The 92,880-nt window shown below is 61.3% G+C and carries 92 protein-coding genes and 1 pseudogene (1 of these 93 only partly in view); 39 read left to right on the forward strand and 54 right to left on the reverse strand.

The window, feature by feature from the left end; translation table 11 throughout:
• Window positions 1-1,301 carry the 5' portion of a TrkH family potassium uptake protein gene (locus tag G0P99_RS00535; protein ID WP_164126708.1) on the reverse strand. Its footprint begins 241 nt before the window's first position, so the window shows 1,301 of its 1,542 coding nt (coding positions 1-1,301); the start codon lies at window positions 1,299-1,301; its stop codon lies beyond the left edge, outside the window.
• On the reverse strand, window positions 1,301-2,677 hold the full coding sequence (trkA, locus tag G0P99_RS00540; protein WP_164126710.1) for a Trk system potassium transporter TrkA: 1,377 nt from the start codon (window positions 2,675-2,677) through the stop codon (window positions 1,301-1,303). The genes G0P99_RS00535 and trkA overlap by 1 nt, the downstream gene beginning before the upstream one ends.
• Window positions 2,678-2,775: 98 nt before the next feature.
• On the opposite strand from trkA, the gene G0P99_RS00545 reads away from it, so the two are divergent.
• Window positions 2,776-3,252: a hypothetical protein gene (locus tag G0P99_RS00545; protein WP_164126712.1), complete on the forward strand. Its 477-nt coding sequence runs from the start codon at window positions 2,776-2,778 to the stop codon at window positions 3,250-3,252.
• Window positions 3,253-3,260: 8 nt separating this feature from the next.
• Here the strand turns inward: G0P99_RS00545 and G0P99_RS00550 are convergent, their stop codons facing one another.
• The 5 genes from G0P99_RS00550 to dusB all read right to left on the reverse strand — a co-directional run bounded on the left by G0P99_RS00550 (window position 3,261) and on the right by dusB (window position 10,430).
• A complete protein-coding gene (locus G0P99_RS00550) occupies window positions 3,261-4,670 on the reverse strand; it encodes a sigma-54 dependent transcriptional regulator (RefSeq protein WP_164126714.1) in 1,410 nt (469 codons plus the stop codon).
• A complete protein-coding gene (locus G0P99_RS00555; protein ID WP_164126715.1) occupies window positions 4,667-6,952 on the reverse strand; it encodes a PAS domain-containing sensor histidine kinase in 2,286 nt (761 codons plus the stop codon). Before G0P99_RS00555 ends, G0P99_RS00550 begins: the two co-directional genes overlap by 4 nt.
• A gap of 99 nt (window positions 6,953-7,051) precedes the next feature.
• Window positions 7,052-8,425: a sigma-54 dependent transcriptional regulator gene (locus tag G0P99_RS00560; protein WP_164126717.1), complete on the reverse strand. Its 1,374-nt coding sequence runs from the start codon at window positions 8,423-8,425 to the stop codon at window positions 7,052-7,054.
• Window positions 8,425-9,504 carry a nitrogen regulation protein NR(II) gene (locus G0P99_RS00565; RefSeq protein ID WP_164126719.1) on the reverse strand — a complete coding sequence of 360 codons (1,080 nt, stop codon included), beginning with the start codon at window positions 9,502-9,504 and terminating at the stop codon, window positions 8,425-8,427. The genes G0P99_RS00560 and G0P99_RS00565 overlap by 1 nt, the downstream gene beginning before the upstream one ends.
• Window positions 9,501-10,430 (reverse strand): tRNA dihydrouridine synthase DusB, encoded by a 930-nt coding sequence (dusB, locus tag G0P99_RS00570; protein WP_239059625.1) that lies wholly within the window; start codon window positions 10,428-10,430, stop codon window positions 9,501-9,503. Before dusB ends, G0P99_RS00565 begins: the two co-directional genes overlap by 4 nt.
• A gap of 237 nt (window positions 10,431-10,667) precedes the next feature.
• On the opposite strand from dusB, the gene G0P99_RS00575 reads away from it, so the two are divergent.
• From G0P99_RS00575 to G0P99_RS00590, 4 genes are all read left to right on the forward strand, one after another.
• Window positions 10,668-11,801, forward strand: coding sequence for a bifunctional 2-C-methyl-D-erythritol 4-phosphate cytidylyltransferase/2-C-methyl-D-erythritol 2,4-cyclodiphosphate synthase (locus G0P99_RS00575; RefSeq protein WP_164126723.1), 1,134 nt, complete (start codon window positions 10,668-10,670; stop codon window positions 11,799-11,801).
• Entirely contained in the window at window positions 11,798-12,295 is a 498-nt protein-coding gene (locus G0P99_RS00580; RefSeq protein WP_164126725.1) for a phosphatidylglycerophosphatase A, read from the forward strand. The genes G0P99_RS00575 and G0P99_RS00580 overlap by 4 nt, the downstream gene beginning before the upstream one ends.
• Complete coding sequence (locus tag G0P99_RS00585) at window positions 12,292-12,807, forward strand: CinA family protein (RefSeq protein WP_164126727.1); 516 nt, start codon at window positions 12,292-12,294, stop codon at window positions 12,805-12,807. The genes G0P99_RS00580 and G0P99_RS00585 overlap by 4 nt, the downstream gene beginning before the upstream one ends.
• Before the next feature lie 118 nt (window positions 12,808-12,925).
• On the forward strand, window positions 12,926-14,107 hold the full coding sequence (locus tag G0P99_RS00590; protein WP_164126729.1) for an ammonium transporter: 1,182 nt from the start codon (window positions 12,926-12,928) through the stop codon (window positions 14,105-14,107).
• A gap of 165 nt (window positions 14,108-14,272) precedes the next feature.
• Here G0P99_RS00590 and G0P99_RS00595 read toward each other — a convergent pair whose 3' ends face one another.
• Window positions 14,273-15,568: an MmgE/PrpD family protein gene (locus G0P99_RS00595; protein ID WP_164126730.1), complete on the reverse strand. Its 1,296-nt coding sequence runs from the start codon at window positions 15,566-15,568 to the stop codon at window positions 14,273-14,275.
• 46 nt (window positions 15,569-15,614) lie between these two features.
• Window positions 15,615-16,061: a type II toxin-antitoxin system RatA family toxin gene (locus tag G0P99_RS00600; protein WP_164126731.1), complete on the reverse strand. Its 447-nt coding sequence runs from the start codon at window positions 16,059-16,061 to the stop codon at window positions 15,615-15,617.
• Window positions 16,062-16,135: 74 nt separating this feature from the next.
• Between G0P99_RS00600 and hpt the strand changes: the two genes are divergently transcribed.
• Both hpt and G0P99_RS00610 read left to right on the forward strand, forming a co-directional pair.
• Complete coding sequence (gene hpt, locus G0P99_RS00605) at window positions 16,136-16,678, forward strand: hypoxanthine phosphoribosyltransferase (RefSeq protein WP_164126732.1); 543 nt, start codon at window positions 16,136-16,138, stop codon at window positions 16,676-16,678.
• A gap of 101 nt (window positions 16,679-16,779) precedes the next feature.
• Window positions 16,780-17,136, forward strand: a complete 357-nt coding sequence (locus G0P99_RS00610) for a hypothetical protein (protein WP_164126733.1) — start codon at window positions 16,780-16,782, stop codon at window positions 17,134-17,136.
• Window positions 17,137-17,138: 2 nt separating this feature from the next.
• On the opposite strand, the gene G0P99_RS00615 is transcribed toward G0P99_RS00610, so the two are convergent.
• Window positions 17,139-17,999, reverse strand: coding sequence for a LysR family transcriptional regulator (locus G0P99_RS00615; RefSeq protein ID WP_164126734.1), 861 nt, complete (start codon window positions 17,997-17,999; stop codon window positions 17,139-17,141).
• Between the two features lie 101 nt (window positions 18,000-18,100).
• Between G0P99_RS00615 and G0P99_RS00620 the strand changes: the two genes are divergently transcribed.
• Together G0P99_RS00620 and G0P99_RS00625 are read left to right on the forward strand one after the other, a co-directional pair.
• Complete coding sequence (locus tag G0P99_RS00620; RefSeq protein WP_164126735.1) at window positions 18,101-18,577, forward strand: cytochrome c; 477 nt, start codon at window positions 18,101-18,103, stop codon at window positions 18,575-18,577.
• 55 nt (window positions 18,578-18,632) lie between these two features.
• Window positions 18,633-19,517, forward strand: coding sequence for a cytochrome c (locus tag G0P99_RS00625; protein ID WP_164126736.1), 885 nt, complete (start codon window positions 18,633-18,635; stop codon window positions 19,515-19,517).
• Here the strand turns inward: G0P99_RS00625 and G0P99_RS00630 are convergent.
• Complete coding sequence (locus tag G0P99_RS00630) at window positions 19,495-20,667, reverse strand: amidohydrolase (protein ID WP_164126737.1); 1,173 nt, start codon at window positions 20,665-20,667, stop codon at window positions 19,495-19,497. The two genes, G0P99_RS00625 and G0P99_RS00630, sit on opposite strands and share 23 nt — an antisense overlap.
• Entirely contained in the window at window positions 20,664-21,614 is a 951-nt protein-coding gene (gene lipA, locus G0P99_RS00635) for a lipoyl synthase (RefSeq protein WP_164126868.1), read from the reverse strand. Before lipA ends, G0P99_RS00630 begins: the two co-directional genes overlap by 4 nt.
• Window positions 21,615-21,811: 197 nt before the next feature.
• Here lipA and G0P99_RS00640 point away from each other — a divergent pair, with 197 nt between their 5' ends.
• Complete coding sequence (locus G0P99_RS00640) at window positions 21,812-22,360, forward strand: peroxiredoxin (protein WP_164126738.1); 549 nt, start codon at window positions 21,812-21,814, stop codon at window positions 22,358-22,360.
• A gap of 58 nt (window positions 22,361-22,418) precedes the next feature.
• Here the strand turns inward: G0P99_RS00640 and G0P99_RS00645 are convergent, their stop codons facing one another.
• Both G0P99_RS00645 and G0P99_RS00650 read right to left on the reverse strand, forming a co-directional pair.
• Complete coding sequence (locus G0P99_RS00645) at window positions 22,419-23,381, reverse strand: LysR substrate-binding domain-containing protein (protein WP_164126739.1); 963 nt, start codon at window positions 23,379-23,381, stop codon at window positions 22,419-22,421.
• A gap of 63 nt (window positions 23,382-23,444) precedes the next feature.
• Window positions 23,445-24,599 carry a DUF6456 domain-containing protein gene (locus tag G0P99_RS00650; protein WP_164126741.1) on the reverse strand — a complete coding sequence of 385 codons (1,155 nt, stop codon included), beginning with the start codon at window positions 24,597-24,599 and terminating at the stop codon, window positions 23,445-23,447.
• 246 nt (window positions 24,600-24,845) lie between these two features.
• Between G0P99_RS00650 and G0P99_RS00655 the strand changes: the two genes are divergently transcribed.
• Window positions 24,846-25,145, forward strand: a complete 300-nt coding sequence (locus G0P99_RS00655; RefSeq protein WP_164126743.1) for a DUF6477 family protein — start codon at window positions 24,846-24,848, stop codon at window positions 25,143-25,145.
• Here the strand turns inward: G0P99_RS00655 and G0P99_RS00660 are convergent, their stop codons facing one another.
• The gene (locus tag G0P99_RS00660) at window positions 25,146-26,687 is read right to left on the reverse strand and encodes a trimethylamine methyltransferase family protein (RefSeq protein ID WP_164126744.1); all 1,542 of its coding nucleotides are present in this window, start codon (window positions 26,685-26,687) and stop codon (window positions 25,146-25,148) included. It lies immediately after the preceding gene.
• A 175-nt stretch (window positions 26,688-26,862) separates the two neighbouring features.
• Between G0P99_RS00660 and guaA the strand changes: the two genes are divergently transcribed.
• From guaA to G0P99_RS00710, 10 genes are all read left to right on the forward strand, one after another.
• Entirely contained in the window at window positions 26,863-28,422 is a 1,560-nt protein-coding gene (gene guaA / locus G0P99_RS00665; protein ID WP_164126746.1) for a glutamine-hydrolyzing GMP synthase, read from the forward strand.
• 664 nt (window positions 28,423-29,086) lie between these two features.
• Window positions 29,087-29,953 (forward strand): DMT family transporter, encoded by an 867-nt coding sequence (locus tag G0P99_RS00670; RefSeq protein ID WP_164126748.1) that lies wholly within the window; start codon window positions 29,087-29,089, stop codon window positions 29,951-29,953.
• 137 nt (window positions 29,954-30,090) lie between these two features.
• On the forward strand, window positions 30,091-31,206 hold the full coding sequence (locus tag G0P99_RS00675; RefSeq protein WP_164126750.1) for an OmpP1/FadL family transporter: 1,116 nt from the start codon (window positions 30,091-30,093) through the stop codon (window positions 31,204-31,206).
• Window positions 31,207-31,259: 53 nt separating this feature from the next.
• The gene (locus tag G0P99_RS00680; protein WP_164126752.1) at window positions 31,260-32,156 is read left to right on the forward strand and encodes a DMT family transporter; all 897 of its coding nucleotides are present in this window, start codon (window positions 31,260-31,262) and stop codon (window positions 32,154-32,156) included.
• 53 nt (window positions 32,157-32,209) lie between these two features.
• Entirely contained in the window at window positions 32,210-33,082 is an 873-nt protein-coding gene (locus G0P99_RS00685) for an ATPase (RefSeq protein WP_164126754.1), read from the forward strand.
• A 34-nt stretch (window positions 33,083-33,116) separates the two neighbouring features.
• A complete protein-coding gene (gene metA / locus G0P99_RS00690) occupies window positions 33,117-34,055 on the forward strand; it encodes a homoserine O-succinyltransferase (protein ID WP_164126756.1) in 939 nt (312 codons plus the stop codon).
• A gap of 6 nt (window positions 34,056-34,061) precedes the next feature.
• Window positions 34,062-35,009: an alpha/beta fold hydrolase gene (locus G0P99_RS00695; protein ID WP_164126757.1), complete on the forward strand. Its 948-nt coding sequence runs from the start codon at window positions 34,062-34,064 to the stop codon at window positions 35,007-35,009.
• 54 nt (window positions 35,010-35,063) lie between these two features.
• The gene (ppk2, locus tag G0P99_RS00700) at window positions 35,064-35,933 is read left to right on the forward strand and encodes a polyphosphate kinase 2 (RefSeq protein ID WP_164126759.1); all 870 of its coding nucleotides are present in this window, start codon (window positions 35,064-35,066) and stop codon (window positions 35,931-35,933) included.
• Entirely contained in the window at window positions 35,926-36,537 is a 612-nt protein-coding gene (locus G0P99_RS00705) for a TetR/AcrR family transcriptional regulator (RefSeq protein WP_164126761.1), read from the forward strand. Before ppk2 ends, G0P99_RS00705 begins: the two co-directional genes overlap by 8 nt.
• Window positions 36,538-36,603: 66 nt before the next feature.
• Window positions 36,604-37,350, forward strand: a complete 747-nt coding sequence (locus G0P99_RS00710; protein WP_164126763.1) for an FkbM family methyltransferase — start codon at window positions 36,604-36,606, stop codon at window positions 37,348-37,350.
• A 76-nt stretch (window positions 37,351-37,426) separates the two neighbouring features.
• Here the strand turns inward: G0P99_RS00710 and rpsI are convergent, their stop codons facing one another.
• The 3 genes from rpsI to G0P99_RS00725 all read right to left on the reverse strand — a co-directional run bounded on the left by rpsI (window position 37,427) and on the right by G0P99_RS00725 (window position 39,941).
• Window positions 37,427-37,909, reverse strand: coding sequence for a 30S ribosomal protein S9 (rpsI, locus tag G0P99_RS00715; protein WP_164126765.1), 483 nt, complete (start codon window positions 37,907-37,909; stop codon window positions 37,427-37,429).
• A 5-nt stretch (window positions 37,910-37,914) separates the two neighbouring features.
• The gene (rplM, locus tag G0P99_RS00720; RefSeq protein WP_164126767.1) at window positions 37,915-38,373 is read right to left on the reverse strand and encodes a 50S ribosomal protein L13; all 459 of its coding nucleotides are present in this window, start codon (window positions 38,371-38,373) and stop codon (window positions 37,915-37,917) included.
• A 164-nt stretch (window positions 38,374-38,537) separates the two neighbouring features.
• Entirely contained in the window at window positions 38,538-39,941 is a 1,404-nt protein-coding gene (locus tag G0P99_RS00725) for a PLP-dependent aminotransferase family protein (RefSeq protein WP_164126768.1), read from the reverse strand.
• 99 nt (window positions 39,942-40,040) lie between these two features.
• Between G0P99_RS00725 and G0P99_RS00730 the strand changes: the two genes are divergently transcribed.
• Window positions 40,041-40,268: a DUF1127 domain-containing protein gene (locus tag G0P99_RS00730; RefSeq protein ID WP_164126770.1), complete on the forward strand. Its 228-nt coding sequence runs from the start codon at window positions 40,041-40,043 to the stop codon at window positions 40,266-40,268.
• A 66-nt stretch (window positions 40,269-40,334) separates the two neighbouring features.
• Here the strand turns inward: G0P99_RS00730 and G0P99_RS00735 are convergent, their stop codons facing one another.
• On the reverse strand, window positions 40,335-40,775 hold the full coding sequence (locus G0P99_RS00735; RefSeq protein WP_164126772.1) for a PaaI family thioesterase: 441 nt from the start codon (window positions 40,773-40,775) through the stop codon (window positions 40,335-40,337).
• A gap of 58 nt (window positions 40,776-40,833) precedes the next feature.
• Between G0P99_RS00735 and G0P99_RS00740 the strand changes: the two genes are divergently transcribed.
• The 4 genes from G0P99_RS00740 to gluQRS all read left to right on the forward strand — a co-directional run bounded on the left by G0P99_RS00740 (window position 40,834) and on the right by gluQRS (window position 44,745).
• Window positions 40,834-41,619 (forward strand): enoyl-CoA hydratase, encoded by a 786-nt coding sequence (locus G0P99_RS00740; protein ID WP_164126774.1) that lies wholly within the window; start codon window positions 40,834-40,836, stop codon window positions 41,617-41,619.
• Window positions 41,620-41,914: 295 nt separating this feature from the next.
• Window positions 41,915-43,255, forward strand: coding sequence for a methylenetetrahydrofolate--tRNA-(uracil(54)-C(5))-methyltransferase (FADH(2)-oxidizing) TrmFO (trmFO, locus tag G0P99_RS00745; protein ID WP_164126775.1), 1,341 nt, complete (start codon window positions 41,915-41,917; stop codon window positions 43,253-43,255).
• 36 nt (window positions 43,256-43,291) lie between these two features.
• Window positions 43,292-43,906 (forward strand): class I SAM-dependent methyltransferase, encoded by a 615-nt coding sequence (locus G0P99_RS00750; RefSeq protein ID WP_164126777.1) that lies wholly within the window; start codon window positions 43,292-43,294, stop codon window positions 43,904-43,906.
• Window positions 43,903-44,745: a tRNA glutamyl-Q(34) synthetase GluQRS gene (gluQRS, locus tag G0P99_RS00755; protein WP_164126779.1), complete on the forward strand. Its 843-nt coding sequence runs from the start codon at window positions 43,903-43,905 to the stop codon at window positions 44,743-44,745. The genes G0P99_RS00750 and gluQRS overlap by 4 nt, the downstream gene beginning before the upstream one ends.
• Before the next feature lie 2 nt (window positions 44,746-44,747).
• On the opposite strand, the gene hisI is transcribed toward gluQRS, so the two are convergent.
• Window positions 44,748-45,107 carry a phosphoribosyl-AMP cyclohydrolase gene (hisI, locus tag G0P99_RS00760; RefSeq protein ID WP_164126781.1) on the reverse strand — a complete coding sequence of 120 codons (360 nt, stop codon included), beginning with the start codon at window positions 45,105-45,107 and terminating at the stop codon, window positions 44,748-44,750.
• A gap of 67 nt (window positions 45,108-45,174) precedes the next feature.
• On the opposite strand from hisI, the gene G0P99_RS00765 reads away from it, so the two are divergent.
• Window positions 45,175-45,627, forward strand: a complete 453-nt coding sequence (locus tag G0P99_RS00765; RefSeq protein WP_164126870.1) for an iron-sulfur cluster assembly scaffold protein — start codon at window positions 45,175-45,177, stop codon at window positions 45,625-45,627.
• 261 nt (window positions 45,628-45,888) lie between these two features.
• Here the strand turns inward: G0P99_RS00765 and G0P99_RS24900 are convergent, their stop codons facing one another.
• The 5 genes from G0P99_RS24900 to G0P99_RS00785 all read right to left on the reverse strand — a co-directional run bounded on the left by G0P99_RS24900 (window position 45,889) and on the right by G0P99_RS00785 (window position 51,669).
• Window positions 45,889-46,011, reverse strand: a complete 123-nt coding sequence (locus G0P99_RS24900; RefSeq protein WP_255455737.1) for a hypothetical protein — start codon at window positions 46,009-46,011, stop codon at window positions 45,889-45,891.
• A gap of 112 nt (window positions 46,012-46,123) precedes the next feature.
• On the reverse strand, window positions 46,124-48,214 hold the full coding sequence (gene recG, locus G0P99_RS00770) for an ATP-dependent DNA helicase RecG (RefSeq protein WP_164126782.1): 2,091 nt from the start codon (window positions 48,212-48,214) through the stop codon (window positions 46,124-46,126).
• A complete protein-coding gene (gene ligA, locus G0P99_RS00775) occupies window positions 48,211-50,430 on the reverse strand; it encodes an NAD-dependent DNA ligase LigA (RefSeq protein ID WP_164126872.1) in 2,220 nt (739 codons plus the stop codon). Before ligA ends, recG begins: the two co-directional genes overlap by 4 nt.
• Window positions 50,431-50,577: 147 nt before the next feature.
• Window positions 50,578-51,294 carry a response regulator transcription factor CtrA gene (ctrA, locus tag G0P99_RS00780; protein WP_164126784.1) on the reverse strand — a complete coding sequence of 239 codons (717 nt, stop codon included), beginning with the start codon at window positions 51,292-51,294 and terminating at the stop codon, window positions 50,578-50,580.
• Window positions 51,295-51,390: 96 nt separating this feature from the next.
• On the reverse strand, window positions 51,391-51,669 hold the full coding sequence (locus tag G0P99_RS00785) for a DUF1153 domain-containing protein (protein WP_164126786.1): 279 nt from the start codon (window positions 51,667-51,669) through the stop codon (window positions 51,391-51,393).
• A gap of 130 nt (window positions 51,670-51,799) precedes the next feature.
• Here G0P99_RS00785 and mnmA point away from each other — a divergent pair, with 130 nt between their 5' ends.
• Together mnmA and G0P99_RS00795 are read left to right on the forward strand one after the other, a co-directional pair.
• Window positions 51,800-52,945: a tRNA 2-thiouridine(34) synthase MnmA gene (gene mnmA / locus G0P99_RS00790; protein ID WP_164126788.1), complete on the forward strand. Its 1,146-nt coding sequence runs from the start codon at window positions 51,800-51,802 to the stop codon at window positions 52,943-52,945.
• On the forward strand, window positions 52,935-53,471 hold the full coding sequence (locus G0P99_RS00795; RefSeq protein ID WP_164126790.1) for a GNAT family N-acetyltransferase: 537 nt from the start codon (window positions 52,935-52,937) through the stop codon (window positions 53,469-53,471). Before mnmA ends, G0P99_RS00795 begins: the two co-directional genes overlap by 11 nt.
• Here the strand turns inward: G0P99_RS00795 and G0P99_RS00800 are convergent.
• From G0P99_RS00800 to pyrH, 14 genes are all read right to left on the reverse strand, one after another.
• On the reverse strand, window positions 53,435-54,013 hold the full coding sequence (locus G0P99_RS00800) for a hypothetical protein (RefSeq protein ID WP_164126792.1): 579 nt from the start codon (window positions 54,011-54,013) through the stop codon (window positions 53,435-53,437). The two genes, G0P99_RS00795 and G0P99_RS00800, sit on opposite strands and share 37 nt — an antisense overlap.
• Window positions 54,010-55,167 carry a lipid-A-disaccharide synthase gene (lpxB, locus tag G0P99_RS00805; RefSeq protein ID WP_164126794.1) on the reverse strand — a complete coding sequence of 386 codons (1,158 nt, stop codon included), beginning with the start codon at window positions 55,165-55,167 and terminating at the stop codon, window positions 54,010-54,012. Before lpxB ends, G0P99_RS00800 begins: the two co-directional genes overlap by 4 nt.
• On the reverse strand, window positions 55,167-55,961 hold the full coding sequence (locus tag G0P99_RS00810) for an LpxI family protein (RefSeq protein WP_164126796.1): 795 nt from the start codon (window positions 55,959-55,961) through the stop codon (window positions 55,167-55,169). Before G0P99_RS00810 ends, lpxB begins: the two co-directional genes overlap by 1 nt.
• Window positions 55,962-55,964: 3 nt before the next feature.
• Window positions 55,965-56,750, reverse strand: a complete 786-nt coding sequence (lpxA, locus tag G0P99_RS00815; RefSeq protein ID WP_164126798.1) for an acyl-ACP--UDP-N-acetylglucosamine O-acyltransferase — start codon at window positions 56,748-56,750, stop codon at window positions 55,965-55,967.
• On the reverse strand, window positions 56,747-57,220 hold the full coding sequence (gene fabZ / locus G0P99_RS00820) for a 3-hydroxyacyl-ACP dehydratase FabZ (protein WP_164126800.1): 474 nt from the start codon (window positions 57,218-57,220) through the stop codon (window positions 56,747-56,749). The genes lpxA and fabZ overlap by 4 nt, the downstream gene beginning before the upstream one ends.
• Before the next feature lie 79 nt (window positions 57,221-57,299).
• The gene (locus G0P99_RS00825; protein WP_164126802.1) at window positions 57,300-57,881 is read right to left on the reverse strand and encodes an OmpH family outer membrane protein; all 582 of its coding nucleotides are present in this window, start codon (window positions 57,879-57,881) and stop codon (window positions 57,300-57,302) included.
• 6 nt (window positions 57,882-57,887) lie between these two features.
• Window positions 57,888-60,194 carry an outer membrane protein assembly factor BamA gene (gene bamA, locus G0P99_RS00830; protein ID WP_239059620.1) on the reverse strand — a complete coding sequence of 769 codons (2,307 nt, stop codon included), beginning with the start codon at window positions 60,192-60,194 and terminating at the stop codon, window positions 57,888-57,890.
• Between the two features lie 188 nt (window positions 60,195-60,382).
• Window positions 60,383-60,508, reverse strand: coding sequence for a hypothetical protein (locus G0P99_RS24905; protein ID WP_255455738.1), 126 nt, complete (start codon window positions 60,506-60,508; stop codon window positions 60,383-60,385).
• A 310-nt stretch (window positions 60,509-60,818) separates the two neighbouring features.
• Window positions 60,819-62,171, reverse strand: coding sequence for an RIP metalloprotease RseP (gene rseP / locus G0P99_RS00835; protein WP_164126806.1), 1,353 nt, complete (start codon window positions 62,169-62,171; stop codon window positions 60,819-60,821).
• A gap of 5 nt (window positions 62,172-62,176) precedes the next feature.
• Window positions 62,177-63,364: a 1-deoxy-D-xylulose-5-phosphate reductoisomerase gene (gene dxr, locus G0P99_RS00840; protein WP_164126808.1), complete on the reverse strand. Its 1,188-nt coding sequence runs from the start codon at window positions 63,362-63,364 to the stop codon at window positions 62,177-62,179.
• Complete coding sequence (locus G0P99_RS00845; protein WP_164126810.1) at window positions 63,364-64,146, reverse strand: phosphatidate cytidylyltransferase; 783 nt, start codon at window positions 64,144-64,146, stop codon at window positions 63,364-63,366. The genes dxr and G0P99_RS00845 overlap by 1 nt, the downstream gene beginning before the upstream one ends.
• A complete protein-coding gene (locus tag G0P99_RS00850) occupies window positions 64,143-64,877 on the reverse strand; it encodes an isoprenyl transferase (protein WP_164126812.1) in 735 nt (244 codons plus the stop codon). Before G0P99_RS00850 ends, G0P99_RS00845 begins: the two co-directional genes overlap by 4 nt.
• Before the next feature lie 8 nt (window positions 64,878-64,885).
• Window positions 64,886-65,449 carry a ribosome recycling factor gene (gene frr / locus G0P99_RS00855; RefSeq protein WP_164126814.1) on the reverse strand — a complete coding sequence of 188 codons (564 nt, stop codon included), beginning with the start codon at window positions 65,447-65,449 and terminating at the stop codon, window positions 64,886-64,888.
• Between the two features lie 173 nt (window positions 65,450-65,622).
• A complete protein-coding gene (pyrH, locus tag G0P99_RS00860; protein ID WP_164126816.1) occupies window positions 65,623-66,363 on the reverse strand; it encodes a UMP kinase in 741 nt (246 codons plus the stop codon).
• 93 nt (window positions 66,364-66,456) lie between these two features.
• On the opposite strand from pyrH, the gene miaA reads away from it, so the two are divergent.
• The 6 genes from miaA (at window position 66,457) to G0P99_RS00890 (ending at window position 74,698) form a co-directional block, all read left to right on the forward strand.
• Window positions 66,457-67,359, forward strand: a complete 903-nt coding sequence (gene miaA / locus G0P99_RS00865) for a tRNA (adenosine(37)-N6)-dimethylallyltransferase MiaA (RefSeq protein WP_239059621.1) — start codon at window positions 66,457-66,459, stop codon at window positions 67,357-67,359.
• Window positions 67,360-67,399: 40 nt separating this feature from the next.
• Complete coding sequence (locus tag G0P99_RS00870) at window positions 67,400-68,200, forward strand: helix-turn-helix domain-containing protein (protein ID WP_164126820.1); 801 nt, start codon at window positions 67,400-67,402, stop codon at window positions 68,198-68,200.
• A 236-nt stretch (window positions 68,201-68,436) separates the two neighbouring features.
• The gene (locus G0P99_RS00875; protein WP_164126822.1) at window positions 68,437-70,101 is read left to right on the forward strand and encodes an ABC transporter substrate-binding protein; all 1,665 of its coding nucleotides are present in this window, start codon (window positions 68,437-68,439) and stop codon (window positions 70,099-70,101) included.
• A 140-nt stretch (window positions 70,102-70,241) separates the two neighbouring features.
• The gene (locus tag G0P99_RS00880) at window positions 70,242-71,288 is read left to right on the forward strand and encodes an ABC transporter permease (RefSeq protein WP_164126824.1); all 1,047 of its coding nucleotides are present in this window, start codon (window positions 70,242-70,244) and stop codon (window positions 71,286-71,288) included.
• A gap of 14 nt (window positions 71,289-71,302) precedes the next feature.
• Window positions 71,303-72,505: an ABC transporter permease gene (locus tag G0P99_RS00885; protein ID WP_164126826.1), complete on the forward strand. Its 1,203-nt coding sequence runs from the start codon at window positions 71,303-71,305 to the stop codon at window positions 72,503-72,505.
• Between the two features lie 105 nt (window positions 72,506-72,610).
• Window positions 72,611-74,698 carry an ABC transporter ATP-binding protein gene (locus G0P99_RS00890; RefSeq protein ID WP_164126828.1) on the forward strand — a complete coding sequence of 696 codons (2,088 nt, stop codon included), beginning with the start codon at window positions 72,611-72,613 and terminating at the stop codon, window positions 74,696-74,698.
• Between the two features lie 78 nt (window positions 74,699-74,776).
• On the opposite strand, the gene G0P99_RS00895 is transcribed toward G0P99_RS00890, so the two are convergent.
• The 11 genes from G0P99_RS00895 to G0P99_RS00945 form a co-directional block, all read right to left on the reverse strand.
• Entirely contained in the window at window positions 74,777-75,895 is a 1,119-nt protein-coding gene (locus G0P99_RS00895; protein WP_164126830.1) for an alpha-hydroxy acid oxidase, read from the reverse strand.
• On the reverse strand, window positions 75,895-76,449 hold the full coding sequence (comE, locus tag G0P99_RS00900; protein WP_164126832.1) for a sulfopyruvate decarboxylase subunit beta: 555 nt from the start codon (window positions 76,447-76,449) through the stop codon (window positions 75,895-75,897). The genes G0P99_RS00895 and comE overlap by 1 nt, the downstream gene beginning before the upstream one ends.
• Window positions 76,446-76,952: a sulfopyruvate decarboxylase subunit alpha gene (locus tag G0P99_RS00905; RefSeq protein WP_164126834.1), complete on the reverse strand. Its 507-nt coding sequence runs from the start codon at window positions 76,950-76,952 to the stop codon at window positions 76,446-76,448. The genes comE and G0P99_RS00905 overlap by 4 nt, the downstream gene beginning before the upstream one ends.
• A 35-nt stretch (window positions 76,953-76,987) precedes the next feature.
• Window positions 76,988-77,398: a universal stress protein gene (locus G0P99_RS00910; RefSeq protein ID WP_164126835.1), complete on the reverse strand. Its 411-nt coding sequence runs from the start codon at window positions 77,396-77,398 to the stop codon at window positions 76,988-76,990.
• 27 nt (window positions 77,399-77,425) lie between these two features.
• On the reverse strand, window positions 77,426-78,406 hold the full coding sequence (locus G0P99_RS00915; RefSeq protein ID WP_164126837.1) for a zinc-binding dehydrogenase: 981 nt from the start codon (window positions 78,404-78,406) through the stop codon (window positions 77,426-77,428).
• Entirely contained in the window at window positions 78,403-79,164 is a 762-nt protein-coding gene (locus G0P99_RS00920; protein WP_164126839.1) for an SDR family NAD(P)-dependent oxidoreductase, read from the reverse strand. The genes G0P99_RS00915 and G0P99_RS00920 overlap by 4 nt, the downstream gene beginning before the upstream one ends.
• Window positions 79,157-80,464 (reverse strand): histidinol dehydrogenase, encoded by a 1,308-nt coding sequence (hisD, locus tag G0P99_RS00925; RefSeq protein WP_164126841.1) that lies wholly within the window; start codon window positions 80,462-80,464, stop codon window positions 79,157-79,159. The genes G0P99_RS00920 and hisD overlap by 8 nt, the downstream gene beginning before the upstream one ends.
• Window positions 80,465-80,476: 12 nt before the next feature.
• Window positions 80,477-81,805, reverse strand: a complete 1,329-nt coding sequence (locus tag G0P99_RS00930; protein ID WP_164126843.1) for a TRAP transporter large permease — start codon at window positions 81,803-81,805, stop codon at window positions 80,477-80,479.
• Window positions 81,806-81,816: 11 nt separating this feature from the next.
• Window positions 81,817-82,329 (reverse strand): TRAP transporter small permease, encoded by a 513-nt coding sequence (locus tag G0P99_RS00935; protein WP_164126845.1) that lies wholly within the window; start codon window positions 82,327-82,329, stop codon window positions 81,817-81,819.
• 112 nt (window positions 82,330-82,441) lie between these two features.
• Complete coding sequence (locus G0P99_RS00940; protein ID WP_164126846.1) at window positions 82,442-83,587, reverse strand: TRAP transporter substrate-binding protein; 1,146 nt, start codon at window positions 83,585-83,587, stop codon at window positions 82,442-82,444.
• A gap of 20 nt (window positions 83,588-83,607) precedes the next feature.
• Complete coding sequence (locus G0P99_RS00945; protein ID WP_164126848.1) at window positions 83,608-83,796, reverse strand: hypothetical protein; 189 nt, start codon at window positions 83,794-83,796, stop codon at window positions 83,608-83,610.
• Between the two features lie 132 nt (window positions 83,797-83,928).
• Here G0P99_RS00945 and G0P99_RS00950 point away from each other — a divergent pair, with 132 nt between their 5' ends.
• Window positions 83,929-84,957 (forward strand): LacI family DNA-binding transcriptional regulator, encoded by a 1,029-nt coding sequence (locus G0P99_RS00950; RefSeq protein WP_164126850.1) that lies wholly within the window; start codon window positions 83,929-83,931, stop codon window positions 84,955-84,957.
• 233 nt (window positions 84,958-85,190) lie between these two features.
• On the opposite strand, the gene G0P99_RS00955 is transcribed toward G0P99_RS00950, so the two are convergent.
• The gene (locus tag G0P99_RS00955) at window positions 85,191-86,132 is read right to left on the reverse strand and encodes a PleD family two-component system response regulator (protein WP_164126852.1); all 942 of its coding nucleotides are present in this window, start codon (window positions 86,130-86,132) and stop codon (window positions 85,191-85,193) included.
• Between the two features lie 235 nt (window positions 86,133-86,367).
• The gene (locus G0P99_RS00960; RefSeq protein WP_239059622.1) at window positions 86,368-87,126 is read right to left on the reverse strand and encodes an acyl-homoserine-lactone synthase; all 759 of its coding nucleotides are present in this window, start codon (window positions 87,124-87,126) and stop codon (window positions 86,368-86,370) included.
• A 486-nt stretch (window positions 87,127-87,612) separates the two neighbouring features.
• On the opposite strand from G0P99_RS00960, the gene G0P99_RS00965 reads away from it, so the two are divergent.
• Both G0P99_RS00965 and G0P99_RS00970 read left to right on the forward strand, forming a co-directional pair.
• Complete coding sequence (locus G0P99_RS00965) at window positions 87,613-89,001, forward strand: cell wall metabolism sensor histidine kinase WalK (protein ID WP_164126854.1); 1,389 nt, start codon at window positions 87,613-87,615, stop codon at window positions 88,999-89,001.
• A gap of 344 nt (window positions 89,002-89,345) precedes the next feature.
• Window positions 89,346-90,680, forward strand: coding sequence for a cytochrome P450 (locus G0P99_RS00970; protein ID WP_164126855.1), 1,335 nt, complete (start codon window positions 89,346-89,348; stop codon window positions 90,678-90,680).
• Window positions 90,681-90,739: 59 nt separating this feature from the next.
• Here the strand turns inward: G0P99_RS00970 and G0P99_RS00975 are convergent, their stop codons facing one another.
• The gene (locus G0P99_RS00975) at window positions 90,740-91,873 is read right to left on the reverse strand and encodes a response regulator (protein ID WP_164126857.1); all 1,134 of its coding nucleotides are present in this window, start codon (window positions 91,871-91,873) and stop codon (window positions 90,740-90,742) included.
• Window positions 91,874-92,290: 417 nt separating this feature from the next.
• Here G0P99_RS00975 and G0P99_RS00980 point away from each other — a divergent pair.
• Window positions 92,291-92,730 (forward strand): annotated as a pseudogene (locus G0P99_RS00980) (IS3 family transposase); the annotation flags it as partial.
• Between the two features lie 32 nt (window positions 92,731-92,762).
• On the opposite strand, the gene G0P99_RS00985 reads toward G0P99_RS00980, so the two are convergent.
• A partial coding sequence (locus tag G0P99_RS00985; RefSeq protein ID WP_164126859.1) for an integrase core domain-containing protein occupies window positions 92,763-92,880 on the reverse strand: 118 nt, incomplete at its 5' end.

Consider the following 92,880-nt stretch of genomic DNA (forward strand, 5'->3'; position numbering starts at 1 on the left):
GAAATCGCGAACAGCATGAAGAAGACCCAGGCGATAAAGGCCCCGTCGCGCTGAATCCGGCGGTTCTTGCCCGAGGCGGAACTGACCGACGAGGGATAGACCAACCGTTGCAACTCGCGCGTCCCGTTAAGGTAAAGCGCATAGACCCGCAGCAGCTTGACGCCTCCGGCGGTCGTGGCCACACCGCCGCCGATCACGGACAGGCCCAGCAGGATCATGCCCGGCGTTCCAAGCCCGGACCATTGCCGCGCCTCTTCCCAGTCCGCGGATTCGAACCCGGTGGTCGACAGGAACGACAAGACCGTAAAGACCCCGCCCCACAACGCCCGCAGCGCCAACCCCAGGTTTTCGGCCGAGTTGATCTCGATCGCGCCGGACCAGTGCCGCAGGAACAGCAGCAGGGGAACGCTGACCACGATCAGCACACCGATGCGAAACTCCGGATCCTGGTCCAGCCGCGTATATCCGCGTGTCGCCGTGTCCGACGAAAACGTCAGCCGCGACAGCGAGAAGAACATGAACAGGAACAGGATCGCCTCACCCGTCAACCCGGCGGTGGATCCCGACAGGCCGCCGACCGGCGATATCCCGGATGTCGCCATGATCGACATTGCATGGCAGACAGCAGTCAGTTCCGCCTCTCCCGACGCCAGCAACAGGATGGCAACGATCACCGTCAACCCGGCATAGACCGGCGCCAGCGTAATGGCGATGCGGATCAGGCGGCCGCGGCTGTCTACCTTCCCGCCCTGCCCCGATCCGGCGACAATCCGGCCCGGCTGGCCCTGAGCCGTCACCTCGAACCCGCCCAGCGACAGTGGCGCCAGGATGGCCGAGGCGGCAATCCACATCACCAGCCCGCCCAGCCAGCCAACCAGGGCCCGCCACAGATGCAAGGGTTGGCTCAGCCGCGTGGGGTCGGGAAACATCTCGGCCCCGGTGGTGGTGATCGCGCTCACCATGTCGAAATAGGTGTTCAGGAAACTGGTAGTCTTCAGCGCATCGTGAAACGGGATCGCCAGAAACAAGGGCAAGACCGCAAAGGTCGACAACAGCGCCAGCAACTGCCCCAACACCCCGTGGCGCGACGGTCGCCCTGCCCGCGCCAGCGCCACCATGGTCACCACGATCACGCCAAGCAGCCCGGAATACAAGAACGAGCGCGAGGTCTCGTGGTCATTCAGCACCAGCGCATAGATCGACGGGACCCACATGCTGATCGAAAACGCGCCCCAGACCAGCAGGAACAGCGGCAACCGCCGCAACAATCCCTGCTCCTCCTGTTGCTTGCGCTGAACCATCAGAAGAAATCGATCGAGACCTGCATCAGCCGCTCGACCTCGGGCACATCGTCGGCCATGGCGAAGAGCGCGATTGCATCCCCCTCTTCGATGCGCAGCTCTCCGGTCGGCCGGACCACCTTGCCATCCTTGCAGACCGCCCCGACCAGAACCCCTTCGGGAAAGTCGATGTCGCGCAGCCGCTGGCCCGCCATCGGCGAGGTCGACAGCACTTCGGCCTCGATCACCTCGGCCTCGGCGTCTCCGATCGAATAGACCTGACGCACCCGCCCGTGCCGGATATGCCGCAGAATGGAACTGACCGTGGTCGCGCGCGGGTTGATATAGGCGTCGATGCCCAGCGGCCCCATCAGCGCCACCAGTGTCGGATCGTTGATCAGGGCAATGGCCAGGCGGCATCCGGCGGCCTTGGCCCGCACTGCCGCCAACAGATTGGTGCGGTCGTCGTCGGTAACGGCCAGCATCGCATCCGCCCGGTCGATCCCCGCCTCGGACAGCAGGGCCGCATCCAGACCGTCGCCATGCAGCACGATGGTACGCTCCAGCGCTTCAGCGGCCCGTTCCGCATTCCGGCGGTCCCGCTCGACCACCTTCGCGTGAATGCGGCCCTTGTGCTCTTCCAGCGCGCGGGCCACTTCCAGCCCCACGTTTCCACCGCCGACGATGACAACGCGATCTTGTTTTTTCTGCGTCTTGCCAAAGACTTCAATCGTTCTGCTCACGTCATCGACATGACAGAAGACATAACATTCGTCCCCGGCAAAGATCTGGTCGCCCGGTTCCGGGGCAAACAAGGTCCCCTCGCGCCGGATACCGACCACTATGGCCCGCAGGGTCGAGAAGAGATCGGTCAACTGCCGCAAGGGCGTGTTGATGATCGGGCTTTCCTCGTCAACCGACAGGCCCACCAGCTGCGCCATGCCGCCCATGAACACCTCGGTGTCAAAGGCCGCAGGCGCCGACAGGCGGCGCATCGCCGCCGCCGCAACCTCGCGCTCGGGGCTGATCACCACGTCGATGGGCAGATGCTCGCGCCGGTAGAGATCGGAATAGATTGCGTTCAGATAGGATTTCGACCGCAGCCGCGCGATCTTGCGCTGGATGCCGAACACCGAATGGGCCACCTGGCAGGTGACCATATTCACCTCGTCGGAATAGGTCGCCGCGATGATCATGTCCGCGTCCCGCGCGCCCGCCCGTTCCAGAACATCGGGGTACGAGGCAAAACCGGCGATCCCCTGTACATCCAGCGTCTCGGTGGCGCGCCGCACCAGATCGGGGTTGTTGTCCACCACGGTGACATCGTTCAATTCGCCCGACAAATGGCGTGCGATCTGCCAGCCAACCTGCCCCGCACCACAGATGATGACCTTCATGCTCTGGCCCCTTTTGCCTGAGGTTTTTTGAATGACAGAAGGCCGCGATGGGGTCAATTCAATTGTCTTGGCCGCGTGTTGGTGCCAATCTTGCGGTTATGAAACCCGGTTATGTTCTCTCTCTTATCGCGTTGATTCTGTCCGGCTGCGGCCCGTTGTCGATCTACTATCGCGAAGGCGTCAGCGTCTCGCGCATGCAATCCGAGACGACGGATTGCCAGGTCAAGGCGTTGCGCGACGCGCCGGTGGCCACGCAGGTCCGGCAAAGCCCGCCGATCTATTTTCCCGGGCGCACGGTCTGCAATTCGGCAGGCCAGTGCTATACCACGCCCGGCTGGTGGGAGCCCGGCAACGTCTATACCGTCGATCCCAATGCCGGCCTGCGCGGGCGCGTGGAACAGCAATGCATGGCGGACAAGGGCTATGCCCCGGTGCAACTGCCCACATGCAGCCAGAACGTCGCGGCCCAGATTCAACCGGTCAAATCGGCCAAGTTGCCTGCGCTTGGGCCGAAATCCTGTGTCGTAAAGTTCGAAGACGGGTCCATCCAGGTGGTTACACCCGTCGCCAGCTAGTTGGGCGGCTATTCAGCCGCCTCAACCTCGTCATCGGCAAAGGCCAGCCGCGCGCCCGACTTGCCCGAGGTCACCACGCCCAGCGACTTCAGCTTGCGGTGCAGCGCGCTGCGCTCCATACCGACAAAGCTGGCAGTGCGGCTGATATTGCCGCCAAACCGGTTGATCTGGGTCAGCAGGTATTCCCGCTCGAACGCCTCGCGCGCCTCGCGCAGCGGCAGTGTCGCCAGCGCGCCGGACAGTACCACGCGCCCTTCCTCGGCCTTTTCCTCGTTGCTCGGCAATTCCTTGGCCTCGATCGGGTCTGTGCCTTCGCCCAGGATCAGAACCCGTTCGATCAGGTTCTTCAACTGGCGCACATTGCCTGGCCACGGCATGGTCTGCATCAAGGCAATCGCCTCCTCGCTGATTTCCCGCAGCGGCAGGCCCTGGCTCTGGTGACAGGCTTCGATGAAATGCGCGGCCAGAACCGGAATATCCTCGCGGCGATCCTCAAGCGAGGGGACCGCGATCGGCACCACGTTCAGGCGGTGATACAATTCCTGGCGGAACCGTTCCGCCTGGATCTCGGCTTCCAGATCCCGGTTGGTCGATGAGATCACCCGAAGGTCCACCCGGACCTTGTCGGCACCACCGACGCGCTGGAACTGCTGATCGACCAGAACCCGCAGGATCTTTGACTGGGTGCCCAGCGGCATGTCCGCCACTTCGTCGAAGAAAATTACCCCGCCATGCGCCTGTTCCAACAGGCCCGGCTCGACGCCACGCTCCGGCGTCTCGCGGCCGAACAGGACCTCTTCCATCCGCTCGGGTTCGACACCGGCGCAGTTCACCGTCACAAATGGCGCATTGGCCCGGTTGGAATGGGCGTGGATATAGCGCGCGGCGATCTCCTTGCCGGACCCCGCTGGCCCGCGCAACATGACACGGCCGTTCGACTTGGTCACCTTGTCGAGCTGGTTGACCATCGCCCGGAATGCGGCGGATTGGCCGATCATCTCGGCGGTCGAGACTTCGCGCCGCTTCAACTGCGCATTCTCCCGACGCAAGCGAGAGGTTTCCATCGCTCGCCGGATCACCACCATCAGCTGGTCGATGTTGAACGGCTTTTCGATGAAGTCATAGGCGCCCTGCTTGATCGCCGCCACGGCGATCTCGATATTGCCATGGCCCGAGATGATCACCACCGGCACATCCGGGTTGTCCCGCTTCACCGCCTTGAGGATGTCGATCCCGTCCATCCGGCTGTCCTTGAGCCAGATATCCAGGATCAAGAGCCCGGGCGGTTCCGCGTTGATGGCGGCCATGCACTCTTCGGAGTTGCCCGCCAGCCTGGTCGCATACCCTTCGTCCTCAAGGATGTCCGACACCAGTTCACGAATGTCGCGCTCGTCATCAACAATCAGGATATCGCTCATATCGTCCCTGCTTTCATTTTGCTCCTGGCCGCCTGTCTTAGGGTCGCGGACTTTTGCGCCGGCTCATAGGCCGGCAGCCGGATCACGGCCATCGCGCCAAAATGATCCTGCCCTTCAAAAACGGGCGCATCTTCCAGCTGAAGCGTCCCGCCATGTTCCTCGATGATCTTCTTGACGATGGGCAGGCCAAGACCGGTGCCCTCGTCGCGTGTCGTTACATAAGGTTCGAACAGCCGCGCCCGATCCTCGGGCAGCCCGATCCCGTTATCCGCGATGGTCACCAGGATACCCGGGCCATCCCCGTCAAGTCGCACCCGGATTTCCGGTTTCAAGTTATCAGGTGCGCCTTTTTTCTGAAGAGTTTCAATGGCCTCTCCTGCGTTCTTGATCAGGTTCGTCAGGGCCTGGCCCAGCATGGTCGCATCGACATTGCTCATCACCGGTTCGTCCGGAATATCCACCACAAAATGCACGTTCGGCTGGCCAGACTGTTGCAACAGCGTGGCCTCGCGCACCAGTTTGGTCAGATCCTCTTCGTGCCGGTCCGGTTCAGGCATGCGGGCGAATTTCGAAAACTCGTCGACAATCCGGCGCAAGTCGTTGGTTTGGCGAACAATCACATCGGTCATGGAGACGAGGCTGTCGCAATCCTCTTCGTCCAGCTTGCGGGAAAACTTGCGCTTGATGCGCTCGGCGCTCAGCTGGATCGGTGTAAGCGGGTTCTTGATCTCATGCGCGATGCGCCGCGCCACATCGCCCCAGGCCGCCATCCGCTGGGCACTGACCAGATCGGTGACATCGTCAAAGGCGATCACGTATCCTTCGAGCGTTTCACTCTCGCCCCGGCGTGTCGACATGCGCACCAGCAGGTTCTCCAACTGGCCCTTGCGGGTCACCTTCACTTCGGCCTGAACGGTTTCCTGACCGCTCGCGAGCAGCCCTTCGAACAGCGGCAGAAACTCGGGAACCGCGATCCCGATCGCCAGGCTGTGCTCGTCCCCCGACCAATCCAATAGCCGCGCGGCGGAGCGGTTCACAAAGGTCACGCACCCCTGTGCGTCAAGTCCGACGACGCCAGAGGTGACCGAACTCAGCACCGAATCGAACAGACGCCTGCGGCGCTCGATCTGATGGGTATTCTCCAATAGCGCGTCGCGCTGGCCTTTCAGCTGGCGCGTCATCTGGTTGAAGTACCGGCCCAGCATGGCAATCTCGTCATCGCCATTGTCTTCGGGCACCTGCACGCCCAGATCGCCGCCCCCGACGCGCTGCGCGGCGGTGGTCAACTGGCCCACCGGACGCGACAGGCGTTCGGCAAACCACAAGCCCAGCCAGACCGCTGCCAGAATCAGAATGACCGCAAACCCAAGGTAGAGCAGACCAAACTCGAACAGCACCCGTCCACGCTCGTGTTCCAGCTGCTGATACAGACGCGCCGTCTCCTTGGTGTCGTCGAGCAGATTCAGGATGCTGCCGTCCACCACCCGGCTGACATAAAGATACCTGTCGAGATAGGCCTGCAACGGGACCAGCGCGCGAAACTCGTTATTGTCCCAATCCTGAATGACGGCCGTGCCCTTGGCCTGCGCGGTCACGAAATCTTCGGCCTTGGGCGCTTCGAAATCAAACTGATAAGACCGGTCGCCCCGCGCCTTGATCTGCCCGGTACCGTCGATGACATAGGCCTCGCGCAGGCCGCGCTGAATCTGCGCCTGCCCCTGGGCCAGCACGCCGCGCAACTCGGCATCGGTGACGAAGAAGTTCAGCGACCGCGCCTGGTCCAGATAGCGGCCAAGCGCCCGGGCGTCCTGCTCCAACCCCTCCCGGTGCTCCTGCTCATAGGCCTCAGCCGCCGACAGCGACGCCCCAACCACATTGCGGACCCGGTCCGAGAACCAGCCCTCGAGCCCGATGTTCAGCGTCAGACCGGCAAAGACCGCCACCGTGATCGTTGGAATCAGCGCCAGCAGCGTGAACACACCAATGAGCCGCAGATGCAGGCGGGATCCCGCCGATTTCTCGCGCCGCGCGGCCACCAGCCGCCCCACTTGCGAGATCACCAGCGCCGCAAGCGCCAGGATATACACAAGGTCCGCCAGCAGGATCAGCCGCAAGGTCGTCGAACTGGCGCCCAGATCAAACGGCCCCGTCACCAGATAGGTCGCAAGCGTCAGCGCCGGCCCAAGAACAACCAGCCCCAAAGCCCCGATATTGCGGGCCTTTCGGGTCTTTCGCCATTCGGTGAGCGACAAAAACGATCCGCTCTGTGACCGGGATGCCACCTGCTGCCCTCATCCTGATGTGCCGCTTGCGCGACGAACCGCCATATTTCGTGGTCCTTGCCGGGATGCGACCCGGATGCCACGCTTTGTGTGGCGATATTACATCAGTTTGCGGCGGCGTGTCACCTGTATATCGAGATCGGTGATCTTCTTGCGCAGCGTATTGCGGTTGATCCCGAGAAGATCGGCGCATTTCGCCTGATTTCCGCCCGAAGCCTCCAGCGCGATCTCGATCAGCGGCGCTTCGACTTCGCGCAAAATACGCTGATACAGGCCCGGCGGCGGCAGCATATTGCTATGCAGATCGAAATAGCGCCGCAGGTGACGCGCCACCGAGGCCGAGAGTTTTTCGGAATCACCCCGCCCGCCGAGTGCCGGCTCAAGATCCGGCTGATTGCCCAGAACTTGCTGCGCCTCGGCCCGGGTGATTTCCTCGGCCCGGCTAATCAGCGAAAGCCGCCGCACCGCATTTTCCAACTGCCGGACGTTGCCGGGCCAGGAATAAACACGGAAGAACTCGGCCGCGTCCTTGCTCAACCAGCGTTTCGGCCCGCCCTCGCGTTCAGCCTTGGCCAGGAAGTAGTCGGTCAACAGCGGAATGTCGTCGACACGTTCCCGCAGCGAGGGCACATGGATCGGCGCCCCGCATAGCCGGTAATAGAGATCCTGCCGGACCTTGCCCCGTTCCATGGCCGTCGCCATGTCCGTCTGGCTGGTCGCCATGAACCGCGGCACATAATCGCCCGGCGCATCCATCATCCGGACGATCCGCGCCTGAATCTCTTCGCTGATATCGGCAATCTCGTCGATCAGCAGCGTCCCGCCCTTGACCCGCGCCAGAACCCGGACCGGGCCTTCCAACTCTTGCAGGTCCGAGGCCGTGACGGTGACAAAGGGCAAGGTCCTGCGGTCGGAGAAATCGTGGATAGTGCGCGCAATCAGCGACTTTCCGGTGCCGCTCTCGCCCGAGATCATCACCGGCAGATCGGTGTTCATCACCTTGGCCACCAGCCGGTACAGCGCCTGCATCATCGGGGTCCGCCCAACCAGCGGCAGCTCATCGGGTCTTTCGTTGACCTCTTCGACCTGCCGCCCGGGCGAGGCGCGCCTCTTGTGCTCCAGCGCCCGCGCCGTCCGCTTCATCAGGTCCGGCAGATCGAAGGGTTTCGGCAGATAGTCATAGGCCTCGGCCTCGGTCGCCTGAATCGCGGTCATGATCGTGTTCTGCGCCGAGATCACGATCACCGGCAGCCCGGGCCGGTCCTGAGATATCTTCGGCAGCATCTCCAGCCCGTTGCCATCCGGCATGATCACGTCCGAAATCACAACATCGCCTTTGCCCTCGGCCACCCACCGCATCAGCGTGGTCAGGCTCGAGGTCGCATGCACCTTGCACCCGGCGCGCGTCAGCGCCTGAGTCAGAACCGTCCGGATCGTCCTGTCGTCATCGGCAACAAGAACCGTACCATCCATCAGTTGTTCTCCTTCTCCTGGCGCCCTTTCGGAACGCGCTGCAACGACAGCCGGAACACTGTGCGGCCCGGCACCGAGTCGACGGAAATCCAGCCGTCGTGGTCGGAAATGATCTTGCTCACCAGCGCCAGGCCCAGCCCGGTGCCATTCTCGCGCCCGGACACGAACGGGTCGAAGATATCGGCGCGAATGTCGTCCGGCAGACCCGGCCCGTCATCGGCCACCTCGATCTGAAGCGGCAGCGAATGGCCGGATCCATCACTGCGGCGCAGGCGAAACGAATGCTCGAAATAGGTCCGCAAGCGGATGGTGCCGCCACCCGGCGCCGCCTCGGACGCATTCTTGAGCAGGTTCAGGATCACCTGCAACAGCTGGTCGGGGTCGCCATAGGCCAGCGGCAGCGAGGGATCGTAATCCTCCACGATGCTCATATGCGCCCCAAATCCCAAGAGCGCCGACCGCCGCGCCCGGTCCAGCACGTCATGTATGTTCACCGGCTTGAAATCCGGCGTGCTCAGGTTGCCGAACTGCTCTACCTGCTCCAAGAGCTTCACGATCCGGCGGCTTTCCTCGACGATCAGATCGGTCAGCTCCAGATCCTCGGCCGCCAGGTTCATGCTGAGAAGCTGCGCCGCCCCGGTGATCCCCGCCAGCGGGTTCTTGATCTCATGCGCCAGCATCTCGGCCATGCCGATGGCCGATTGCGCCGCCGATTTCACCGAATGGCTCTGGGTCATGCGACCGGCCAGCTCGCGCGGGCTGACCAGCATCAGCATGGTGCCGGGGCGGCCCACGACAGGCGCGATCTGTAGCCCGCATTGCAGCGGCGCGCGGCTGCCCGACCCCACGTCGATGTCATTGACAAACAGCGGTGTGCCCTGCTTGCGTGCGCGCTCAAACGCCTGCTCGATCGGCGCGTCGATGGCCAGCTGGTCCCAGATCGGGTAGCCCAGCACCGATTTGCGCGAGGCGTTCAGAAACCCTTCGGCAGCCGAGTTCACATCGGCGATCCGGTCATTCTCGTCGATCAGAAAGGCCGGAACCGGCAGCGAGGTCCAGATGGCGCTGTCCTGGATCATGCCGCGGCCTCCGTTCCGGCAACCAGCGCATCCGCCAACAGGTGGATCACCGTGGCCGGGTCGCGGCTGGTCAGAACCGCCTTGCGCAAGGGGGCGGGCGTGCCCGCCTCGTCCATGTACCAGCCCAGGTGCTTGCGCGCGACGCGCAACCCCAGGTCCGTTCCGTAGAAGGACAGCATCGCCTCGTAATGCCGGATCACCATATCGGCCAGCGCCAGGCCACGCGGGATCTCGGGCGCCGGCGAGCCATAGAGCGCGTTTGAGATTTCGGCCAGCGCCCAGGGCCTGCCCTGCGCACCCCGCCCCACCATCACCCCATCCGCGCCCGATTGCGTCAAGGCGTCCCGTGCGGTAGCGGCATCGACTATGTCACCATTGGCGATCAGCGGCACGCTCACGGCCTCGCGCACGGGGCGGATCGCCGCCCAATCCGCCTGGCCTTTATAGAACTGGCAGCGGGTGCGCCCGTGGATGGTCACCATTTGCACCCCGGCCCCTTGCGCCCGGCACGCCACGTCGGCGGCATTCATCAGATGTTCGTCCCACCCCAGGCGGGTCTTCAGCGTCACCGGCACAGACACCGCCTCGACCACCGCCTCGATCAGACGCAGCGCATGGTCGGGCGTCTTCAGCAGGGCCGAGCCGGAATAGCCGTTCGTCACCTTCTTGGCCGGGCACCCCATGTTGATGTCGATGATCCGGGCGCCCCGATCCGCCACCTGGCGCGCCGCCTCGGCGATCCAGTGCACCTCGCGCCCGGCCAGTTGCACGGCGGTGTTCTCCACATCCGCCGACAGTTCCGCACGCTCGCGCACGCCCGGTTTGGCCTGAACCATCTCCTGGCTTGCCACCATTTCGCTGACAACCAACCCGGCGCCGAACTCCATGACCAGGTCGCGAAACGGCCGGTCGGTGATTCCGGCCATCGGCGCCAGCAGGACCGGCGAGGTCAGTGTTTTCTCTCCAAGATGCAGGGTCACGTCTGCCTAATCCTTGCGCAGTTGAACCAGAGGTAATGAGGTCACGCCCTTTGCACAATGAAACCGCCGGGCTCAAGGCGGAAGAAATATGCAACTGCACATTTTTTAATCAACTTACGCCGGGTGATTGCCACCGAACACGTCACCTCATAAACATCGGCCCGAATAACCCCGAGGATTTCCATGACGACTGCCGCCATCATCGTCGCCGCCGGGCGCGGAACCCGCGCCGGGGGCGACTTGCCGAAACAGTGGCGTATGCTGGCGGGCCGCCGGGTGGTCGACTGGACGCTCGAGCGTTTCGCAATCCCGCAGATCGGCCATGTCGTGCTGGTCCTGAACCCTCAGGATCGCGCTGAATGGGCCGAGTTTTCGCAACAACCGCTGATCCTTGCCCCCGGTGGCGCCGACCGCGCGGGATCGGTGCGAAATGGGCTCGCGGCGCTCGACGGGCTGGGCATCACCAAGGTGCTGATCCATGACGTGGCTCGGCCCTGTGTCTCGCCCAAGCTGATCGGCGCCGTCCTGAAAGCGCTCGACAGTCACACTGCGGCGGCCCCTGGCCTCGCGGTGACCGACGCACTCTGGACCGGTGCAAACGACCTGGTCACCGGCACCCGCAGCCGCGACGGCCTCTATGCCGCGCAGACACCGCAGGGGTTTCGCTATGACGCGATCCGCGCCGCCCATGCCGCCCATCCGGGCGGCGCCGCCGACGATGTCGAGGTCGCCCGCGCCGCCGGGCTGGACATTGCCATCGTGCCGGGCGAACCGGATAATCTGAAAATAACCCGGCCCGAGGATTTCGCCCGCGCCGAACGCATATTGAGGCAGGACATGGATGTAAGACTGGGCAATGGATATGACGTGCACCGGTTCGGCCCCGGCGATCACGTGATGCTCTGCGGGGTGCGGGTACCGCACGAGCGCGGCCTGCAAGGGCATTCCGATGCCGATGTCGGAATGCATGCCGTGACCGACGCGCTTTATGGCGCGCTGGCCGAGGGCGACATCGGCCGCCACTTCCCGCCGTCGGACCCGCAATGGAAAGGCGCGGCCAGCGAGATCTTTCTGCGTCACGCCGTCGATCTGGTGCGTGCGCGTGGTTTCACTGTGTCCAACATCGACTGCACGCTGGTCTGCGAATACCCAAAGATCGGCCCGCATGCCCTTGCGATGCAAGCAGAAATGGCCCGCATCATGGGGCTGGATCCGACCCGGATATCGGTCAAGGCCACCACGTCCGAGCGGCTGGGCTTCACAGGTCGCGGCGAAGGCATCGCGGCGCTGGCCACCGCCTGTCTGGTGCGCAAATGAACGCGGCCCAACTGATCGCCACCGTCGGCGGTGTCGGCTACCTGCGCCCCGCACCCGGCACCTGGGGTTCGCTGGCGGCGCTGCCGCTGGCCTGGCTCATCCATCAGGCGGGCGGCTTCCCCGCCCTGGCCCTGGCGACACTAGCCGCGTTTCTCGGCGGCCTTTGGGCCACCGGCGTGATGACCGCAGGACGGGACGACCATGACCCCTCCGAGATCGTGATCGACGAGGTCGCCGGTCAGTTCCTGGCGCTCTGGGCTATCTCGCTGCCCGCCTGGCTGCATGGGCTCGACATCTCGGTGCTCTGGCCCGGCTGGGTCTCGGCCTTTGTCCTCTTTCGCCTCTTCGACATCACCAAACCCGGCTGGGTGGGCCGCGCCGACCGGCGCGGCGATCCTATGGGCGTGATGCTCGACGATATCATCGCCGGGGCTTTTGCCGCCATCGGCACCGCCCTGCTCGCAGGGCTCTCTCACGGAGTGCTGGGCCTGTGACCGTTGCCGCTCTTCTCGACCGCGCCAAGGCGCAAAACGTCACCATCGCAACAGCGGAAAGCTGCACGGGCGGCATGGTCATGGCGGCGCTCACCGACATTGCCGGCAGTTCCGCCGTGGTCGATCGCGGCTTTGTCACCTACACCAACGCCGCCAAACGCGACATGCTGGGTGTGCGTCAGACGACGCTGGACGCCCATGGCGCCGTGTCCGAGGAAGTGGCCCGCGAAATGGCCGAAGGCGCGCTCGATTTCTCGCGCGCCACGCTGGCTGTCGCGATAACCGGCATCGCCGGGCCCGGCGGGTCCGAATTCAAGCCCGAAGGCCGGGTCTGTTTCGGACTGTCGGGCGAAGGCTTCGCCACCGAAACCGAAACCGTCGAGTTCGGCGCCCTGGGCCGCGACGCGGTGCGCCGAGCCGCCCGCGACCATGCGCTGGCCCTGCTGGACCGGGGACTTTCCCTGATCGACCCCAAAACAGGCAAACAGCCAGAACAGCCGCGCAAAAATTAATCACTTTGACAAAAGCGTCATTTTTGGGCGCCCCGGCACCCACCTGCCTCTTTTTCCCGCGCCTGATTTCCGCTCAACCGCTCTCACCACTCGTTTTCGCAGCAAAGGAGAGCGGCCCATGAACGGAGCCGATACCGCCTGGATCATCGTGGCCACGGCCCTGGTCCTCTTCATGACCCTGCCCGGCCTTGCCCTGTTCTACGGCGGCCTCGTGCGCGCCCGCAACGTGCTCAGCGTGTTCATGCACTGTTTCGCCATCGCCTGCCTGATGAGCATTCTGTGGCTGGTGGCGGGTTACTCGATCGCCTTTGGCGGCGGCACATCAGGTCTCTGGGGCGGATTGGACAAGGTGATGCTGGCGGGCGTGACCGCCGACAGCCTCAGCGGCACCTTGCCCGAGATCCTCTTCTTTGCCTTCCAGATGACTTTCGCCATCATCACCCCCGCCCTGATCGTCGGCGCTTATGTCGAGCGGGTGGGTTTCGGCTTTGTCCTCACCTTCTCGGGCCTCTGGATGCTGCTCTGCTATGCGCCGGTGGTGCATTGGATCTGGGGCGGCGGCATGCTGGCCGATGGCGGCATCTTTGGCGAGACGGGCGTCAAGGATTTCGCCGGCGGCATCGTCGTGCATGAAACCGCCGGTTTGGCGGCCCTTATCATCGCCGTCTTCCTTGGGCCGCGCCGCAACCGCACCACCCCGCCGCACAATCCCGGCTTCGTGATGATCGGCGCGGCGATGCTGTGGGTGGGCTGGTTCGGTTTCAACGGCGGTTCGCAGCTGGCCGCCGATGGCGGCGCCGCCATGGCGCTGACCGTCACCCATATCTCCGCCGCCACCGCCTCGCTCAGTTGGGCGCTGTGGGAACGGATCAAATACGGCAAGGCCTCGCTGGTGGGTCTGGTCACCGGCACCATCGCAGGTCTCGCCTCGATCACCCCCGCCAGCGGCTTTGTCGGCCCCGCCGCAGCACTTCTGATCGGCGCCGTCGCCGGGATCCTCTGCCAGGAGGCGGTGAACCTGGTGCGCAACTGGCTCAAGATCGACGACACGCTCGACGTCTTTGCCGTGCACGGGGTCGGCGGTATCTTTGGCACGCTCATGATCGCCCTGCTTGGCGCTGGCAGCTGGGCCGCGCAGCTGGGCGGGCTGGTGATCGTGGGTGTCTTCACGGCCGTTGTCACCATCGTGTTGATCAAGGTGGTTGCGCTCATCACCCCGCTTCGCGTAGATGCCGAGACTGAAACAAACGGGCTCGACCTCTCCGTCCATGGCGAGCGGGCCTATGACATGAGCAGCTGAGCCCACCTCGGCGCGCTCGCTCGCCCGAACGGGCAAGAAGCGGACCCTTCCCGGGTCCGCTTTTTTCATGGGCCGCGACCATTCAAACCGGTCGCGCAGGCCCTCCTTCCTCTTGCCGATAAATATCCCCGCCGGAGGCATCGCGCACCCCGCGCGATACCCGCGTCACCCCACCGCCAGGCGCGCTGCCAAGTCAGCGGCCCGCCCGCCGGTGCGCAGCATGGCCCAGATCTCGTCGGCCACCCGCCCGCCGATCAGCTTGACGGCCTTGGCCCGCACCCGCTCCTCGCGCGCGGACAGGGTCATCGGTGCCATCAGATCGTGCTCCGCCTCCTGCCGCACACCGTCGCGTCTGAGCAGCTCCAGATGCGCCTGGGTCTCGCTCAGGCTGTCATCGGCCCGCACCTCGATCTTCTCGCGCAATGCGACCAGCCGCGGATCGGCGCACACCGCATCCGAATAACTGTCCAGCCGCGCCGTATCGTGTCCAAGCGCCCGCATCGCCAGCACCGTGGTGTAAGAAAACTTGGCCCCCAGCCCCGTGGTGGGTGCTGGCTGGTTGCACACGCTCATCCAGCGCGGATGGGTGCGCACTGTCAGCGCCGCCACCTCGGGTTCCGCGATATCCAATCTACGCGCCGCCTCCAGCACCGCATGCAATCCGTGGCAGCAGGCATGGAACTTGTGGCTGACCTGTTCAAACAGCCAGGTCTCGCCCAACCCCTCCAGCGCCGAAAGGTCCCCCGCTCCGTGATGGGTCGCTCCAAACCCGAAACTGCCCTCCATCGCGTCCGGATTGGCGACAAATCCGCGCCGCACCAGTTGCACCGACTCGATCCCGGCCGCCGCCGCAATCCCCGCGTTATAGGGCTTGCCCATGGTGCCGAACTGCGCTTTCAGCCCCGCGGCCCGGGTCGCCGTCAGTCCCAGCGCCTGTGCCATCTGCGCGGCGGTGAACCCGGCCAGACGCCCCGCCGCCGCCGCCGCACCAAAGGCGCCCGCCGTGGCAGTTTGGTGAAACCCGGCCTGGTAATGCCCGCGCCCCAGCCACAGCCCCACGCGCACCGACAGCTCCATGCCCACCAGCGCGGCCTCCAGCAGCTCGACCAGCGCCGCGTCGCGTGCCTCGGCCATGGCCAGCGCGGCCGGAAACACCGCCACCGAAGGGTGGCCGATATGCGCGAAATGCGTGTCGTCATAGTCGAGCGCATGCGACACCGTGCCATTGACCAGCGCCGCGCCGCGCAGCGGCGCCGCGCCCCCTCCGAACAGCCGCGCCTGGCCCGCGCCACCCTCCTCCAGCACCATGTCGCGCACGATCCGCGAAACCGGCTCGTCGGCGCCCGCGCGGCCGACCGCGACCCAGTCAAGGGCGGACAATGACGTGACCAGCCGGGCGGCAGGTGTCGTGGTGATGGAACCGGTGGCGAATTCGGAAAGGGTGCGTGTCAACTCTGGCATGACGCGCAGTCTAGCGTCGGACGGACCCGCGTAAAGAGGTCATCGCTCAGGCGTAAAGCGCCCGTGCCCGTTCCTCGAACGCGCGCACGATCCGGTGCATCGCCTCGTTGAACACGATCCCGATCACCCCTTGCAGCAGGGCGTTCTTGAATTCGAAATCCACATGAAACGACACTTCGCAGCCGCTCCCAGGCGCATCCGCAAAGGCCCAGTCCGATTTCATGTACTTGAACGGCCCGTCCAGATACTCGGTGTCGATCCGCATCTGCGCGGGGAACAGGGTCACCCGGCTGCCGAACCGCTCGCGGAACACCTTGAACGAGATCACCAGATCCGCCTCCATCACCACCGCCTCGCCCGCTGGCGTGGTCCGGCGGATGCGGGCCGCCGCGCACCAGGGCAGGAACTCGGGGTACTTGGCCACATCGGCAACCAGGTCATACATCTGCTGGGCACTATACGGCAGGTGTCGGGTTTCCGAATGTGTGGGCATCGATCCTTGGGCATTTGTTGATGACAATGGCGCGTCATGTCGTATGTTGCGCGCCAAAGATCAAGGGGGCTGCGATGACGGACCGCGCTTATGTGATTGACGAGATGATATCGGCCAAGGCCATCGCGGCCCGGATCGAGGCGCTGTGCCGCGAGATCCAGACCGAGTTCGCCGATACCGACAAGCTGGTCGTTGTGGGCCTGTTGCGCGGCAGCTTCGTCTTCATCGCCGATCTGGTGCGCGAACTCGATCTGCCGATCGAGGTCGATTTCCTCGAAGCTTCCTCCTATGGCGACGCGATGGAATCGAGCCGCGAGGTGCGCATCCTCAAGGACCTGCGCAGCCCGATCGAGGGGCGCGATGTGCTCGTGGTCGAGGATATCGTCGACACCGGCCACACGCTGAACCATGTCACCCATCTGCTGCTCAGCCGGATGCCCAAGCGGTTGAAATCCATCGCGCTGCTGGACAAGCCCAGCCGGCGCGAGGTCGATTTCCGCTCCGACTGGATCGGCTTCGAGATCCCTGATGAATTCGTCGTGGGCTATGGCATCGACTTTGCCCAACGCAACCGCAACCTGCCCTTCATCGGCAAGGTCCGCTTCGTCGAGGGGTAAGGAGCCGCAGTCACGGACTGCGGCCCGCCCGCCATGAAAACCCTTTGATTCAAACACGGTCGGGGCTAGGCTTGGCTTCCCGGCAGAAGGAGGCTCTGGCCATGGCAAAAGGTATGACCGCATTTCTATGCATGCTGTCTCTGGCATTTTCGGCAGGTCTTGCCGAGGCCAAGGATGACAAGGGCAAAGGCAAGGCCAAGGGGGCCGACAAGGTCAAGATTGACAAGTCGAACGGCCCCAAGGTGATCCCACCCGGCCAGATCAAGCGCTACACACGAGGTGCAAAACTCCCCGGCGACCTCAAGTTTGACTACATCGACGACCTCGACAAATGGAAGCTCAAGCCGCTGCCACCCGGTCAGCGCTACATCCGGATTGATGACGATATCGTGTCGATCTACGAGGATTCCCGCACCGTGATCGACGCCGTCGGCATCGTCTCCGACCTGTTGAAGTAGCCTCAGTCCGCGAAATCGGCCGCCCGCGCCTCGAGCGCCTCGCACAATAGTCTGCGAATCCGCATCAGGCGCGGAACATTGGCCAGATCCTCGTGACACGCGACCCAGATCGGCGTGGCCAGGTTGCCCGGCAGGTCGATGTCGATCTGTTCCAGCCTCGGATCCCTGCGCCCCACGAAGACCGGCAGCAGCGCCTTGCCCAACCCCCGGGCGACCAGTTCCCGCAGCACCAGGAAACTGTCCCCCGACGCGACGATCTTGCCCTTGTCCAGCTGCGGCTCCAGCCAGGCCCAGGCGGTGGATCGCCGCATCGGCCCGTCAAACCCGAGCCAGCCCAGATCGGCACGACCGGGCAAGGCATAAGCCGCAAAATGCATGGAAACGGGCGACTCTCCGACCAGCCCCTCGGGCAAGTCCCTTGCGGGTCGCACCGTCAACTCGGCTTCGAGCCGGGACAGGTTAAGGTGACTGTTGGTGGAAATCAGCGACAATTGCAGCTCGGCCGTCTTACCGCACAGCTCCGCCAGAATCTCGGGCAACACCGTCTGGCACAGCGTGTCGGTGGATGTCACCCGTGCATGCCCGCCCAGAGGCGCATCGAGCCCATCGGCCAGGTTACAGACCGAGGTGACCGCCTGCCCAACCTCCCGCGCCGCCGCGATCAGCCGGAGCCGATCAGGACGTAACGCATATCCGCGCGGTGTCCGGTCGAACACCACGGTTCCGACGCTTTCCTCAAACGCCGCGATTCGCCGCAGAACGGTGGCGTGGTTCACCCCCAGCTCACGCGCGGCGCCCGCAACGCTTTGGGCATCCGCGACGGCCAGAACATATTGAAGATCATCCCAGTTCAATCTGTGCAAGAATACGTACCCTTTAGACAAAAACTCTGACTACTCCGAGTTACCATCACAGATAAACTAATCCCTGTCGCCAAATTTCAATCCAACAGTGGAGACGGTACATGTTTTCGAAAGCCAGAATTTCCGTTGCAGCCGCCGCGCTGGTCGCCATGACCGGCGTCGGTTTTGCAGCAAGCCATTCGCAGGGCGAGTTCGCCCGCGAGATCAAGGCGCGCCAGGCGCAGATGACGCTCTATGCCTTCAACCTCGGCATCCTGGGCGCCATGGCCAAGGGCGAGGCGGAATACGATGCCGAGGCCGCCGCGCTGGCCGCCAACAACCTTGCTGCCGCCAAGTCGATCTGGATGCCCACCGCCTGGCCCGCCGGGTCGGACAATGCCTCGGTCGAAGGCACCCGCGCCCTGCCCGCCATCTGGGCCGCCGATTCGGATATTGGCGCCAAGTCCCAGGCCATGGGCGAGGCGGTCGCGGCTCTTCAGGCCGCCGCCGGCACCGATCTCGAAGCGCTGCGGGGCGCGATCGGCCCGGTGGGCGCCTCTTGCGGCGCCTGCCACAAGTCCTTCCGCGCCGAAGAGTGACGCGCGCGCCGGTCCCGGCTAGACTGGGACCGGTATTTTTCAGACGGAGGGGCGGATGCGGCTCTTGCGGATAGGCGCCATTCTGGCGCTCGCCGGACTGGCGGTTTTCTGGCTGCTCACCCGACCCGAACGGCTTGCCCAGGACGCCCTGAACGGCACCACAGGCGATGCCACGCGCGGCGCGCTGGTCTTTGCCGCCGCTGGTTGTGCCTCGTGCCACGCCGCGCCGGGGGCCGAGGGCGAAGCGCGGCTGATTCTGGCCGGGGGCGAGGGCTTTGCCAGCCCCTTCGGCACCTTCTACGCCCCCAATATCTCGCCTTCTCCCGAACACGGGATCGGCGGCTGGAGCGTGCTGGATCTGGCCAACGCGATGCAACACGGCACCTCGCCCGAGGGGCAGCACTATTACCCCGCCTTTCCCTATGTTTCTTATGCCAATGCGGAATTGGGCGATATCGCCGATCTGCACGCCTACCTGATCACCCTGCCCGTGTCGAACACGCCCAGCCGGGCGCATGACGTGGGCTTCCCCTTCAACATCCGGCGGGGCCTGGGGATGTGGAAACAGCTCAATACGGGCAAGGGCTGGGTGATGACCGACCCCGCCGACGACCAGATCGCACGCGGGCGTTACCTGGTCGAGGCACTGGGCCATTGCGGCGAGTGTCACACCCCGCGTGACGCGCTAGGCGGGTTGCAACGTGACAAGTGGCTGTCTGGCGGGCCGATCCCCGGCAGCAAGGGCCGCTTTCCCGACCTGACGCCCAAGACGCTGAAATGGAGCGCCGAGGACATAGCCTATTACCTGGAAACCGGGTTCACCCCCGATTACGACAGTGCCGGTGGCGCCATGGCCGAGGTGATCCAGAACACCGCGCAACTGCCGACCGAGGACCGCGCGGCCATTGCCGCCTATCTCAAGGCGCTGCCTGTGAATTGACCGGGCCGGTCCCCAGCACCGCACGCAGCGCGCGTTCAAAGATACCGGCCCCCACCGGGATCAGCGCATCGGGAAAGTCGTAATCGGGGTTGTGCAATTGCGGATGGTTGCTCCCCGCCCCCAGCCACAGCATCGCGGCCTCGGCCCCCTTGCCGAACTGCCCGAAATCCTCCGAGAATTTCTGCGGCTGCTCCGTCAAATGCAGCGGTACATTCCCCGCACGGCAGGCCTCGGCCAGCAGATCGACTGCGGCGGGATGGTTGGTGCAGGCCTCGAACACGTCGTCATAAGCGATCTCGACCCGTAGCCCGGCCGGTTGCGCATGGGCGCGTACCAGCGCCTCGGCCTCACTCACCAGCGCCGCCATGCGCGCATCGGTGACAGTGCGCAACGTGACCCAGAGCGCGCCCTCGCCCGGTGCCACGCCGAATGTCGGCTCGCCCAGCCGGGCATGGGTCAGCGTGGTCAAGGCAAAGCCATCGTCCAGCGCCCCACCCGGCCCCAGCGCCGCGAGCCGCGGCATCAGCGCGGCCATCACCGCAGCGGGCGACAGCCCATCCTGCGGCGCCGCCGCATGCGAGGTTTTGCCAAAAAGCCGGATCGCCATCCCGCGCGAGGCGCAGTTGGCCGCGCGCGCGCAAAGCTCGACCGCGCCCAGCGGCAATCCCGGCAGGTTATGCAGCGACAGCACCGTATCGGGCGCCACTTCGGCAAAGCGCGGATCGGCCCGCAGCGCCATGGCGCCCTTGCCGGTCTCTTCCGCCGGTTGAAAGATCAGGATCGCACGGCCCCGTGCCGGGCGCCGCGCCGCCAGCGTCTCGGCCACTGCCAGCACAATGACCATATGGCCGTCATGACCGCATAGATGCCCGTGGCCCGGCGTCTCGCTGGCATAGGTCAAGCCGGTCTCTTCGGGAATGGGCAGCGCGTCCAGCTCGCAGCGGATACCGACACTGGGTCCCGCGACGCCGCTGTCAAAGACCGCAACCACCCCGTGCCCGCCCAGACCGGTCAGCACCCGGTCGGCCCCCATGTCACGCAACAGCCCCGCCACCATGGCGGCTGTGTGCGCCTCGGCGCCCGAAATCTCGGGCGCGCGGTGCAGCGTATGGCGCAGCGCCGTCAGCCGCGCCAGATCGTCGGGCGTCATGCCAGACCGAGCTTCTTCTGCCTTGCGTCCCGCAGGCGCGCAAAATCGTCGCCCGCGTGGTAGGACGACCGCGTCAGCGGCGTTGCCGAGACCATCAGGAAGCCCTTGCCATAGGCGGCTTTCTCATAAGACGCGAACTCCTCGGGCGTCACAAAACGGTCAACCCGGTGGTGTTTTGGCGTCGGTTGCAGATACTGGCCGATGGTCAGGAAATCGATATCGGCGGCGCGCATGTCGTCCATCACCTGGCGCACCTGCTGTTCGGTCTCGCCGAGGCCGACCATGATACCCGACTTGGTAAAGATCGACGGGTCCAGTTCCTTGACCCGCTGAAGCAGGCGCAGCGAATGGAAATAGCGCGCGCCGGGGCGCACCTCGGGATACAGGCCCGGCACGGTTTCCAGATTGTGGTTGAACACATCCGGTTTCGCCGCGACGACGACCTCCAGAACCTCGGGCGCGCATTTCAGGAAATCGGGCGTCAGGATCTCGATCGTGGTCGAGGGGCTGCGATGCCGGATGGCGCGGATGGTCTGAGCAAAATGCTCGGCCCCGCCATCGTCCAGATCATCGCGGTCGACGCTGGTGATCACCACATGGTTCAGCCCCAGTTTCTCGACCGCATGGGCCACCCGGCCCGGCTCGAAGGCATCCAGCGCGTCGGGCCGTCCGGTGGCAATATTGCAGAAGGTGCAGCCGCGGGTACAGATCTCGCCCATGATCATCATGGTGGCGTGGCCCTGGCTCCAGCATTCGCCGACATTGGGGCATCCGGCCTCTTCACACACGGTGACCAGATTGTTGTCGCGCATGATCCGGCGGGTATCGGCATAGCCCTTGCCCCCCGGCGCCTTGACCCGGATCCAGTCCGGTTTCTTGGGTTGCGCCTGGTCGGGGCGATGCGCCTTTTCGGGGTGGCGCTGCTCGGGGATCTTCAGGTCACGCACGGGCGGGTTTCCCTTGGCTGAAACGGTTGCGGCACCCTCTAACATAACGCGGCGTAACAGGTAAGACCATGGCTGCATGGCCGCCATGCATTTGCCATGCGGCACGATGCTGCACATGCAGCATTTCCACGGTTGAAGCCGATCTGGAATCGCTCTAACCCTCGCCCGACCAATTGAATTTCCAAGGAGATCGTCTGATGAAGACCGGAGCATCCCTTCCCATTGTCACCTTCCGCACCCGGGTACGGGACGAGTCCGTTGGTGGCCCGAACCCCTATCGCTGGCAGGACATGACCACCGCCGACTATTTCGCAGGCAAGCGCGTGGTGCTCTTTTCGCTGCCCGGCGCCTTTACCCCCACCTGCTCGACCTATCAACTGCCCGGTTTCGAAAACGGCTTTGCCGATTTCCAGGCCCAGGGCATCGACGCGATCTATTGCATGTCGGTGAATGACAGCTTTGTCATGAACAAATGGGCCGAGGCGCAGGGGCTCAAGAACGTCACCGTGATCCCCGATGGCTCGGGCGAGTTTACCCGCAAGATGGGCATGCTCGTCGACAAGGACAATCTGGGTTTCGGCATGCGCTCGTGGCGCTATGCAGCCATTGTCAACGACGGCAAGATCGAGGCCTGGTTCGAAGAGCCCGGCCTGATGGACAACTGCCCCGAGGACCCCTATGGCGTCTCGTCGCCCGAGACCGTGCTGAACTGGCTGGTCGCCGCAAATGCCGAGGTCGCGGCCTGACCCAGACGGCTCCGGCGGCCATCGCCGATGGCCGCCCCTGTCCCACTGGCTCGGGCGGTCACGCCCGCGTCGGATCTTCCACTGAGGGCGGATCTGCCTCGCCGTTGCGCGCGGCCGTGACGATCTCCTGTCCTACGGCCCGGATTACTGCAACCAGGTCGTCAAACCAGCTTTCGCGATAGGTCGAGATGCGCCGGGCCAGCCCGACGATTCGACGCGGTTCGGGCATCGGAAACCGGTGCAGGCACAGATCGGGCACCGCTGCGGCCTCGGCCCGGGCGGCCAGTTCCGGCATCAGGGTCATCCCGAACCCGGCAGCGACCAGACGCGACAGCGTCCCCAGCGATGACGCCCCCATATTGATCCCGGCCGCGTTCCGGTCATGGCCGCAGACCTCCAGCGCCTGATCGGTCAGACAATGCCCGTCCTCCAGCAACATCAGCTGCGCGGGTTGCAGATCGGTCGGCCGGATGCGCGCGGTCTCCTGTTGCAACCGCTCCAGCCGCGCCGCCGATCCTGCCAGCAGAAACCGGTCCTCGAAGAGTTCGACAGCCGTCAACCCGGCCTGCGCCACCGGCAAGGCCAGCACCGCGGCATCCAGCTCGCCCTTGTTCAGCGCCGCCAGCAGCTGCTCGGTCCGCGCCTCGCGCACGTGGATTTTCAGCGACAGGTTCCGCGCCCTCAGCTCGGCCAGAACCCCAGGCAGCAGATAGGGGGCCATCGTCGGAATAAGCCCAAGCGACAAGGTCCCCTCACCCGCCTGTGCCTGGGCAAACCGATCCAGCCGTTCGGCATTGGCCAGCACCTGTTGCACCAGCGGCAACACGGTGCGGCCAAACGGCGTCAGCACCACATCGCGGGCGCGACGCTCTACCAGACGCCCGCCGACACAATCCTCCAGCGCCCGGATCTGCACCGACAGGGCTGGCTGTGACACATGGCAAACCTCGGCCGCGCGGCCAAAGTTGCGCTGTTCGGCAAGGGCGATGAAATAGCGCAGCTGGCGAAGGGTGAAATTCATGGCCCACTATGTGGCACCACCCCGGCGATTTCACAACACCGGGCCGCCACCAGGACCAAGGGATCAGCCGATGTACTGATCCTTCTCGTGCTGCTCGTCGTAATGGCGGCGCAGGCGCTGCAAGGCGATCCGCAAGACGATCTTGCCCGATCGCGCCGACCAGCCCATGCGCTTTTCCGCCAGTTCCAGCCCTTCCAGATAACAGCAGCACCGCAACGCCACATCGCTCAGCCCCGGCCCCAGTTCCGCCAGCGCCCGGGCAACCCGGTCGCGGGCCGCCTCGGGCCCATGCCCGCCCCGCCGATCCGGAGAATACTCTGAACGCACGCCCGCGGTCAGGAACCGCCCCCAGTCCTGGGTGACATTCGGCCCCATCTGCGCCAGTTCGAAATCCTCGCGCAGCCGCTCGCCCGCCCGCACCAGCCTGTCGCTCAGAAACGGGCTGCCATCGCGATCCTTGCGCCGGGCCAGCGCGATCAGCGGGCTTTCCACCGCGTTGTATCGCACGCGCCGGGGCCGCTCGGCCATGTCGTCACCTGTGGCCGGTTCCGCCACCCGGCGCGCCGGGCCAGAAAACGCGCTTTGCGCTTCTGCAAAGCCATCCTTCTGCACCCGCGCCCGGTTCTCGGCCTCGGCCAACAACCGCCCCAGCGCGGCGCGGCCCGCCGAGGTAACGTAATAACGGCTGATCCGGCCCGGCTGGTCACAGGCGATCCAGTCCTTCAGCGCCAGCGCCTGTGCAATCGTGCAATCCACCACAGCGGTGCGGGTGCTGCCGCCCTGCCCGTCGTCGCGCACAACCACGGCCTTGTCCATGTCCTCGGCCACGGCCAGAACCGCCCCGCTCTCGCACATGCGACGCAGGATCCGGATCGCCTCCTGGTCAAAGGTCGTATCGTTCGGCGTGTCTTTGGACGGCATGGCCAAGGAAGGCATCGGGGCATGATCCTCTGGGTTGAATCCGCTGGCAGGGTTGGCGTCCGTTCTTGTGCGCAAAGGCGGGAAATGCGCGGCGGCCAGGGCATGCAGGGCCGCATCCACCAGCGGATCGTCCCGGCGCAACTCGACCTTGCGAATCTGCCGCATCACCGTCGATGCATGACACCCCGCCCCCCGCGCCAGATCACGAATCGAATACCCGGCCTCGGTATGCGCGAGGTAGCGTTGCGCATTCTCCGGAACCCACTCCGGAACCTGGGTTACCACTTGGCTCACCATTGTTTCCGCCCTCAACGACAATAGAACTGACCTTCTTATACAGCGTTATCCCCCAGGTTATTAACACACCCTATGGTTGTTTTCGTTACCTGTTGGTTAAGAAACGCCTGATGAGGACCATGATTGTTTCGAAATCATAAACAGCAGTGACTTCACCGTTCGGTAGTTTCCAATGCGGCGCAACACCCTTAATGGTTGTGTCAAAAAGAAGGCGGAAACGATTTCAAACGCCAATGAGGTTTCGCCATGCAAGATCTGTTGACCATGTTGACGACGCTGAGCCGGCCGCGGCTGTTGATCCGCGCGGCACGGTTTGGGCAGTCCACCTATAATCGCGAACGCCATCTGCAAAGAATTCTGGGATATGGCAGCCTGCCGCGTCCCGCCGCCGCGCTGCTGCGCCTGATCGAGCTGGAACGCGAGGTGGACGAACAGCGCCGCGCCGACGATGCCGGTTACACGCTGACCCGTCACGTGGATCTTCTGATCGCAATGATGGGCGAGGCGGAGCTGCTCCAGGCAAGCCGCGCCTCGCACCTTCTCTAGTTACATGAACGAGTCCGGCATCGAGGCCTTCTTCTCGGCCACATAGGCAGCCAGCGCCTCGGCGACATCCTGCGAAAGCTCCGGCTGGCGATACGTCGCCAGCAGCTTTTCAACGCGGTTCGAGGCCAGGGCATAGGTATCGCGTGCGCCTTCCTCTTCCCAGGTTTCAAACGGCTTGTAATCCAGCAGTTCGGTCTTCCAGAAGGCGGACTTGAAGTTGGCCTGGGTGTGGGCACAGCCCAGGTAATGGCCACCCGGCCCAACTTCGCGGATCGCGTCCATCGCCTGTGCGTTGACGTCGACGGCGATGCCCTTGGCCAACCCGTGCAGCACGCCCAGCTGATCGGCATCCATCACGAATTTCTCGAAATCCGCGACCAGACCGCCTTCCAGCCAGCCACAGGCGTGCAGCATGAAGTTCACGCCCGCCAGGAGCCCCATGTTCAGCGAGTTCGCGGTCTCGTAAGCCGCCTGCGCATCGGGCAGTTTCGAGCCGCAGAACGACCCGGCCGAACGGTAAGGCAGGTTCAGCCGCCGCGCCAGCTGTCCCGCGCCATAGGTGATCAGCGACGCCTCTGGCGTGCCGAATGTCGGCGCGCCCGAATTCATGTCGATCGACGACACAAACGCGCCAAAGATCACCGGCGCGCCCGGGCGAACCAGCTGGCTATAAGCGACACCGGCCAGAACCTCTGCCAGAACCTGGGTCAACGTACCCGCCACCGACACCGGCGCCATGGCGCCACCCACGATGAACGGAGAGATGATCGCGGCCTGGTTGTTGGCCGCATAGACCTCCAGCGCGCCCATCATGATGTCGTCGAACGTCATGGGAGAGTTGATGTTGACCAGCGAGGTCATCACCGTGTTGTCGCGCACGAACTCCTTGCCGAACAGGATCTCGCACATCTCGACCGAATCCTGCGCCCGCTCGGGTGCCGTGACCGAGCCCATGAACGGCTTGTCGCTCAGCGTCATATGCGCCATCAGCATGTCCAGATGCCGCTTGTTCACCGGAATGTCGGTGGGTTCACAGACCGTGCCGCCGGAATGGTGCAACCATTTCGACATATAGGCCAGTTTCACGAATTTCTCGAAATCGGCCATGGTGGCATAGCGGCGGCCGCCCTGGGCGTCGCGCACGAAGGGCGGGCCATAGACCGGTGCCAGAACCATGTTGCGCCCGCCGATGACCACCGATTTCTCGGGGTTGCGCGCATGCTGGGTGAATTGGCTCGGCGCGGTGGAACACAGTTTGCGCGCCAGTCCGCGCGGGATCCGCACCCGCTCGTCCTCGACCTCGGCCCCCGCCGCCCGCCAGCGCTCCAGCGCCGCCGGGTTATTGACGAAGTTGACGCCGATCTCCGCCAGGATGGTCTCGGCATTCGCCTCGATGATCTCCAGTGCTTCTTCGTTCAGCACTTCGAAGTTGGGGATATTGCGTTCGATATACTTGGCGGTTTCGATGTTCACCGCAGTGCGTTCGGCCCGACGGGCCGCACCGCCGCCCCCGCGAGCGCGCCGAGTTTTGACCTCTTCCATGGTTGATCCCCTGGCTGATTGGTTAGCATTGCCCGCCTTTTATCAGGACTGCGGCCAACCCGAATGTGGATTGCGGCGCTATCGGGGGAAAAGCGACATGTTTCGCGCACAAAGGCGACAGCATGCCCCCATCTGGCCCCTTGCCTAACACCCATGCGCGGCCTAAGAGCCTGACATGAGCCAGACATCCCACGACCGCCTTCTGATCATCGACTTCGGCAGCCAGGTAACGCAGCTGATTGCCCGCCGCCTGCGCGAGCTGAACGTCTATTGCGAAATCCACCCCTATCAGAATGTCACGATGGACTTCGTGCGCGAAATGGCGCCACGGGCCGTGATCTTCTCGGGCGGGCCCGACAGCGTCACGCGCGAGGGCTCCCCGCGCGCGCCGCAGGAAATCTTCGATTATGGCGTGCCGATCCTGGGGATCTGCTATGGCCAGCAGACGATGATGACCCAGCTGGGCGGCCGCGTCGAATCCGGCCACGGCACCGCCGAATTCGGCCGCGCCTATGTCACCCCCAAGGGCAAGCTCGACATTCTCGACGGCTGGTTCACGGATGGCCGCGAACAGGTCTGGATGAGCCACGGCGACCACGTGGCCGAAATCGCCCCCGGCTTCGAGGTCTACGGCACCTCGCCCGGGGCGCCCTTTGCCATCACCGCCGACACCAACAGGCATTTCTACGCGGTTCAGTTCCACCCCGAGGTGCACCACACCCCCAATGGCGCAAAACTCTACGAGAACTTCGTGCGTCTGGCGGGCTTCAAGGGCGACTGGACCATGGGCGCCTATCGCGAGGAAATGATCCGCAAGATCCGCGAGCAGGTGGGCGATAAGAAAGTCATATGCGGCCTTTCGGGCGGCGTCGACAGTTCCGTCGCCGCGATCCTCATTCACGAGGCGATCGGCGACCAGCTCACCTGCGTCTTTGTCGACCACGGGCTCTTGCGCAAGAACGAGGCCGCCGAAGTCGTCGGCATGTTCCGCGACAATTACAACATCCAACTTATCCATGCCGACGAATCGGACCTGTTCCTGGGCGAGCTCGACGGCCAGTCCGACCCCGAGACCAAGCGCAAGATCATCGGCAAGCTCTTCATCGACGTGTTCCAGAAACATGCCGACACCATCGAGGGCGCCGAATTCCTGGCCCAGGGCACGCTGTACCCGGACGTGATCGAATCGGTCTCCTTCTCGGGCGGCCCGTCGGTGACGATCAAATCGCACCACAATGTGGGCGGCCTGCCGGAAAAGATGGGCCTGAAACTGGTCGAGCCGCTGCGCGAGCTGTTCAAGGACGAAGTCCGCGCGCTGGGCCGCGAACTGGGCCTGCCGCAAAGCTTCATCGGCCGCCACCCCTTCCCCGGACCGGGCCTGGCCATCCGTTGCCCCGGCGAGATCACCCGTGAAAAGCTGGAGATCCTGCGCGAGGCCGACGCGATCTATATCGACCAGATCCGCAAGCACGGTCTGTATGACGAGATCTGGCAGGCTTTCGTCGCCATTCTCCCCGTCCGCACCGTCGGCGTCATGGGCGACGGGCGCACCTATGATTACGCCTGCGCGCTGCGCGCGGTGACCTCGGTCGACGGCATGACCGCCGATTATTACCCGTTCACCCACGAGTTCCTGGGCGAAACCGCGACCCGGATCATCAACGAGGTCAAGGGTATCAACCGCTGCACCTATGACATCACCTCGAAACCGCCGGGAACCATCGAATGGGAATAATCCACCCCGACGCCCCGGCGTGACAGACCCAGATTGCCGAGTGGGATCATACCCCTCGGCCACTCGGCCTAATCCTACCATGGTCGCGGGGCGGAGACGCGCCAATCAGGTATCTGTCCCGCGCGGTCATACCTGCCTCTCGTGGTCGAGGAACCCCGCGCCCGACCCGGCCCAATCCCCAGAGCTGGACCCAACACACTCCCCAGAGCTGGACCCAACGCAATCGACCAAACCCGTCCGCACCCGGCGCGCGAAGCATGACCAATCAGGTGCCCGGCCTCGTCCAGCCGCGCCGCGAGGCGGAACCAACCCGCCTCACAACACGGCGCTGACTGACCGCATCCGCCAAGCAAGGCCAAGCCACCCGGCGACCAAACCCGGGCCGACCGTCCCACCAGACCGACCGCATCGGACCCCGGCCCTATTCAACCAAGCCCATCACGCGAAACCGGACCTTCGCCCGCCTCCACATCCAAGACCAATTCACGATCAAGTTGGATCCAAAACCTTTCGAGTTCGTTAGCAGCACCCGTCTCTGCTCCGCGTTCGCTCTTGTACAAAACGGAACATTCGCCTTTCGGACCAGGTACAAAACGGTCAATTCCCGGCTTGACGCCCCCCGCTACGGCGGTCTTGATGGCGGCGCCAGAGTGACGGAGATTTCATGAACAGCACCTCGAAAGCCGCGCTCTGGATGACCGGCGCAATCGCCTCCTTCTCGGCCATGGCGGTGGCCGGGCGCGAGTTGAGCGCCGTGCACGACACGTTCGAAATCATGATGTACCGCAGTTTTGTAGGCGTGCTGGTGGTCTCTCTAGCCCTGACTTTGACCGGTAAATGGCATCAGGTCAGCACCCGCGCCCTGGGCCTGCACGCGCTGCGCAACACGGTGCATTTCACCGGCCAGAACCTGTGGTTCTTTGCCGTCACCGTGATCCCGCTGGCGCAGGTTTTTGCGCTGGAATTCACCCAGCCGCTCTGGGTCATCCTGCTGTCACCGCTCTTGTTGGGAGAGCGGATGACGCGAGTGCGCGTGGCCGCGGCGGTGATCGGCTTCATCGGCATCCTGATCGTCGCCCGACCCGGCGCCAGCAGCCTGAACATCGGCATCCTGATGGCGGCAATGTCGGCATTTTTCTTCGCTCTGACAACGATTTCCACGAAGAAGCTCACCCGGATCGCCAGCATCGGCTGCATCATGTTCTGGCTCACGGTGATGCAAGCCATTCTGGGCATGGTGGCCTCGGGCTATGACGGTCAGATCGTGCTGCCAACGCTTGGCACCGCGCCGTTTCTGGTCCTGGTCGGCCTGGCCGGCTTGCTGGCACATTTCTGCATCACCAATGCGCTGGCCATCGCGCCCGCCACCGTGGTCGTGCCCATCGACTTTGCCCGCCTGCCCACGATCGCGGTTGTCGGCATGCTGCTTTATGGCGAACCGCTCGATATCTGGGTCCTGGTCGGTGCAGCCGTGATCTTTGGTGGCAACTACCTCAACATCCTGGCCGAGACCCGGAACACGACCCGGTAACGCGCGCTCAACCCGGTGCGAGCTTCCCCTCGGTCAATCATTGACCGATCTGTACACCTTCATAACTTGATCTCACAGTAACGGGAAATCCCCGCAGCCCCTCACCTGCACGGGATGGAGATATCTGGGAGAGATCAATGAGATACGCGCTTTCGAGTGCGCTGGTTTTGTGCGCCCTGACGGTGGCGGCACAGGCCGGCGGCCTTGACCGATCGGGCCAGGGCGTCAACATACTGTTCGAGGACGGCGAAGTGATCCAGTTCCGCCTGGGCTGGACCGATCCCCGCGTCAGCGGCAGCCTGGGCGGCGTGCCTTCGGGCAATGTGTCCAACAGCTTTGTCACCCCGCATTTCGCCTACAAGAAAGCGCTCACCGATCGGCTGGACTTCGCGCTGATCTATGACCAGCCCTTTGGCGCCGACATCAGCTATGACGCCGCCTATCCGCTGTCGCAGAACCCGGTGTCGGGCGGGCGCCGCGATGTGCTCAGGGCCAAGGCCGATACCGACGCGCTGACCGCCGTGTTCCGCTACCGCTTTGACCGGGGGCTGAGCGTGATCGGCGGCCTGCGCGCCCAACGGGCCGAGGCCAGCGTGACCGTTCCCGCCGCTGCCGGCTATAGCGTGAGCACCGACAGCCCGGTCGATTTCGGCTATGTGGTGGGTGTCGCGTGGGAGCGGCCCGATATCGCCGCCCGGGTGGCGCTGACCTATAACTCGGCCATCGACCATACCCTGCAACAAAGCGAGAGCCTGAACCCGCCGCCCCCCGCGCCGCCCGGATTCGTGGCCACCCTGCCCTCGACCAGCACGATCAGCACGCCGCAATCTGTGAACCTAGATTTCCAGACCGGCATCGCCGCCGACACACTGCTGTTCGGCAGCGTGCGCTGGGTCGACTGGACCGCGCTGGTCTACAACCCGCCCAATTATCCCCCGCTCACCAACCTGGTCGATTACGACAGTGATACGGTGACCTATTCGCTGGGCATCGGTCGCAAGTTCTCCGAGGCTTTCTCGGGCGCGGTGACTTTGGGATACGAGCGGCGCTCGGGCGACAGCCTGTCCGATCTTGGTCCCACTGACGGGTTCTGGAGCGTCGGCCTGGGCGGCACCTATTCGCTGGACAAGGCCAAGATTTCGGGTGGGGTGCGCTATACCGATCTGGGCGATGCCACTACCAACAATGGCGCCCGCTTCACCGGCAACAGCGCCTGGAGCGTCGGGTTCCAGATCACCTATGCGCTGAAGTGAGCAAGGCGCAGGAAACGGGTCGCACCGGGGCGCAGGGTCGGGCACAAGGGCGTATGAGTGATCAGAAAACCCTTTCCCCGCGCGCCTGGGCCGAACTGTTGCTGCTCGGCCTGATCTGGGGCGCCTCGTTCCTGTCGATCCGCATCGCGCTGGATGAATTGCCGGTTCTGACCACCGTACTGCACCGGACATTCTGGGCAGCCCTGCTCTTGTGGGGGGTGGTGTTGATCGGGCGCATCCCGCTGCCGCGTGATCCCCGGATCTGGGTGGCTTTTCTGGTGATGGGGGCGCTCAACAACGTGGTGCCCTTTGTCCTGATGGCCTGGGCGCAACAGCATATCGAAAGCGGGCTGACCTCGATCCTGAACGGGACGACGGCCATTTTCGGGGTTCTGGTCGCCACGCTGGTCTTTGCCGACGAACGGTTGACCAAACGGCGGCTCGCGGGTGTCACGCTGGGGTTTCTGGGCGTCGCGACGACCATTGGCCTTGGGCATCTGGCCCAGTTCAGCCTGCGCTCGACAGCACAGTTGGCGGTTCTGGCCGGGACCCTGTCCTATGCGCTGGCGGGCGCCTGGGCCCGGCTCCGGCTTGGCCATCTGCCACCGCAACTGGCCGCTGCGGGCATGCTGACCGGCTCCACCCTGTTGATGCTGCCACTGACCCTGCTGGTCGATGGTCCGCCGCAATTCGACCTGCAACCGCGCACCTGGGCCGCGGTCGGGTATTATTCGCTGGTCGCCACGGCAGGCGCATATCTGTTGTATTACCGCGTCCTGGCGATGGCCGGGGCATCGAACCTGATGCTGGTGACGCTGGTTATCCCGCCAGTGGCGATCATTCTGGGCGCCTGGGTGCGGCATGAGGCACTGTCGGCCAACACCTATGCGGGTTTTGCCCTGCTTGCGCTGGGTCTGATTGTTCTCAACGGTCGGCGCCGCCGCGATTGACCATGGGCCTGACGCCCATTAACAACGGCCCTGACAAGGGATAGCGGTGCAGAATGATCTACGGCTCGGCTCAGGAATGGCGCGACGCGGCGCGCAAGAAGGTGCTGTTTTTTGGCATGTCGGGGCTGGGCAAGACCTATGTCTCGAACATCCTGCGGGATGCCGGAAACTGGTTCCATTACTCGATCGATTATCGCATCGGCACCCGCTACATGGGCGAGTTCATCGCCGACAACGCCAAGGCCGAGGCGATGAAGGTGCCGTTTCTGCGTGATCTTCTGATGACGGATTCGATCTATATCGGCTCGAACATCAGTTTCGAGAACCTCAAACCGGTGGCCTCTTACCTGGGCACACCCGGCGACCCGGCGATGGGCGGTATCGATATCGCCGAGTACCGCCGCCGGCAGGACCAGTTCCGCCATGCCGAGATCTATGCGTTGCTCGATACCGAGTATTTCATCGACCGGGCCGAACGGCTTTATGGCTATCCGCATTTCATCTGTGACACCGGCGGTTCGATCTGTGAATGGGTCGATCCGGATAATCCCGAAGATCCGATCCTGAAAAATCTCAGCCAGCACACGCTGATGATCTGGATCAAGGGCGACGACGCCCATACGGAAAAGCTGATCCGCAGGTTCGACCGCGACCCCAAGCCGATGGCCTACCAGCCAGAGTTCCTGACCCGGGTTTGGGACAAGTACCTGTCGCTCAACGATCTGTCCCCCGACCGTGTCGACCCGCCCGCCTTTCTGCGCTGGACCTATGCCCAGGCCCTGGCGCACCGCCAGCCGCGCTATGCCGCGATGGCCGAAAGATGGGGCATCACCGTGACCGCCGACCAGATCGGCGCGGTACGGAATGCAGCCGATTTCGATGAATTGATCGCCAGCGCCCTTGAGGCGCACGCGGCTCAGACCTAGCCTTCCTTTTCCTGATCACAAAGACGGCCCCAAAATGCCCATCAAGATCCCCGCACATCTGCCCGCCTATGACGTCCTTAGCCGAGAGGGCGTCATGGTCATGTCCGAGGATCAGGCCGCCCGACAGGACATCCGCCCTTTGCGCATCGGGCTCTTGAACCTGATGCCGAAAAAAATCCAGACAGAGAACCAGTTTGCCCGCCTGATCGGTGCCACGCCGCTCCAGATCGAGCTGAGCCTGATCCGGATGACCGAGCATCAGACCAAGAACACCGCCGCCGAGCACATGGAAGAGTTCTATCGCCCCTTCCAAGAGGTCAAGACCGAGAAGTTCGACGGGCTGATCATCACCGGCGCACCCATCGAGCATCTCGAATTCGACGAGGTCACCTACTGGGACGAAATGCGTGAGGTCTTTGACTGGACACAAACCAACGTGCATTCCACCTTTGGCGTCTGCTGGGGTGGCATGGCGATGATCAATCATTTCCATGGTGTCAAGAAACATATGCTCGAGCACAAGGCGTTCGGCTGTTTCCGGCACAAGAACCTTGCGCCCGCCTCACCCTATCTGCGCGGGTTCTCTGACGACTTCGTCATTCCCGTCAGCCGCTGGACCGAGATGAAACAGGCCGAGATTGATGCGGCCTCGGGTCTGCGCACCCTTCTGGGCAGCGACGAGGTCGGTCCGTGCCTGGTCGAGGATACCGGACACCGCGCGATCTACATCTTCAATCATTTTGAATACGACAGCGATACGTTGAAGCAGGAATACGATCGCGACGTGGCCAGCGGAACGGCAATCAATGTGCCGCTGAACTATTACCCCGATGACGACCCGTCCCGTAAACCGTTGAACCGCTGGCGCAGCCATGCGCATCTGCTTTACGGCAACTGGATCAGCGAGATCTACGAGACGACGCCATATGACCTTGACAAGATCGGCCTGGAATCGACTGACCTGAGAGCGTGACCCGGGATGCGCCTGATCCTCGCCTTGGCCCTGATTGCCGGTGGTTTCTGGGCTCTGACCCTGTGGCGCGCTGCCCGTCACGAAGCCCGCGCCGAGGCGTCGCACCCGCCGCGCGGACAGTTTGTCGAGGTCGACGGCACGCGTATTCATGCCGAGGTGCTGGGCGAAGGTCCGGACCTGGTGATGATTCACGGATCAAACGGCAACACCCGCGACATGACCTATGCGCTGGCCCCGGTTCTGGCGCGCCATTTCCGGGTCATTCTGTTCGACCGTCCGGGGCTGGGGTTTTCCGATGCCCTACCCGCCGACGCGGCCGGGATTGATCAGCAGGCGGCGACATTGGCGCTGGCGGCGCGGGCGTTGGGATCGGACCGCCCGATGGTGCTGGGACACAGCTATGGCGGCGCAGTCGCCCTGGCCTGGGCGGTCAATCACCCCGACTCCCTGTCGGCGCTGATCCCGGTATCCGCCGCCTCCAACCCGTGGACCACTCCGCTGGATCTTTTATACCGGGTCACCTCCAACCAAATTGGCGCGGCCGTGGCTGTGCCGCTGATTACGGCTTATGTTCCGGATTGGTATGTGACCAAGTCTCTGGAGGATGTGTTTGCCCCCCAAAGCGAACCCGGAGATTACGCAAACCATTTTGGCCCGGGCCTATCGCTACGCCGGGGATCGCTGCGGGCGAATGCAATGCACCGCGCCCTGCTGCTGGATGAAATCCGCAGCCTGCACCTGCGCTATGGTGAAATCACCATACCCACCGAGATCGTTCACGGTACCGCCGACGACACCGTGAATTTCGAACTGCATGCCGTGAACCTGTCCAACCAGATCAAGGGTGCAAATCTGACGGCTCTCGACGGGGTCGGCCATATGCCGCATCATGTCGCCGTGGACGCTGTCGTCGCCGCGGTCCTGCGTGCGGCGCAGCGAGCGGGTTTGCGTTAAGTCGCGGCAGCTTCCATATTGGACAAAGACACACCCGATGAAGGATGCCTGGCGATGACTCACACATATATCGGTGAAATCTCGCGCTATTACAAAGACCGCGCCCCAGACACCATCCGCCAGACCATCCGAGAGGCAGGCAAGGACGACATTCTCAGCAAAACCTACCCTTACGACGAAGAGATGTCTTCGAAAGCTTATGATCGGGCCATTCATGATCTGCAAATCGAACTGGTCAAGATGCAGGCTTGGGTCAAGGAAACCGGCGCTCGCATCGCGATTGTTCTCGAAGGGCGGGACGCCGCCGGCAAGGGCGGCACGATCTCGCGGTTTCGCGGAAACCTGAACCCCCGCGGCGCGCGGGTTGTGGCCCTGTCCAAGCCGACAGACACCGAGCGGACCCAGTGGTATTTCCAACGATATATCCAGCACTTGCCGTCTGCCGGTGAAATCGTCTTTTTCGACCGCAGCTGGTACAATCGGGGGGTAGTCGAACATGTGTTTGGCTGGTGCTCTCCCGAGGCGCGGGAATATTTCTTTCGACAGGCCCTGCCGTTTGAACATGCGCTGATCGAAGACGGGATACAACTCTTCAAGTTCTGGCTGAATGTCGGGCGCGCCGAACAATTGCGCCGGTTCCTGGCCCGCGAGAAGGACCCCCTGAAACAGTGGAAACTGAGCCCCGTGGATATTCAAGGGCTGGACAAATGGGATGACTATACTGCGGCCATCGGTGAGACCCTGACCCGCAGCCATTCGGACCGTTCGCCCTGGACAATCATCCGCTCCGACGACAAGAAACGCGCGCGCCTGGCAGCGATCCAGACCGTCTTGTCGGCAATCGACTATGACGGCAAGGATGACAAGGCGATAGGCCAAGTCGACACCAAGATCTGCGGAGGCCCGGAAATCTGGGATGCGTAAACAGGGATACCATCACGGCAACCTGCGGCAGGCCCTGATCGAGGCAGCGCTGGAACTGATCCGGGAAAAGGGACCGACCGGGTTCACCCTGTCCGAGGCGGCAAAAACCGCCGGCGTGACCCCGGCTGCCGTCTATCGTCATTTCGACGGGCGTGAGGATCTCATTGCCGAGGCGGCACGACAAGGGTTCGAAATGTTCGCCGACCTGATGCAATACGCCTACGACAAGGGGCAACCCTCGGCCCTGGCCGCATTCGAGGCAACAGGGCGTGCTTATCTCGCCTTCGCGCGCAAGCATCCCGGCCATTACATTGCGATGTTTGAAAGCGGCGTATCGCTCAACCGCGACCCGGACCTGGCCGCAGCCGCGAACCGGGCTAAGGCAGTATTGGAACAGGCGGCATCCGACCTCAGCCAGCATATCCCGCCCGACCGCAGACCGCCTGCGTCAATGGTGTCCGCCCATATCTGGGCCATGAGCCACGGGGTGGTTGAACTTTATGCCCGAAACACAGGTACGGCCTCACCTTTTCCGCCGGAGGACCTGCTGGAAACAGGGGTCGGGATCTATCTTCGCGGATTGGGACTGATCGACCCAGACTGACAATGTCTCTTGCGTGACCCTGACGGGATCGGTACCCAGAAGCAGTAACTTTGGAGTAACGTCCTCGTGAGCCACCTGATCTCGAACACAACACTTGTCCGCCGCGATCGCCTGAAGCAACTGCAACAGCGTGAAAAGTCATGGTTCGATCTGGAGTTCCTCAAGGCAACCGCTCCGGACGACAGAAGCCGCTGCATTGACCTGTTGAAGGACTCCAGATCGCAGCTTCGCCAGGATCTGTTTGCCCTGACGCAATGCGGGTTCAAGACCGGTGGGTTCTTTGTCGAATTCGGCGCAACCGACGGCATCGAGTTGAACAACACCTATCTGATGGAAACACATTTCGGCTGGACCGGGATCCTGGCCGAACCCGCCCGCGGTTGGCATGACGCGCTCAAGGGCAACCGGAAATGTACAATTGAAACCCGCTGTGTCTGGCACACCACAGGCGAGACCCTTGCCTTTACCGAGGCACCACGGGGAGAGAATTCGGGCATTTCGACTTTCGTCAAATCGTCACGCCGGTTGCGGGGCCAGAATTACAAGGTCGAGACGATCTCGCTGGTCGACCTGCTGGAAACCCACAAGGCCCCCGCGCATATTGACTATATCTCGATCGACACCGAGGGCAGCGAGTTCGACATCCTGAACGCCTTCGACTTCGACCGCTGGACCTTTGGGGTGATGACGGTGGAACACAACCACGCCCCCCAGCGCGAGGACATCCATGCCCTGCTGACCAACAAAGGGTATCGCCGGGTGCTGGAGGACGTTTCACGATTTGACGACTGGTATGTGCAGGGCAACGGGTAAGTCTGTCCGCGCCCATCTAGCTGAACGAAAAAGGCCGCGCACTGCGCGGCCTTTTCTTTGTTGTTCGCCCCGAAACTTAGCGCTTCGAGAACTGGAACGAACGGCGGGCTTTGCGCTTGCCGTATTTCTTACGCTCGACCACACGGCTGTCGCGGGTCAGGAAGCCAGCGGCCTTCAGCGCGCCACGCAACGAGGGATCGTAGAGTTGCAGCGCCTTCGAGATGCCGTGCTTGACCGCGCCGGCCTGACCGGTCAGGCCACCGCCCTTGACGGTTGCCATCACGTCGAACTGGCCTTCGACACCGGCCACCTGGAACGGCTGGCGCAGGATCAGTTGCAGCACCGGACGGGCAAAATACTTGTCCTGGTCCTTGCCGTTGACGATGACCTTGCCCGAGCCCGGCTTGATCCAGACGCGGGCGACCGCGTCCTTCCGCTTGCCAGTGGCATAGGAACGGCCCAGCTCGTCGCGAACGGGTTCGCGCGGTTCGTCGGCGGCCAGGGTTTCGAGGCCTGCGACGGCGCCCAGCTCTTCGAGAGTATTGATCTGATCAGCCATCGGTTTCAGCTCCGGGTGTTTTTCTTGTTCATGGACTTGACGTCCAGAACTTCGGGGGCCTGAGCTTCATGCGGGTGCTCGGTCCCGGCATAGATACGCAGGTTGGTCATCTGCTGACGCGACAGGCGGTTGCCCGGCAGCATGCGCTTGACGGCCTGATAGACCACGCGCTCGGGGTGGGCACCCTCGAGGATCTGCTGCTTGGTGCGCGACTTGATACCGCCCGGGTGGCCGGTGTGCCAGTAGAAGTGCTCTTCGCGCTTCTTGCCGGTGATCTGCACCTTGTCGGCATTGATGACGATGACGTTGTCGCCCATGTCCATGTGCGGGGTAAACGACGGCTTGTGCTTGCCACGCAGGCGCATGGCAACGATCGACGCAAGACGGCCCAGAACTACGCCCTCGGCGTCGATCAGGATCCACTTCTTGTCGATGTCTGCAGGTGTTGCAGAAAAGGTTTTCATGGCAGGATGGTCCTGTTTGATGTGACAGACCGGCCGCAAGCGACCGGCCCTGATCTGATGGGCGGTTTCTAGAGACTACCAACACCCTCGTCAAGCGCGCACCAACTGTATTTTATCATATTTATCAATGGATTAAAAAATAGGTACTATTATACCCCAAAGACTTAAACACTTATTTGCTCCGGAGGATTGTCCAGCAACCCTCTGAGGCGCTGCATCGCGTCCTCGAAGCGCGCCAGCGAGACATGGGCATTGACCGCGATCCGCACAGCATTGGGTGCGCGCCCATCGCGTAGCGCGAATTCGTCAGCGGAACGGACCTGCACGCCGGTACGCTCTGCCGCCCGGGTAAAGGCGGCCGAACGCCAGCCCGATGGCAGCCGCAACCACAAAAAGGGAACGTCGGGATCCCAAACCAGATCGAATGCGCCCAACGTATTGACGGCAACCCGGACATATTCGGACATGCGCCTGCGCACGTCGAGCGCCAACTGTCGCGCCCGGGGATCGGACAAAAGCAACCGGGTCAGTTCGGCCAGCGGCTGTGCCAGACCAAAATAGCCATACTCGGCCGATCGACGCAGCCGCGCGGCCTGCTCCACAGGGGCGATGGCAAAGCCGACACGCAGCGCCGGGGTCAGCGATTTAGAGATCGACGATACATGCCAGCCCCGCTCGGGTGCCAGAGCGCGATAACTTGGCGCCCGCGGTTCTCCGATCCTGTAGCAGTCATCCTCGATAATCTGAAGGTCATGCTTTCGTGCAACCTCGATCACTTCCTTGCGCCTTTCCAAAGGCGAGAAGCTGCCAGTCGGGTTCTGAACCTCGGGTGAGACACACACCGCCTGCGCCGGAACCTGGCGTGCCGCCAGGTCGAGCGACATGGGGTCGATACCCCACTTGTCCATGCGGATGCCCACCACCTCGGCCCGCATCAGCTCTGCCGCGCGACGAAACCCGGCATAAGACAGGTCCTCAACAAAGACCACCGGTTTGGGGCCGCTCAGAATGCTTTGGAAAACCACGCACAATCCATTCTGTCCGCCATGGGTCAACACGATATCGTCTGCGCCCAGCTGCCCGAGCGGCAGTGGCGATAGCCATTCAAGAACCGCCTTGCGCACCCCGACATAAGCGTCGCGCGTCGGGTAGTTCAGAAACATGGCGGGATCACCCTGCGCGATCTTGGCCAGGCATTCGCGAATCAACGAAACCTGTCCAACATCCGGCAGGCGCGGGCTGAACAGGCTGACATGCTGGTCGTCCTGCTCTTCGAGCTTGTACAATTGCCGCGACCAGACATCGTCCAGCACCGGTTTTTTCGGCGGCGCCACGAATGTACCGCGCCCGACTTCCGCCGACAGAAGCCCCTCGTCTGTAAGGATGGAATAGGCACGTGCCACCGTTCCCGGTGTAATGCTCAATTTGTAGGCAAGTTCCCGCACCGGCGGCAGCTTCGCTCCGACCTCCAGGGACTTGTTTTCTATGGCTTTCCTGATGGCATCGGCAACCAGGGTGTACTTGGACCCCTTGGCAGCAGGGAGAGTGTCTGGCCAAATTGTACCCATTACAATCTTTCCTTTGATCTCCGTACATTCTTAAATGTACCAATATCGTGTACCAAGTACATTCATATTGTGTCAATACAATTCGAAAGGAACTCCGTCATGACACGCGCAATGCCCTCCTCCGCCCTCATGCTGCTGAACGCCAGCCCCCGGCTGCCGCTGATCGCCGCACTGGCCGTGGGCTTTGCCGCGACCGTGACCAAATGGGAACAACGCCGGCGAACCCGCCTGAACCTCGGGCAGCTGGACGACCGCCTCTTGCAGGACGTAGGCATTACCCGCAGCCAGATGCGCCATGAAACCGCCCGCCGGTTCTGGCAGGGCTGAACAGGATCCCCAGTCCCTTCATTGGGACCTCTTCACTGGCCGGGGTTCGCCCCGGCCTTTTTTTCATCAGAACGAGGCCGCGGCACTGCCAGCAGGCGGAATGGAATAGGTCAGCGTTGCCCGCGCCACCGGCTTGTCTGACCCTTCAGAAAACATCAGCACATCGCCGACGGCAAGTGTCCTGCCCAGTTTCAAAAGACGGCACTCTGCAATCATCTGGGCATCGCCGTCAGGCTTGCGCAAAAAATCAATCGAACAGTTGGTGGTCACCGCAAGGGCCTGGCGGCCCACCCGGGCAAGTACCATCGCATAGACGCTCACATCGGCCAGTGCGAACATCGAAGGCCCCGAGATGGTCCCGCCGGGTCGCAAGTGCCGTTCTGCCGTCAGAAGGCGCATGATTACGCTGTCCTCGGTCAAGGCGTCGATGGCGAAGTCGTCCCGCACTTGGGGAAAGACCTCGACCAGGTATTGCGACAATTCCTCCTTGTTCAATGCCAACGCCATACTTTCCCTCCCCGGCTTCTGCGCCTAGAGTTGCCCCGACTTTGGCAGGGAGGGCAAGATGGCAATTCTGGAACGTCACGACACCGGTGCGGTGGCGCATCTCGAAATGAATGCGCCAGAGCGGTTGAACGCGCTCAGCGACGAGATGCTGGCCGCGCTTCAAGCAGAGTTCGACGCGCTGCGCGATGACCGTTCGATCCGGGCCGTGATCCTGTCGGGTGCGGGCAAGGCATTTTGCGCGGGCCACGATCTGAAACAGATGACCGCCGGACGACAGGCCGAGGACGGCGGCAAGGCCTATTTCAAGGACCTGTTCGACCGTTGCGCCCGGATGATGATGACTGTTCAGTCTTTGCCCCAACCGGTGATCGCCCGGGTTCATGGCATCGCCACTGCTGCAGGCTGCCAGTTGGTGGCCACCTGCGACATGGCCGTCGCCGCCGAGGGCACCCGGTTCGGGGTCAATGGCGTCAACATCGGCCTGTTCTGCTCAACCCCGATGGTGGCGCTCAGCCGCAATATCCCACGCAAGCTGGCCTTTGAAATGCTGACCACCGGCCAGTTCATCGAAGCCACCCGCGCCGCAGAACTGGGACTGGTCAACCGCGTGGTGCCCACCAGCAATCTGGCCACCGAAACCCAGGGCCTGGCCGAAACCGTCGCGGGCAAGCTGGGCGCCGCCGTGCGCATCGGCAAAGAAGCTTTCTATCGCCAGCAGATGATGCCGCTGGATCAGGCCTATGCCTATACCGGGGATGTGATGGTCGAGAACATGCTTTATCGCGACACCAAAGAAGGCATCGCCGCCTTTATCGAGAAACGCGACCCTGATTGGAGCCAATAGGTCACTAGCGTGATCAATCATTGGGGATTGTTTCCAAACAAGCCCTTTCAATTCGGGCAATAACGTGGCAAAGGTGGGGCAAGGCGCAAGCCTTGCTGACTTTTGGGTCGCCGTGGGCGGAAGGTCCCTCCAGCCGGTCTCTCTCACCGGCGCTGACATTCCCGCAGCGGCGACCCCAAAATCCCCAAATTGAAAAGTTTCGGGTAACCTGCCGGTGCAGGATTGTCCGCTCTATTTCACTGGGACCACACCTGCCCCGTTGCACCGCCACGCGCCCTGCCCTATGTGGCCACTCATGACAGACAAATTGCATATCGTGGGCGGCGGCATGGCCGGGTCCGAAGCCGCCTGGCAGGCGGCGGAAATGGGCGTAAACGTGGTCATCCACGAAATGCGGCCAAAGGTCGGAACATTCGCCCACCAGACCGGCAACCTGGCCGAGATGGTCTGTTCGAACTCTTTCCGGTCGGACGATGACGAGCAGAATGCCGTGGGCCTGCTGCATTGGGAAATGCGCGCAGCAGGTGGGTTGATCATGGCGTCGGCCGATGCCCACCGTCTGCCGGCCGGTGGGGCCTTGGCCGTGGACCGGGACCTTTTTGCCGAGACGGTGAGCAATCGTTTGCGCAGCCACCCTCGTGTCTCGATCACCGAGGAAGAGGTCACGGACCTGCCGCAGGAGGGCCAATGGATCTTTGCCACCGGCCCGCTCACCTCTCCGGCCCTGGGAGAGGCGATCCGGCAACAGACCGGATCGGATGCGCTGGCCTTCTTCGATGCGATCGCGCCCATCGTCTATGCCGACACCATCGACATGAGTCGTGCCTGGCTGCAATCGCGGTATGACAAAGGCGAGACCGAAGAGGAAAGAACTGCCTACATCAATTGCCCGATGGACCGCGACCAGTACGAGGCCTTCATCGACGCGCTATTGGCGGCGGACAAGACCGAATTTCACGAAGGCGAAACCGCCACTTACTTCGACGGATGCCTGCCGATCGAGGTCATGGCCGAACGCGGTCGCGAAACCCTCCGCCATGGCCCGATGAAGCCTGTGGGCCTGACCAACCCACACCAGCCCGAGGTGAAACCCTATGCCGTCGTGCAGCTACGCCGCGACAACGCGCTGGGCACGCTCTATAACATCGTGGGTTTTCAGACCAAGATGAAGTATGGCGCGCAAACTTCTGTTTTCCGTATGATACCTGGCCTGGAAGAAGCCGGTTTTGCGCGTCTTGGCGGTATCCATCGCAACACGTTCATCAACTCTCCAACGCTCCTGGATGAACAGATGCGGCTCAGATCCCGGCCCAATATCCGGTTTGCCGGTCAGATCACCGGGGTTGAGGGATATGTCGAAAGCGCTGCAATGGGGCTGCTGGCCGGACGATTTGCCGCCGCCGGGATACTGGGGCACAGCCTGCCCGAAGTTCCGCAGGACAGCGCCATGGGCGCGCTGATCCATCACATCACTGGCGGCGCGGATGCCAAGACCTTTCAACCGATGAACGTCAACTTTGGCCTGTTTCGCCCGGTCGACGGGCTGAAAGGCGGCCGCAGGGGGCGCAAGGACCGCTACAAGGGCTATACCGACCGGGCCAAGGCGGCTTGGAGCGACTGGCTGGCTCAGTCCTGACTGGACGGAAATCGCGGCCTGTGTCTAACATCTGACATGATCCTGCGGTTCCTCAAATCGACCTACACACTATCCTCGCCAAAGGACACTCAGGCCCATTACGACAAATGGGCCGGCAGCTATGACGAGGAACTGACCGAGAACGGGTACGCAACCCCCGATCGGTTGGCGCGCGCCTTGTGGGAGAAACGCCCCAATGGCCAGATGCCGGTTCTCGATTTCGGTTGTGGCACCGGCTTGTCGGGTCTGGCCCTGCAACGGGCGGGATTTCAGGTGATAGACGGCATGGACCCGACACCTGGAATGTTAGAGGCCGCGGGGGCAAAAGGAATCTATCGCAATCTGACAGGGTTCGCGATCACAGAACCACCGCCGATCCCGCAAGGTACATATCGCACGATCACGGCAATTGGGGTCATCGGCCAGGGCGCCGCACCGCCCGAAACCATCGACTTGTTGCTGCGTGCGTTACCAAAGGGAGGCATCCTGGGGTTTTCGCTCAACGACATTGCCTTGGCCGAGCGCGCCTATCTGGCGCGCCTGAGCGAGTGGCTGGACATGGGCGCCGCGCGCCTGCTGATACGCCAATCCGGTCCGCATCTCCCCGGAATAAACTTGAACTCTGACATCTTTATCGTTGAAAAAACGTGACTTTCATTACACGTTTCGCACCGTCTCCGACCGGACCGCTGCATCTTGGCCATGCCTACTCGGTACTATTTGCGCATGATCGCGCGCGGGCCGAGGGGGGGCGTTTTCTCCTCAGAATCGACGACATCGATCAGTCCCGGGCCCGGCCGCATTGGGAAGCACAGTTGATGGACGATCTGGCCTGGCTGGGCGTAACCTGGGACGCGCCCCCGCGTCGGCAAACCGACCACCTGAGGGAGTATGGCGATGCGCTTGACCGGTTGCGCGCGGCGGAGCTTACCTTTGAATGCCAGTGCAGCCGCCGGGACATAGAGGCTGCCGCGAACGCGCCACAAGAAGGAGTGCCCGAATTCGGTCCCGATGGTCGGATCTATCCGGGCACCTGCCGTGATCTTGGCTTGCGCCAATCGGGCGAAACGTGCTGTCGGCTAAACATGGCCCGTGCCTGCGCCATGGGATTGCCTGCTCAATTTACCGAAACTGGCCCCCGCCACGCGGGGCAGCAGCACCTGTCGGCGGACAGCCTGACGCAAACAGTGGGCGATGTCGTCCTGTCTCGCCGCAACATGGCCGCCTCTTATCACCTGTCTGTTGTAGTCGACGACGCCGCCAGTGGTGTGACCCATGTCATCCGCGGCGAGGACCTGTACGAGGCGACCCGGATCCATGTGCTTTTGCAGTCGCTGCTAGGCTTGCCAACACCTGTCTACCATCACCATGGCCTGATCCGCGACGATCGAGGCAAACGTCTGGCCAAGCGCGACGATGCGCGCGCCATCGCCAAGTATCGGAGCGAAGGCGCGACCCCACAGGATATCCGCCGAATGGTCGGTCTCTGAACTCACACCTCGGGCTGCATCAGTTCCACTTCGGCCCCGTCCCGCACCGCCGTGTAAAAACAGCTGCGCCGGTTGGTGTGGCAGGCCGGCCCGGTCTGGCGCACCGTGATCAGCAGGCAATCTCGGTCGCAATCGACGCGCAGGTCCACCAATTCCTGCACATGTCCCGAGCTTTCCCCCTTGATCCAGAAACTCTGACGGGAGCGGGACCAATAGGTGACGCGGCCGCTGGCCAGCGTCCGTTCCACCGCCTGCCGATTCATCCAGGCCATCATCAGAACCTCACCCGTAGCCGCATCCTGCGCAATGGCGGGGACCAGCCCATTGGTATCATACTTTAGTGTCGAAGCGTCGAAGGACATGGCCAAAAACCTTTTGCATCCGGAATTTCGCCCACTATGTATTGGGAACCGGCCGAGAGGAAAAGCCATGTCCACGGAAACCGATCTTATCAAGCTTTATTCCGGTCGCATCCTTGCGCTAGCCGCTGATATTCCGCATCTGGACCGGCTCGATAATCCGGACGCCACGGTCAAGAAACGCTCGCCGCTTTGTGGATCGACCGTCACCGTTGACGTCAAACTCAAGGATGGCCGGATCGCGGAATTTGGCCAGGATGTCAAAGCCTGTGCATTGGGGCAAGCTTCGGCGGCTGTTGTCGGTGGCGCGATCATAGGTGCAACGCGGGCCCAGGTCGAAACCGGGCGAGATCAGCTCAAAGCGATGCTGAAGGACAACGGACCAGTGCCGGATGCGCCTTTTGATGGGCTCGAAGTCTTGATGCCTGCGCGCGACTACAAGAACCGTCATGCGTCTATCCTGCTGACCCTCGAAGCGACGGCAGAAGCGATGGCAAAGGCAGAGCAGGCAAACTGCGCCTGAGCCTGCTGCGGCCACCGTATCCTTGGCAGATCGTTTCCCGCCTCCTGATGCCTCCAGGCACGATATCTTGCCTGAAAAAACCGCCGCACCTTCGATCAGGAAGGGCGGCGGCAGGTAATGCGTCTCTCGTACGGGGTCCGGTGTCGGTGCGCCATGGGCCGAGGCGGGGCCCAAGGAAGGGTATCGGGATAGGCAGGTCACCCTTGCATCGAATGGGACAGGATGCGTACCGCGCCGGAACGAGATCGCAGGCAGAAACGGTTAAAGAACTCCGGGCAGGTGGAGAGCGACCATCAGCATGACCATCAGCGAGGCAGCACCAATTGCATCCTGCAACAACGTGCCCTGGGAACGGGACAGAACGTTCTTGATCTGGGTCACCATTGGCTTTCCTCCTCGCCATCAGTTAATCATTTGTTGACCCTTTGTTCTCATTTCTTCGCGAGTCGATCAAGAACTTTATGAGAACATTTGTGAACTTTTTGGGGATTTTCTTCTATCCAACTGAAATCAAACGGATTGCCTGATCCTGTTTCATCAGCCACAAAAGCAGTCGCGCGGCCTTGCCGCGCGCGCCGGCCAGATCGGGGTCAGCGGCAAGCAGCGCCCGCGCGTCGGACTGGGCAAGCGCCATCAAGGCGGACTGCCGTTCAAGATCGGCAATGCGGAATTTGGGCAGTCCCGATTGGGCCGTGCCGATAAGATCCCCCGCGCCCCGCATCTGCAAATCGGTTTCGGCTATGCGAAATCCGTCTTCTGTTTCGCGCAGAACTTCCAGCCTGCGCCGCCCGCCTTCGGTCAGCGGCGCCTGATACATCAATAGACAGGTAGAATCCGCATCACCCCGCCCGACACGCCCGCGCAACTGATGCAATTGTGCCAGTCCAAAAATCTCGGCTCGCTCGATCACCATGATCGTAGCATTGGGAACGTTCACTCCCACCTCGATTACCGTCGTGGCGACCAGAACCTTGGTCTTACCGGACTGAAAATCGGACATAGCCGCGTCCTTGTCCGCTGGCGGCATCTGTCCGTGGACCAGCCCCACGACCCCGTCACCCAAGATCGCACGCAAGCGCTTGAAACGTTCTTCGGCTGCGATCAGGTCGCTCACTTCGGATTCATCGACCAGCGGGCACACCCAATAACACTGCCGTCCCTCGGAAATCGCCTTTCTTAGATGGTCGATCACCTCGTCCAGCCTGTCGGTGCTGACAATCGCGGTCCGGATCGGTTTCCGGCCGGGCGGCTTTTCATCCAGCACCGACACATCCATATCGCCATATTGGGCAAGCGCCAGGCTGCGCGGGATCGGAGTAGCGGTCATCACCAGAACGTCCGCACCCACACCTTTTTCTGCCAGTTCCATACGCTGACGGACACCGAAGCGATGCTGTTCGTCGACGATAGCCAGACGCAGATCTTTGAACTCCACATCCGACTGGAACACCGCGTGGGTCCCGACCAGGATCTGAATATCGCCGCGCCTGAGCGCGTCCAGTTTCGCCTGGCGTTCACTCCCCTTGTCGCGTCCTGTCAACAGCTCAAGCACCACACCGGCCTCTTCGGCCAGAGGCTGCAACCCCTCAAGATGCTGGCGCGCCAGTATTTCGGTTGGCGCCATCATTACCCCCTGCCCGCCTGCCTCGACCGCGACCAGCAAGGCCATGAATGCGACCAGCGTCTTTCCCGACCCGACATCGCCCTGCAACAGCCGGTTCATTCTCTCAGGCCCCGCCATGTCGGCGGCGATTTCCTCGATCGCGCGGGCCTGGGCGTCGGTGGGCCGATACGGCAGGCTGCCCAGCACCTTGGACTGCAACTTGCCGGTACCAACGCTGGAAATACCGCGTGCCTTGCGTTCCCGGCGGCGGGCAAGCGCCAACGTCAGTTGATGCGCAAAGAGCTCATCATAGGCCAGACGGACGCGCGCCGGAGCGGTCGGCGCGACATCTTCCAACCCATGCGGCGCGTGCGCTGCGCGGATTGCGGTTTGCCAATCCGTCCAGTTTTCGCGGCTCGCCAGCGCGGGATCTATCCATTCCGGTAAATCCGGTATGCGCGCCAAAGTGCTCTGGGCCGCCTTGTAGGCCGTCTTTTGTGTCACCCCTTGTGTCAATGGATAGACCGGCTCGAACTCGGGTATCTCGTCTGCTTCGGACACCGGCAGGATATGGTCGGGATGCACCATGTTGGCCATTCCATCGAACAGTTCGACCTTGCCAGAGACGACGCGCCGGGCGCCCTCTGGCAGAACCTTTTTCAGGTACTCCCCCCGCGCATGGAAAAAGACCAGTTGGAAATCCGTTTGCTCATCCTCGACAAATATCCGGTAGGCCCCGCCACGTCCGCGCGGTGGCCGATGCGCGCCAACCGTTACTTCAACCGTCAACGTCGCCGGCAGTTCGGCCCCAGAAATCGTTGTCCGGCGGCGTCGGTCCACCACTGCATAGGGCAAAAGAAACAGCAGATCGCGCGGCGTTTCGACATCCAGATGCGCATAAAGCTGCGCCGTCTTGGGCCCCACGCCTTCGAGCGTTTCCAGTCCCGCAAAGAGCGGGAACAACTGTTCCGGTCGTCCGCTCATAGGTCCCCGATCAGACGCAGCCAGCCGTCTTCGTCCAGCGTCTCTATCCCCAAATCGGCGGCCTTCTTCGCCTTGGAACCGGCCCCCGGCCCCGCAACCAGGATATCTGTTTTTGCGCTGACCGATCCCGCGACCCTGGCCCCCAAAGCCTCGGCGCGCGCCTTGGCCTCGGCCCGTGTCATACGTTCTAAAGTGCCGGTGAAAACAACTGTCTTGCCAGCAACAGGGCTGTCGGAAAGGGGCGCATCTGGCGGGACAATCGTCAGCTTATCGGTCAGTCGATCGAAAGCCTTCCGTTCCTCATCGTTGGAAAACGCGTCTGACAGGGAAAGGCCGAGAGCAGACCCGATCCCGTCGATGCCGGTCAAGTCCGCCCAGGCCGCCGCAGCCTCCTCTGGCACGTTGCAGGCCTGGATGGCACTTGCACGCGTCTCCGCTATGCGGGCGCGGCGCCCTTCTGTGACGGCGGCAGCACGTTCGCGTTCTTCCGACGCATCGGCGGCGCGATGCGCCAATGCAGCCGGTCTTGCGATATCCAGTGCGGCCGCCATTGCCGGCCAGCTCCGATAGTGCTGCGCCAGATCCTTGGCCCCAACCTCACCAACATGCCGAATCCCCAAGGCGAAGATCAGCCGGGCCAATGGTATTGTCCGTTTCTCTTCAATGGCTTCGAACAGGTTGGATGCGGATTTCTCGCCCCAGCCGTCGCGGTTCTTGAGTTGCTGCAAACCCTCGCCATAACGTGCGCTCAGCTCAAAGATGTCCGAAGGTTCCTTGATCCAGCCATCAGTGTAAAACTGTTCAACCTGCTTGGCCCCCAACCCCTCGATGTCAAAAGCGGCCCGGCTGACAAAGTGTTTCAGTTTCTCAACGGCCTGGGCCGGACAGATGACGCCACCAGTACAGCGCCGAACAGCATCGCCATCTTCACGAACAGCGGGACTGCCGCAGTCAGGGCAAATCGTGGGAAAGCTGTAAGGAACTGCCACTTCGGGTCTTTTGGACAGATCGACATCGGCGATTTTCGGGATCACGTCGCCAGCCCGGTACACCTGGACCCAGTCACCGATGCGGATGTCTTTTCCATCCCGAATTGTCTGCCCGCGAGAATCCCGGCCAGCGATGTAATCTTCGTTGTGCAATGTGGCGTTGGATACGACAACTCCACCGACGGTTACCGGCGTCAGGCGGGCAACAGGGCTCAATGCGCCGGTCCTGCCGACCTGAATGTCGATCGCCTCGAGCCGTGTCCAGGCCAGTTCCGCCGGAAACTTATGCGCGATGGCCCAACGCGGCGTATTCGAGCGAAACCCAAGACGCGTCTGCAAACCGACGTCATCGACCTTGTAAACCACTCCGTCGATGTCATAGCCCAGGGTCGCGCGCTGTGCCTCGATGTCGCGATAGTGCGCAAGCAACTCGCCGGGGTCTCTGCAAAGCCTGGTCAGCGGGTTGGTCCGAAAGCCAAGGTGCCTCAGCCTCTCAATGGACGCCATTTGCGTAGCGGCGAGCGGTTCGGAGACTTCGCCCCACGAATAGGCGAAGAACTTCAAAGGGCGATCACGGGTGATCCTGGCATCCAGTTGCCGCAGCGATCCGGCCGCGGCATTTCGCGGATTAGCGAAGAGTTTTCCACCCTCTTGCTCCTGGCGGTCGTTGAGCGCGCCGAAGTCCGCGTGGCTCATATAGACCTCTCCCCGCACTTCAAGAACGGCGGGCGCACCGTTCAACCGGGTAGGAATATCGGCAATCGTCAGGGCATTGGCTGTAACGTTTTCCCCGGTTTCGCCGTCCCCCCTGGTCGCCGCCTGAACGAGCCCACCGTTTTTATAGCGCAGCGAAAGAGACAGCCCGTCGATTTTCGGTTCGGCAGTATAGGCAAGTGGAGCTTCGTCATCCAAGGCCAGGTATTTTCTGACAGAACGATCGAAATCGTAGACATCCTCGTCTTCGAAAGCATTGCCAAGCGACATCATGCGGACGGCATGCGCAACCTTTGCGAATTTTTCGCTGGGCCTCGCGCCAACCAGATCCGTCGGGCTGTCGGGGCGTTTGAGGTGCGGAAACCGGTCTTCGATAGCACTGTTCAGCCGCTTGAGAGAATCGTATTCGGCGTCAGATATGTCTGGCGCGTCCTTCGAGTGGTACGCCAGGTTCGCGCGCGCCAGAATTTCCGCCAGACGCGAAAGCTCTTTCGCAGCCTCTTCTTCGCTCATGTCCTGGATCGGCTGGTCTGCTGTCATGGCCTCGCCCTGTGCCCTTGGTCGTCACAACCAGTGATAGGGCGAGGCCATGGTCAGGTCCAGATACTGTCTGTGAGTGGTGAGGCCGCGCTGGACTCGCAGCCGTGTTCTTGGCGGGACCTATGCGTTGACCGCGATGCGCGAGGGCGGCATTTCATCAGATTTCGGATCGCGCAAAACGTACCCGCGCCCCCAGACTGTTTCGATATAATTCTTGCCGCCGGTTGCATTGCTGAGTTTTTTCCGCAGTTTGCAAATGAAGACATCGATGATTTTCAGTTCAGGCTCGTCCATTCCACCATAGAGATGGTTCAGGAACATCTCTTTGGTCAGCGTGGTCCCCTTTCGCAAGCTCAGCAGTTCCAACATCTGATATTCTTTGCCCGTCAGATGCACAGCCAGCCCGTCGGCCTCGACCGTCTTCGCGTCCAGGTTGACCGCAATACACCCTGTTCGGATAATCGACTGCGAATGCCCTTTTGACCTGCGCACGATCGCATGAATTCGTGCCACCAGTTCTTCGCGGTGAAAGGGTTTCGTCAGGTAATCGTCGGCACCAAACCCGAATCCCTTGATCTTGCTTTCGGTGTCATCGACCCCTGAAAGAATGAGGATCGGTGTCTCGATCCGGGCCAACCGCAGCTGCCGAAGCACCTCTAGGCCATTCATGTCGGGAAGGTTCAAGTCAAGAAGAATAAGATCGTAGTCATACAACTTGGCGAGGTCTATCCCCTCCTCACCGAGATCGGTCGCATAGACGTTCAGACTGGCATGCGTCAGCATCAATTCAATGCTTTTCGATGTCGCCGAATCATCTTCAACCAACAGTATGCGCATCTCTTTTCTCCGTCTTCAACTTGTTCAGATTTGAAACTAAACGTGCCGAACAAAAGTTAACTCGACGTTATCAATATTTTTTTATGCAACATCAACCTAAAGTTGTCGATACTTTTTTAGTGCCGTGGCCTTCAATCCGTCTTTTCCATGCTCGGCAAAGGCCGATACCCAGCCGTTGAACTCCTCATCACTCAACCCGTAGATCTTTTTCGCCTCGGACAGGGGAATCAACCCGTACAGCACCCCCCGAACCACCGCGATCTTTCTGGAGGCGACCCATCGCCGTGTCGTGGCCGGAGGAAGATCCGAACGCGTCATTCTTGTCCCATCCGGCAAAGTGACAGATCGGGGGCCTTCAACCTTTCGCAAGAACATCACCTATCCCTTCTTGTGTCCGGACAACTTTGGCGACAGCCTACTTAATGCAGGGTGAAACCGCCCCTTGAGAGTGTTTCGGATTTTCCTATATTCTGCCGGTCTTCCTTAACCTTCAGGAGCTGCCCAAATGGCGCTGGATACTGAAACGCCACTCAACTCGCTTGGCTTTGCCAAACCGCCCTCGGAAACGCGGGTGGTCGTGGCCATGTCGGGGGGTGTCGACAGTTCCGTCGTGGCCGCCTATCTGTCCGATCAGGGCTATGACGTGGTGGGCGTCACCTTACAGCTCTACGATCACGGCGCAGCCCTGGCCAAGAAAGGCGCCTGTTGCGCCGGCATCGACATTCACGATGCCCGCCGCGTCGCCGAAGAGCGCGGCTTTCCGCATTACGTGCTGGATTACGAGAACATCTTCAAGGACGCGGTGATCGACGAGTTCGCCGATAGCTACCTGGCCGGTGCCACCCCAGTCCCCTGCATCCGCTGCAACGAACGGGTGAAGTTCAAGGATCTGCTGGAAACCGCCCGCGATCTCGAGGCCGACTGCATGGCCACCGGCCATTACATCCAGCGCAAGATGGGCCCGAACGGGCCCGAGCTGCATTGTGCCGAGGATGCCAACCGCGACCAGTCCTATTTCCTGTTCTCGACCACGCCGGAACAGCTCGACTATCTGCGTTTTCCGCTGGGCCATCTGCCGTCAAAGGACGCGACCCGCGAAATGGCGGCACAGTACGGCTTGGCCGTGGCCGACAAGCCCGACAGTCAGGACATCTGTTTCGTGCCCAACGGTAATTACGCCAGCGTGATCGAGAAACTGCGCCCCGGCGCCGCCGAACCGGGCGAGATCGTGCATGCCGACGGTCGGGTGCTGGGCAGCCACGAGGGCGTCATCCACTTCACGATCGGCCAGCGCCGCGGTCTGGGCATCGGCGGCCTTAGTGATCCGCTTTATGTGGTGCGTCTGGACGTGGACAAGAAACAAGTTGTCGTCGGACCCAAGGAGATGCTGGCCACCCGCACCATCCCGGTTCGCGAAATCAACTGGCTGGGTGATGAAGCATTCACCTCGCGCCCCGAATGGCATCTGTCGGTCAAGGTCCGCTCGACCCGCCCCCCGCGCGAGGCGATCGTACGCCCGATCAGTGAGACCGAGGCCGAGGTAGACCTTCTGACCCCTGAGGAAGGTGTGTCACCCGGACAGGCCTGTGTGTTCTACGAAAACGATGGCAGCCGCATCTTCGGCGGCGGCTGGATCTGGCGTGGGTATTGAGGCGCTTTATACTCCGCGCCTGTCCCTCTGCCCGATGCAGGCGGAACATGCCCCTGCCCTGCATGCCTTCTTTTGTGATCCGCTGGCGATGCGATTCTTTGGCGAGACCCATACCGAACTGGCGCAGACCGAGCGCTGGGTCGCCGGGACGCTGGCCGAATCTTCTGAGCGGTGCCGCGAATATGTGTTGATTCAGGACGGTGTGGCGATCGGCAAGGCGGGACTGTGGGCGGCACCCGAACTTGGCTTCTTTCTGCGCCGCGACCGCTGGGGCCAGGGGCTGATGCGCGAGGCTCTGACTGCCTTGCTGCCACATCTTTTCGACACCATGCCGCTCGATCATATCCTCGCCGATGTCGATCCGCGCAATGCGGCCTCGCTGAGGCTGTTGCACCGGCTTGGATTTGTGGAGACCCATCGCACCAGCCGGACGATCCAGATCGCGGGGGAATGGACGGACAGCGTCTATCTCAGGCTCTCCCGCCCGGATCAGACCAAATCGGTACCGCTGTTGGACAACACATAAAGACCCGCGCCCAGCATGACCCAAGGCGCGAGAGCCTCAAGCCGCGCGGCCCAACGCCCCAGCCCCCGGCGTAGGCCACCTGCGGCCAAACCGCCCATGCCAAGGATCAGCGCGGCAAAGGCAGCTCCCGCCAGCCCGGCCCAACGAAAAGCCGGAGCCGAGTCCGCCAAGAGCGGCGCCAACACCGAGAAACTGTCAAACGACAGGCTCAAAAACAATAGCGCGGTGGCCACGAGGCCGCGTCGTGCCGGAACCGGTTGTTCCGAGCCCCCCTGCCCGCGCAATTGCGCGGCGATGCCGCGCAGGCCCAGAGCCAACGGCACCAGCCCCAGGAAACCGATCCAGTCGAGCGGAAGGCCGCCCGCCCCCAGCGCAACGGCATGCGCTGCCGCCAAAACGACCGCCTGCGCCAGCAGATAGCCGCCCACGGCGGCACGCGATCCCGTGGCCACCACGAGCGCCAGCAGCAGCGCCAGATTGTCCAGATTAGTCAGGATCTGCGCCAGTGCCGCCGAGGCGGCAAAGCCAAGAAGCGCGCTCACCCCTGCAACCGGTCCAATACAGCCTGCGCCGCGCGCAGGCCGGGCGGCGGGCCGCCCCGGCCAAGACGCTCCATCGTCAGGCGCATCGCCGCATCCTGCGCGGCTGGGTCGGCATGGACCGCCGCCAGCCGTGCGGCAATGTTCTCGGGCGTGCAGGCAGGGCCCAGACATTCCGGCACCACCCGCGTCTCGCTGACCAGATTGACGAGCGTTACCGTGTCGACGGTCACCATCCGCTCGGCGATCTTCTGGGTCAGCCAGTTCACCTTGTAGGCGATCACCATGGGCGTGCCCGCCGCTGCCAGTTCCAGCGACACGGTGCCCGAGGCCGCCAGTGCCAGATCGGCGGCGGCAAAGGCCGCGCGCTTGCGCGTGGCGGCGTGAGCAGGCGCCAGCCCGCGTGGATCGACCAGCACCGGTGCGCCGGGCCAATCGGCCACGTGCTGCGCCACCTTATCGGCGACATGCGGCACCACCGGAACCAGCACCCGCATCTCTGGATGATCCGGCAGGAACTGTCGGAGCGCCGCGCCAAAGACTGGCGCCAGCCGCTCCACCTCGCCCCGTCGCGATCCGGGCAGCGCCAAGAGCAACGGCGCCGTGCCAAGTCCGAGTTCGTCTCGAAGCGCGGCAATCTCCTCGCCGGTGGCCTCGGGCTCTCCCACAACCGGGTGGCCGACGAAATCGCATTCCATCCCGGCCCGCTCCATATAGGGCGGCTCGAAAGGCAAGAGCGCCAGCACGTGGTCGATCACCTTGGCCATCTTATCGGCACGCCCGGGCCGCCAGGCCCAGACGCTGGGCGCCACGTAATGCACGGTGCGGATATCGCTCGCCTCCTTGACCAGCCGCGCCACACGCAGGCTGAAATCGGGGCTGTCGATGGTGATCAGGACATCCGGCCGCATCGCCAGAACGGCCTGTGCGGTCTCTTCGATCCGGCGTTTCAGGTGAAAGTACTTCGGCAGCACCTCCACAAGTCCCATGATGCTGAGTTCGGCCATCGGAAACCGGCTGCACAAACCCTGCGCTTCCATCGCAGGGCCACCAACGCCCTCGAACACCACGTCTGGGCGCAATGTCCGGAGCCCGTCCATCAGGGCACCCCCCAACCGGTCGCCCGAAGGTTCGCCAGCCAGGATGAAGACACGCATCAGGAGCTACGCTCCCGCACCATCAGGAACAGACCCAGCCGGTCACACTCGGCAATAACCCGAGGCTGGTCCAGCACGATGACACCCGCCGCTTCGATCACGATCCCGGACAGCCCGGCGGCCACGGCCGCCGTCACGGTGCCAATTCCGATCGTAGGCAGATCGACCCGCCAGTCTTGCCCCGGTTTCGGTGCCTTGAACAGAACGCCACCGCCCGCGTCGGGGCGTTGGGTCAGGCTTTGCAGCATCCAGTCGGTGCCATAGACGGTTTCAATGGCCAATGCCTGCCGCTGATAGACAACGCAGGCCTGCCCGACATCGACCGGCGCAAGGGCCTCCATGATGCCAGCGGCGCGCACGGCATCCTCCAGATCGGCTGCCGAGGGGTGCACGGTGGTGGCGCACCCCGGCTTGGGCAGCAGCGCAGGCGCGATCTCATGCGCTGCGCGCACCGTAAGGCCCGCGTGCTCCAGCACCCCGATCACCGCGCGCAAGGCGCCATCGTCGCCCGCCATCATCGCTTTTTGAAACACTGGGATCGAAGGCAGGGTTGCCTCGTCGATCTTGGACTGGTCGATTTGCGGGCGGCGGATGCTTCCCGCCAGACAGACCTCGTCAATCCCCCGCTGTTTCAACTCGGAAATCAGCGAGCCCATCGTTTCCAATCTGAAGGACAGATCCACGGCCAGATCGTCCGGCTCGAACCCTTCAAGTGCGCAGACCAATGGTGGTTCATCCAGTGCCACAGAAATTGCACCTGGCAAGGCCCCCTGCCCGCAAAGCAACGCGATCATGGCTCAGACTCCGGGCGTCAGAAAGGAACGGTCGCTATGGGCCCGCACAAACTCGACGATCTCCTGCACATGGGCGCTTTCGGCGCTTTCGGCCAGACGCTCGATCCGCTCCAGAAAGGTGCCTTGCCCCTCGGCCAGTTCCTTGAAAGCGGCCCGCAAGGCCGAGATTTCGGTGCGCGGTAATCCTGCACGCTTGAGCCCCACAAGGTTGAGCCCAGCGAGAACCCCGCTGTCAGAGTTGACCAGGCCATAGGGGATGACATCATGCGTGACCTTGGCGAGGCCACCGATGATCGCGCCCCGGCCGATGCGCACCCATTGATGCACCCCGGCCAGGCCGCCAACGATCACGTCGTCTTCCAGCACCACATGACCGGCGATGGCGACACTGTTCACCACAATGACCCTGTCACCGACCTGGGCATCATGCGCGACGTGACAACCGGCCATGAACAACCCATCATTTCCAATCCGCGTCACCCCACCGCCGCCAGACGTACCGGTATTGATGGTGACATGTTCCCGGATCCGGTTGCGTGCTCCGATCTCCAACCGCGTATCCTCACCCCCGAACTTCTTGTCCTGGGGGATTTCGCCCACGACGGCGAAGTTGAAGATCACGGTATCCTCGCCCACCGAGGTATTGCCGGTGACCACCACGTGGCTTTTCAGTTCAACCCGATCGCCCAGAACGACATTGGGACCGACCACACAGAACGGGCCGACCACGCAGTCCTGACCGATCTTCGCCCCCTCTTCGATGACAGCGCTGGGGTGAATGCGGCTCATTTACTCTTCTCTCCGGTAAGGTCGACATAGGCCGAAAACTCGGCTTCTGCCGCGACTTCACCGTCGACCGTCGCAACACCTTTGAACTTGAAGATCTTGCCGCCCATCTTGCCGCGCAACGTCTCGACGTGCATTTTCATGACATCGCCTGGCACCACCTTGCGGCGGAACTTGCAGTTATCAATGTTCATGAAATAGATCAGCAATTCGCTGTCGATAATATCCATGCCGACACCCAGCATCACGCCGGCTGTCTGCGCCATCGCTTCAACGATGGTCACACCGGGCATGATTGGCGTTCCCGGGAAATGGCCCTGGAAATGCGGTTCGTTCATGGTGACGTTCTTGATGCCCACGGACGAAGAGTAGCCGTTGATCTCGATAACCTTGTCCACCAGAAGAAACGGGTAGCGATGCGGCAGAATCCGCTGGATCAACTGGATGTCGGCACTCTTGGTTTCGGTGGTCATGCGGTGCAGGTCCTGTATTCGTATGCGTTCATCAGGAATTAACAATACTGACAGACAACAGCAAGCAAAGCCGAAGCGATCAGTTGTTGCCGTCCTTGCGCAACGCGCTGCCGTCGCCAATCGCTTCGTCGATCCGGCTGATCGCCAGGGCCGTGACATCGGTTGAATCAAGGCTGAAGAACACCGTCGACCGATCCAGAATGACGCTGGCACCAGTATCCCGCATCAACGCGCCCAGGATGGGGCGGGTCAGTTCCACAAAGGCCGCGCGCGCGGCGTCTCCACGCCGGGCCAGTGTCTCGCGCTTGGCTTCCTGATTCTCCCGATGAGATTGAACCTTTCGGTCAAAGGCTTCGGCCAGAACACGGAACGCATCCGGTTCCATCTTGGCGCGCCTTTCTGTCAGGTCCAGTTCCTCGCGGCTGAGTTCGGCGATGATACGCTCGTTCTCTGCCGCCAAAAGCGCGCCTTCGGCCTCGATCTCGTCGATCACCCGCCGTCCATAAGCCGATTTGGCAAACAGAATCTCGCCCGAGATCGTCAGCACTTCGTGCCGCGGCAATCCCAACTGCTGAGCCGACGCAGAGCCGGTAGCCGCGAGTGTCAAGGCGAATGCGACCGCCAGACCAAGCCGCCCCCGCCCTGAGCTTTTACGTGACATCGGCGATCAGAACCGTGCCTGAATTGTCAGGTCGAAACTCTGTTCCTTGTCAAAGGTCTCTTTCTTGAGCGCCTTGGAGAAGTTGAACCGAAGCGGTCCGAAGGCCGTCGTCCAAAGCAGCGAGAAACCGATCACATGCCGGAAAGACCCGTCCGCGCCCACTATGGTACCGCCAGCCGTGTTCACATCGCTCAGGTCCCAGACGTTGCCGACGTCATAGAACAAACCGCCGCGCAGGCCCAATTCCTCGGGAAGGCCCAAGGGGAACTCTGCTTCGAACCGCGCCACAGCGTAATAGTTACCGCCAAGCGCGTCGTTCACCCCGTTGGACAGGTCGCGCGGCCCCACACCCGCCGGTTCGAAGCCGCGGAACGTATTCGGCCCGATGACAAAGCGGTCAATCGCCCGGCTAAATCCGCTACCCTGCCAGCTGAAGGCACCGACATCCACCGAGGCGCGCAACGTGATTTCCTCGTGCCAGACCCGTGTCTGGGCGATGGCGCGCGCGTTGGTCTTGAAATACTCGTTGTCGCCGCCAAGACCAGCCGCATCGACACCGACCTCGAACAGGACCCCGGCATTCGGGTTAAGCCCACCGATCCGGCTGTCATAGGTATAGGTCAGTCCCATTGAACTGGTCGTCAGGCGCCCTTGGGCGATTTCGCTGGCGATGACATTGCCACTGACAGATGTGGCGCTCCGCTTGATCATCTCGCTGGCATCCCAGCGATATCTGAGTTGCAGACTGGACAACTCGCCCAGACGGAAGGTCAGCCCGGGGGCAAAGAAGCGCCGATCCGTGTCGTAGCTGGCAAAACTCGAATTGGTCGCCGAAATTCCCAGATCGATATCGAACTTCAGATCGCGGCCCAGCAACTGCGGTTCGGTGAAGGACAGGATGTACTGTTCGGCATCCTGCGCGGTCGACAGGGTCAAGCCCAGACGCTGGCCCCGGCCAAGGAAGTTGCTCTCGCTAAGCCCGATGGCAACGCCGAAACCGTCGGACACCGAGTAGCTACCGCCAAAACTCAGCGAGCCGGTCGGTTGTTCCTCGACATCCACATCGACAATGACCTGGCTCGGCGTCGAGCCTTCGCGGGTTTCCACGTTTGCATCCGCAAAGAAACCCAATGCCCGGATGCGTTCAGCGCTTTCGCGGATTTCTCGCGGATTGAACGGATCACCTTCGACCGTGCGGAATTGACGACGGATCACCCGGTCCAAGGTGGTGGTATTGCCTTCGATGTCGATCCGCTCGACGAAGATACGGGGCCCTTTCACCAGCGCGAACTCGATATCCAGCGTCAGATCCCGGTCGTTTCGCTTGATCCGCGGTTCAACCCGCAGAAAATCGACGCCCTTCTTGAGTCCAAGGCGCTCTTGCCGGGCGATCGAGTTCTCCACCAGGCTCGGGGAATAGACCACGCCCGGCTTGACTTTGAGCGCGGCCTGGAACTCGGCGGCGTCTACACCCGGGATTTCGCTGACCGTGGTGATGTTGCCAAAGGAAAACTGCTGGCCTTCGGTTACATCCATAACCAGATAGAAGGCATCCCTTTCCCGGGTGAATTCGACATTGGCGCTGTTTACACGGAAATCGACATACCCGCGCGACAGATAGAAATCGCGCAGGACCTGCTTGTCGAACTCGATCCGGTCGGCAATAAACGTATCGGACCGAATGAAAGTCCGGAGAAGACCCGCCTGCTTGGTCTCGAGAATGCGGCGAAGGCGCCGGTCTGAAAACGCCCGGTTGCCAACGAAGCTGACGCGCTCGACCTCGATGGTATCGCCTTCGGCAATCTCGAAAACCAGGTCGACCCGATTGTCGCTGCGGCGGATGATCCGCGGCACGACCGTTGCCGCCACACGGCCCTGAGTCGAATAAATCTCGGCAATTGTCGCCGCGTCGCGTTCCGCCTGTTCGGCGGTAAAGACGCGCCGAGATTCCGACGTGATAGCCCCCTGGAGGGTTTCGTCCTTGACGCGTTTGTTACCTTCAAAGTTGATCTTGTTGATCGTCGGGAACTCGGTGACCTTGATCACCAGGGTGTTGCCACGCGGAATCATCTCGACTGTCTCGAAGACGCCACTGTCAAGCACGCGCTGATAGGCATCGTTGAGTTGTCCGGCGCTGACTTCCTTGCCCCGCTCGATTCCGGTTCGCGCCACGATTGTCGAGCTTTCGATGCGCTGGTTTCCCTCAACCTGAACCGACGTAAAGGTATAGGATTGTGCGAACGCTGCTTGCGGCAAGCTGACCAAACTCGTTGCCGTCACCAGAAAAATCGCCGAGACAGAATTCATCAACATATGGCTGCCAGAAATTCGACCGCCACAGTATCTACCTGTGCCACTCCTGTTGTTCATCTTTATTATCAACCCAGATTTTCAGCAGACTTTGGTCAGTCAGTACCGGGATTGAGCCGGGTTGTCAAAAGCCCAAAAACGAAAGACGCGGCTCAAGAGCCGCGTCTTGCCTTGGAACTGGAGGACAAAGGTCAGAAGCTGCCCAGAAACGCGCCCAGAAACAGAGCCGCTGCGATTGCTCCGACAAATAGAATGCGATCCCAGTTCAACTGCATGAGCAGACCCAGACCGCGATAGGAATGATTCAACATCTGCATGGCAAAGCTCCCGCTTTCTTCATTTCCGTGGCAGATTAGCCGCCGAATATGGCAAGACTTTGGCGCATTTCACATTCAGCGAGACTTGCTCGGCTTTGCGCATAACCGGCCGGGTGGAACCTGCAAAACGTACAAGTTCATCGAGATTTCACGCTTTCTTGGCCTTTGGTGTGCGTGCCACGTCCTCGCGTCGCTAAAACTTTCATCGACTGACCATGATTAGGTTGAGACATGGCACCAAACGGCCACCCGGCGTTTGCCGCACGGCCCCTGAAACGAATTGTCTGTTTCTATCGAGCCGTTGGCGCCGTCAGCAGAAAAGATCATTGCTGAGCGAGAACAGCATCAACGACAGGATCAGGGTAATGCCGATCGCCATCAGGACCCGCAACACATTGTCGCTGGGGGGTTTGCCCGCCACCGCCTCGTAAGCGTAAAACATCAGGTGTCCGCCATCCAGCGCCGGTATCGGGAACAGATTCAGCAAGCCAACGGCCGTGGACAGCACGGCGATGAAGGCAATGAAGCTCTGTGCGCCCTGGCTGGCGACAGCCCCCGAGGCCTGCGCGATCCCGATTGGCCCCGAGATATTGCAGGTCGATATCTGACCGGCGATCATATGCCAAAGGCCGGACAGCGAGGACTGCACGATGTTGTAGGTGCCCTCGACCCCAGCCGCTAGAGCAGCGCCCACACTAGGTGTTGTTGTTGCCGGCTCGAACGCCTGCCCGCTGGCAACGCCGATCCGCCAGTTGGTCTCGTACCCTCCCTCGGGCTTCGGCGTGTCGGTTCGGCGCGGCACAAGCAACAATTGCAACGTCTCGCCGTCCCGCCAAACATCCAGAACCAAAGGTTTTCCGCCCGACCCCTCGACGGTATCCTTCAACTGACGAAATGCAACAATCGGTGTCCCATCAATGGCTGCGATCACATCGTCGGGGCGCAGCCCCGCATCCTGTGCCGCGCTGCGTGGGATCACCGAACCAACCACCGCAGGATAGAAATGCGGGCCTGCCACCACCACCTCGGCGCCGTCACGGGCAACTTTATAGTCCAGCGGGCTTTCCAGTGGCAGAAGCGTTTCAAACCTGTCCCACCCGGAAGACTCGTTTCCTTCGGGCGGAATATGCCCGGCAACCGACACGATCCTGTCACCCGGCCGCAATCCGCTTTCGATTCCTGGGTAGTTCTGCGTTTCGCCTACAGTCAGCGGTTCGACGGGAACACCGCGTGCCAGAAAGATCGCAGAGAAAACCAGAATCGACATAACAAAGTTGAACACCGGACCGGCTGCGACGGTCGCGGCGCGCGCCCAGAGCGGCGCGCCATGCATGGTGCGACGCAGATCCTGGGGGTTTCGCCGATAGATATCGGCCATGGAGTCGCCATCCTTGCCGGATGCCGCGTTGGCATCCCCCATGAACTTGACATAGCCACCGAAAGGAAGCGCCGCGATCTGCCAGCGGGTTCCACGCCGGTCGACCCGACTCCACAAGACAGGCCCGAACCCGATGGAAAACACCTCGGCATGGATGCCCGACCAGCGTCCGACTATGTAGTGGCCATATTCGTGCACTGCAACGATCACGGACAGTGCCGCGACAAACGCGGCAATCGTGTACAGCAGCCCACCAAATTGCGGAATCAAGCCCAGAATATCCAAAGTCCCTACCCTGCTCGTTGTGCCATGGCCGCGTCCACCCTCTGACGGGCCAGATGGTCTGTTTGTGTCACAGTATCAAGGGTCATTGGGGCGTCAATAAGACCCGGGTCGGACTCAAACCGGTCCAACACCGCCTCGACCAACCGCGCCATGTCGAGAAATCCGATATGCCCCGCGATGAAATGATCCAGCGCACGTTCCTTTGCGGCGTTGAATACGGCACCCGACAACCCGCCTCGCGCCATCACCCGGCGCGCCAGTCGCAGGGCCGGATAGCGGGCATCGTCAGGGGCGCGAAAGTTAAGCTGCCCCAGCGCCGCAAGGTCAAGCCGCGCCACCGGCAGTTCTCGCCGTTCCGGCCAATGCAGCGCATAGCCGATCGCGTGCCGCATGTCGGGCGCACCCAGATGAGCCATCAGCGCGCCATCGCGGAACCCGACCAACGCATGGACCATGGATTCAGGGTGCACAATGACCTCGATCCTGCCAGGGTCTATTCCAAAAAACTCTCTTGTTTCTATAACTTCCAGCGCCTTATTGAACATAGAGGCACTGTCGATGGTGATCCGCTGGCCCATGTCCCAATTGGGATGCCTCGCAGCCTGCTCTGCGGTGGCGCTGGCCAACCGCTCCAGCGGCCAGTCGCGGAACGCCCCACCAGAGGCGGTGATGACGATCCGTTCGACGGCCTCCATATCCTCACCCACCAGCGCCTGGAACACCGCCGAATGCTCGCTGTCCACCGGCAGCAGCCGGGCACCATGCTGTCGCGCGGTTTCCAGCACCAGCGGCCCGGCGCAAACCAGCGTTTCCTTGTTGGCCAGCGCCAAGGTGGCGCCCTGCTTGAGCGCCGCCAGCCCCGGCGCCAGCCCCGCCGCTCCGACAATGGCCGACATCACCCAATCCGTCGGGCGCGCGGCAGCTTCAACCAGCGCCGCGGACCCCGCTGCCGCCTCGACCCCGCTGCCCGCAAGCGCGGCGCGCAGATCATGCAGCTTTTCGGGAAAGGCGGTCACCGCAACATCGGCGCGCAGCCTCCGCGCATCCTCTGCCAACTGCGCTATATTGGCGCCGCCGCTCAACGCCACCACGTCATAGGCATCCGGATCACGCGCGATCAGGTCGATCGTGTTCTGCCCGATGGACCCAGTGGCCCCGAAAATCGAGACCCTGCGCGGAGTTGCAGCGGTCATCAGGCCCCCCAAAGCGCGCGCAGCAGTCCGACAAGCAACACAAAGACCGCAGCCCCCATCATCCCGTCGAACCGGTCGAGAAAACCGCCATGGCCCGGGATCAGGTTGGAACTGTCCTTGACCCCCATCCTGCGTTTTAGCGCGCTTTCGGCGAAATCACCCGCCTGGCTCGCCATCGAGGCCAGCACCGACAGGATCAGCAAACCAGCACCCAGCCCAGCGAAAAAGGCGAATCCACCCCCAACCAACGCCGCTGCGACCCAGCCACCCGCGGTGCCCGACCAGGTCTTTTTCGGGCTGACACGCGGCCAGAATTTCGGTCCACCAATCAGCTTGCCCACGAAATAGCCAGCCATGTCAGTGGCCACCACCACGAGGATCAGCCACAGCATCCAGTCGAGGCCCTTGACCTCGCGAATCCATATGAAGCCCAGACCAGCAAAAGCGATCCAAAGCGCGAAAACAGCGTAGAGTCCTTTGTACCGCCCTGCCTGTCCGGCCCCCACCAAAGCCGGGGCTACCAGTACTGGTAAGCTGTAGAGCGGCGGCAGGTGATAGGCGAGCAGGACCGCAAAGCCCGTGAGCAGCGCCATCTGTATGGCCGGCCCGCTCCGCTCGGGCGCGATCATCCGCATCAGTTCCCAAACCATCAGCCCGGTGACGATGGCGATGAAGCTTTCGAACCACAGTCCGCCCAGCCAAAGCTCGATCCCGGCCAATCCCGCCAGCACCACGGCCGAGCCTACGCGGGCTGTCAGGTCGGACCAGCGCCCCTCGCTCATGCCTTGACCGCGCCGAACCTACGGTCGCGACTCCCATAGCTTTGGCACAGCCGGGCCAGTTCGTCGGCGGTGAAATCAGGCCACAGCGTGTCGATGAATTCGTATTCGGAATAGGCCGACTGCCAGAGGAGGAAATTCGAGATCCGCGCCTCGCCGCTGGTGCGGATCACAAGGTCAGGGTCCGGCAGCACCCGTGTATCGAGGTAGCGCGGCAGCGTTTCCTCATCCACTTCCTCGGGTTTCAACCGGCCCTCGGCCACGTCGCGGGCCAGACGGCGGGTGGCGCGGGCCACCTCGTCGCGGCCGCCATAGTTGAGCGCGATTGTCAGATGTACGCCCTCGTTCTCACGCGTCTGCTCTTCGAGCGTGTCCATCAGCGCGATCAGTTTGGTATCCAGCCGCACCCGGTCGCCGATGAAGCGCACCCGGACCCCGCGCGCATGCAGCGCCCGGGTCTCCTTGGCGATATAGCGACGGAAGAGGCTCATCAGACCGGCCACCTCGACCTGGGTCCGTTTCCAGTTCTCGGTCGAAAAGGCAAATATCGTCAGATACTTGATGCCCAGACTTGGACAGGCCTCAACCACTTCACGCACGCGCTTGGCGCCGGCATGATGCCCGAACAAACGCGGCCGACCGCGGGCCTGTGCCCAGCGGCCGTTACCATCCATGATAATGGCGACGTGTCGTGGACCAGAGGATTCGGTTCCGGATTGCTGGTCACTAGGCATGAAAGCAATCAAACCTGCATGATTTCTGCTTGCTTGTGCTCAAGCGCTGCGTCCACCCCTTTGATCATTTTGTCTGTCAGTTCCTGAACCTCGGCTTCCCAGAACTTCTGGTCATCCTCGGACATGCCGTCGGCCTTGGCTTTCTTGATTTGGTCCATGCCATCCCGGCGCACGTTGCGGATGGAAACCCGGGCATGTTCGGCATATTGGCCCGCGACCTTGGTCAACTCGCGGCGGCGCTCTTCGTTCAGTTCCGGGATCGGAAGCATGATGATCGTGCCGTTGAGCTGCGGGTTGATGCCCAGACCGGACTCGCGAATGGCCTTTTCGACCTTCCCGACCATCGACTTGTCCCAGACGTTGATGGTGACCATCCGCGGCTCGGGAACGTTGATCGTGCCGACTTGGTTGATCGGAGTCATCTGGCCGTAAGCTTCGACCTGGATCGGCTCCAGCATCGAGCCGGACGCACGCCCGGTCCGAAGCGAGGCGAACTCGGTCTTCAGGTTTTGCATCGCGCCTTCCATACGGCGCTTGAGATCATCGGTGTCCAGCTCGAAATCGTCAGACATGCTGCTCACTCCTCTGTTTGAGGTCCTGTTTATTGGGTCTTACGCCATCCCCGGCAAGATGTATAGCGATCAAGAAATGGAAAGGCTGTCGAAACACCCCGAAGGCTCCGACGGCTCCGATCGTTCGGAACACGTGCCATTACGTTTCCAGCTCTGGGTCCTTTGCGTGCCAGTTATCCCTGCACCTTGGTATAGGTTCCCCGCCCGGCAAGGATACCCCGGAACCCGCCAGGTTCATCCAGAGAAAAGACGATAATCGGCAGATTGTTATCACGCGCCAGTGCAATCGCGCTCGCATCCATGACACCAAGACGTTTGGCCAGTACGTCATCATAGCTGACAGTATCGTAGCGCTTGGCGTCTGCGAACTTGACCGGATCCTTGTCATAGACACCATCAACCTTCGTGCCCTTGAAGATGGCCTGACATCCCATTTCATTGGCCCGCAGCGTGGCTGCAGTATCGGTCGTGAAGTAAGGGTTTCCGGTTCCGGCCGCAAAGATACAGACGCGCTTTTTCTCCAGGTGTCGCACCGCGCGGCGACGGATGTAGGGCTCGCATACCTGGTCCATCGGAATCGCCGAGATGACCCGGGTAAAGACCGACAGGCTTTCCAGCGCGGCCTGCATTGCCAGAGCGTTCATTACCGTCGCGAGCATCCCCATATAGTCGGCCGTGGTCCGCTCCATGCCTTGCGCGGCGCCGCTCAGGCCGCGGAAGATATTGCCGCCGCCGATGACCATGCAAATCTCGACGCCAAGATCGTGAACGGACTTAACTTCCTGAGCGATACGCTGAACCGTGGGTGGGTGAAGTCCAAACCCCTGGTCCCCCATCAAGGCCTCACCGGAGATCTTCAGCATCACGCGCTGGTACTTGGTATCCGAGATTTCCGATTTTGGGGACAGGGTCATGTTGCGCTCCGCTCTGGCACAGGTCTATTTTTCCGGCGCAAAATGACGGAAAAACACAGAGGGTTCAATGCAGGTAGCGGCAGGAAACACAGAATGATCGACAAAGGCCGCGTATCGACCATGAAACTGATCGACCAATTGCCCGAGATTCCGGACGGCATGCCGATATTGCTTGCCGGACCGACCGCATCGGGAAAGTCCGAATTGGCAATGGAAATCGCGGAGCGTTTTGGCGGGGTGATCGTAAACGCCGATGCCAGCCAGGTATATGATTGCTGGCGGGTGATCAGCGCACGGCCTTCCGAAGAGGACGAACGGCGGGTGCGTCACCGCCTCTATGGCTACGTATCTTGTGAAACCCCCTATTCAACCGGCCATTGGATGCGGGATGCGACGGCAATGCTCGGCGGCGCGGAACGGCCTATCATCGTCGGCGGCACCGGGCTCTATTTTTCCGCTCTGACCGAAGGCATGGCCAAAATACCCGAGACCCCGCCCGAGATACGGGCCGAGGCGGATAAGCTTCCCATGGAAACGCTCTTGGCCGGGGTCGACCCGGTTACAGCCGCGGGCCTCGACCTGATGAACCGGGCACGGGTGCAGCGGGCCTGGGAGGTTCAGCGCGCATCGGGTCGGGCCCTGCACCAGTGGCAGGCCGAGACGCCGCCCCCCGCGCTTGAATTGCGAGATTGTGTGCCCCTCGTGCTCGAGGTCGACAAGTTTTGGCTGTGGGATAGAATCGCGCGACGCTTCGACCAGATGCTGGAACAAGGCGCCCTGGACGAGGTGACAGCGATCATGGATCGCTACACACCCTCGTTGCCCGCCTACAAGGCAATCGGCGTCCCGGAACTTGTCGCGTATCTGCGTGGTGAAATATCCCTGGATACAGCACGCGAAAAGGCTACCGTGGCGACCCGACAATATGCCAAGCGCCAGCGCACCTGGTTCCGCGCACGAATGAAGGACTGGACCCACCTGACCGTACCGGTCTGAATTCCCGGCACCAGCCACAACATGTTTGGATAGGCCCGTCATGGCGTTTGCCCCTGCCCCTACGAACCAGACCCATCTCCAAACCCTGGCGCAACTGGCGGCGCGCGGGACATGGCAGGTCAACCTCCCTCATGATCGGGCTCATCATCTCTTGATATGGATCACTCGCGGTCAAGGAACTTGTGTTCTGGGGGGGGCGCGCGAGGGGTTTGGAGCGCACAATGCGCTGTTTCTTCCCGCCCGGCATCTCTTCATGCTCGAACTCGGCAGGGGCTGTTTGGGACAGGCGCTGTCCATACCGATCGGAGCCGTGGCTCTTTTGCCGGAAAAGCCGGAGCATCTGAGAATACGAGACACATCTAGCCAAGCGGAGCTTACCGGTCTGCTGGACGCGATCGGGCAAGAGCAACTGGCCGACCGGCCCTATGCGAACCAAGCCGTGAACGCCATTGCCAGTCTGGTCGGCATCTGGCTGCTGCGGAAATCCGTAGCTTCGGCTCCGACCGGCTCCGTGACCCCTGCCCGCCGTCTCGTCTGCAAATACTCAGAACGCTTGGTCACCAGTTTTGACAGCGGTGAGGGTGTCTCGATGCATGCCGCCGCCCTTGGAGTCACGCCTGAACACCTGACCCGAACCTGCAAGGCGTCAACTGGCAGAACGGCCTCCGATCTTTTGTGGGGACGTATCGAGCATGCGGCGCGCGGCCTGATCTGCGGCACAAAACGGCCGATTGGCGACATAGCGCGCGATCTTGGATTTTCCAGCATCCAGTCATTCTCCCGCTTCGTCCGACAACAAACCGGACAATCCCCCCGCGATCTGCGTCGCACGGCAAAATGACGAAATGGACACTTCTGTCCACTTTAGCGCTCTCAGGGTCAGAAATCGACGGTCCAATGTCGCATTCTAACCAGGAAGTGACGAAACCAGTCATTGACGTGAGGTGATTTCTGTTGCGGAATAGGCCCCATGGGGACGCAAGAATTCCACAAGTTGAGGGCGGTCCAATTGGTGCACCGGGTGCCATTCTGGATCAACACCTTCCAGAACCTGAACGAAGTCACAGGGAGACTTTCATGAAAACCGAACTTTACACCACGCAGTCCACCCATTGGGCGGCGGAAATGCATGCGCAGGAGTATCGCGATGGCAAACTCAGCCGCCGCGAGTTCCTCACCCGCGCGACCGGTCTTGGTGTCAGCGCTGCTGCTGCCTACGGTCTGATTGGCCTGGCCGCTCCGACGCCAGCCGCCGCCGAGGCCAAGCAAGGCGGTACGCTGCGTGTTCAGATGAGCGTGCGCGAGCTGAAGGATCCGCGCACATATGACTGGTCCGAACTGGGTAACGAGACCCGCGGCACGATGGAATATCTGGTCGAGTACAACTCGGACGGGACCTTCCGCGGTATCCTGCTGGAAAGCTGGGAGATCAACGATGACGCCACCGTCTACACCCTGAACGTCCGCAAAGGCGTCAAGTGGAACAATGGAGACGATTTCACCGCCGATGACGTCGCGCGCAACATCGCCCGCTGGTGCGACAAGAGCTCGGAAACCAACTCGATGGCAGGTCGTTTCGCCACCCTGATCGACGCCGACAGCGGTCAGGCGCTCGATGGCGCGATCGAAGTGGTCGACAGCCACACCGTGCGCCTGAATCTGCCGAATTCGGACATCTCGCTGATCGCGGGCATGTCTGACTATCCTGCGGCTATCGTACACAGCTCGTTCAGCGAAAGCGACCTGACCAACAATGTGGGCACCGGCCCCTATGTGATCGAAGAGCTGGAAGTGGGTGTGAAATGCGTCCTGGTGCGCAACGAGAACCACAGCTGGTGGGGCGAAGCGGTGTTCGGCCGCCCGGCGCTCGACCGGATCGAGTATATCGACTACGGCACCGACCCGTCGGCATGGTTGTCGGCGCTGGAATCCGACGAAGTCGACATGCTGCACGAATCCGTCGGTGAATTCATCGACGTGATGGATGGCCTTGGCTATGCCAAGTCCGAAGTGGTGACCATGAGCACCGTGGTGGTGCGCCCGAACCAGCTGGCCGAGGTCGACGGCAAGAAACCCTATGCCGACAAGCGCGTGCGCCAGGCCATCTCGATGGCAGTGGACAACGCCATCTGCCTCGAATTGGGATATGGCGGGCGCGGCGCACCGGCCGAAAACCACCATGTCGGACCGAGCCACCCGGAATACGCTGCACTGCCCGCGCGCAAGCACGATCCGGCCGCGGCCAAGGCCCTGATGGAAGAAGCCGGGATGATGGATTTCGAGCACGAGATCGTCTCCATCGACGACGACTGGCGCCGCAACACCACCGACGCCGTGGCAGCCCAGCTTCGCGACGCGGGCTTCAAGGTCAAGCGGACGGTACTGCCCGGCTCGACCTTCTGGAACGACTGGACGAAGTATCCGTTTAGCTCGACCAACTGGAACCACCGTCCGCTGGGCGTGCAGATCTGGGCGCTGGCCTATCGCTCGGGCGAGGCCTGGAACGAGTTCGGCTGGGCCAACCCCGAGTTCGACGCCATCCTGTCGGACGCGCTGGCGCTGGCAGATGCCGACAAGCGGCGCGAGGTTGTGGCAAAGGGCGAGGCCCTGATCCAAGAGGAAGGCGTGACCATCCAGCCCTATTGGCGCGCACTTTACCGCCACATGAAAGAGGGTCTGGTGGGTACGGACATGCACATCGCCTTTGAACACCACCACTATAAGTGGGGCTGGGCGGCCTGATCGGCCGACACCCGGAATAAACCGGAGCGCGCCCAAGGGCGCGCTCCTCCAGCCGCAGCATCACCACGCGATTTGTGGGATCCAGGCGCCGAAACCAAGAGCGCAACCGCTGCGGACCAGCCTGACCAACAGGGGCTAACATGGGACTTTTCATACTCCGGCGGTTTGGGGTGATGCTGCTGACGGCATTATGCCTGACCTTCATCGTCTTCTTCCTGACCAACCTGTACCCCAACCTGGAAAAACTGGCGAAGACCCAGGGCAACCAGCGGATGAGCGACGAGCAGGTGCAGACCTGGCTCGACAATCGCGGCTACAGCGAGCCGCTGCTTACCAAATACGGGCGCTGGCTGGGTGTGGTGCCGGGCTTTACCAAGACCCTGAACGACGGCCAATTCGTGGGCAGCTGCGTGCGTCCCGGCGTGACCCAGGAGGAAACGCCACGGTTCTGCGGTATTGCTCAAGGCGACTGGGGCTACTCCACCCGGTTCAAGGCCGATGTCGATGAGATCATCTGGAAACGGCTGGGCAACACGCTTTACCTGATGATGTGGGTGATGATCCTGATGGTGCCCTCGGCCCTGTTGGTGGGCGTGTTGGCGGGCATGCGCGAAGGATCGCGAACGGACCGTTCGCTTTCCACCTTCTCGATCCTCAGCACCGCGACACCGGAATATGTGTCGGGCGTGATCTTTATCGCGGTCTTCACCTCTTCAACGGTGGGGCTTAAATGGTTCAAGGGCACCGCGACCCAAGCGATGGAAGAACCGACGTTTGAGAACTTCTTTCTGCCGGTGCTGACCATTGCGCTGTATGGCATGGGCTATATCGCACGGATGACCCGCGCCTCGATGACCGAGGTGATGACGGCGCAATACATCCGCACCGCACGGCTCAAGGGCGTGTCTTTCCCCAATATCGTGATCAAACACGCGCTCAGAAACGCGCTGATCGCGCCTTTTACGGTGATCATGCTGCAATTCCCCTGGCTGTTGAACGGTGTCGTCATCGTCGAGAGCCTGTTCAACTACAAAGGCTTCGGCTGGGTTCTGGTCGAGGCGGCGGGCAATAACGACATCCAGCTCCTGCTGGCGGTATCGGTGGTTTCGGTCTTCGTGGTTCTGATCACGCAGCTGATCTCGGATATCGGCTATGTCTACCTCAACCCGCGCATCCGCATTTCGTAAGGGAGGAACGGGACATGGAACCTCTCGGTACATTCGAAATCATCATCCGCGTGCTGTACCAGCTGTCATCGGTCTGGATCGCACTCTTGCTGCTCTTTGCCCTGTCGATCGCGTTCAAGCGGCGGCTGGGGCTCTACGGCAAGCTGTTTGACAGCCCCATCGGCATGATCGGCTTTGGCCTGGTGATGTTCTGGGTCTTTGTCGGCATCTTTGGCGCCATGGACCTAATCATCACCCATGACCCGCTGAGCCAAGTCTCGGGCATGAAGAACAAGCTGCCCGGCACGCCATTGGCGGGGGCCGAGCAAGGAGAATATGCCTGGTATCTGCTGGGTGGTGACAACCTGGCCCGTGATGTGTTCAGCCGGGTGATCAAGGGCGCCTGGATCGTGGTGCAGATCGCACCGCTGGCGACGCTGTTCGCCTTCATGGTCGGCATCACGCTGGGCCTGCCGGCGGGTTATTATGGCGGGCGGCTGGACACGTTTCTGTCTTTCCTTGCCAACCTGATCCTGGCCTTTCCGGTCATCTTGCTGTTCTACCTGCTGGTCACACCCGAGATCGTGGCGACCGGCCTGCCCACCATGATGGCCATCGTGCTGTTCATGTTCCCGATCATTTTCCTGGGCGTGCTGCTGAACTCGCGTTACCGCACCCAGCCCGCGTTCCGTACGCCGCTGCTGATCGGGGTGCTGGGGTTCGCGCTGTGGCTCTATCTGGCACTGATTTCAGAAGGCGGCTATCTGGTACGCAGCATTCCCGGCCTGCCCTCGGTGCTTGACCCGTTCGACATTCCGGGCGGCATCCTGGTGGTCTTTGTCTCGGTGGTCTTCGTTAACTCGCCCACGGTGTTCCGTATCGTGCGGGGCCTGGCGATGGACATCAAGACACGCGACTATGTCGCCGCCGCCCAGACCCGGGGCGAAGGCCCCTGGTACATCATGCTGTGGGAGATCCTGCCCAATGCGCGCGGGCCGCTGATTGTCGATTTCTGCCTGCGCATCGGCTATACCACCATCCTTCTGGGGACCTTGGGCTTCTTTGGCCTGGGTCTGCCGCCGGAAAGCCCGGACTGGGGCAGCACGATCAACGAGGGCCGCAAGCTGTTGTCGATCTACCTGCACCCAGCCCTGCCACCGGCATTGGCGCTGCTGTCGCTGGTTCTGGGTCTGAACCTCTTGGCGGACGGGCTGCGCGAGGAAAGCCTGAAGGACTGACGTGAACACGGCCGGGGGGCCAGCCCCCCGGACCCCCCGGAGTATTTCGGGCGAAATGAAGAACAAGGGGTCGAAATGGCCCACGCTCCAACAGGGAGATGCATAATGTCGAAACTGGCGGAATATGACGGGCCGATCCTGGAGATCGACAAGCTGTCGATTTCCTTTTTCACCCGGCTGCGGGAAATCCCCGCAGTGATGGATTTCTCGGTCACCGTACAGCCCGGCGAGGCGGTGGGTTTGGTCGGCGAAAGCGGTTGCGGCAAGTCCACTGTGGCACTGGGGGTGATGCAGGACCTGGGCAAGAACGGTCGTATCGTGGGCGGCACGATCAAGTTCAAGGGCCGTGATCTGGCGCAGATGAGTGCCGACGAGCTGCGCGACATTCGCGGCAACGAGATCGCGATGATCTATCAGGAGCCAATGGCGAGCCTCAATCCGGCGATGAAGATCGGCAGACAATTGATGGAAGTGCCGATGATCCATGAGGGGGTCAGCAAGGAAGAGGCGCGTAAACGCGCGCTCGAAGTGGTAACAGACGTGCGCCTGCCCGATCCGGAGCGGATGCTGAACAGCTATCCACACCAGCTGTCAGGCGGCCAGCAGCAGCGCATCGTCATCGCCATGGCGCTGATGTCGAAACCGGCGCTGCTGATCCTGGACGAACCGACCACAGCTCTGGACGTGACGGTCGAGGCCGCGGTGGTCGAGCTGGTCAAGGACCTGGGTAAGAAATACGGCACCTCGATGCTGTTCATCAGTCACAATCTGGGCCTGGTGCTGGAGACCTGTGACAGGCTTTGCGTGATGTATTCCGGCGAAGCGGTGGAGCGCGGCTCGATCAAGGATGTCTTCGACGAGATGCAGCACCCCTATACCCAAGCGCTGTTCCGCTCGATCCCGCTGCCGGGCGCCGACAAGAACAGCCGCCCGCTGGTGGCCATTCCTGGCAACTTCCCTCTGCCCCACGAGCGCCCGCCCGGCTGCAACTTTGGTCCGCGCTGTGACTATTTCGAAGCTGGACGCTGTGACGCGCAGGATATCCTGATGGAGGCGGTGCCGGGCAACGACCGCCACCACACCCGGTGCCTGAAATTCCGCGAGATCGACTGGAACGCGCCGATCACCCTCGCGGCACAAAAGGAAAAGGGCGAGATCGGCGAGGTGGTTCTGAAGATGGACAACCTCAAGAAGTATTACGAGGTCTCGGCCAATGCCCTGTTCGGCGGCGGCGAGAAGAAGGTGGTCAAGGCCAACGAGACCTTGTCATTCGAGGCACGCGAATCCGAAACGCTGGCAATCGTTGGCGAAAGCGGCTGCGGCAAGTCCACCTTTGCCAAGGTGCTGATGGGGCTCGAGACCGCCACTGACGGCCACATCCTGCTGGACAACCGCAGCATAGAACAGATCCCGATCGAGGCGCGCGACACCAAGACCGTCTCAGACGTGCAGATGGTGTTCCAGAACCCGTTCGACACGCTCAACCCCTCGATGACCGTGGGCCGCCAGATCATCCGCGCGCTCGAAATCTTTGGCATCGGCAAGACCGATGGCGAGCGGCAACAGCGGATGCTGGAACTGCTCGATCTGGTGAAACTGCCGCGCGCCTTTGCCGAGCGGATGCCGCGACAGCTGTCGGGCGGCCAGAAACAGCGGGTCGGCATCGCCCGCGCCTTTGCCGGGGGCGCCCGTATCGTGGTGGCGGACGAGCCGGTCTCGGCGCTGGACGTTTCGGTGCAGGCGGCGGTAACCGACCTGCTGATGGAGATCCAGCGCGAGCAGAAGACGACGCTGCTGTTCATCAGCCATGACCTGTCGATCGTGCGCTATCTCAGCGACCGGGTGATGGTGATGTATCTGGGCCATGTGGTCGAGCTGGGCACCACCGACCAGGTGTTCAGCCCGCCCTATCACCCCTATACCGAGGCGCTGCTGAGCGCGGTGCCGATTGCCGATACCAGCGTGCAGAAGAAACATATCGTTCTGGACGGCGACATTCCTTCGGCCATGAACCCGCCGCCCGGCTGCCCGTTCCAGACCCGCTGCCGGTGGAAGTCCAAGGTTGAAGGCGGTCTTTGCGAACGCGAAGTGCCGCCGGTCAAGACCCTGGAGGACGGTCACCAGATCAAGTGCCATCTGTCAGCAGACGCTTTTGCCGAAATGGAGCCGGTCATCAAGATCGCGGCTGAGTAGACTGGAAACGGTGGTCCGGTCGGAATCCGACCAGCAAGAACTTGATCGCATCACAATGGCGAACGACACTCTCTGTGGTTACGGCAGCGGTCGGGCCTGCTCGCTTGCCTCGCGGATCGAAGTAACCCCGATCTGAGCCATCGCGATACTCAGCTCTTCGCTGAGTATCGTCCACATGGTGTGCAGCCCGGCCTCGCCCGCAGCGGCAATGGCGTATTGTAGAATACGCCCGACAAAGGCAAAATTCGCCCCCCGTGCCAGTGCCTTGAGAACATCCTCTCCGGACCGGATACCGCTATCGTAGTAGATCGGATAGTCGGGTCCCAACGCGCCACGGATCTCCGCCAGCACATCAATTGGCGCGGGCGCGCTTTCCAGTTGCCTTGCACCATGGCTGGACACCTGTATTGCGTCGACTCCGGCCATCACCAACCCCTTGGCGTCCTCGACATCCAGGACGCCCTTGACCACCAAAGTCCCGGGCCATGCATCACGCAACCTTTTGAGGATATCCCAGGTCAGATTGGCGCGCGTCTCGGTCCGATCGAATTCAAACCCGTCCATTTCGAAATTCGCCATCTGCGGCTTGCCCCTGAAGAGCGTTGCAAGTGACCATCGCGGGTGCAGGGCGAAATCCACAAACTGGCGTGGCCCGATACGGAATGGCATCTTGAATCCATGCCGCAACTCGCGTGGGCGGCGTCCCACTTCTGGCACGTCGACAGTCAGGACAAGGGTCTTGTACCCGGCCGCTTTTGCCCGTTCGACAAGTTTGAATGTGCCTTTGCCATCCCCACTGAAATAGAGTTGAAACCAGGCATACCCTTCAGCTGTTTCGATGATTTTCTCCATCGGGGTCGAAGCCACGGTAGAGACACCATGCGGGACACGGTGCCTTGCGGCCAGCCGAGCCAGCATCAGATCCGCGCCCGGGCGCGACAGGTTGCACATCCCCATAGGCGCAATGCCAAAGGGACGTTCCGCCGATGCGCCTAGAACGGTAGTGGCCAGTGAGCGTTGACTGACATCCTTCAGGATACGGGGACGCAGCGTGACCGCGTCAAGGGCCACCCGATTGCGCGCGGCCCCGGTTTCCTGGCCTGCGGCGCCGTCGATATAGTCGAACACCATCCATGGCAGTCGACGCCGTGCCAATCGGCGGGCGTCGGCGGCTGAATGGATGGCGTTGGCGCCCATCAGCTTGCCACCGCCTTCATGAATCGGTCGCGGATGATGACGGGGTCCATGGTGATGACCGGCATCTTGGCATTGCCGCTGTCGCATTTCACCACCAGCACCGTGGCCCGCCTGCCCGCGATCGCCTTTTGCAGCGCGGGTCCGGTGTCAACATCCTGAACAACAACGACATTATCGCAACCAGCCGCCCGCGCCATCCCGGCCAGGTCGGTCTTCTTGCCGGTATAGGTCGGCTGGTCCCCGGTCGAGCCATAGGACCCGTTGTCGATGATCATCAGGATATAGTTGCCCGGCGCGTTGTTGCCGATCGTCGGCAGGGTGCCCAGGTTGGTCAGCACCGAGCCATCCCCATCAATCACGATCACCGTCTTGGGCTGCGCCAGCGCCAGCCCCAGCCCGATGGATGAGGCCAGCCCCATCGTCCCCAGCATGTAGAAATTCGTGGGCTGGTCGTCGATCGCATGCAGCTCCTGGCTGGGAATGCCGATGTTGCAGACGACAAGCTGGTCACGCAGGATGGGCGCGATCTCGCGCAGGATCTCGGAACGGATCATTGGTCGCCATAGCCTCCCCAGAAATTGGCGTCGGTCAGAATCGCCACCGGCTTGTTGCACATGAAGGTGTACTTCAGGATCATGTCGAACTCTTCGACATCCTTCTGCCGGTGAAAGTGGTAGGTGGGGATGTTCAACTGCGCCAACAGCGCCTTGGTATGCACCGCCATCTCGACCTGGCAGGCCACCGGCTCGCGCAGCTCGCCCCGGTACGAGATCAGCATCGGCAAGGGCATCCGGTAGTACTGGATCAGCGTGGCCAGCGTGTTGATCGTGACGCCGATGGCCGTGTTCTGCATGATGATGGCCGGGCGCTTGCCGCCCATCCATGCACCGGCGCAAAGCCCCATGCCCTCGTCTTCCTTGTTGGACGGAATGTGAAAGATCCCGTCGCGCCGGTCCACTTCCTCGATCACCCCCGCCAACTGCTTGCAGGGCACGGTGGTGATAAACGAAACCTCGTTGGCGACCAGGTCGTCCACGATCTTCTTGTCGATACTCATGATCGGTTGGCCTTTGTCTTGTTGATGAATTGATCTCAGGAACTGCGATGGACATGCACGGCGCAGGGCGCATGGCGCACGACACGGGCCGCGGTCGAGCCAAGCAGATAATCGCTCAACCCAGGCTTGTGGGATCCGATAACGATGCACCCGATGTCATGTTCGGCCGCGTAGCTGATGATCGTGCGATAGGTGTGGCCGGAAACAATCTCAGCCTGAATGCCAGGTATTCCTGCCGTTTTCTGGGCCAGCAACGCGCGGGCGGCTTCAAAGGCTTCGCGAACCACCTCTTTGTCCAGATAAGCGCTCACTGATCCCTGCGGGGCCTCATAGACGTGCAGCGCGATAATCTGCCCGCCGGGATTACACAGGGCCTTTGCCACGCCGAGGGTGGAACTGGACACGCCATGATCGAGCGCCATGGGAACCAGAATTCTGTCATACATCATTGGCCTCCTTCAGTACGAAGCTGCTCATGACCAGGGGTCGAGCATGATCTTTGGTGCAGCAACGGTGCCGGCGCGAAGATCGCGAAATGCCTGCGCTCCTCCCGACATCGCACGCGTCTCGAACCAGTCCAAGGCACCGAGCCGCCCATCGAAAATCGCCTGAGCCGTGTCGCGAAAATCTTGAGCTGTATAGGTGTAGGTGCCGATAAAGGTGATCTCCTGAAGTGTCATGCGGCGGATATCCAACCCTCCGGAATCCTCGCCCAGACCGACATGAGCGATCACGCCACCCGGCATCGCAAGCTGGGATGCCATGGCGCGTGTCGTCGCGTAACCCACCGCGTCGATCACGATAGGAGCTGGACTCTTGCCCTCGTGCGTCACGACCTGGCCACATCGCTCGGCCAGGAACCGGCGCCGGGTCTCGTTCGGTTCCAATACAGTGACATCCTCGACCCCCATCGCACGCAGGGCCAAGGCCGCAGCCAATCCAATTGCGCCGCCCCCCAGCACAAGTGCAGAGCGGTCCATGTTCTGATGCAGCGCCTCAAGCGCAAGACGAACAGCGTGCCAACTGACCGCAAGCGGCTCGGTAAGGGCTGCCTTTGCCAATGGCACGCCATCAGGAACTGTCACAAGATTGCTGTCGGGCATTGCCACATACTGCGCAAATGCCCCTTCGCGTGGGGGCATCGAGATGATCTGACGCTGGGTACAGAGGTTCTCACGGCCCATTGCGCAAGCCTTGCACCGACGACATGTCACAAGAGGGTTGATCGTTACCCGTCGTCCCGCCTCAGGTCCACTTTCTATGATCCCTGCCGCCTCGTGGCCCAGGATCAACGGCGCAGGGCGCCGGTTGTCGTGCCCCAGATAGGCATGCATGTCAGACCCGCAAATGCCCGAAGCCTCGATGCGGATCAGGTGTTCACCCTCATTCGGCGAGGCTTTCGCCACATCGCGATAGCCAAGCGTTTCGACACCATCATAGACCAGCGCTTTCATTTCGCCGTGAACCCCCCGTCAACCATCAGAACCTGTCCCGTCACATAGGCCGACGCATCCGAGCATAGGAACAGCAGTGGGCCGTCCATGTCCTCCAACCGCCCGTTGCGCCTGATACAGGTTTGCTCAGCATTTCTGGCGGCGCGGGCCTCATCGTCGAACACCGCGCGCGTCAACTCGGTCGGGAAAAAACCCGGACCGATGGCATTTGCCGTGATCCCATAAGGCGACCATGCTTCGGCCATGGCCCGCGTCAATTGCCCGACACCAGCCTTGCTGGCGCCATAGGCGATCCCGCCGGGAAAGGCGCGCGTGGTCTGAAGCGAGGCGAAATTGACGATACGCCCCCAGCTTTTCTCCTTCATCGCCGGGACAAGTGCCTGGCTGAGGAAAAACGGTGCCGACAGGTTCAAGGCCAATGTCTGATCCCATCCTTCCGGTGTGACCTGGTCGGCAGGTTGACGGGTGTTGACCCCGGCCGCGTTCACCAGAATATCCGGTGATCCGAACGGCTCGGAGAGAGCGGCACACAAGGCGGCAAGATTTGATCGGTCCGCCACATCCGCCGCCACATGTGACGCGTTAGCCCCGATTTCCACGGTCAGGCTTTCCAGTGCGCCCTTTCGGCGGGCCACGGACACAACCTTTGCCCCAGCCGAAGACAGGGCGACGGCCGCTTGCCGCCCAAGACCCGAACTGGCGCCGGTGATGCAGGCAACCCTGCCCGTCAGGTCAAAAAGAGATCTGGGATCAGCCATTTGCGGTCAGGTCGAAGGTTTCGTTCGGAAAGTACTTCTCTAAACGCGCATCTGCGGCGCGGGCGTGGCCTTCCATCCCCTCCAGGCGAGAAATGCGGGCAGTGGCTTCGGCCACGGCTTTTGAGCCTTCGCGCGTGGCGCGCTGCCAGGTCACGATTTTCATGTATTTGTGCACGGACAAACCGCCGGTGTAGCTTGCAGCGCGAGAGGTCGGCAGCACATGGTTGGTGCCGGTTGCCTTGTCGCCATAAGACACGGTGGTTTCCTCGCCCAGGAACAGCGACCCATAACAGGTCAGGTTCTCCAGCCACCAATCCAGGTCCTCGGCCTGAACAGTCAGATGCTCGGGCGCATATTCATCCGAGCACGCAGCCATCTCCTCTCGATCAGAGCAAACGATCACCTCGGCATAGTCACGCCATGCGGCGGAAGCGTTTTCCCGGTTCACTTCGGGCAGATCCGCGATCAGCACGGGCACGCGTGCCATGACATCCTGGGCCAGTGTCCGGTTATCGGTGACAAGCCAGACCGGCGAGTTGTAGCCGTGCTCGGCCTGGCTCACCAAGTCGGTCGCCACAATATGCGCATCGGCAGATTTGTCGGCCAGGATCAGGCTGTCGGTGGGACCTGCGATCATGTCGATCCCCACCCGACCAAAGAGAATACGCTTAGCCTCGGCCACAAACTGGTTGCCGGGGCCGACAAGAATGTTCGCCTTGGGCAGACCGAAAAGCCCAAACGTCATGGCTGCCACGCCCTGTACGCCGCCCATCGCAAGGATTTTGTCTGCGCCGCAGATATGCGCGGCATAGACGATAGCCGGGGCAATCCCCACACCGGGCCTGGGCGGGGAGCATGCCGTGATGTGCTTGCAGCCGGCAACTTTGGCCGTGGTCACGGTCATGATCGCACTGGCGATGTGGCTGTACCGCCCGCCCGGAACGTAACAACCAGCCGCTTCGACCGGGATCGCCTTTTGACCGGTGACAAACCCGGGCGTCAACTCGGTTTCCACGTCGCTGACCGTGCTCTTTTGCAATTCCGCAAAGCGGCGCACATTGTCATGGGAAAACCGAATGTCCGCTTTCAGTTTCTCTGGCACCAAGGCGCAGGCTGCCTCGATCTCCTCAGGCGACAACAGAATGCTGCCTTCGTACTGATCGAACTTGGCGGCATATTCGAGCGCCTTGGCATCGCCGCCCGCTTCGATGTCGTCCAGGATTGCCTTGACGATCTCATGGGTTTCGGATGCGTTCGACTTCGCTGTCAGAGCAGCCTTTTTCAGGTATTCGCGGGTCATGTCTGGCGGGTCCTATTTGTAGATATCCGGGAGGAGCGTGGTCGAGATTGCCGGGATGTAGGCGATCAACAGAACCACGATCAGCATTGTCAGAACAAAAGGAATGGCGCGGGCGGCGATCTTGAGGATCGACTCTCCGGTGATCCCCGAGACAACGAACAGGTTCAGCCCCAAGGGTGGTGTGATAAAGCCCACACCCAACGCGGTGATCATCATGATGCAGAACTGGATCTCGTTCATGCCGATATTGTCGGCGAGCGGTTTCAGGATCGGCGCGAGGATCACGATGTTCGGCGTGGTTTCCATGACGCAGCCAGCAGCGATCAGGATGCCAATCATCAGCAGGATCAACACATAAGGATCTTCAGTCATTCCTGTAACCGAGGTCACGAAGCCCTGCGGGACGCCCATGATCGCCAGCGCCTCGGCCAGCGGTGCAGAAAATGCAATGATCGGCAGGATTACCCCGTTCACCTTGGCCGAACTGACCAGCATGGCCGGAAAGTCCGAGAACCTCAGGGTGCGCAGGATAAAGCCCATGGCGATCGTCACCACTACAGCGGTTGCACCGGCCTCGGTCGGGGTCAGGCGCCCCGAGAAAATGCCGTAAAAGATGATGCCCGGAACGATAAAGGCGTACCAGCCGGATTTCAAAGACTTGCCTAGGTTGGCCGACCATTCGCTGACGCTCATGTTGCCGCCGGTTTCATAGCTGTAGAGGCGGTTGACGATAATATTCGTCACGAGGATCGAGACCAGAATGGCCAGGCCGGGAATGAGAGCGGCAAGGAAAAGGGTCGAGGCAGAAATCCCCAGTACAAGCCCGATGATGATATAGGCGATGGAGGGCGGGATGAGGATACCGGTACAGGCGCCCGCGGCCACAAGAGCACAGGCATAGGGGCGCGGATAGCCACTTTCCACCAAACGGTTGATCGTCATACGGCCCACGGCCGCCGCCCCGGCGGCGTCAGATCCCGAGATCGCCGCGAACATGCCGCAGACCAGAACGGTGGCCGATCCGAACCCACCCTTGGTCCAGCAGGTCAACGCCTCTGCCACATCAAGGAACTTTCGACTTAAACCGGTACGGACCAGCACGTCACCGGTCAGGATGAACAGGGGAACGGCGGTCAGAGCAAATGCGTCTATGCCGGTGAACAGGCTTTCCCCCACCGCAGAAAGCGGCAAGTCACCCGACATGACCAACATGGTAATCGCCGCCGCACCAATGGCGGCCCAGACCGGGACGGCCAGCGCAATAAGGCTTACGAACAGGATGACGGGAAAGTAGAAATCCCAACCCAGTTCGACTGTTTGACCAACTTGTTGCCAGAGCATCTGCTATGTCCTCAATCGAATAGTTTGTCACCTTCGAAGACGGGGGTGCCGTCGCAAAGGCTGCGGACATCGCGCCACAAGGATTGCAGCAAGCGCCAGACAATGAGGGTGAAACCGGCCGGAACGGCCATCAGGAACCAAACCATCGAGATACGGAGCCCGTGGCTAACCGATCCAAACTTTGCCGAGACATGAACCGTCTCAAGCGACCAGTAGAGGGCGATCACCGCGACCACGAACATCACCAGGTCGCCGAAAATGTAGAGCAGCGCCTTTGAACGCCTGCCAAGGTAGTGCATCACTACATCAATACGGATGTGCGCGCGCTCCTTGACGGCGGCGGCGGCCCCGATCCAGGCCAGATAGATGAAGGAATATCGCACGATCTCCTCGCCCCAGATCGAGGAATAGGCGAAAAGTTCGCGCCGGATGACTTCGACCGCCATGGTGACCACTAGCATCACGTAGAAGGTCAAGAGCAGCCATCGTTCGGCATTCTTGTCGATTGCACGCAGGATATCCATTTCGCGTCCCATGCTTTCGACATGGCCCGGGGTGAGGCCCAATGGGCCGTTTGGAGGTCATGTCATCGGAGTGAACAGGCGGGCACCGAAAACCAATGCCCGCCCAGACCGATCAGGCGTCGTGAACGTAGTACTTGCCCTGCGTTCCCGCGGCCTCTTCCATCTTGGCGAAATTGTCCATGGAACCGGCAAGTTCGACCTTGAACTCGTCCCATTCGGACCGCTGGAATCCACCGGCCTCTTTCCATTCGCCAAGCTGATCGTCGCTGAGCGCGTGAAACTGAACACCGGCCTTGGCAAGCTCCGACATTGCATAGCTGCGGGCAGAAGGTACCTTGGACAGGTTTTGGTGCGCCGTCATCTCGGCCCCCCACATCACGCCTTCCTGAACGTCGGCGGGTAGTGAATTGAACCATTCAAGGTTGCACGAGTAAACTTGGCTGTCCGGCACCGCCTGGGTAAATGTCACATGGCTCAGGATATCCTTGAAACCAAAGACGTAGAGCGCACCGACAGACGGGTCCAAAGCGTCCGCGACACCCTGCTTGATCGCCGAGGGGGTTTCACCCCAGGCAACCGGTGTCGGGTTGGCACCAACCATACGATAGTACTGTTGCAGCATCTTCGAGCCAGGCACACGGAACTTTACGCCCGCCATATCGCCCGGTGTCATCACGACATTGCCACCCTTGCGCACGGCAACCACACGCGGGTCGATGTTCACGTAGAACAACGCCTTGAATCCATTGGCCTCGACCTTGGGTTCGACTTCGGTTTTCCAGAATCCGGAATTCACGAGATTGGTGAAGCGTTGGTTGGACCCACATAGATACGGCATGTTGATCAGGTCGACGGTCGACGCAAAAGGCGCAAAGTTCGACAGCGAATGCTGTGCCGCCTGGATGGTGCCACCCTGCACCTTTTGCACCAACGCGCCACCGGCACCCAGTTGCCCGCCCGGGGCCAGTTTGACGTAGACCTTGCCGTTGGTGGCGTTCTGGATGTTCTCCTTGAGGTCCAGTTGCATGATCGGATAGCTGCGCGAGGCACCCAGCACATAGGCAGTGGCCACGGTCATGATATGCTCTGCCGCTGCCTCCCGCTCTTTCTCCTCCTTGGCGGTCTGCGCAACGGCTTCGGTCGACCAAAGCAAACCGCCGGCCCCCGCAACCATGGCGGCGGTAAAGCCGCCCGTTGCACTCAACTTCAGAAAATTGCGGCGTTCGGCTGATTTCAAGCCGTCTTTGTCTTTCCTCATTCTATCCTCCCTAGGATCAATCAGCTGCCTTGGTTCTTGGTTTTCTGGTCAGCTTCTTTTTTGAGAATTGCGATGACGAACAAAATCGTCGCCGCAAACAGAACCAACATCTCTCCAACATCCCCGAGAAAAGCGCTGCTCGCGAAGGCCCCAAGGGCAACATTCGCGAAGAAGACCGCAAAGACGATGGCTGAGGCGACAAGGAACATGGGTAGCTCCGTAGTGAATCGGTTCCACTCCATTTGTAAGCGCTTACATCTCAAATGCAAGCGCTTACATCGACGGATGGTAAATCCTTTGCGATGTGTTAAGAAGAAAGGAAACGACAGGTAGACGCAGATATGGGAAAAACCCGTTCAGCTCCGACACTTAATGATGTAGCAAATCACGCCGGGGTTTCGACCGCTACGGTGTCTCGATGCCTGAACACTCCCAACCAGGTGGTAGAGAAGACCCGCGTTCGCGTTATGCAAGCCGTCGAAGAACTGGGCTACACGCCGAATTTCGCCGCGCGGGTGATGGCCGCTAAACGGTCATTTACAATCGGTGCCATCATCCCGACCATGGACAACGCCATTTTTGCGCGTGGCTTGCAAGCCTTTCAAAGCGAGCTGCGCCGGAGCGGCTATACTCTTCTTGTTTCAAGTTCCGAGTACAAACCGGACATCGAGAAAGAACAGATCCGCGCGTTGGTGGCACGGGGCGCGGACGGTCTGCTGCTGATCGGTCATGAGCGCGAAGACGAGATCTATGAATACTTGAAAAGGCATCAGGTTCCCGCACTTGTCGCGTGGTCCTATCTCCCCGACGCACGGCAAACGTCAGTCGGGTTTAACAATCGGGATGCCATGTTCGAACTGGCACAGAACGTCATTGACACCGGTCACAGGCGCATTGCCATGATATCGGGAGTGACCGCCGGAAACGATCGAGCGCAAACACGGGTCCAGGGCGTCCGGGATGCCTTGCAAGCCAACGGCATCGACCCCTGCAAGATGAGGGTGATTGAAACCACCTACGAGATCGATAGCGGAGCAAATGCGTTTCGCGAACTCATGTCGCGGGATTTGCGCCCCACCGCCATCATTTGCGGGAACGACGTCTTGGCTGTCGGCGCCCTTCGCGAAGCCAGACGCACGGGGGTGGCCGTACCCGATGAGGTTTCGGTCACCGGTTTCGACGATATCGAACTGGCGGAAATCGCAAACCCTGCCCTGACGACCGTTCACGTTCCTCACCGCGAGATGGGCCGTAAGGCCGCGCAGGAGTTGATAGCCATGGTGAACGGCACATCCAAGGGGGTCTCAACCTGCATCAAAACGCAGGTGGTACACAGGCAATCCTTGGCCCGCCCCCAAACCGATGCATAAACGCGAGCCGGACATCAACCTTTGCAGGACCCCTGCCCGACGTCGCCGTGGTAAAGCCCGGCAAACGAGTTGTTGCGGCCCGAAGCGGCTTATGCGGTCTCGAGGTACTTTCACCAAGGCGGTATGACCGGGGACAATTGCGACCGGCGGTTTGACTTTCCGCTCGGCTCAACGACCGCGCAAGAACGAACCCTTACCGGTTGCGCATGGCGCAACCATGATCAGGGGAGTTATCAGCCGACTTTGGCCATCGAGTAGTAAACGGTCTCGGCGCTTTCCACAGCCTTGTCGATCAGGAACAATGCCTCCAGCTTGTTTACAGCTTTGAGGGGCACCGCCTCGCCGATCCGAAGGGACACTGTTCCGGTTTCGGGAAAGTCCTTGCTGTCAGCAGTAGCAAAAGTCGGCACCTGACCCACCAGTTTGCCGAAATCGAATGCCGCGTCGTTGTCCAGAACGACAAGAAAAACACCATTGCCCCAGTATGCGGCATAGTTTCTTGCACCTTGCGTTATCGCCATGATGGCCTTGCCGGCAAGGGTCATGGCCCGCCGGAAATCGGCAGACGTTCCAGTCTCAAAGATCCGCTCCGCTTCATCGACCTTTACAGCCAGAACCGAACTGTTCAACGGATGCGCTGTCGAGATCTTGAACACGTAGTTCTCGAACTCCGGCAGGCCGAAACATCCGGGGATGCCATCGATGAAAATCGGATCGCCGAGATCGAACTCGCGGTCACACTTGTCCTGGCCTTGGGCGTCCTCGATCGCTTCCATCGCAAGAATTGCCGACTTTCGCTCGGCCGCCAACCGGTAGGCATCAGACAGCCGCTGGCGAAGATCGTCGAACTCAAAGGGCTTTGTCACATAGTCCGTCGCCCCGACCTCGAATGCGTTGTCGATGTATTGCTTTTGAACCATGGCAGTTACCATGATAATCGGGGTGAAGCGGTAGTCGGGAAGCTTGCGCACCTCCTGACACAGATCGATGCCATTCATCTGGGGCATCTGAACATCCAGAAGCAGACAGTCGAACGGCTTCGGCTCGCTGTTGAGTATCTGAAGCGCCGCACGGCCGTTTGCAGCCGTGACCACATCGTCATACCCGAAAGCGGCCAGTATCTGGGTAAGCAGTTCCAGGATGCTGGGCTCGTCGTCTACGGCAAGAATTCGCATTTTGGTTCACCACAGTTATGGCATCGCTCAGGTTTCCGGGGCGATACGGACATGTATCAGGTTCCGCTCGAACAGCGGATCAACGTCATTTTTACCAATCTTTAGGGAAAAAGCGGCAAATTGATGACCTATGAGTGGCAGGTCCGTGCCTTTTCCTGAAGCCCCATGCTTTGGCGCCCGGAATGGGTAATCTCGGCAATACTTCGCCGCATTACCAAATGGACAACCCACAGGTTCAGCTTAGGTAGCCCCGGATGTTGAACAGAACAGGCTGGCTTGCAACACCGTCGATTGAGAATTTGGGGCCGACAGGGGTTGCGCCTGCCCCGATGCGACGCGCCCAACGGGACCAGACCGCAGGTACGATGCCAAGAATCGACGTGGCTCCGTTCTGATAGGCCGTCCTTGCCATGCTTTCGAACAGCATGTGTTGAACCGACAGTCTGCGGGCTGCGGGCACCGTCTCGGCGATGAAAAACCGGGACGCTTCCCAGACATTTGATCTGACCGGGGCCTCAAAGAACAGGACGTCCGTTGGAATACTGTCAAGCAGACCTCTTTGCGCGTCTCTCAACATATAGGTGTATATTCCGCATTTCGCCGTTGTCGGGAGCAGGCGAACGCCGCCCACAATTTCGCCAAATTGATGAAGGACGATCCACTGGCATGCCGGCGTGTCGTACTGATCATACTCCATTCCCTCGGCCTCGGACACATTCCAATGCAAGGAGTCGATAAAGATGGATTTTCGGGCTTCGAGATACTTCGCCAGGAGCGTTCCGTGTTCATGAATGTTGCGGAAGTTCATGACACTTGAATGAACATTGCCGAGCGGAGACTGTTTTTGATGTAACCCGCGAGCAGGCAATCGAAACCTGTGTCGCACCCTTGTGTTGGGTGCGGCATCCGTGGGGGCACGTCCGATGGCTGGCTCCAACTCCGGAAACACTGCCGAAGCCGGGCTGGCGCCCGCTAGCCTGAAGGTCTGGTCCATGTCCTGCTCTGTCTTTTTGCCACACTTTTGACAAGAACATTCAAGTGAAGTCTATACCTAAGTGAAAGTCCTGTGCACCTAGAAAAGTAGTGTGGCCAATTCGCAAGAAACCTGTGCGGGAATGGCAATGCAGTGTACGGGCGGCGCCTGTGCCCCCCTTTGGCGTTGTTCGCGATCCGGGACAAATGCTGTGCAACCAGAACCGGCGCGAGTCTCTGAAACCCACGCAGCTTTCGGTGAAAGAGCCGACAGGACAGAGACAATGGTTCAATCCGCATCGCGTTTCGTTTGCAAGGGCTCGACCACCACCCCCCTCGCGTTCGCGCACCGAATTGGATGTGACGTCTACGTGATCCAATCCCGTTGGGGTAATACGACCTGGCTGCCTGGCGCTGCACCAGTCAAACTGTGAACGTATTTCCGGCCCACTGCTTCCTCAATCCGCGGCTATCTAGGAGCTGATGCCCCAAATGCCCAGTGGACAGAATGACGGCGATTGAAGCGAAACAGTTTGGTCAGGTTTCCGAGAAATCGGTCGATCGGATGCTGCAAAACATGAAGGACTACACTGCCATGAGCATCGAGCTCATTTGGCAGCGACAGGCCATCTTGTTGTCGGCAACCATACTCACCGGATACTTCTTCGACTTTTTCAACGCGCTGCTGTTTTACTCTTGCATCCTGATTTGCGAAGGTCAGGATCTCATTCTCGCCAAACGTGTGGCCCGCCTGCAGCCGCATCAGCGCAAGGCGATTGTCGAATCTCTGGCCTGGATACTGCTGAACACGGTGCTGCATTCGACCGCGATTTGTCTCTACGCCATCTCGGTCGCACTCAAACAGCCATCAGGGGGGCATTTCACCCCTCTGTTCTTCCTGTTTGCAGCCGCCCTGTTTGCGGCAATGAACAACCATCAGATCGTATGGGCGATGATCCTTCGCCTGACCATGTACGGCATCTCGTTCATGGTGATTGTCGTCAAGGACATCTGGATCGAACGGCCCGACCTGTCCTCGGAGCTTTGGCTGCATTTCTTTACTGTTGTTTTTGTCATGTATTTCCTGATCGACTGTTCGTTTGTCTTTCTCAGGCTTTACAGAACAAACCTGGCGCAGCTGGAAAAACTAAGGGAAGAGCATGAACGTACAAAGGCCGCGTACATCGCCAAGTCGCAGTTCGTGTCCACCGTCAGCCACGAGCTTCGCACGCCCCTGACATCGATCAAAGGGTCGTTGGACCTGATCAACTCGGGCGCCATTGGCGAAGTGCCCGAAAAAATGCAGAGCCTTGTCGACATGGCCAGCAAGAACAGTCAACGTTTGGCCACCCTGATCAACGACATCCTTGACATTCAAAAGATGGAAGCGGGCGAAATGGTCTACAGGATCAGGACCGTGGACGTTTGTGCAATCGTAGAAGAGGCAGTTGCAAGCAATCTGGGTTATGCCAGCGCGCATAACGTCACGATCGATCAGGACTGCCCAAAGGAGTTGAATCTGTACATCTCCGCCGATGCATCGCGATTGATACAAGTTCTTTCAAACATGATCTCCAACGCGGCAAAGTTCTCCTTCGAAGGCAGCACAGTCACCGTTGGCTGCCGCCGGATCGGCAACCGGGTTCGCATCTATGTTAAAGACCGCGGTATCGGCATTCCGCCTGGAAGCCGGGACAAGGTGTTCGATCGCTTCTCGCAGATCGATTCTTCAGACGAACGGCATGCGGGCGGAACGGGGCTGGGCATGAACATCTCGAAGGAGATCGTGGAACACTTTGGCGGCATAATCGACTACGAGAGCGAGCTTGGGGCGGGATCGGTGTTTTATGTCGAATTTCCAGAGATCCACAAAGAGGCTGCTGCCAATACTGTATAGGACTGTTCATCCGACAGTATGGATTAAACGGCCTGCCGGGCGCCCGGTTTGATCTGGGATGTCAAGACACGTCACCGGCTGGAGTGTTGTAGAACCGACTCAACCAGAACGACCAAGCGTAACGAACAGATTCCATTGTTTATCTTCTAGCTGCTCGCAGGTTAATGTCTCGACAAGGGTCAAGTAGCCCCTGTCTTTTCGCGGTCTTGCTTGCTGTGGTTTACCGTTAACACTTGCCGCAAATCCAAAAACTGAAACTTGGTTCCTGGCTTTCCGCCCGCCCCCTAGGGTAATCGCGCGCAAAGGCAGGTTCGCCTTGAGCAGATGCAGTGGGAACGGTGGAAATGAAAGACATCAGCATTGCGCCAGTTTCAGCAAGACTGGCAGAAAGGCCAGTCGGCCTGCTTGATTTTGCACGATCGGCCGGCCGGAACATGTTGGAGGTGATACCCGCCGAAACCCTGCGGCAAACCTATGTTCGTGGCCCTTTGAACATTCACTACATCTGCGATCCGGAGATGGTGACCGAGCTTCTGGTCGGAAAGGGTCGGTCCTTTCCAAAGGCTAAGTTCACCAAAGACATTATCGGTTCGGCCGTCGGAAACGGCCTGATACTGTCCGAGGGTCAGAAGTGGCGCCAACAAAGGCGTCGCTACTCACCGCTGTTTTCCGCCCGCAACCTTCCCACACTTTCGGAACACTTCGCCGAAACCGGGATCGAGGTCGCTGACTCGCTGGCCGAAAACCCGGGGCCCGTCGATTTTGCTCAGGTCGCGCCGGCATCCACCCTGACCAATGTTTCAAGGGTCATATTCTCGGGCAATGAAGAGGTCAGCGCGGAACAGATCCGCACGGGCCTGATTGCGTATTTCGAGTACATTTCCGACATCTCCCTGTTCGACCTCATGGGATTACCAAAATGGTTGCCCCGAAAGAAATGGCTCCGCAGCAAGGCCCCGGTCACGACAATGCGGGACCTGGCGCGGAACGTGATCGACCATCGCCGATCTGAAAACCGCGAAACACCGAGTGATTTTCTGGACTTCATGATCGAGGCCCTGAAAACCGACTTCGAGGATGCCGAAACCACGGTGGACAACCTGCTCACCTTTGTCGTCGCCGGACACGAAACCTCGGCGAATGTCTTGGTTTGGGGGTATTATCTTCTTGCCCTGCACCCAGAGATGCAGCGCAGAATTCGCAACGAAATCCTGTCCATTCGAAAGACAGGAAAGATCCGCTTCGAAGACCTTGAACACATGCCTTTTCTGAGAGCGCATATCAAGGAAACCTTGCGCCTGTATCCCTCGGCGGCCATGTTTGCCAGAGATGCGTCCGAAGATATCGAGATAAAGGGGATCTCGATCAAGAAAAACGATGCGTTGTTCTTTCCGGTCTATTCGCTGCATCGCAACGGAGTCCTGTGGCCCGAGCCGGATCACTATCGCCCCGAACGGTTCCTTGGGGCGCCAATTCCGCGTGGGCAATACATCCCCTTTGGCGACGGGCCACGAATTTGTATCGGCGCGCAATACGCCGAGACAGAGATAATGATCTTGATGGCATCGCTATTGCGACGGGTAAAATTGTCTTTGTCCGACAAACCTTTGCCCGAGCCGGTACTGACCTTTACGATGCGGACCAGCGGACCGATGGTCCTGACCGTGAGTCTCGTCTAGGCTTGTAACCGCCTGCTCAGTGGCCTTGGCCCTGCGTTGGCGCGTCAAAAGGCTTGAACCTATTTCTGCGCAAGATAACTGTCTTCGCCAAAGAGTTCGAACATCACCCGTTCGTATACCCGCCTGCGCTCCACAACTTGAGTAGCGGGTTCGGCTCCATCGCTTGCCAGTGCGTACGCATCGCCGCCCTTCTGGAAAGCCTGTTCGCGTTTTTCCACGCCCTGCACCGCTTTGCCAAGCGCCGCCATGGCGCCTGCCTTTGAAATGCACCGCATCGAGACCCGATCGCTGATCAACACACGCAACCAACCCGTTGCGCTGCGGTTACCGACAATGGTTCCGAACACCTGGTTCAACCTCTCCTCGGAAGGAAGAAGGCTCGTCGCGTCTTTCCCATGCGTTACGACCAGGAACACCCCGCTGCCGCGATAAGCGAAGATGGCCTTGGCATCCTTGGTCGTCATTTGAATGGCGCGTGCGAGATCGGAAATCGCACGGCGAAAATCTCCGGATTTGCTGAGGTCAAAGAAAAACTCGGCATCCTGAAGCTTGATCGCAAGGACAGACGAGTCAAAGAGGCGGCCACGAGACAGTTGTTCGACATAGTTGTCAAACTCGACATAGCGCAGGCACCGACTCAGACCCTCGATTGAAAACGGGTCGTCCAGGTTGAATTGCTGATTGAAATCCAGCTCATCTTGTAGATGCTTTGCGGACTCCAGTGTCATTTGCGCTTTCACGCGTTCCTGCATCAACAGGTGCGCGGAGTTTATCCGGCTGCGCAGTTCCAGGAAGTCAAAGGGCTTGGTCACATAGTCTGTCGCCCCTTCCAGGAAAGCCTCTTCCACATAGTGCCGCTCACTCATGGCAGTGATCATGATAACCGAAGTCTGACTGTACCGTGGAAGATCACGAATGCGCCGAAGCAGCTCTATGCCGTTCACATGCGGCATCTGGACATCCAACAAAAAGCAGTCGAACGGGGCCTCGGTGGCCTCGATAGCTTTCAGCGCTTGCTCTGCCGAGCTTGCCGTCGAAACCTTGCAGTTACCAAAAGAGGTCAAGGCGGTTTGCAGCAACTCCAGAATGCTTGCATCGTCGTCGACGATCAAAACCTTGAGGGGCTTCTGCTTTTGCGTGCGCAGTTCCAGTTTCTTTTGGAACTGATCTCTTCCCGGATTTGAGTGCTTCATGAGTTGGGGGCCTGATGGCAACTGGTTTCAGTGTCATCCTAGGCAGCGAGTAGGCCAAAAACGTGGCGCCTCTTCAGATTATTTATACATTTTTGGCAAAATTGTGAAAAAATTTCGGCAAACATTGAAGATCTCGGGACAATATGTGGAAATCCAATTCTTTGTTTTCGCTTTGGAAAACCCATCATGACCTGGCTGATTTTCACGCTTAAGATGAGTCGAACCTGTGGAGGCATGGAGCCCGAGATGTCTGCGTGGCCGCCCTGCCGACCAAGTCCCTGGTGGAGAAGGCTCAACAGGCTACGCTGTCACAACGCTTGGGCCGGCCAGGAAACACAGAGGGAAATGGACCACTACGCCAAAACCTGGTCTGTCCCCTGAAAATTGGTCCTCTCGGAAGTACGCTTATTGAGCCAGATGGAGGACCATGGAATGCCCCAGAAAGTCGAGGTTTTGGTTTCGCAAGTCCAGTCTGTGACTGAGGCCGTGCGGTCGATCTGAGTGACGCAGTTCACCTACCATCTGTGGCGCAAAGAGTTCGGCGGACTCAAGACCGAGCTCAAGGAGCTGGAGAAAGAGAACGAGCGGCTGCGGAAGGCGGTGTCGGATCTCACGCTCGAGAAGCTGATCCTTGCCGAGGCTGCCCGTGGAAACTTCTGAGCCCGGCCTGCCGCGGTGCTTGTATAGAGCATGTCAGGAAGAAGTTCCGTGTCTCGGGACACCTCGCATTTCGCGTTCTCCGTCAGTATCGGTCGCCCCAGCGGAAGCTGCCGCTAGAAGATGCGCTGACAGCAAACATCATAGCGCGTGCCTCTGAAAACGGGCGCTACGGATATCGGCGCATCACGGCGCTCCTGGGTGGCCTGATCTGACTGGTCCGGTTTGATTGTTAGTGCATTAGTGGCCTCTGGTCCATCTGGACGATGGTTTCAGGAGCTGGCGGCCGATAGCCGAGTGCGCTGTGCGGCCGCTTGGTGTTGTAGTGTTTCCTCCAGCCTTCGATGATG

It is taken from the genome of Ruegeria sp. PrR005, from assembly GCF_010500245.1.
Lineage (GTDB): Bacteria > Pseudomonadota > Alphaproteobacteria > Rhodobacterales > Rhodobacteraceae > Ruegeria_B > Ruegeria_B marisflavi.

What these genes read in the sequence shown, in the direction of transcription:
- trkA (WP_164126710.1), bottom strand. Translation starts at nt 2,677, where the DNA reads ATGAAGGTCATCATCTGTGGTGCGGGGCAGGTTGGCTGGCAGATCGCA.
- G0P99_RS00545 (WP_164126712.1), top strand. Translation starts at nt 2,776, where the DNA reads ATGAAACCCGGTTATGTTCTCTCTCTTATCGCGTTGATTCTGTCCGGC.
- G0P99_RS00550 (WP_164126714.1), bottom strand. Translation starts at nt 4,670, where the DNA reads ATGAGCGATATCCTGATTGTTGATGACGAGCGCGACATTCGTGAACTG.
- G0P99_RS00560 (WP_164126717.1), bottom strand. Translation starts at nt 8,425, where the DNA reads ATGGATGGTACGGTTCTTGTTGCCGATGACGACAGGACGATCCGGACG.
- G0P99_RS00565 (WP_164126719.1), bottom strand. Translation starts at nt 9,504, where the DNA reads ATGATCCAGGACAGCGCCATCTGGACCTCGCTGCCGGTTCCGGCCTTT.
- dusB (WP_239059625.1), bottom strand. Translation starts at nt 10,430, where the DNA reads ATGGCCGGAATCACCGACCGGCCGTTTCGCGACCTGGTCATGGAGTTC.
- G0P99_RS00575 (WP_164126723.1), top strand. Translation starts at nt 10,668, where the DNA reads ATGACGACTGCCGCCATCATCGTCGCCGCCGGGCGCGGAACCCGCGCC.
- G0P99_RS00580 (WP_164126725.1), top strand. Translation starts at nt 11,798, where the DNA reads ATGAACGCGGCCCAACTGATCGCCACCGTCGGCGGTGTCGGCTACCTG.
- G0P99_RS00590 (WP_164126729.1), top strand. Translation starts at nt 12,926, where the DNA reads ATGAACGGAGCCGATACCGCCTGGATCATCGTGGCCACGGCCCTGGTC.
- G0P99_RS00595 (WP_164126730.1), bottom strand. Translation starts at nt 15,568, where the DNA reads ATGCCAGAGTTGACACGCACCCTTTCCGAATTCGCCACCGGTTCCATC.
- G0P99_RS00600 (WP_164126731.1), bottom strand. Translation starts at nt 16,061, where the DNA reads ATGCCCACACATTCGGAAACCCGACACCTGCCGTATAGTGCCCAGCAG.
- hpt (WP_164126732.1), top strand. Translation starts at nt 16,136, where the DNA reads ATGACGGACCGCGCTTATGTGATTGACGAGATGATATCGGCCAAGGCC.
- G0P99_RS00610 (WP_164126733.1), top strand. Translation starts at nt 16,780, where the DNA reads ATGGCAAAAGGTATGACCGCATTTCTATGCATGCTGTCTCTGGCATTT.
- G0P99_RS00620 (WP_164126735.1), top strand. Translation starts at nt 18,101, where the DNA reads ATGTTTTCGAAAGCCAGAATTTCCGTTGCAGCCGCCGCGCTGGTCGCC.
- G0P99_RS00625 (WP_164126736.1), top strand. Translation starts at nt 18,633, where the DNA reads ATGCGGCTCTTGCGGATAGGCGCCATTCTGGCGCTCGCCGGACTGGCG.
- G0P99_RS00630 (WP_164126737.1), bottom strand. Translation starts at nt 20,667, where the DNA reads ATGACGCCCGACGATCTGGCGCGGCTGACGGCGCTGCGCCATACGCTG.
- G0P99_RS00640 (WP_164126738.1), top strand. Translation starts at nt 21,812, where the DNA reads ATGAAGACCGGAGCATCCCTTCCCATTGTCACCTTCCGCACCCGGGTA.
- G0P99_RS00645 (WP_164126739.1), bottom strand. Translation starts at nt 23,381, where the DNA reads ATGAATTTCACCCTTCGCCAGCTGCGCTATTTCATCGCCCTTGCCGAA.
- G0P99_RS00650 (WP_164126741.1), bottom strand. Translation starts at nt 24,599, where the DNA reads ATGGTGAGCCAAGTGGTAACCCAGGTTCCGGAGTGGGTTCCGGAGAAT.
- G0P99_RS00655 (WP_164126743.1), top strand. Translation starts at nt 24,846, where the DNA reads ATGCAAGATCTGTTGACCATGTTGACGACGCTGAGCCGGCCGCGGCTG.
- G0P99_RS00660 (WP_164126744.1), bottom strand. Translation starts at nt 26,687, where the DNA reads ATGGAAGAGGTCAAAACTCGGCGCGCTCGCGGGGGCGGCGGTGCGGCC.
- guaA (WP_164126746.1), top strand. Translation starts at nt 26,863, where the DNA reads ATGAGCCAGACATCCCACGACCGCCTTCTGATCATCGACTTCGGCAGC.
- G0P99_RS00670 (WP_164126748.1), top strand. Translation starts at nt 29,087, where the DNA reads ATGAACAGCACCTCGAAAGCCGCGCTCTGGATGACCGGCGCAATCGCC.
- G0P99_RS00675 (WP_164126750.1), top strand. Translation starts at nt 30,091, where the DNA reads ATGAGATACGCGCTTTCGAGTGCGCTGGTTTTGTGCGCCCTGACGGTG.
- G0P99_RS00680 (WP_164126752.1), top strand. Translation starts at nt 31,260, where the DNA reads ATGAGTGATCAGAAAACCCTTTCCCCGCGCGCCTGGGCCGAACTGTTG.
- G0P99_RS00685 (WP_164126754.1), top strand. Translation starts at nt 32,210, where the DNA reads ATGATCTACGGCTCGGCTCAGGAATGGCGCGACGCGGCGCGCAAGAAG.
- metA (WP_164126756.1), top strand. Translation starts at nt 33,117, where the DNA reads ATGCCCATCAAGATCCCCGCACATCTGCCCGCCTATGACGTCCTTAGC.
- G0P99_RS00695 (WP_164126757.1), top strand. Translation starts at nt 34,062, where the DNA reads ATGCGCCTGATCCTCGCCTTGGCCCTGATTGCCGGTGGTTTCTGGGCT.
- ppk2 (WP_164126759.1), top strand. Translation starts at nt 35,064, where the DNA reads ATGACTCACACATATATCGGTGAAATCTCGCGCTATTACAAAGACCGC.
- G0P99_RS00705 (WP_164126761.1), top strand. Translation starts at nt 35,926, where the DNA reads ATGCGTAAACAGGGATACCATCACGGCAACCTGCGGCAGGCCCTGATC.
- rpsI (WP_164126765.1), bottom strand. Translation starts at nt 37,909, where the DNA reads ATGGCTGATCAGATCAATACTCTCGAAGAGCTGGGCGCCGTCGCAGGC.
- rplM (WP_164126767.1), bottom strand. Translation starts at nt 38,373, where the DNA reads ATGAAAACCTTTTCTGCAACACCTGCAGACATCGACAAGAAGTGGATC.
- G0P99_RS00725 (WP_164126768.1), bottom strand. Translation starts at nt 39,941, where the DNA reads ATGGGTACAATTTGGCCAGACACTCTCCCTGCTGCCAAGGGGTCCAAG.
- G0P99_RS00730 (WP_164126770.1), top strand. Translation starts at nt 40,041, where the DNA reads ATGACACGCGCAATGCCCTCCTCCGCCCTCATGCTGCTGAACGCCAGC.
- G0P99_RS00735 (WP_164126772.1), bottom strand. Translation starts at nt 40,775, where the DNA reads ATGGCGTTGGCATTGAACAAGGAGGAATTGTCGCAATACCTGGTCGAG.
- G0P99_RS00740 (WP_164126774.1), top strand. Translation starts at nt 40,834, where the DNA reads ATGGCAATTCTGGAACGTCACGACACCGGTGCGGTGGCGCATCTCGAA.
- trmFO (WP_164126775.1), top strand. Translation starts at nt 41,915, where the DNA reads ATGACAGACAAATTGCATATCGTGGGCGGCGGCATGGCCGGGTCCGAA.
- G0P99_RS00750 (WP_164126777.1), top strand. Translation starts at nt 43,292, where the DNA reads ATGATCCTGCGGTTCCTCAAATCGACCTACACACTATCCTCGCCAAAG.
- hisI (WP_164126781.1), bottom strand. Translation starts at nt 45,107, where the DNA reads ATGTCCTTCGACGCTTCGACACTAAAGTATGATACCAATGGGCTGGTC.
- G0P99_RS00765 (WP_164126870.1), top strand. Translation starts at nt 45,175, where the DNA reads ATGTCCACGGAAACCGATCTTATCAAGCTTTATTCCGGTCGCATCCTT.
- G0P99_RS24900 (WP_255455737.1), bottom strand. Translation starts at nt 46,011, where the DNA reads ATGGTGACCCAGATCAAGAACGTTCTGTCCCGTTCCCAGGGCACGTTG.
- recG (WP_164126782.1), bottom strand. Translation starts at nt 48,214, where the DNA reads ATGAGCGGACGACCGGAACAGTTGTTCCCGCTCTTTGCGGGACTGGAA.
- ligA (WP_164126872.1), bottom strand. Translation starts at nt 50,430, where the DNA reads ATGAGCGAAGAAGAGGCTGCGAAAGAGCTTTCGCGTCTGGCGGAAATT.
- ctrA (WP_164126784.1), bottom strand. Translation starts at nt 51,294, where the DNA reads ATGCGCATACTGTTGGTTGAAGATGATTCGGCGACATCGAAAAGCATT.
- G0P99_RS00785 (WP_164126786.1), bottom strand. Translation starts at nt 51,669, where the DNA reads ATGTTCTTGCGAAAGGTTGAAGGCCCCCGATCTGTCACTTTGCCGGAT.
- mnmA (WP_164126788.1), top strand. Translation starts at nt 51,800, where the DNA reads ATGGCGCTGGATACTGAAACGCCACTCAACTCGCTTGGCTTTGCCAAA.
- lpxB (WP_164126794.1), bottom strand. Translation starts at nt 55,167, where the DNA reads ATGCGTGTCTTCATCCTGGCTGGCGAACCTTCGGGCGACCGGTTGGGG.
- G0P99_RS00810 (WP_164126796.1), bottom strand. Translation starts at nt 55,961, where the DNA reads ATGATCGCGTTGCTTTGCGGGCAGGGGGCCTTGCCAGGTGCAATTTCT.
- lpxA (WP_164126798.1), bottom strand. Translation starts at nt 56,750, where the DNA reads ATGAGCCGCATTCACCCCAGCGCTGTCATCGAAGAGGGGGCGAAGATC.
- fabZ (WP_164126800.1), bottom strand. Translation starts at nt 57,220, where the DNA reads ATGACCACCGAAACCAAGAGTGCCGACATCCAGTTGATCCAGCGGATT.
- G0P99_RS00825 (WP_164126802.1), bottom strand. Translation starts at nt 57,881, where the DNA reads ATGTCACGTAAAAGCTCAGGGCGGGGGCGGCTTGGTCTGGCGGTCGCA.
- bamA (WP_239059620.1), bottom strand. Translation starts at nt 60,194, where the DNA reads ATGTTGATGAATTCTGTCTCGGCGATTTTTCTGGTGACGGCAACGAGT.
- G0P99_RS24905 (WP_255455738.1), bottom strand. Translation starts at nt 60,508, where the DNA reads ATGCAGATGTTGAATCATTCCTATCGCGGTCTGGGTCTGCTCATGCAG.
- dxr (WP_164126808.1), bottom strand. Translation starts at nt 63,364, where the DNA reads ATGACCGCTGCAACTCCGCGCAGGGTCTCGATTTTCGGGGCCACTGGG.
- G0P99_RS00845 (WP_164126810.1), bottom strand. Translation starts at nt 64,146, where the DNA reads ATGAGCGAGGGGCGCTGGTCCGACCTGACAGCCCGCGTAGGCTCGGCC.
- G0P99_RS00850 (WP_164126812.1), bottom strand. Translation starts at nt 64,877, where the DNA reads ATGCCTAGTGACCAGCAATCCGGAACCGAATCCTCTGGTCCACGACAC.
- frr (WP_164126814.1), bottom strand. Translation starts at nt 65,449, where the DNA reads ATGTCTGACGATTTCGAGCTGGACACCGATGATCTCAAGCGCCGTATG.
- pyrH (WP_164126816.1), bottom strand. Translation starts at nt 66,363, where the DNA reads ATGACCCTGTCCCCAAAATCGGAAATCTCGGATACCAAGTACCAGCGC.
- miaA (WP_239059621.1), top strand. Translation starts at nt 66,457, where the DNA reads ATGATCGACAAAGGCCGCGTATCGACCATGAAACTGATCGACCAATTG.
- G0P99_RS00870 (WP_164126820.1), top strand. Translation starts at nt 67,400, where the DNA reads ATGGCGTTTGCCCCTGCCCCTACGAACCAGACCCATCTCCAAACCCTG.
- G0P99_RS00875 (WP_164126822.1), top strand. Translation starts at nt 68,437, where the DNA reads ATGAAAACCGAACTTTACACCACGCAGTCCACCCATTGGGCGGCGGAA.
- G0P99_RS00880 (WP_164126824.1), top strand. Translation starts at nt 70,242, where the DNA reads ATGGGACTTTTCATACTCCGGCGGTTTGGGGTGATGCTGCTGACGGCA.
- G0P99_RS00885 (WP_164126826.1), top strand. Translation starts at nt 71,303, where the DNA reads ATGGAACCTCTCGGTACATTCGAAATCATCATCCGCGTGCTGTACCAG.
- G0P99_RS00890 (WP_164126828.1), top strand. Translation starts at nt 72,611, where the DNA reads ATGTCGAAACTGGCGGAATATGACGGGCCGATCCTGGAGATCGACAAG.
- G0P99_RS00895 (WP_164126830.1), bottom strand. Translation starts at nt 75,895, where the DNA reads ATGGGCGCCAACGCCATCCATTCAGCCGCCGACGCCCGCCGATTGGCA.
- comE (WP_164126832.1), bottom strand. Translation starts at nt 76,449, where the DNA reads ATGATCCGTTCCGAGATCCTGCGCGAGATCGCGCCCATCCTGCGTGAC.
- G0P99_RS00905 (WP_164126834.1), bottom strand. Translation starts at nt 76,952, where the DNA reads ATGAGTATCGACAAGAAGATCGTGGACGACCTGGTCGCCAACGAGGTT.
- G0P99_RS00910 (WP_164126835.1), bottom strand. Translation starts at nt 77,398, where the DNA reads ATGTATGACAGAATTCTGGTTCCCATGGCGCTCGATCATGGCGTGTCC.
- G0P99_RS00915 (WP_164126837.1), bottom strand. Translation starts at nt 78,406, where the DNA reads ATGAAAGCGCTGGTCTATGATGGTGTCGAAACGCTTGGCTATCGCGAT.
- G0P99_RS00920 (WP_164126839.1), bottom strand. Translation starts at nt 79,164, where the DNA reads ATGGCTGATCCCAGATCTCTTTTTGACCTGACGGGCAGGGTTGCCTGC.
- hisD (WP_164126841.1), bottom strand. Translation starts at nt 80,464, where the DNA reads ATGACCCGCGAATACCTGAAAAAGGCTGCTCTGACAGCGAAGTCGAAC.
- G0P99_RS00930 (WP_164126843.1), bottom strand. Translation starts at nt 81,805, where the DNA reads ATGCTCTGGCAACAAGTTGGTCAAACAGTCGAACTGGGTTGGGATTTC.
- G0P99_RS00935 (WP_164126845.1), bottom strand. Translation starts at nt 82,329, where the DNA reads ATGGATATCCTGCGTGCAATCGACAAGAATGCCGAACGATGGCTGCTC.
- G0P99_RS00940 (WP_164126846.1), bottom strand. Translation starts at nt 83,587, where the DNA reads ATGAGGAAAGACAAAGACGGCTTGAAATCAGCCGAACGCCGCAATTTT.
- G0P99_RS00945 (WP_164126848.1), bottom strand. Translation starts at nt 83,796, where the DNA reads ATGTTCCTTGTCGCCTCAGCCATCGTCTTTGCGGTCTTCTTCGCGAAT.
- G0P99_RS00950 (WP_164126850.1), top strand. Translation starts at nt 83,929, where the DNA reads ATGGGAAAAACCCGTTCAGCTCCGACACTTAATGATGTAGCAAATCAC.
- G0P99_RS00955 (WP_164126852.1), bottom strand. Translation starts at nt 86,132, where the DNA reads ATGCGAATTCTTGCCGTAGACGACGAGCCCAGCATCCTGGAACTGCTT.
- G0P99_RS00960 (WP_239059622.1), bottom strand. Translation starts at nt 87,126, where the DNA reads ATGGACCAGACCTTCAGGCTAGCGGGCGCCAGCCCGGCTTCGGCAGTG.
- G0P99_RS00965 (WP_164126854.1), top strand. Translation starts at nt 87,613, where the DNA reads ATGACGGCGATTGAAGCGAAACAGTTTGGTCAGGTTTCCGAGAAATCG.
- G0P99_RS00970 (WP_164126855.1), top strand. Translation starts at nt 89,346, where the DNA reads ATGAAAGACATCAGCATTGCGCCAGTTTCAGCAAGACTGGCAGAAAGG.
- G0P99_RS00975 (WP_164126857.1), bottom strand. Translation starts at nt 91,873, where the DNA reads ATGAAGCACTCAAATCCGGGAAGAGATCAGTTCCAAAAGAAACTGGAA.